The 88,882-nt window shown below is 63.5% G+C and carries 87 protein-coding genes and 1 tRNA gene (1 of these 88 running past the window's edge); 43 read left to right on the forward strand and 45 right to left on the reverse strand.

Annotation, left to right across the window (positions count from 1 at the left end; genetic code table 11):
- The 4 genes from ACEWPL_RS13080 to ACEWPL_RS13095 form a co-directional block, all read left to right on the forward strand.
- Nucleotides 1-825: the 3' portion of a murein hydrolase activator EnvC family protein gene (locus ACEWPL_RS13080; RefSeq protein WP_393931090.1), read on the forward strand. 330 nt of this gene lie to the left of the window's left edge; the window shows 825 of its 1,155 coding nt (coding positions 331-1,155); the start codon falls outside the window, past its left edge; its stop codon occupies nucleotides 823-825.
- Between the two features lie 3 nt (nucleotides 826-828).
- Entirely contained in the window at nucleotides 829-2,169 is a 1,341-nt protein-coding gene (locus tag ACEWPL_RS13085; protein WP_393931088.1) for a S41 family peptidase, read from the forward strand.
- 75 nt (nucleotides 2,170-2,244) lie between these two features.
- Nucleotides 2,245-2,727 carry an RNA pyrophosphohydrolase gene (locus tag ACEWPL_RS13090; RefSeq protein WP_393931086.1) on the forward strand — a complete coding sequence of 161 codons (483 nt, stop codon included), beginning with the start codon at nucleotides 2,245-2,247 and terminating at the stop codon, nucleotides 2,725-2,727.
- Entirely contained in the window at nucleotides 2,724-3,221 is a 498-nt protein-coding gene (locus ACEWPL_RS13095) for a hypothetical protein (RefSeq protein WP_393931084.1), read from the forward strand. Before ACEWPL_RS13090 ends, ACEWPL_RS13095 begins: the two co-directional genes overlap by 4 nt.
- Before the next feature lie 101 nt (nucleotides 3,222-3,322).
- Here the strand turns inward: ACEWPL_RS13095 and ACEWPL_RS13100 are convergent, their stop codons facing one another.
- On the reverse strand, nucleotides 3,323-4,240 hold the full coding sequence (locus ACEWPL_RS13100) for an HNH endonuclease (protein WP_393931082.1): 918 nt from the start codon (nucleotides 4,238-4,240) through the stop codon (nucleotides 3,323-3,325).
- A 41-nt stretch (nucleotides 4,241-4,281) separates the two neighbouring features.
- Here ACEWPL_RS13100 and ACEWPL_RS13105 point away from each other — a divergent pair, with 41 nt between their 5' ends.
- The gene (locus ACEWPL_RS13105) at nucleotides 4,282-7,263 is read left to right on the forward strand and encodes an error-prone DNA polymerase (protein WP_393931080.1); all 2,982 of its coding nucleotides are present in this window, start codon (nucleotides 4,282-4,284) and stop codon (nucleotides 7,261-7,263) included.
- Nucleotides 7,264-7,270: 7 nt separating this feature from the next.
- On the opposite strand, the gene ACEWPL_RS13110 is transcribed toward ACEWPL_RS13105, so the two are convergent.
- On the reverse strand, nucleotides 7,271-7,858 hold the full coding sequence (locus ACEWPL_RS13110; RefSeq protein WP_393931078.1) for a riboflavin synthase: 588 nt from the start codon (nucleotides 7,856-7,858) through the stop codon (nucleotides 7,271-7,273).
- Between the two features lie 155 nt (nucleotides 7,859-8,013).
- Between ACEWPL_RS13110 and ACEWPL_RS13115 the strand changes: the two genes are divergently transcribed.
- The 3 genes from ACEWPL_RS13115 (at nucleotide 8,014) to ACEWPL_RS13125 (ending at nucleotide 12,584) form a co-directional block, all read left to right on the forward strand.
- Entirely contained in the window at nucleotides 8,014-9,306 is a 1,293-nt protein-coding gene (locus ACEWPL_RS13115) for a capsule biosynthesis protein (protein WP_393931076.1), read from the forward strand.
- A gap of 174 nt (nucleotides 9,307-9,480) precedes the next feature.
- The gene (locus tag ACEWPL_RS13120) at nucleotides 9,481-10,569 is read left to right on the forward strand and encodes a polysaccharide biosynthesis/export family protein (protein ID WP_393931199.1); all 1,089 of its coding nucleotides are present in this window, start codon (nucleotides 9,481-9,483) and stop codon (nucleotides 10,567-10,569) included.
- A complete protein-coding gene (locus ACEWPL_RS13125; RefSeq protein ID WP_393931074.1) occupies nucleotides 10,569-12,584 on the forward strand; it encodes a capsular polysaccharide biosynthesis protein in 2,016 nt (671 codons plus the stop codon). Before ACEWPL_RS13120 ends, ACEWPL_RS13125 begins: the two co-directional genes overlap by 1 nt.
- 78 nt (nucleotides 12,585-12,662) lie before the next feature.
- Here ACEWPL_RS13125 and efp read toward each other — a convergent pair whose 3' ends face one another.
- Nucleotides 12,663-13,226, reverse strand: coding sequence for an elongation factor P (efp, locus tag ACEWPL_RS13130; protein ID WP_393931072.1), 564 nt, complete (start codon nucleotides 13,224-13,226; stop codon nucleotides 12,663-12,665).
- A 212-nt stretch (nucleotides 13,227-13,438) separates the two neighbouring features.
- Here efp and ACEWPL_RS13135 point away from each other — a divergent pair, with 212 nt between their 5' ends.
- Both ACEWPL_RS13135 and ACEWPL_RS13140 read left to right on the forward strand, forming a co-directional pair.
- The gene (locus ACEWPL_RS13135) at nucleotides 13,439-13,762 is read left to right on the forward strand and encodes a DUF6280 family protein (RefSeq protein WP_076531761.1); all 324 of its coding nucleotides are present in this window, start codon (nucleotides 13,439-13,441) and stop codon (nucleotides 13,760-13,762) included.
- A gap of 160 nt (nucleotides 13,763-13,922) precedes the next feature.
- A complete protein-coding gene (locus ACEWPL_RS13140; protein ID WP_393931070.1) occupies nucleotides 13,923-15,374 on the forward strand; it encodes a cobyric acid synthase in 1,452 nt (483 codons plus the stop codon).
- Here ACEWPL_RS13140 and ACEWPL_RS13145 read toward each other — a convergent pair whose 3' ends face one another.
- From ACEWPL_RS13145 to ACEWPL_RS13160, 4 genes are all read right to left on the reverse strand, one after another.
- On the reverse strand, nucleotides 15,375-16,391 hold the full coding sequence (locus tag ACEWPL_RS13145) for a hypothetical protein (RefSeq protein ID WP_393931068.1): 1,017 nt from the start codon (nucleotides 16,389-16,391) through the stop codon (nucleotides 15,375-15,377). It abuts the gene before it with no gap.
- 78 nt (nucleotides 16,392-16,469) lie between these two features.
- Nucleotides 16,470-17,936 carry a TolC family outer membrane protein gene (locus ACEWPL_RS13150; protein WP_393931066.1) on the reverse strand — a complete coding sequence of 489 codons (1,467 nt, stop codon included), beginning with the start codon at nucleotides 17,934-17,936 and terminating at the stop codon, nucleotides 16,470-16,472.
- 63 nt (nucleotides 17,937-17,999) lie between these two features.
- Nucleotides 18,000-18,653 (reverse strand): protein-L-isoaspartate O-methyltransferase family protein, encoded by a 654-nt coding sequence (locus ACEWPL_RS13155; protein WP_393931064.1) that lies wholly within the window; start codon nucleotides 18,651-18,653, stop codon nucleotides 18,000-18,002.
- Between the two features lie 145 nt (nucleotides 18,654-18,798).
- Nucleotides 18,799-20,745, reverse strand: coding sequence for a polysaccharide biosynthesis protein (locus tag ACEWPL_RS13160; protein ID WP_393931062.1), 1,947 nt, complete (start codon nucleotides 20,743-20,745; stop codon nucleotides 18,799-18,801).
- A gap of 459 nt (nucleotides 20,746-21,204) precedes the next feature.
- Here ACEWPL_RS13160 and ACEWPL_RS13165 point away from each other — a divergent pair, with 459 nt between their 5' ends.
- Entirely contained in the window at nucleotides 21,205-22,299 is a 1,095-nt protein-coding gene (locus ACEWPL_RS13165) for a lytic murein transglycosylase (protein WP_393931197.1), read from the forward strand.
- 4 nt (nucleotides 22,300-22,303) lie between these two features.
- Here the strand turns inward: ACEWPL_RS13165 and ACEWPL_RS13170 are convergent, their stop codons facing one another.
- Complete coding sequence (locus tag ACEWPL_RS13170) at nucleotides 22,304-22,549, reverse strand: hypothetical protein (RefSeq protein WP_393931060.1); 246 nt, start codon at nucleotides 22,547-22,549, stop codon at nucleotides 22,304-22,306.
- A gap of 177 nt (nucleotides 22,550-22,726) precedes the next feature.
- Between ACEWPL_RS13170 and ACEWPL_RS13175 the strand changes: the two genes are divergently transcribed.
- Nucleotides 22,727-23,707, forward strand: a complete 981-nt coding sequence (locus tag ACEWPL_RS13175; RefSeq protein ID WP_393931058.1) for a DNA topoisomerase IB — start codon at nucleotides 22,727-22,729, stop codon at nucleotides 23,705-23,707.
- Between the two features lie 95 nt (nucleotides 23,708-23,802).
- Here ACEWPL_RS13175 and proB read toward each other — a convergent pair whose 3' ends face one another.
- The gene (proB, locus tag ACEWPL_RS13180) at nucleotides 23,803-24,963 is read right to left on the reverse strand and encodes a glutamate 5-kinase (RefSeq protein ID WP_420744352.1); all 1,161 of its coding nucleotides are present in this window, start codon (nucleotides 24,961-24,963) and stop codon (nucleotides 23,803-23,805) included.
- A gap of 450 nt (nucleotides 24,964-25,413) precedes the next feature.
- Between proB and ACEWPL_RS13185 the strand changes: the two genes are divergently transcribed.
- Nucleotides 25,414-26,700, forward strand: a complete 1,287-nt coding sequence (locus ACEWPL_RS13185; RefSeq protein WP_393931054.1) for a glutamate-5-semialdehyde dehydrogenase — start codon at nucleotides 25,414-25,416, stop codon at nucleotides 26,698-26,700.
- Between the two features lie 51 nt (nucleotides 26,701-26,751).
- Here the strand turns inward: ACEWPL_RS13185 and ACEWPL_RS13190 are convergent, their stop codons facing one another.
- The 5 genes from ACEWPL_RS13190 to ACEWPL_RS13210 all read right to left on the reverse strand — a co-directional run bounded on the left by ACEWPL_RS13190 (nucleotide 26,752) and on the right by ACEWPL_RS13210 (nucleotide 31,397).
- Entirely contained in the window at nucleotides 26,752-27,729 is a 978-nt protein-coding gene (locus tag ACEWPL_RS13190; RefSeq protein ID WP_393931052.1) for a branched-chain amino acid ABC transporter permease, read from the reverse strand.
- Entirely contained in the window at nucleotides 27,729-28,616 is an 888-nt protein-coding gene (locus ACEWPL_RS13195; RefSeq protein ID WP_393931050.1) for a branched-chain amino acid ABC transporter permease, read from the reverse strand. The genes ACEWPL_RS13190 and ACEWPL_RS13195 overlap by 1 nt, the downstream gene beginning before the upstream one ends.
- Before the next feature lie 75 nt (nucleotides 28,617-28,691).
- Complete coding sequence (locus ACEWPL_RS13200) at nucleotides 28,692-29,894, reverse strand: ABC transporter substrate-binding protein (protein ID WP_393931048.1); 1,203 nt, start codon at nucleotides 29,892-29,894, stop codon at nucleotides 28,692-28,694.
- A 44-nt stretch (nucleotides 29,895-29,938) separates the two neighbouring features.
- Entirely contained in the window at nucleotides 29,939-30,655 is a 717-nt protein-coding gene (locus ACEWPL_RS13205; protein ID WP_393931046.1) for an ABC transporter ATP-binding protein, read from the reverse strand.
- Nucleotides 30,648-31,397, reverse strand: coding sequence for an ABC transporter ATP-binding protein (locus ACEWPL_RS13210; RefSeq protein ID WP_393931044.1), 750 nt, complete (start codon nucleotides 31,395-31,397; stop codon nucleotides 30,648-30,650). The genes ACEWPL_RS13205 and ACEWPL_RS13210 overlap by 8 nt, the downstream gene beginning before the upstream one ends.
- Nucleotides 31,398-31,928: 531 nt before the next feature.
- Between ACEWPL_RS13210 and ACEWPL_RS13215 the strand changes: the two genes are divergently transcribed.
- Nucleotides 31,929-32,315 (forward strand): EF-hand domain-containing protein, encoded by a 387-nt coding sequence (locus tag ACEWPL_RS13215; protein WP_393931042.1) that lies wholly within the window; start codon nucleotides 31,929-31,931, stop codon nucleotides 32,313-32,315.
- 97 nt (nucleotides 32,316-32,412) lie between these two features.
- Here ACEWPL_RS13215 and ugpC read toward each other — a convergent pair whose 3' ends face one another.
- From ugpC to ACEWPL_RS13240, 5 genes are all read right to left on the reverse strand, one after another.
- Entirely contained in the window at nucleotides 32,413-33,420 is a 1,008-nt protein-coding gene (ugpC, locus tag ACEWPL_RS13220) for a sn-glycerol-3-phosphate ABC transporter ATP-binding protein UgpC (RefSeq protein ID WP_393931040.1), read from the reverse strand.
- A 3-nt stretch (nucleotides 33,421-33,423) separates the two neighbouring features.
- Nucleotides 33,424-34,260 (reverse strand): sn-glycerol-3-phosphate ABC transporter permease UgpE, encoded by an 837-nt coding sequence (gene ugpE, locus ACEWPL_RS13225; RefSeq protein WP_393931195.1) that lies wholly within the window; start codon nucleotides 34,258-34,260, stop codon nucleotides 33,424-33,426.
- 17 nt (nucleotides 34,261-34,277) lie between these two features.
- Nucleotides 34,278-35,159, reverse strand: a complete 882-nt coding sequence (gene ugpA, locus ACEWPL_RS13230; RefSeq protein ID WP_393931038.1) for a sn-glycerol-3-phosphate ABC transporter permease UgpA — start codon at nucleotides 35,157-35,159, stop codon at nucleotides 34,278-34,280.
- A 45-nt stretch (nucleotides 35,160-35,204) separates the two neighbouring features.
- The gene (gene ugpB, locus ACEWPL_RS13235) at nucleotides 35,205-36,515 is read right to left on the reverse strand and encodes a sn-glycerol-3-phosphate ABC transporter substrate-binding protein UgpB (RefSeq protein WP_393931036.1); all 1,311 of its coding nucleotides are present in this window, start codon (nucleotides 36,513-36,515) and stop codon (nucleotides 35,205-35,207) included.
- A gap of 674 nt (nucleotides 36,516-37,189) precedes the next feature.
- On the reverse strand, nucleotides 37,190-37,372 hold the full coding sequence (locus tag ACEWPL_RS13240) for a hypothetical protein (protein WP_393931034.1): 183 nt from the start codon (nucleotides 37,370-37,372) through the stop codon (nucleotides 37,190-37,192).
- Between the two features lie 383 nt (nucleotides 37,373-37,755).
- Between ACEWPL_RS13240 and ACEWPL_RS13245 the strand changes: the two genes are divergently transcribed.
- From ACEWPL_RS13245 to ACEWPL_RS13275, 7 genes are all read left to right on the forward strand, one after another.
- Nucleotides 37,756-38,988 carry a tyrosine-type recombinase/integrase gene (locus tag ACEWPL_RS13245; protein ID WP_393931031.1) on the forward strand — a complete coding sequence of 411 codons (1,233 nt, stop codon included), beginning with the start codon at nucleotides 37,756-37,758 and terminating at the stop codon, nucleotides 38,986-38,988.
- Nucleotides 38,989-39,552: 564 nt separating this feature from the next.
- The gene (locus ACEWPL_RS13250) at nucleotides 39,553-39,738 is read left to right on the forward strand and encodes a helix-turn-helix transcriptional regulator (RefSeq protein WP_393931029.1); all 186 of its coding nucleotides are present in this window, start codon (nucleotides 39,553-39,555) and stop codon (nucleotides 39,736-39,738) included.
- 3 nt (nucleotides 39,739-39,741) lie between these two features.
- Entirely contained in the window at nucleotides 39,742-40,146 is a 405-nt protein-coding gene (locus tag ACEWPL_RS13255) for a winged helix domain-containing protein (protein WP_393931027.1), read from the forward strand.
- A 91-nt stretch (nucleotides 40,147-40,237) separates the two neighbouring features.
- Nucleotides 40,238-41,113, forward strand: coding sequence for a DUF7146 domain-containing protein (locus tag ACEWPL_RS13260; protein WP_393931025.1), 876 nt, complete (start codon nucleotides 40,238-40,240; stop codon nucleotides 41,111-41,113).
- A complete protein-coding gene (locus ACEWPL_RS13265) occupies nucleotides 41,110-42,606 on the forward strand; it encodes a YfjI family protein (RefSeq protein WP_393931023.1) in 1,497 nt (498 codons plus the stop codon). Before ACEWPL_RS13260 ends, ACEWPL_RS13265 begins: the two co-directional genes overlap by 4 nt.
- Nucleotides 42,596-42,931: a hypothetical protein gene (locus tag ACEWPL_RS13270; RefSeq protein ID WP_393931021.1), complete on the forward strand. Its 336-nt coding sequence runs from the start codon at nucleotides 42,596-42,598 to the stop codon at nucleotides 42,929-42,931. Before ACEWPL_RS13265 ends, ACEWPL_RS13270 begins: the two co-directional genes overlap by 11 nt.
- Nucleotides 42,928-43,479 carry a hypothetical protein gene (locus ACEWPL_RS13275; RefSeq protein WP_393931019.1) on the forward strand — a complete coding sequence of 184 codons (552 nt, stop codon included), beginning with the start codon at nucleotides 42,928-42,930 and terminating at the stop codon, nucleotides 43,477-43,479. Before ACEWPL_RS13270 ends, ACEWPL_RS13275 begins: the two co-directional genes overlap by 4 nt.
- Nucleotides 43,480-43,910: 431 nt before the next feature.
- Here the strand turns inward: ACEWPL_RS13275 and ACEWPL_RS13280 are convergent, their stop codons facing one another.
- Nucleotides 43,911-45,173, reverse strand: coding sequence for a SulP family inorganic anion transporter (locus ACEWPL_RS13280; RefSeq protein ID WP_393931017.1), 1,263 nt, complete (start codon nucleotides 45,171-45,173; stop codon nucleotides 43,911-43,913).
- 161 nt (nucleotides 45,174-45,334) lie between these two features.
- Entirely contained in the window at nucleotides 45,335-46,765 is a 1,431-nt protein-coding gene (locus ACEWPL_RS13285; RefSeq protein ID WP_393931015.1) for a S1C family serine protease, read from the reverse strand.
- A 970-nt stretch (nucleotides 46,766-47,735) separates the two neighbouring features.
- Between ACEWPL_RS13285 and ACEWPL_RS13290 the strand changes: the two genes are divergently transcribed.
- Nucleotides 47,736-47,864 carry a hypothetical protein gene (locus ACEWPL_RS13290; RefSeq protein WP_393931013.1) on the forward strand — a complete coding sequence of 43 codons (129 nt, stop codon included), beginning with the start codon at nucleotides 47,736-47,738 and terminating at the stop codon, nucleotides 47,862-47,864.
- Between the two features lie 24 nt (nucleotides 47,865-47,888).
- On the opposite strand, the gene ACEWPL_RS13295 is transcribed toward ACEWPL_RS13290, so the two are convergent.
- From ACEWPL_RS13295 to ACEWPL_RS13315, 5 genes are all read right to left on the reverse strand, one after another.
- Nucleotides 47,889-48,659, reverse strand: a complete 771-nt coding sequence (locus ACEWPL_RS13295) for a DsbA family protein (protein WP_393931011.1) — start codon at nucleotides 48,657-48,659, stop codon at nucleotides 47,889-47,891.
- Between the two features lie 310 nt (nucleotides 48,660-48,969).
- Nucleotides 48,970-49,059 (reverse strand) — tRNA-Ser (locus ACEWPL_RS13300).
- Between the two features lie 173 nt (nucleotides 49,060-49,232).
- Nucleotides 49,233-50,279 (reverse strand): 5-oxoprolinase subunit C family protein, encoded by a 1,047-nt coding sequence (locus tag ACEWPL_RS13305; RefSeq protein WP_393931009.1) that lies wholly within the window; start codon nucleotides 50,277-50,279, stop codon nucleotides 49,233-49,235.
- Entirely contained in the window at nucleotides 50,276-51,010 is a 735-nt protein-coding gene (gene pxpB, locus ACEWPL_RS13310) for a 5-oxoprolinase subunit PxpB (RefSeq protein WP_420744353.1), read from the reverse strand. Before pxpB ends, ACEWPL_RS13305 begins: the two co-directional genes overlap by 4 nt.
- Nucleotides 51,011-51,775, reverse strand: coding sequence for a LamB/YcsF family protein (locus tag ACEWPL_RS13315; protein WP_393931005.1), 765 nt, complete (start codon nucleotides 51,773-51,775; stop codon nucleotides 51,011-51,013).
- Between the two features lie 262 nt (nucleotides 51,776-52,037).
- Between ACEWPL_RS13315 and ACEWPL_RS13320 the strand changes: the two genes are divergently transcribed.
- The 8 genes from ACEWPL_RS13320 (at nucleotide 52,038) to ACEWPL_RS13355 (ending at nucleotide 59,705) form a co-directional block, all read left to right on the forward strand.
- A complete protein-coding gene (locus ACEWPL_RS13320; protein ID WP_393931193.1) occupies nucleotides 52,038-52,622 on the forward strand; it encodes a TRAP transporter small permease subunit in 585 nt (194 codons plus the stop codon).
- Nucleotides 52,622-54,013 (forward strand): TRAP transporter large permease, encoded by a 1,392-nt coding sequence (locus ACEWPL_RS13325; RefSeq protein ID WP_393931003.1) that lies wholly within the window; start codon nucleotides 52,622-52,624, stop codon nucleotides 54,011-54,013. The genes ACEWPL_RS13320 and ACEWPL_RS13325 overlap by 1 nt, the downstream gene beginning before the upstream one ends.
- 154 nt (nucleotides 54,014-54,167) lie before the next feature.
- The gene (locus tag ACEWPL_RS13330) at nucleotides 54,168-54,509 is read left to right on the forward strand and encodes a TetR family transcriptional regulator (protein ID WP_393931001.1); all 342 of its coding nucleotides are present in this window, start codon (nucleotides 54,168-54,170) and stop codon (nucleotides 54,507-54,509) included.
- A 6-nt stretch (nucleotides 54,510-54,515) separates the two neighbouring features.
- A complete protein-coding gene (locus tag ACEWPL_RS13335; protein WP_393930999.1) occupies nucleotides 54,516-54,737 on the forward strand; it encodes a hypothetical protein in 222 nt (73 codons plus the stop codon).
- Between the two features lie 27 nt (nucleotides 54,738-54,764).
- Nucleotides 54,765-55,334, forward strand: coding sequence for a SpoIIAA family protein (locus ACEWPL_RS13340; protein WP_393930997.1), 570 nt, complete (start codon nucleotides 54,765-54,767; stop codon nucleotides 55,332-55,334).
- A 64-nt stretch (nucleotides 55,335-55,398) separates the two neighbouring features.
- The gene (locus ACEWPL_RS13345; RefSeq protein ID WP_393930995.1) at nucleotides 55,399-56,106 is read left to right on the forward strand and encodes an ABC transporter ATP-binding protein; all 708 of its coding nucleotides are present in this window, start codon (nucleotides 55,399-55,401) and stop codon (nucleotides 56,104-56,106) included.
- Nucleotides 56,103-58,466 carry an FtsX-like permease family protein gene (locus ACEWPL_RS13350; protein WP_393930993.1) on the forward strand — a complete coding sequence of 788 codons (2,364 nt, stop codon included), beginning with the start codon at nucleotides 56,103-56,105 and terminating at the stop codon, nucleotides 58,464-58,466. The genes ACEWPL_RS13345 and ACEWPL_RS13350 overlap by 4 nt, the downstream gene beginning before the upstream one ends.
- A 3-nt stretch (nucleotides 58,467-58,469) precedes the next feature.
- Nucleotides 58,470-59,705: an efflux RND transporter periplasmic adaptor subunit gene (locus tag ACEWPL_RS13355; protein ID WP_393930991.1), complete on the forward strand. Its 1,236-nt coding sequence runs from the start codon at nucleotides 58,470-58,472 to the stop codon at nucleotides 59,703-59,705.
- A gap of 297 nt (nucleotides 59,706-60,002) precedes the next feature.
- Here the strand turns inward: ACEWPL_RS13355 and ACEWPL_RS13360 are convergent, their stop codons facing one another.
- From ACEWPL_RS13360 to ACEWPL_RS13375, 4 genes are all read right to left on the reverse strand, one after another.
- Nucleotides 60,003-61,088: a TRAP transporter substrate-binding protein gene (locus ACEWPL_RS13360; protein ID WP_393930989.1), complete on the reverse strand. Its 1,086-nt coding sequence runs from the start codon at nucleotides 61,086-61,088 to the stop codon at nucleotides 60,003-60,005.
- A 149-nt stretch (nucleotides 61,089-61,237) separates the two neighbouring features.
- Complete coding sequence (locus ACEWPL_RS13365) at nucleotides 61,238-61,780, reverse strand: biotin transporter BioY (protein ID WP_393930987.1); 543 nt, start codon at nucleotides 61,778-61,780, stop codon at nucleotides 61,238-61,240.
- Nucleotides 61,781-61,868: 88 nt separating this feature from the next.
- Nucleotides 61,869-62,465: a CbiQ family ECF transporter T component gene (locus tag ACEWPL_RS13370; RefSeq protein WP_393930984.1), complete on the reverse strand. Its 597-nt coding sequence runs from the start codon at nucleotides 62,463-62,465 to the stop codon at nucleotides 61,869-61,871.
- Nucleotides 62,440-63,144 (reverse strand): energy-coupling factor ABC transporter ATP-binding protein, encoded by a 705-nt coding sequence (locus ACEWPL_RS13375; RefSeq protein WP_393931191.1) that lies wholly within the window; start codon nucleotides 63,142-63,144, stop codon nucleotides 62,440-62,442. The genes ACEWPL_RS13370 and ACEWPL_RS13375 overlap by 26 nt, the downstream gene beginning before the upstream one ends.
- Before the next feature lie 141 nt (nucleotides 63,145-63,285).
- Here ACEWPL_RS13375 and ACEWPL_RS13380 point away from each other — a divergent pair, with 141 nt between their 5' ends.
- Together ACEWPL_RS13380 and ACEWPL_RS13385 are read left to right on the forward strand one after the other, a co-directional pair.
- On the forward strand, nucleotides 63,286-65,466 hold the full coding sequence (locus ACEWPL_RS13380; protein WP_393930982.1) for a thiamine pyrophosphate-dependent enzyme: 2,181 nt from the start codon (nucleotides 63,286-63,288) through the stop codon (nucleotides 65,464-65,466).
- Nucleotides 65,463-66,491: an ACP S-malonyltransferase gene (locus ACEWPL_RS13385; RefSeq protein WP_393930980.1), complete on the forward strand. Its 1,029-nt coding sequence runs from the start codon at nucleotides 65,463-65,465 to the stop codon at nucleotides 66,489-66,491. Before ACEWPL_RS13380 ends, ACEWPL_RS13385 begins: the two co-directional genes overlap by 4 nt.
- Before the next feature lie 46 nt (nucleotides 66,492-66,537).
- On the opposite strand, the gene ACEWPL_RS13390 is transcribed toward ACEWPL_RS13385, so the two are convergent.
- The 7 genes from ACEWPL_RS13390 to ACEWPL_RS13420 all read right to left on the reverse strand — a co-directional run bounded on the left by ACEWPL_RS13390 (nucleotide 66,538) and on the right by ACEWPL_RS13420 (nucleotide 74,995).
- Complete coding sequence (locus tag ACEWPL_RS13390; RefSeq protein ID WP_393930978.1) at nucleotides 66,538-67,545, reverse strand: PAS domain-containing sensor histidine kinase; 1,008 nt, start codon at nucleotides 67,543-67,545, stop codon at nucleotides 66,538-66,540.
- A 127-nt stretch (nucleotides 67,546-67,672) separates the two neighbouring features.
- Complete coding sequence (locus tag ACEWPL_RS13395) at nucleotides 67,673-68,458, reverse strand: carnitinyl-CoA dehydratase (RefSeq protein ID WP_393930976.1); 786 nt, start codon at nucleotides 68,456-68,458, stop codon at nucleotides 67,673-67,675.
- Nucleotides 68,455-70,494: an acetate--CoA ligase family protein gene (locus ACEWPL_RS13400; RefSeq protein ID WP_393930974.1), complete on the reverse strand. Its 2,040-nt coding sequence runs from the start codon at nucleotides 70,492-70,494 to the stop codon at nucleotides 68,455-68,457. The genes ACEWPL_RS13395 and ACEWPL_RS13400 overlap by 4 nt, the downstream gene beginning before the upstream one ends.
- 231 nt (nucleotides 70,495-70,725) lie before the next feature.
- Nucleotides 70,726-71,886, reverse strand: coding sequence for an acyl-CoA dehydrogenase family protein (locus ACEWPL_RS13405; RefSeq protein WP_393930972.1), 1,161 nt, complete (start codon nucleotides 71,884-71,886; stop codon nucleotides 70,726-70,728).
- Nucleotides 71,883-73,304 (reverse strand): carnitine 3-dehydrogenase, encoded by a 1,422-nt coding sequence (locus ACEWPL_RS13410; protein WP_393930970.1) that lies wholly within the window; start codon nucleotides 73,302-73,304, stop codon nucleotides 71,883-71,885. The genes ACEWPL_RS13405 and ACEWPL_RS13410 overlap by 4 nt, the downstream gene beginning before the upstream one ends.
- 21 nt (nucleotides 73,305-73,325) lie before the next feature.
- Nucleotides 73,326-74,090: an SDR family oxidoreductase gene (locus ACEWPL_RS13415; RefSeq protein ID WP_393930968.1), complete on the reverse strand. Its 765-nt coding sequence runs from the start codon at nucleotides 74,088-74,090 to the stop codon at nucleotides 73,326-73,328.
- Complete coding sequence (locus ACEWPL_RS13420; protein WP_393930966.1) at nucleotides 74,087-74,995, reverse strand: beta-keto acid cleavage family enzyme; 909 nt, start codon at nucleotides 74,993-74,995, stop codon at nucleotides 74,087-74,089. Before ACEWPL_RS13420 ends, ACEWPL_RS13415 begins: the two co-directional genes overlap by 4 nt.
- 44 nt (nucleotides 74,996-75,039) lie before the next feature.
- Here ACEWPL_RS13420 and ACEWPL_RS13425 point away from each other — a divergent pair, with 44 nt between their 5' ends.
- Nucleotides 75,040-76,056 (forward strand): GlxA family transcriptional regulator, encoded by a 1,017-nt coding sequence (locus ACEWPL_RS13425; protein ID WP_393930964.1) that lies wholly within the window; start codon nucleotides 75,040-75,042, stop codon nucleotides 76,054-76,056.
- A gap of 51 nt (nucleotides 76,057-76,107) precedes the next feature.
- A complete protein-coding gene (locus ACEWPL_RS13430) occupies nucleotides 76,108-76,389 on the forward strand; it encodes a hypothetical protein (protein ID WP_393930961.1) in 282 nt (93 codons plus the stop codon).
- On the opposite strand, the gene ACEWPL_RS13435 is transcribed toward ACEWPL_RS13430, so the two are convergent.
- From ACEWPL_RS13435 to ACEWPL_RS13460, 6 genes are all read right to left on the reverse strand, one after another.
- Nucleotides 76,305-77,423 (reverse strand): beta-ketoacyl-ACP synthase III, encoded by a 1,119-nt coding sequence (locus ACEWPL_RS13435; protein WP_393930958.1) that lies wholly within the window; start codon nucleotides 77,421-77,423, stop codon nucleotides 76,305-76,307. The genes ACEWPL_RS13430 and ACEWPL_RS13435 overlap by 85 nt on opposite strands.
- Nucleotides 77,424-78,377: a 2-hydroxyacid dehydrogenase gene (locus ACEWPL_RS13440; RefSeq protein ID WP_393930956.1), complete on the reverse strand. Its 954-nt coding sequence runs from the start codon at nucleotides 78,375-78,377 to the stop codon at nucleotides 77,424-77,426.
- Nucleotides 78,374-78,712 (reverse strand): tRNA-binding protein, encoded by a 339-nt coding sequence (locus tag ACEWPL_RS13445; RefSeq protein WP_393930954.1) that lies wholly within the window; start codon nucleotides 78,710-78,712, stop codon nucleotides 78,374-78,376. The genes ACEWPL_RS13440 and ACEWPL_RS13445 overlap by 4 nt, the downstream gene beginning before the upstream one ends.
- Complete coding sequence (gene proC, locus ACEWPL_RS13450; RefSeq protein ID WP_393930952.1) at nucleotides 78,705-79,520, reverse strand: pyrroline-5-carboxylate reductase; 816 nt, start codon at nucleotides 79,518-79,520, stop codon at nucleotides 78,705-78,707. Before proC ends, ACEWPL_RS13445 begins: the two co-directional genes overlap by 8 nt.
- A gap of 41 nt (nucleotides 79,521-79,561) precedes the next feature.
- Entirely contained in the window at nucleotides 79,562-80,062 is a 501-nt protein-coding gene (locus tag ACEWPL_RS13455; protein WP_393930950.1) for a type III secretion system chaperone family protein, read from the reverse strand.
- 216 nt (nucleotides 80,063-80,278) lie between these two features.
- Entirely contained in the window at nucleotides 80,279-80,518 is a 240-nt protein-coding gene (locus tag ACEWPL_RS13460; RefSeq protein WP_393930948.1) for a hypothetical protein, read from the reverse strand.
- A gap of 224 nt (nucleotides 80,519-80,742) precedes the next feature.
- Between ACEWPL_RS13460 and ACEWPL_RS13465 the strand changes: the two genes are divergently transcribed.
- Nucleotides 80,743-81,384: a hypothetical protein gene (locus tag ACEWPL_RS13465; protein WP_393930946.1), complete on the forward strand. Its 642-nt coding sequence runs from the start codon at nucleotides 80,743-80,745 to the stop codon at nucleotides 81,382-81,384.
- 19 nt (nucleotides 81,385-81,403) lie between these two features.
- Here the strand turns inward: ACEWPL_RS13465 and ACEWPL_RS13470 are convergent, their stop codons facing one another.
- Nucleotides 81,404-81,655 (reverse strand): accessory factor UbiK family protein, encoded by a 252-nt coding sequence (locus ACEWPL_RS13470; RefSeq protein WP_393930944.1) that lies wholly within the window; start codon nucleotides 81,653-81,655, stop codon nucleotides 81,404-81,406.
- A gap of 123 nt (nucleotides 81,656-81,778) precedes the next feature.
- On the opposite strand from ACEWPL_RS13470, the gene lgt reads away from it, so the two are divergent.
- The 5 genes from lgt to ACEWPL_RS13495 all read left to right on the forward strand — a co-directional run bounded on the left by lgt (nucleotide 81,779) and on the right by ACEWPL_RS13495 (nucleotide 85,782).
- The gene (gene lgt, locus ACEWPL_RS13475; protein ID WP_393930942.1) at nucleotides 81,779-82,672 is read left to right on the forward strand and encodes a prolipoprotein diacylglyceryl transferase; all 894 of its coding nucleotides are present in this window, start codon (nucleotides 81,779-81,781) and stop codon (nucleotides 82,670-82,672) included.
- Complete coding sequence (locus ACEWPL_RS13480) at nucleotides 82,669-83,733, forward strand: class I SAM-dependent methyltransferase (RefSeq protein WP_393930940.1); 1,065 nt, start codon at nucleotides 82,669-82,671, stop codon at nucleotides 83,731-83,733. Before lgt ends, ACEWPL_RS13480 begins: the two co-directional genes overlap by 4 nt.
- A 10-nt stretch (nucleotides 83,734-83,743) precedes the next feature.
- Nucleotides 83,744-84,499 carry a peptidoglycan editing factor PgeF gene (gene pgeF / locus ACEWPL_RS13485; protein ID WP_393930938.1) on the forward strand — a complete coding sequence of 252 codons (756 nt, stop codon included), beginning with the start codon at nucleotides 83,744-83,746 and terminating at the stop codon, nucleotides 84,497-84,499.
- Nucleotides 84,500-84,766: 267 nt separating this feature from the next.
- Nucleotides 84,767-84,928, forward strand: coding sequence for a hypothetical protein (locus ACEWPL_RS13490; protein WP_393930936.1), 162 nt, complete (start codon nucleotides 84,767-84,769; stop codon nucleotides 84,926-84,928).
- A 41-nt stretch (nucleotides 84,929-84,969) separates the two neighbouring features.
- Nucleotides 84,970-85,782 (forward strand): Hint domain-containing protein, encoded by an 813-nt coding sequence (locus tag ACEWPL_RS13495; RefSeq protein WP_393930934.1) that lies wholly within the window; start codon nucleotides 84,970-84,972, stop codon nucleotides 85,780-85,782.
- A gap of 3 nt (nucleotides 85,783-85,785) precedes the next feature.
- Here ACEWPL_RS13495 and ACEWPL_RS13500 read toward each other — a convergent pair whose 3' ends face one another.
- Nucleotides 85,786-86,286, reverse strand: a complete 501-nt coding sequence (locus ACEWPL_RS13500) for an Lrp/AsnC family transcriptional regulator (RefSeq protein ID WP_393930932.1) — start codon at nucleotides 86,284-86,286, stop codon at nucleotides 85,786-85,788.
- Between the two features lie 203 nt (nucleotides 86,287-86,489).
- Between ACEWPL_RS13500 and trxB the strand changes: the two genes are divergently transcribed.
- From trxB to ACEWPL_RS13515, 3 genes are read left to right on the forward strand one after another with little or no spacing between them, the layout of a single operon-like run.
- Nucleotides 86,490-87,473 carry a thioredoxin-disulfide reductase gene (gene trxB, locus ACEWPL_RS13505; RefSeq protein WP_393930930.1) on the forward strand — a complete coding sequence of 328 codons (984 nt, stop codon included), beginning with the start codon at nucleotides 86,490-86,492 and terminating at the stop codon, nucleotides 87,471-87,473.
- Nucleotides 87,470-87,796 carry a ribonuclease E inhibitor RraB gene (locus ACEWPL_RS13510; protein ID WP_393930928.1) on the forward strand — a complete coding sequence of 109 codons (327 nt, stop codon included), beginning with the start codon at nucleotides 87,470-87,472 and terminating at the stop codon, nucleotides 87,794-87,796. Before trxB ends, ACEWPL_RS13510 begins: the two co-directional genes overlap by 4 nt.
- Nucleotides 87,793-88,596, forward strand: a complete 804-nt coding sequence (locus tag ACEWPL_RS13515) for an MBL fold metallo-hydrolase (protein WP_393930926.1) — start codon at nucleotides 87,793-87,795, stop codon at nucleotides 88,594-88,596. Before ACEWPL_RS13510 ends, ACEWPL_RS13515 begins: the two co-directional genes overlap by 4 nt.
- The last annotated feature ends 286 nt before the right edge of the window (nucleotides 88,597-88,882 follow it).

Consider the following 88,882-nt stretch of genomic DNA (forward strand, 5'->3'; position numbering starts at 1 on the left):
GCGCCTGTGACGCTCTTGCACCCATCGGGGCCGGTGGGCACGGCGCGCTCCGGCATGCTTCTGGCCGATGTGACACCGGCGCTGAATGCCCGCGCCGCCGTGCTGCGCGCCGATCTCGAGGAGCTGGCTGCGCTCCGCGCCCTGCAGCAAAGCGCGGCGGACAAGTTGGAGGATGGCCTTGCCACCGCGCAGACGGCCCGCACACAGCTGAGCCAGGCCATCGCTGACCGGCAGGATCTGCCCCGCCGCTTTACCGAAGATCCGGTCAAGACCGCGCTGCTGATCGCCTCCGCCGAATCGCTCGATGGCTTTGCCAGCGGGCTCAGCCAGATCGCCATGGACGAGGCGCCGGGCAGCCTGCCGGGTATCATGGATCGCAAGGGCCAGTTGCCCCTGCCCGTCGAGGGCCGCATCCTGCGCCGCGCGGGTGAGGCGGACGCGGCGGGCATCACCCGCCCGGGCATCGTGATGGCCGCACCACCCCGCGCGCTGGTTACGACACCCGCCGCCGCGACGCTGCGCTATCGCGGCCCCTTGCTGGACTACGGAAATGTTGCCATTCTGGAGCCGCAATCGGGAATTTTGCTGGTCTTTGCCGGAATGGACGTGGTCTATGGCGAGACGGGCCAGGTTCTGCCGGGCGGCAGCCCCGTCGGCCTGATGGGCGGTCTCGGCGCCCCCGGCGGCGCGGCCGATGACGAAATCGTGCCCGCCGAGCTGCTTGACGCGGCTACCGAGTGGACGCAAACCCTCTATATTGAGGTCAGGCAAGATGACACCGCCGTGGATCCCGCGCTGTGGTTCAAGACAGACAAGGATGAGTGAGCAATGAAGAAATTCCTGATGGCTGCCGGTGCCGGCACCCTTGCCGGCGTGATCGTGACGACGCAGATCGCAGCCCCCCTCATGGCGCAAGAGACCGAGCGAAACACCAATGTCTACGAACAGCTGGACCTGTTTGGCGACATTTTTGAGCGGATTCGTGCGCAATATGTCGAGGATGTCGACGAGGGCGATCTGATCGAGGCGGCCATCAACGGCATGCTGACCTCACTCGACCCGCATAGCAGCTACCTGCCCCCCGAAGATGCCGAGGACATGCAGGTGCAGACGCGCGGCGAATTCGGCGGCCTCGGGATCGAGGTCACGCAGGAAGAGGGTTTCGTCAAGGTGGTCTCGCCCATCGACGGCACGCCTGCCTATAATGCGGGCGTCGAGGCGGGCGATTACATCACCCATGTTGACGGCGAAAGCGTTCTGGGCCTCAACTTGGACGAGGCGGTCGACATGATGCGCGGCCCCGTGGGCAGCGAGATCGTCATCACCGTCGTGCGCGAAGGCGAGGCCGAGCCCTTCGATCTGTCGATCATCCGCGACACGATCAAGGTCACCGCGGTGCGCGCCCGGACCGAGCAGAAGGCCGTTGTACTGCGCGTCTCCAGCTTCAGCGATCAGACTTATCAGAACCTCGAAGACGGTCTTGCCGAAGAGATCGAGAAAGCGGGCGGGATCGACAAGATCAACGGCATCGTCATCGACTTGCGCAACAATCCGGGCGGCCTGCTGAACCAGGCGATCCAGGTGTCGGACGCCTTCCTCGAAAAGGGCGAGATCGTCAGCACCCGGGGCCGTGACCCGCAGGATGGCGAACGCTTCAACGCGACGCCCGGCGATCTGGCCCAAGGCAAGCCCATTGTCGTTCTGATCAATGGCGGCTCGGCCTCGGCCTCCGAAATCGTTGCGGGCGCCCTGCAGGATCACAACCGCGCCGTGGTGGTAGGCACCAAGAGCTTTGGCAAGGGGTCGGTCCAGACGGTCATGCCCCTACGCGGCGACGGTGCCATGCGCCTGACGACGTCGCGCTACTACACGCCCTCGGGCCGGTCGATCCAGGCGCTGGGCGTATCGCCCGACATCCTGGTCGCACAGCCCCGCCGCGCCCCCGAGAGCGAGGACGAGGACGAGAGTGGCGTGCCGCCCCTGCTGCGGTCCGAGGCCGATCTGCGCGGCAGCCTCGACAATGACAGTCTCACCGAGGATGAGATCAAGCATATCGAGGAAACGCGCGAGCGCGCCGAGGAAAGCGCCAAGCTGCGCGAAGAGGACTATCAGCTGGCCTATGCCGTCGATATCCTCAAGGGCCTCAGCACGCTGAACGGCGCCAAGTAACGGCTTGCGCCCGGCGATCCTGCCAGGATCGCCGGGCGCATTCGATCATCTGCCCTTCTGTACAGGAGCGCGCCCATGACCCCCGATCAGATCGCCGCCCTGCCATACCGTCCCTGCGTCGGCGTGATGCTGGCCAATGCTCGGGGCGAGGTCTTCGTCGGGCAGCGCATCGACAATGACCAGCCTGCCTGGCAGATGCCGCAGGGCGGGATCGATCCCGGCGAGGATGCCAGGGCCGCGGCCCTGCGCGAGCTGGTCGAGGAAACCGGCGTCACGCCCGATCTGGTCCACATCGAGGCCGAAACCGTCGCAGCGGTGCGTTATGACCTGCCTCATGATCTGGTGCCCCATATCTGGAAGGGCCGGTATCGCGGGCAGGAGCAGAAATGGTTTCTCATGCGCTTTCACGGCCGGGACGACCAGATCGACATCGCCACCGACCACCCGGAGTTTTCCGAGTGGCGCTGGCTGCCCGCCTCTGACCTGACCGGTCACATTGTGCCTTTCAAACGCGCCGTCTATGCCGCGGTCCTCGATGAATTCAAGGATATCCTATGATCCGCGCGACCCCTCTTCTCACGGTGATCGGCCTCGCCCTTGCTGGCCCGGCGGCTGCCCTGTCCTGCCTGCCCCACGATCTTGCCACGACGTTTCAGCGGATCGATGCCGCGCCCGAGACATATTTCGCACTACACGGCACGCTGGACTTCGACGCATCCCTCCTGCCCGAGGTCGACATGGCCAATCAGCAGGCCACCCCGCCCGAGACGCGGATCCCCGCGCGCATATCGGGCGAGGCGCTAGGGCGGGTCGGGTTCAACCGTCCGTTCGAGGGGCCAGTGACCCTGATCGCCAAATGCTTTGGCCCGTGGTGTGCACAGCCGCCCGCGGGCGGCGATGTTCTGGCCTTCATCCGGCAGGAGGACGAAGGTTTCACCCTCACGCTCGATCCCTGCGGCGGCGACGCGTTTTTCGACCCCGCGCCCCAGATGCTGGACAAGGCGCATCGCTGCTTTACCGGCGGCGAATGCGAGGCCGAGCAGCCCCAGTAACCGTTCGGCCAGCCCTATGATGAAAACACCTGTCATGGGACTCGGAATAAGAACAAAAGGTGAATATAAGGTGACTCGTCATGCGAGATCATATCCCCCCTTCACCCTTTAAATCGGGCCCTATGATGCTCCAGATACGCTGGATGCGGATGCTGAGCTGCAAGCTGCGGAAGTATCAGTTTGCGATCTGGGACGATCAACGCTTTTGCCGGGGCAGGCAAGCGATCCTCGGCCACCAATATACTATGATCGGCATCAACAGAAATCAGTCCCCGATCGAACATCCAATGCGCTGTTCCACTCAGCGCCAGACCATTGCGGACCGTGTCAGGTCCTCCATCTGCAATAGGACGAATATGGGCTGCCTGGACTTCGGGCCGCCCCCCACCATTCAAGATACGCAAACCCGTTATGGCGCAGCGTTGGCCGTAAGCACTTTTTACCTGCCTGGCGAAAGCTGCGTCGCGAAAGAGCTTGCGCGTAAGACGCTCGACCATGGGGCGTACAAATGGACTACGAAGGTCGTGAAAGCCGTCATCCCCGTTTTGAGGTTGAAGCTCCATTTCCCAGTCATCTGCGCCCAAGCCTTCTCGCACACCATGAAAGCCAGCCTCAAGAATAGCATCAAATTCGGCCTTGGGTACATTTCGAACCGAACGTCCAAACGCGCCTTTGCTAGTTCCGCCATCAGAACGTTGCAACATTGTCTCGAAATATCGCGACTCTTTGCGAAATGGAACCGGGTTTGGAAAAGCTATGTACTCACGGATACGTGCATAAAAATGGTCTTCTCTGATATGGTCGCGGTCAATCCTTTCGACCATCGCAGTCGCAAAATAGGCTTGCCTACCTCCTGTCTTTTCACTGCCCGCCTGCACGCGCCGGGGCTCGTAGTAAACGATCCAGTCACCTACTGCCTTTTCAACCGCGCCCAGATAGATGCGCGGAAAATGATAGTGCAGTTCAGGCAGATCATCGTAGATCGACCCGTCCGCATGGGTGAATACCGCATGAACCATGCCAAGAGGTTAACGTCACAGATTGCTGTAGGCCAGGTACGATGAAGCCTTCCTTCGCCGAGCTTTCGGCCCTTAGCAACTTCACCTTTCTCACCGGAGCTTCGCACCCCGAGGAGTATATGCAGCGCGCGGCCCTTCTGGGGCTGCCCGCCCTTGCCATCGCGGACGAGAATACTGTCGCTGGCATCGTGCGCGCCTATTCGGCCGCGCGCGAGATTGCCCGCCACGTGGCCGAACGGCAGGCGGTGGAGGCGCAGGACGGTCCCATCGGCCCGCCTGCACCCCAGCCGCGCGCGCCCGATTGGGCCAATGTGCCGCGCCTCATCCCCGCCGCCCGGCTGGTGCTGAAGGACGGGCTGACCCTGACCGCACTGCCGCGCGATCGCACCGGCTGGGCCAGCCTCTGCCGCCTTCTAACCACGGGGCGTCGCCGCGCGCCCAAGGGCGCGTGCGACCTGCGTCTGGAGGATCTGATTGAGGGCGCCGAGGGGCTGACGCTCTTGCTGCATGCGCCGGACAAGAGCCAGGCGGCATGGCGCAAGGCGGCGCGCCCGCTTGTGGCGCAACTGGGGGCGCAGATGTTCCTGCTGATGGCGCCGGCCTATGACGGGCGCGATGCGGCGCGGTTCGATGCGCAGGCACGGCTGGCGGACGCGCTTGGCATCGACACCGTTGCCAGCGCGCAGCCGCGCATGCATCACGGGCGCCGTCGCCGCCTGGCCGATGTGCTGACGGCGGTGCGCACCGGCACCCGCGTCGATGATCTGGGCCGCGCCGCGCTGGCCAATGGCGAATGCCGCCTGCGCAGCGCCGCCGAGATGCGCCGCCTCTTCAAGGGTCATGAGGACGCGGTGGAGCGCGCGGGCGCGCTGGCCGCATCGCTGACCTTCTGCCTCAGCAGCCTGCGCTACGAATATCCCAGTGAGATCGCGGAGGGCGAAACGCCCACCGCCCGTCTGCGCCGCCTTGCCGAGGAGGGGCTGACATGGCGCTATCCGCATGGCGCGAGTGAGCGGGTGCGGAAGCTGATGGAGCATGAGCTGGCCCTGATCTCCAAGCTGAAATACGAGCCCTATTTCCTGACCGTGCGCGATATCGTCGCCTTTGCCCGCTCGCGCGGCATCCTTTGCCAGGGGCGCGGATCGGCGGCCAATTCAGTGGTCTGCTACTGCCTTGGCGTGACCTCGGTCAGCCCCGAGATCGGCACGATGGTCTTCGAGCGTTTCGTCAGCGAGGCGCGCGACGAGCCCCCCGATATTGACGTCGATTTCGAGCATGAGCGCCGCGAGGAGGTGATCCAGCATATTTACGAGCGCTATGGCCGCCACCGTGCGGGCCTCTGCGCCACCGTCATCCACTATCGCGGCAAGCGGGCGATCCGCGAAGTGGGCCGCGCGATGGGCCTCAGCCAGGACACGATCGGCGCGCTTTCCTCGCAATTATGGGGCTTCTTCTCGACCGGCGCGGTCGAGCGGGAGCGGATGCAGGAGATCGGGCTTGACCCCGACGATCCGCGGCTGAAACAGACAATGGCGCTGGTGCATGAGATCGAAGGCTTCCCAAGGCACCTTTCCCAGCATGTCGGCGGCTTTGTCGTGACCGAAGGGCGGCTGGATGAATTGGTGCCTGTCGAGAATGCCTCGATGGAGGGGCGCACGGTGATCTGCTGGGACAAGGACGATATCGAGGCGCTGGGCATCCTCAAGGTCGATGTGCTGGCGCTGGGCATGCTGACCTGTATCCGCAAGGCGTTTGGCCTCTTGGCGCAGCATCATGGGCAGACATACGATCTGGCGACGCTGCCGCCCGAGGACGCCCGGGTCTATGACATGCTCTGCCGCGCCGACAGTATCGGCGTTTTTCAGGTGGAGAGCCGGGCGCAGATGAATTTCCTGCCGCGCATGCGCCCGCGCTGTTTCTATGATCTGGTGATCGAGGTCGCCATCATCCGCCCCGGCCCCATTCAGGGCGACATGGTGCATCCCTATATCCGCCGTCGGAACGGCGAGGAGCAAGTGACATTCCCCTCGGACGCGCTGGGCGCGGTGCTGGGCAAGACGCTGGGCGTGCCTCTGTTTCAGGAGCAGGCGATGCAGATCGCCATCGTCGGCGCGGGATTTACCCCCGATCAGGCCGACCGGCTGCGCCGGGCGCTCGCCACCTTCAAGAAGCTGGGCAATATCAGCGAGTTCCGCACGCTGTTCTTGCGCGGCATGAAGGCAAATGGCTATGAGGACGATTTCGCGCAGCGCTGTTTCGCCCAGATCGAGGGCTTTGGCAGTTACGGTTTTCCCGAAAGTCATGCGGCCAGTTTTGCACTGCTGGTATATGCCTCCGCATGGATCAAGTGCCACCACCCGGCGATCTTTGCCTGTTCGCTGCTGAACGCGCAACCGATGGGTTTCTATGCCCCCGCCCAGATCGTGCGCGACGCGCGCGAGCATGGGGTGGTGGTGCGGCCCGTCTGCATCAATGCCAGCTTCTGGGACAATACGGTCGAGCCGGATGGCGAGGGAGGGCTGGCCCTGCGTCTTGGCTATCGCCAGATCAAGGGCATCGACGAGGAAAGCGCCACATGGCTGAGCGCCGCGCGCGGCAATGGCTATGGCACGCCCGGCGATGTCTGGCGGCGCGCGGGACTGCCGCCTGACGTGATCACCCGGCTGGCCGAGGCCGATTGTTTTGCCGGCGAGGGGCTGAGCCGCCGCGATGCGCTCTGGCAGGCCAAGGCGCTGACGGCGGACCGGCCCCTGCCCCTCTTTGCCGGCGATCTGGGCGAGGAAATCCTGCACGAGCCTGCCGCCCATCTGCCCGCGATGACGCAGGGTGAGGAGATGGTGGAGGATTACGTGACCACGCGGCTCAGCCTGAAGACGCACCCGCTGGCCCTGCTGAGGGTACGGCTGACGCCGGGTGCGGAGATGGTGGGCGCAGACACGGCAGCACCTGCGGCCCTTGCGGGCGGCGGAGCCTCCGGCGGGGATATTTCAAGCAAGAAGAATGAGGTGGCGCGCGCCGGATGAGGCGCGCCTAGTCGAACTCGCGCAGGCGGGCGACGTAGCGGGCCATCGTGTCGATCTCGAGGTTCACGGCATCGCCCACGGCGGCGCGGCCCCAGGTCGTGACCTCCTTGGTGTGCGGGATGACGTTGATGCCGAAATTGCAGCCATCCACATCGTTCACCGTCAGCGACGTGCCGTTCAGCGCGACCGAACCCTTGGGTGCGATGAAGCGGGCCAGCTCCTCGGGCGCGGCGAGGGTCACGCGGGTGCTGTCGCCCTCGTCCTGCATGGCTGTGATGCGCGCGATTCCGTCGACATGGCCAGACACGATGTGACCGCCCAACTCGTCTCCGACCTTGAGCGCGCGCTCGAGATTGACGGTGCGGCCCACGGCCCAGTCGGGCAGATTTGTCCTGGACACTGTCTCGGCCGAGATCTCGACATCGAACCAGTCATCCCCCGTCTTGATCACCGTCAGGCAGACGCCGTCGCAGGCGATGGACGCGCCGAGCGCGACCGTGTTCATGTCATAGCCACAGCCGATGCGGGCGCGCAGATCGCCGCGCTGCTCAAGTGCGCGAATGGTGCCTTGGTCCGTGACGATGCCGGTGAACATATGCTGTCATCCCTGTCCCTGCTGCGTCCGAGGTAGCCGCCCAGCGCATATCCGGCAAGGTGGCACGCGGCATTTGTCTTATTTTCGTCCCGTTTTCAGCGTAGATTGCGACAAAAGGCGAGATTTCGGTAAGTTTTTTCGAGTATGACGGGGTCATGAGCAACATCACCGGCGCACGCCACGTCTTTTTGTTCCTGCAAGGGCCTCACGGGCCTTTCTTTGCGCGGCTGGGGCACATGCTCCGGCGCGCGGGGGCAGAGGTATGGCGCGTCGGCTTCAACGCGGGCGACGGGGCGTTCTGGCGCGACCGGGACAGTTACCTGCCCTATCACGGCACGCCCGAGGCATGGGACGAGGCGCTGGACCGGATCCTGACCGACAAGGGGATCACCGATATCGTCCTCTATGGAGACACCCGGCCCATCCATGCCGAAGCAGTACGGCAGGCCCGCGCGCGCGGGCTACGCATCCATGTCTTTGAAGAAGGCTATATGCGCCCCTATTGGGTGACGTATGAGCGCGGCGGCGCCAATGGCCATTCGCGCCTGATGGAGCTGAGCGTCGAGCAGATGCGCGCGGATCTGGAGCAATCGGACATGGACAGCGCCCTGCCGCCGGCCAGCTGGGGCGACATGCGCCACCATATTTTCTACGGTGCGCTCTATCATTTCTGCGTGCTGGCGCTGAATTGGCGCTATCGCGATTTCAGGCCGCACCGCGCGCTGAGCGTGCGTAAGGAGTTCGGTCTCTACCTGAAACGCCTGCTGCTGATGCCCTTTCAGGCGATTGAGCGGCGCATCGCCACCTTGCGCATCCGGCATGGTGGATTTCCCTATCATCTCGCGCTCTTGCAGTTGGAGCATGACAGCAGTTTCCAGATGCATTCGCCCTTCAGCACGATGGCCGATTTCCTTGAAACGGTGATCACGGGGTTTGCACGCGGCGCGCCGGGCCACCATCACCTTGTGGTCAAGGCCCATCCGCTGGAGGACGGGCGCGTGCCCCTGCGCCGCGATCTGCGCTGCCTTGCCCGCGCGCATGGGGTGGCAGACCGAGTACACTACGTGCGCGGTGGCAAGCTGGCGCAGCTCTTGGACGAGGCGCGCAGTGCCGTGACGGTCAATTCCACCGCCGCGCAGCAGGTGCTCTGGCGCGGAATTCCGCTCAAGACCTTCGGCGCCGCCGTCTATGCCAAGCCCGAGTTCGTCTCGACCAAGCCACTCGCCGATTTCTTTGCCGGGGCCGAGCGGCCGGACCGCAAGGCCTATACCGATTACCGACGATACCTGCTGGAAACCAGCCAGATTGCCGGCGGTTTCTATTCTGCGCGGGGGCGGCGGCAACTTCTGCGTCAGGCGGTCGACATGATGCTGAGCGACGACGACCCTTACGATGCGCTGCACAGCGGGACCGCGGCGCCGCGGCAACAGTTGCGCGTGGTGACATAGGCGCGCCACGCCGTAGCGCTTTATTTTCAATTCCAATTCGTCTACCGTTCAGCCAATACACGCCGCGCAGACGGCGAAAAAAGAAGACCGAGGCAGAAAATAGGTCGAGGAGACCGAGCAGTGAACATCCAGACAAGCCGATGGGCGCGGTCCATCGCGGCTGTGGCCCTTTCGATGATCGTGGCCTCTTGCAGCGTTCTTCCGCAGGTGGGCCCGAACAAGCGCCAGATCTACTCTGGGTCGGTGCAGCGCTCGGGCGATGCCTTTGTCGTTTCGGTCAATGACCGGGTGACCCGCGCGACCGCCTTTCAGCCCGCCCTCGGCTTCAGCGAGCAATTCCGCAATGCGGGGCAGCTCGGCTCGGACACGATCCGTCCCGGTGATACGCTGGGCCTGACGATCTGGGAGAACGTCGATGACGGCTTGCTGGCGGGTGAAGCAAGCAGCCAGACAATCCTCGAAGAAGTTCAGGTCGATGGCAGCGGCTTCATCTTCGTGCCCTATGCGGGCCGCATCCGCGCGGCCGGCAACACGCCCGAGGCGATCCGCCGCATCATAACCTCCAAGCTGGACGAGCAGACACCAGACCCGCAGGTGCAGGTCCGCCGCCTTGCCGGTGACGGGGCAACCGTGTCGCTGGTCGGGTCCGTCGGCGCCCAGGGCGTCTACCCGATCGAGCGGCCCACGCGCACCCTGTCGGCCATGCTGTCGGCGGCGGGCGGCATCGTGATCCCCGCCGAAGTGGCGCAGATCACCGTCCTGCGCGGCGGCCAGCGCAGCAAGGTCTGGTTTCAGGACCTCTATAAGCATCCCGAGTTCGATATCGCCCTGCGCGGCGGTGACCGTATTTTGGTCGAGCAGGACACACGCTCGTTCACCGCACTCGGCGCCACCGGTGCGCAATCGCGCGTGACGTTCGAGACGCAGACGCTGAGCGCGATCGAGGCGATCGCCACGGTTGGCGGCCTCCGGGCTGCGGCGGCTGACCCCACCGGGGTTTTCATCCTTCGCAACGAACCCGCCGAGATCGCCAACCAGGTGATGGGCCGCAATGACCTCGTGGGCGATCAGCGGATGGTCTACGTGCTGGACCTGACCAAGCCCAACGGCATGTTCATGGCGCGCGATTTCTCGGTCCGCGATCAGGACACGCTTTATGTGACCGAGGCACCCTTCGCCCAGTGGAGCAGAGTCATCGCGGCCATCACTGGCGGCCTCGGCGTGGTCGACACGGTGGATTCGACGACATCGCTATTTGATTAATGGATCCAGAGCGCGACAACGATCCCACCGGGGCCGAGGGGCGCCGGCGGGTTTTCTATTTCAACGGTGGTTTTCTGCGCCAGCCCCGCCTGCGCCGGATCATGGCGCTGGCCGGCTATGACATGCGCCTCGGCTGGCCGCGCGCCGGGGATCACGTCGCCGTCTGGGGCCACAGTCCCTATGCAAAGCGCGGCGAGGCAGTGGCGGAGCGGACCGGCGCGGGCCTCATCCGGCTTGAGGATGCATGGCTGCGCTCGGTCCATCCCGGCCGCAGCGGCGGCGCGCCCTTGGGCCTTCTGATCGACACGCGCGGCGCGCATTTCGACCCGTTGCAGCCGTCCGATCTTGAACTTCTGTTGGCCACGCATCCGCTGGACGACACCGCGCTGATGGACCGCGCCCGCGCCGCCATCGCGCGCTTGCACGAGGCGCATCTGAGCAAATACAATGCCCATGACCCAGCCCTGCCCTGCCCCGATCCGGGCTATGTGCTGGTCATCGATCAGACCGTCGGCGACGCCGCCGTGCGGGTGGGCGGGGCGGATGCCAACACGTTCCGCGAGATGCTGTATTACGCGCAGGCGGACAATCCCGGCGCGCGCATCGTCATCAAGACCCACCCCGAGACAGCGCAGGGTCACCGCCCCGGCTATTTCGGGTCGGATGATACCGGGCCGAATGTCAGCCTTCTGGATACCCCGGTCAGCCCCTGGTCGCTGCTGGAAGGAGCGATTGCCGTCTATACCGTCTCCAGCCAGCTGGGCTTCGAGGCGATCTTTGCCGGGCATCGCCCCCGCGTTTTCGGGCGCCCCTTCTACGCCGGCTGGGGCTTGACCGAGGATCGCAGCCCCCTGCCTTTGCCCCGCCGGGGGCGCGCCCTCAGCCGCGCACAGATCTTCGCCGCCGCGATGATCCTCTATCCCAAATGGTATGATCCCTTCGCCGATAGGCTCTGCGAGATCGAGCAGGCCATCGACGCGCTTGAGGCTGCGGCGCGCGAATGGCGCGAGGACCTGCATGGCTGGCGCGCCCATGGCATGCGGCTGTGGAAACGCGGCCCCCTCCGGGCCGTCTTTGGCCAGCATGCACCGGTCACTTTCCAAGGCGCGGGCGGCAAAGCCCGCAACATGGTCTGGGCGGGCAAGGCCGAGCTTGGACCGCCGGATGCCGTGCGGGTCGAGGACGGGTTCCTGCGCTCGCGCGGGCTGGGCGCCGAGTTGGTGCCGCCCCTCAGCCTCGTCCTGGATGTGCGCGGCATCTATTATGATCCGACTCGGCCCAGCGATCTCGAAGACTGGATCGCGCGCCGTGCCCATATGCGTCCCGACCAGATCCACCGCGCCGAGGCGTTGATGGCCCGCATCACGGCGCTTGGCGTGACGAAATACAATCTGGGCGGCACCCTGCCCGATCTGCCCGAGGGACACCGCATCCTCGTCCCCGGCCAAGTCGAGGATGATGCGTCGATCCGCACCGGCGCAGGGCAGATCCGCACCAACCTTGCCCTGCTCGCCGCGGCGCGCGCGGCCAATCCGGACGCCATCCTGCTCTACAAACCCCACCCCGACGTCGAGGCAGGGCTCCGCGCAGGCGCCATCCCGCCCGAAGAGGCGCTGGAGTTGGCCGATCTCGTCTTGCCTCACAGCGATCCCGCCGCCCTCATGGGCGCGGTAAACGAGGTCTGGACCATGACCTCGCTGCTCGGGTTCGAGGCGTTGATCCGCGGCGTGATGGTCACCACCACGGGCGCACCCTTCTACGCGGGCTGGGGCCTGACGACCGATCTGGGCACTATCCCCGCGCGCAGGCGCGCCCGCCCCGGCCTGGTTGGCCTCGTTCATGCCGCGCTGATCGACTATCCGCGGTATTTCGACCCCAAGACCGGCCTGCCCTGCCCGCCCGAAGTGGTGCTGGACCGCTTGGCCACCGGGACCGTGCCGCATCCCGGCCCGGCCAACCGTCTTTTGTCGAAACTGCAGGGCATTGTCGCATCGCGCGCCGCGCTCTGGCGCTGAATGCAAAAGCGCCGCGGCCCCCAAAGGTCACCGCAGCGCTTTCATCGTTCTTCAAATACTCGAAATACCCGGCCCGTCTCAGGCGCGCTCGGAATATTCCATGGTCTCGGTGTTGACGATGATCGCCTCGTCCTGCCCCACGAAAGGCGGCACCATCACCTTGACGCCGTTGTCCAGAACAGCGGGCTTGAAGCTGTTGGCCGCCGTCTGACCCTTCACCACCGGCTCGGTCTCGACCACGGTGCAGGTCACTTTCTGCGGCAGCGTCGCGTTTAGCGCCTCGGACTCATGATACTCGATATGCACGGTCATGCCGTCCTGTAGAAAGGGGCGGCGCTCACCCAGGATCTCGGCGGGCAGTTCGATCTGCTCGTAGGTTTCGCTGTCCATGAACACCAGCATGCCGTCCACTTCGTAGAGGAATTGCTGGTCCTTCTGCTCCAGCCGCACGCGCTCGACCTTGTCCGCCGAGCGGAAGCGCTCGTTCAATTTCGATCCGTTGCGCAGGTTGCGCATTTCGACCTGGGCAAAGGCGCCACCCTTGCCCGGCTTGACGTGATCGACTTTCACCGCCGACCACAGGCCGCCGTTATGCTCCAGCACGTTACCGGGGCGGATCTCGTTTCCGTTGATCTTGGGCATTGTGTCAAAGTCCTGACAAAAGGTTGATAGAATTCCGACGCACTCTATATATGGCGATACACAAGGGGGCAAGCCAACGATATATCGCGTTCAGCGCGGCTCGGCCATGCACAGGACGCATAAGAGGTATGCAAATCTGCTCTATCCGAATCGCATAAACTCAGCCATAAACAGCGACAACCCAAAAACACAAGACTAATAAAGGACGAACCATGAAGGATTTCGTTGACGGTGCCGCCTTCAATAACGAGCAAGGCAACCGGGCACGCAAACTTTTCGCAGCTGTCGTACTGGCTGCGCTCGATGATGCTATCTCTGACGACAAGAAATACGGCAATGGCCCCGATCAGATCGCCCGCTGGGCGCGGTCACGCGATGGCCGTGAGGTGCTGTCCTGCGCGGGTATCGACCCGAACGAGCGTGTCGTGTCGGGTCTGATGGATTTCGTCTCCAAAGGTGTGCGCACCTCCGTCGCGCTGTCGCGTGAAGAGAGCGAGCGTCGGAATGCCGCCGCCGCGCAGGCCGAAGCCGCCTGAGGCCACGCCTTTTCGTTTCGCATCCCGCATGTGGATGTACCAAGCCCTGCCGAACCCCGGCGGGGCTTTGGTCGTTTCTGGACCTTGGGCTTTTTCGCGGCTTTCCTTGCGGCGGGATAATGCCCTACATCCGGTCAGGCATTCAGCCGAGGACAGGGGCATGGCGCGCGCGATCATGATTCAGGGCACCGGCTCGAATGTCGGTAAATCCATGCTGGTCGCGGGGCTGGCGCGCGCCTGCACGCGGCGCGGGCTGAACGTGGCTCCGTTCAAACCGCAGAACATGTCGAACAATGCCGCCGTGACGGCAGACGGCGGCGAAATCGGGCGGGCGCAGGCTCTGCAGGCCCGCGCTGCCGGCAAGGCGCCGCATACCGACATGAACCCCGTCCTGCTGAAACCCGAGAGCGAGACGGGTGCGCAGGTCATCGTGCAGGGCCGCGTGCAAGGCAGTTGGCAGGCCCGCGCCTATCCCGAGCGCAAGCAAAGCCTGATGCGCGCCGTGCAGGAAAGCTTTGCCCGGTTATGTGCCGGCGTCGATCTGGTGCTGGTCGAAGGGGCGGGCAGCCCTGCCGAGATCAATCTGCGGCAGGGTGACATCGCCAATATGGGCTTTGCCCTGGCGGCGGGCGTGCCTGTGGTGCTCGTCGGCGATATCGACCGCGGCGGCGTCATCGCGCAGATCGTCGGCACGCGGGCAGTGCTGGCATCTGAGGATGCCGCGCAGATCAAGGCCTTTGCGATCAACAAGTTTCGCGGAGACGCGCGTCTTTTCGATGACGGGCTGTCTGCGATCGAGGCGCGCACCGGATGGCCGTCTCTGGGCGTGATCCCATGGTTCTCGGATGCTTGGCGCCTGCCCGCGGAGGACGCGCAAGAGATCGTCCAGCGCAAGGGCGGCGACTTCATCATCGCCGTTCCCAGGCTTGGCCGGATCGCCAATTTCGATGATCTAGATCCGCTTAGTGCCGAGCCCGGCGTAACTGTCCGCATCATTCCGCCCGGCCAGCCTCTACCCGGCGATTCCGGGCTGATCGTAATCCCTGGCAGCAAATCCACCATCGCGGATCTGGCCGCGTTTCGCGCCAATGGCTGGGATATCGATCTGGCCGCCCATATCCGTCGCGGCGGGGCTGTTCTGGGTCTTTGCGGTGGGTATCAGATGCTGGGCCGTACGCTTTCGGACCCCGGCGGGGTCGAGGGGCCGCGATGCACCGTGCCCGGCCTGGGCCGTCTGGCCGTGGATACCGTGATGCAGCCGCACAAGCGGCTGTCGCTAGCCGCCGGACATCATCCGGCCAGCGGCGCCGCCATCACCGGCTATGAGATCCACATGGGCCAGACCACCGGACCGGATTGCGCGCGACCATGGCTGACCATGTCGGGCGCAGCCGAAGGCGCCAGCAGCCGCGATGGCCTGATCCGGGGCAGTTACGTGCATGGCCTGCTGGCATCCGATGCCTTCCGCGCGGCCTACCTGGCCGAGCTGGGCTGTGCATCCGACCTGCAATTCGAAAGCGGTGTGGACGCGGCGCTGGACGCGTTGGCCGACCATCTGGAGACGCATATGGATATCGACCGCCTGCTATCGCTGGCCGCCGAGATCCGCTAGCTACTGCAATTCCTGACTGGTCAACGCGCGGTGAATTTCGCGGCGGACCAGCTTGCGCACATTTCGCGTGATCCGCTCACCCAGCGCGCCCTGCAATTCCTGACGCACAATATCCGCGACCAGATCGCGCAGCGCGTCTTCGTCCAGAAACTCGTCATTTCCGGCGAAAAGCTCCGCATTCTCGTCATCATGCAAGACATAGGGACTACGCCGCGCGTCAGCCTCGTGGGGCTCAGCCGCGGCGAAATTATCGGGGATGTCCTCGGCATCATCGTGATCCGCGTCGGCGCTGGCCGGCTCCGGCTTGGCCGGGGCCTCTGCCGCCTTGGCAATCGCCTCGTCGATGGCGCGCTCGGCATCGCTGCTATCCGCTTCGGCCTCATCATCGCCGGTGGCGTCTTCCTCCCACGGGAGGGGCGAAACCGGGCTTGCGGAGTTTTCGTCCGACCCAGCGCCATCCGGGTCCCACTGGTCGACTTGCCGTGCGACGACCTCCTCCAGCTCGGCCACGCGTGCCTTGAGTGATTCTGCGCGGTCATCGCGAGGCTCGTCCTCGCGGTTCTCCGCGCCATGATGCACCTCCTGCGCCGCGTCCCCCGCAACTGCGTGATCCTTGCCTTCACCGTGATCCGAGACATCGTCGAACGCGGTCAGTTCGCTGTCGAAATCATCCGCTGGTTCGGACCGCAGCATGTCCGCATCATCGGCGCCGGGGGCATCAATCTGATCGGTCCAGTCGTCCTCATCCGCCGCCACGGCCTGATCGCCTCGCTCGTCCAGGCGGCCCTCATCCGAAAGCTCTTCGGCCTCGTCTCTGGCGCCGTCATTCTCCGGCATCGCCGGGTCCTGCGCCGCGTTGTCGATTCGCAAGGAGGGCGTCAGTACCAGCCTGTCAGGCTCCGCAGGCTCCCCGCCCGGCGCGCCTGCGGCCTTTGCCAGACGCCCATCGCTCGATACCAAGCGCCGGATCGAGGACAGCACATCCTCGATTTCAACATTTGTGACGGGATCGGACATGGTTCTATCGCCCTCGGTTCTTGCCTCGCCGCTCAGCTTACCGGCGCGGCGGCTTTCGCACAACAGATAGGCGCAGTTTTACTGGTTTCCGATCTTGCGCAGCACACGGTCCAAGGATTTGCCACGCTCGCTGAGCGCGGCAGGAGCGTCCTTGACGAGGTTGTAATAGGCCGCCGGATCATAGGTCTGCACAGCCAGATTGAGGTCGCGCACCGTCAACTCGCCGGTTGATTCCAGCACGGCATAGGCGGCGACGATCACGTCGGCCTCAGCCGAAATCTGGTTGGCCTGCGCGTCCAGATATTCCTGCTCGGCGTTCAGCACGTCGAGCGTGGTCCGTGCGCCGAGGTTGGCCTCTTCATTGACCCCCTCGAAGGCGACGCGCCCGGCGCGCACCTGTTCACCGGATGAGATGGCCGACGCGCGGGCCGCTTCGAGGATCGCGTAGGCGATACCGACATTCTGGCGGATCCGGTCACGTGTCTGGTGCAGCACACCCAGCTGCGCGTCGCGCTGCGCGTAGGCGCTGCGCTTGGCCGACGACAATGCACCGCCCTGATAGATCGGACCGCTCAACCCGAGGCTGAGCCGGTTGTTGTCGCTGTCAACACCACCATCAATATTCTCGGACACGCCCAAACTCGCCCCGAGCGAGACGCTGGGCCTCATTGCGGCCTCGGCCACCAGCACGTTCAGCTCGGCTGCCGCCACGTTGTATTGGGCGGACAGCATGTCGGGATGGCTGCGCAAGGCCACCAGCTTGGCGGTGTCTTCGCTACGGGTCAGCGTCGGCACGCGCGGCGGGCTCACGAGATTGCCGGGACGGCGGCCGGTCACCGCGACATACTCCTCGATCGCGCGCTCCAGATCGCCCTGCGCGGTTGCCAGATTGCTGCGAGCCAGCGAAAGGCGCGCCTCAGCTTGGGCAACATCAGTGCGCGTCACTTCACCCACCTCAAAGCGGTCCTCTGCCGCGCGCAGGGATTCGCCGATCACGCGAACGTTGTTGCGGCGCAGCGCAACAAAGCGGGTGTTTCGGACCACGTCCATATAGGCCTGAACCGCACGGAGCAGGACGTCCTGCTCGATCCCGACAAGGCTCTGGCGCGTTGCGAGCACCAGCTCCTTGGCGGAGGCGATCGTCAGTTGGGAGCGGCCGAAATCATAGAGCAACCACTCAGCTGTGATGGCCGCGTTCAACGCCACCGAGTCGGTGCTGCCACCGCTGCTCAGCGCAGTCAGGCCACTGCTACTGGATGTGTTGTTGTAGGTGCGGGTGACGTCCGTCGTCCACGAAATGATTGGACGCAAACGGGCCACAGAGGCGGCAACATCCTCGTCTGCCGCGCGCAGCAGGGCCCGGTTCTGCTCAAGTAAGCCGCTGGTGTTATAGGCCGCAGCAAGGGCGTCGGCCAGCGTCTCGGACATGGCGGCGGGCGCCGTCAGCGACAGGGCCGCCCCGATCAGCCAGCCGCGGACCGCGCCGCCGATCAGACCGCGCCGGTTGCGCCCGTTGGGCCGCGCCTTATCGAGAAGGGTCATCATCGCTATCGTCCTTTCGGCCAACCCGGTGGCGCATCGCCTGCGCCCCATCGTCCAGATAATCGTTTACAGGGTAAAGGCCGCGTGCCGCTCGAATCCGGGCAGCACGGGCGCACCCGCATTGAAGGCAAAACGCCAGTTCATCGTTCCGTTCAACTTGTAGCCGATGCGCACCGCGCCCAGCGCACCCTCGACGAACATGCAGGCAATGCGCCCGCCCTCCTTCAACTGGTCGGTCAGCGCCTCCGGCAGATGCTCGACCGCGCCTTCGACGATGATCACGTCATAGGGGCCGTGCTCGGGCGCGCCGCCAGCCAGCGGGGCCGCGTGGGTGATGACGTTGTCGACCCCATGCTCCAGCAGCATGGCCTGCGCCTCGCCGCCCAGCGTCTCTTCCTCCTCCAGCGCGACGACCGCCTCGGCCATCCGCGAAATCACCGCCGAAGAATAGCCAAGCGCGCTACCCACATCGAGGACCAGCTCATCGCGGCGTATGTCGAGAGCGTCCAGCATCTTGGCCAATGTGCGCGGCTCCAGCACGACGCGGCCGCCGCCCAGATCCACGTTCTCGCCCACATAGGCGGCCTCGCGCATGGCACGCGGCACGAAGGCCTCGCGCGGGACACTCAGCATGGCGTCTATGATCGGAAATTTGGTCACGTCGGCGGGGCGAACCTGCGTGTCGACCATCATGGTGCGGCGCGTGGCATAGTCAGTCATGGCTAAACTCTTCCGTTCAATCTGCTGCCCGGAGTTTTGGCACAGAAGCCCGCCTTGGGCAACGGCGCTGTGCCGTGCACGGATTGCAAATCGGCGGATCACGCCCCACTTGCAACATCTGGCCACCCGGCACGGATGCCAAAGGTCATTCAGCCGCTTCGCGCACCCACAAATCGTCGTCACCGGCGCTCAGCAGGTCAGCGGCGGGGCCCGACGGGGTGTATCCCAGCGGCGCGGCAGTGATCAGACTGCGCAATGAACTGATATCCTGCATTTTGCAGGCATTCAGCAAGTCGTCCAGAAGCGCGTCCAGCGCATCAGGCGAAAGGCATGTCTCACTCGCGGTCATGATGCGCGGATGCACGGTGCGACCGGATGTCTCGCCAATGAGCAGCTCTTCGAACAGTTTTTCGCCCGGCCGCAGCCCGGTGAACTGGATGGCGATGTCGCCCTCAACATGCGCGGTTCTGCCATTGGCACCCGGCGGCATATGGTAAGGGGTCAGCCCGCTCAGGCGGACGATGCTGTCGGCCAGATCGACGATCTTGATCGGCTCCCCCATATCCAGAACGAAGACGTCGCCGCCCGTCGCCATGGCACCGGCCTGAATGACCAGTTGCGCGGCCTCGGGGATGGTCATGAAATAGCGGGTGATCTCGGGATCGGTCACCGTAACCGGCCCGCCCCGCTCGACCTGACTGCGAAAGCGCGGGATGACGGACCCGGACGAGTTCAGCACATTTCCGAACCGCACCATGGAAAAGATCGTATGGTTCTGGCGACGCGCGGCGGCCTGAAACACCAGCTCGGCCAGGCGCTTGGAGGCGCCCATCACGTTGGTCGGGCGTACCGCCTTGTCCGACGAGATCAGAATGACGGACTCGACCCGGGCGTCGATGGCGCTTTGCGCCACGGCCTGCGTGCCGAAGACGTTGTTGCGTACTCCCTCGACCACGTTCTGCTCGACCAGCGGGACGTGCTTGTAGGCCGCCGCATGATAGACCGTTTGCACGCCGAAGCGCGCCAGCGTGGCGGTCAGGCGGCGCGGGTTCTGCACCGACCCCATAAGCGGCACCAGCCGCACCTCGAGATTTCGCGCTCCGATGGTCTCGGTCAGTTCATTGTTGAGGGTGTAGAGAGCGAGTTCCGACAGCTCCCACAGGATCAGGGCGCTGGGGCGCTGCTGGATGATCTGGCGGCAGAGCTCGGACCCGATCGAGCCTCCGGCCCCGGTCACCATCACCACCTTGCCCTCGATATCGCCCTTCATCAAAGGCTCCATCGGCGGAACGGGGTCGCGGCCCAGCAGATCCTCAATGGCGATGTCGTGCAGATCACTCGTGCGGGCCTTGCCCGTGACGATATCCGACATGGCCGGAATGGTCTGCACGCGCACGGGAAACGGCTCCAGCCGCTCGACGATTTCACGGCGTTCGGCACGCGAGGCACTGGGAAGCGCCAGCAGCACCATCTTGACGCCGTAAAGCTGGATCAACCGTCCAAGACGCGCAGGATCGTGGATGCGGATGCCACCCACCTCGGAATCGTGCAATTCCGTGGCATCGTCCAGAAATGCGACCACAACGAATTCCGATTGTTCGCGAAGCGAGCTGAGAAGCTGACGGCCCGACTTTCCCGCGCCATAGATCAGCACCGGCTTGCGCCCTTCGGATGCGTGCCGCTGCAGCAATTCGCGCAGGGCCATGCGCAAGCCGCCCAGAACGCACATGGCAATCAGTCCATAGATCGGCACCGTGCTCACCGGCAGCGGCACATCAAGCATCCGCAAGGACGACAGCAACAGTACGGACGAGGCAAGCACCCCGAAAAAGATCGTCATCAGCAATTGGGTAGACAGGTAGCGCACGACCGCCCGGTAAAATCCCAGCCGGACGAAGACCAAAAGGCTGACCGGCACGAAAATCAGCGCCGCACGCCAGAATCCGCTGGAGGCGATGACCGCGCCTGCGCCGGCCAAACCCGCCGCAGCCGTGTAGCTGAGGATCAGCAGAGCCGCGTCCGCCACCAACTGCAGAGCGCGCTTGTGCGCGCGCTTCAGCTTCAGGAGATGGGTCAGGGCACCGTTCAACATTCTGGGCGCAACTTCCTTGGAGGGATCAGACAGCCGGGCCACCGTCGGTGTTGTTGAGGTTTGGGCGTCAATGAAATGGCTTGACGCTCGGCTCATACTGCGTCCTATCGCCCCAGAGTTCAACCCTTGGGTGCACAGACGGGCGAGCGTTCGCCCATCGAATCGAACCCTTTGAGCCGGCCAGATTGGGTGTGGCTTGTCAAGCTGACAAAGTGTCGCTGCTTGCCGAACGGTCAGCGCCGGCAATAATCCCCGCTCGCCGCGCGCACCCACTTTTGCCCCCGACTACGATACCCTAAGATTAACCGCAAAAGCATAAGCATAAGCGAGGCAGGCATGACACATTCTTTCAAATCGGCGGAACCCAAAATTGCATCGGCCACCCGCGCCGCGCGTGGACCCTCAAGGCGGCTCTTTGCCATCGGCCTCAGCGCATTGGCACTGTCGGCCTGCGGCGATATGCGCGGCCTTGGCATGGCCGGCGCCGCCGAAGCCAGCGGACCCACGGCACTGCCGGACGATCTGCGCCCCGTGCCCAATGCGGCCTACGACGCCTGGGTCGCGGGGTTTCGCAGCCGAGCCGGAGGCTACGGCATCTCGAACGCGACGCTGGCCAGCGCCTTCCGCGGCACCGGCTATCTGCCGGGCGTGGTCAAGCGGGATCGCAACCAGACCGAATTCACCCGCACGCTGGAAGACTACCTTGCCATCGCCGCCTCGGACGAGCGGGTTGCCAAGGGCCGCGCCGCCTTTGCGCGCCACAGCGCGACGCTGAACGCCTTGGAACAGCGCTATGGCGTCGATGCCGAGATCATCACTGCGGTCTGGGGGCTCGAGAGCTTTTACGGAGAGCGGCGCGGCGATGTGCCGGTGATCTCGGCCACCTCGACGCTCGCTTTTGACGGACGGCGCGGGGCTTTCTTTGAAAAACAGTTGGTTGCGGCGCTCAAGATCATCCAGAACGGCGATATCACCGCTGACCGCATGACCGGATCCTGGGCGGGCGCGATGGGTCATACCCAATTCATCCCCACCTCGTATGAGGCCTTCGCTGTGGATTACACCGGCGACGGGCGGCGCGACATCTGGTCCGAGGATCCGAGCGACGCGCTGGCCTCCACCGCGGCTTACCTCGCCAAAAGCGGGTGGTCACGCGGTACGCCTTGGGGGCGCGAAGTGATGCCCGGCGAGAGCGCCCCCGGCACTGTGATTCAGCCCCAGCCCGGCGGGCCGCGCTTTGCGGTGACCGGCAACTTCCGGGCCATCAAACGCTACAACAACTCGGATTCCTATGCGATCGGCGTCGGCCACCTGGCAGACAGGATCGGCGGCGCCGGCCCCTTGCGCAGCGCGTTTCCGCCGGATGCAAACGGCCTGACCAAGGAGGACCGCGTGGCGCTGCAACAACGCCTCACCGCGCGCGGCTTTGACACGGACGGCACGGATGGCGTGATCGGACCCAACACGCGCAGCGCCATCAGCGCCTATCAGTCCAGCCAAGGGCTGCCTGCCACGGGCGAGCCATCGGCCGAACTGCTGCGCAGCCTGCGCTGACACGTCAGTACTGCGGGATCTCGCTTGGCCCGCCCGGCGGCGTTTCGTTGGGCGGCACGAACGGATCCTCGGGCGGTAGATCCTGCGGCGTTTCCTGCGGCGGCTCGGGCGTTTTTTCGGGTGGCAGATCGTTCGGCACTTCCGAAGGCGGGCGCTGCGGGTCCGGGCGGCCCGGATTGGCCGGGCCGGGATTGGGAACGCCCGGATTGCCGGGACGCGGGCCGGGGGTTGCGGCGAATTCATGTGACATGGATGTCTCCTCGATCTGGCGCGCGGCGGTGCCCCGCGCATGTGAAAAACCCTGCGATGCGTCTGCCGGTTCCCTGCGGCCCGGCGCCGCAAGGCGGAACCCTGCTGCCGCAACCGGTGTTTAGGCCCTGCCGCAGCACTGTTGCCGCGCTCGCGCCCTTCCGCCCGAAAGCCCGCCATGACCGAAGCTCCCGATCTGCCGCCCAGCCTGCGCTATTATCCCGACTCGCGCCCCGGTATCCGCCGGCGGCGTTGCGGGCGTGGCTTTTCCTACCTCAATGACGACGGCACGCGCATTGACGCTGCGCAAGAGCGATCCCGAATCCAAGCCCTCGCCGTGCCGCCCGCATGGGAGGATGTCTGGATCTCGCCGCTGCAGAGCGGTCATCTCGTGGCCACCGGTCAGGATGCCCGCGCGCGCAAGCAATATCGCTATCATCCCGAATGGACCGCACTTCAGGCGGCGCAGAAATTCTCGGCCCTGCCGGATTTCGCCGAGGCCCTGCCCGCGATCCGCCGCCGCATCCGCCGCGATCTGGCCGAAGAGCCGGGCGAAGAGGCCTTTGCCATAGCCGCCGCCGCCGCAATGATCGACCGGCTGTCGCTGCGCGTGGGCAACCCTGAATACACCCGCGAGAACGGCAGTTACGGCGCGCTGACCCTCAAGGGGCGCCACGTTCGGCTGCGGGACGGGCGGCTGAACATCTCGTATACCGGCAAGGGCGGCAAACGGGTGCGCCGGCAACTGGCCGACTCGCGGTTGATGAAGGCGCTCGAGCGTATTCGCGATCTGCCGGGAGCCGAGCTTTTGACTTGGCTCGACGATGAGGGCAGGACGCGCCGCGTCACCTCGGCTGGCCTGAACGACTATCTGGCCGACGCTGGCGGGATCGAGACCCTGACGGCGAAGACCTTTCGCACGTGGGCGGGCACGGTCGCCGCCTTCGAGGTCGCGCTGCAGGACGAGCGCCCGACGATCAAGGCCATGGCCGAAGCCGCCGCCGAGCGCCTGCACAACACTCCCGCCATCGCGCGCAACAGCTATATCCATCCGGACGTTCTAGACCTCGCCAAGACCGCCCGGGACATGCCTCCCCGCAGCGGCACGCGCGAGCTGACAGTGACCGAGCAGCGCCTTCAGGCCTTTTTGACGAGCTGACACATCGTGCAGACCGGCACCGCCACCCGAGAAGAAAGGGCGCGGCGCCCTCAGCACCGCGCCCCTATCATCGGACCATCGCCCTGCCCGGCTGCCTACATCGGCACGACGACCTTCTGGTCATGCTCGGGGGCGTCCAGCGTCAGGTGGTTCTCCTCAAGGATCAGGATATTCTCCTTGGCGATGACGTCGCTTTTGGTTTTGTAGCCAATGACATCCTCGACAGGCATGTCGATATGGCGCGCCATCAGCATGGTTTCCTCTGACGAGAAATTCGTCAGGCCGCGCGCGATTTCCGTGCCGGAATCGTTGTAGATATGCAGCACGTCGCCCTTGGTGAAATCGCCCTGGATCGATGTCACATCGGCCCGGCTGATCCCGCATTCGCCCGCCACCAGCGCCTTGGCAATCTGATCCGTCACGACAAGCGAGCCTGCAACCTGCAGCCTGTTGCTGAGCCAGATCTTGAGCGGCGACGCCGTCTCGCCGGTCACGAGACAACGGGTATGGCGCCGCTCGTTCTTGAGCGCGGAGGAAATCGGGCGCTCGATGATGCCGTCGGCGATGATCGTCTCGACCCCGGCATTTTGCGCCATGTTGGCGGCGTGCATCTTGGTCAGCATCCCGCCACTGCCCAACTCGCTGATGCCCGTGGTGGATTCCAGGTGCTCGCTCACATCCTCGACCTCGTGGATGAACTCGGCGTCCGGGTCGGCAGGATCGCGATCATAAAGCCCCTCGACGCTGGTGAGGATGATCAGCGTATCGGCCTCGACCATCTGGGCGACCTTGGCGGACAAGCGGTCATTATCGCCCACCCGCAGGTCGCGCGTGGCGATGGAATCGTTTTCGTTCACGATGGGCAGGATGTTGCTTTCCAGCAGACGCAGCATGGTGTTCTTGATGTTGAGGAACCGGCGGCGCTCTTCCATGTCGCCGACCGTGACCAGCATCTGGGCCACGTCCATGTCATGCTCGGACGCGACCTGACGGTAGGCGTTCATCAGCAGGGGTTGGCCACAGGCGGCGGCGGCCTGCTTGTCCATGATGCCGGCCTCTTCGGGACGTTTCCCGACCATGTTGAGGCCCAGCGCGACCGAGCCCGAGGAGGTCAGGATGATGTCATAGCCTTCGGATTGAAGCTGCGCGAGGTCGCTCATCAAGCCGTTGATGAACGCATATCTCAGCGTCAGCTTCTCGCTATTGGCCAGCAGGCTGGACCCGACCTTGACGACGATCTTCTTTCTCTTGGACACAGGCATTCTCCACTATTCATTTGTATTCAATGAGATAAATACCTTCTAGTGGCGCCCAAGGACGCCAACGGACAGCATTACCCCTTTCAGTGATTCGCCGTTTTATAGCACGCCCCAGATATCGGAATGCAAACAGGTCATGGCCTCGCCCGGCCCAGCGCGGCGCCTGCCGTCACGGAAAACGCGGCCAGAAGGCGCACCCGCATGCGTTTGGCGAAACAAGCCGCACGCGTGCTGAAAACGACATTAAATTTGCTGTAAACGGCATGGCTTTGCGTTATGTAGCACCCCGAACACAGAGCGCGCGCCGAGGCAGACCCCTTGCGGCATGGGCCGCAACGGCCCACTTGATGTAGCCCGGCCGCATAGACGGTGCCGGGCCATTTTACCGGTCGCAACGCGCGCGCCACCATGATGCGGCCCAAAAGGCCGCCGAAAGGAGACGACACGATGAACGACATGAGCACCGACAAGGCACAGCCCAATCTCGATATCGCCGCGCTGGTCGCGGATCTGGGGGAGCGCGCCAGGGCGGCGGCACAGGGGCTGGCCGCCACCACGGCCGAGCAGCGCAACAAGGCGCTGACCGAGGCCGCAAAGGCGCTGCGCGCACGCGCGCCCGAACTGCTGGAGGCGAACGCCAAGGATTGCGACAGCGTCCGTGACAGTGGCAAGGACGCCGCGTTCATCGACCGCCTGACCCTGACCGAAGAGCGTGTCGAGGGTATGGCCGATGCCATTGATGCCATCGCCGCGCAGGACGACCCGCTTGGCCGCATGCTTGCCACATTCGACCGGCCCAACGGGCTGAAGATCAACCGCGTCAGCGTGCCCATCGGCGTCATCGCCATGATCTACGAGTCCCGCCCCAATGTCGGATCGGACGCAGGCGCGCTTTGCGTCAAATCCGGCAATGCGGTGATCCTGCGCGGCGGCTCCGAGAGCCTGCATTCCTCGCGGGTCATCGTCTCGTGCCTGGCCCAGGGGCTGCGCGCCGCCGGTCTGCCCGAGGACGCGGTGCAACTGGTCGACACGCGCGACCGGGAGGCCGTCAAGCTGCTGCTGCACAGCACTGAGGCGATCGATCTGGTCATCCCGCGCGGCGGGCGCGGATTGGTGTCGCTGGTCCAGAAGGAGGCCCGTGTGCCGACCCTTCTGCATCTGGACGGCAACAATCACACCTATGTCCATGAGAGTGCCGATATCGAGAAGGCCGTGGGCATCGTCCAGAATGCCAAGATGCGGCGGACGGGGATTTGCGGCGCCACTGAATGCGTCGTGGTCGACCGCAAGATCGCGGGCGACTTCCTGCCCCGCCTTGCCCAGGTGCTCAGCGATTGCGAGCTGCGCGGCGATGCCGAAGCGCAGAAGATCGTGCCGGACATGACTGCCGCCACGGACGAGGATTGGGGCACCGAATATCTCAGCAACATCATGTCGGTGAAGGTCGTGGCCGATCTGCAGGAGGCGATCGGATTTGTTCAGGCGCATTCCTCGGGGCATACGGACGCCATCGTGGCCGAGGATATGGACGTGGTGACGCCCTTCATGACGGCGGTGGATTCCGCCGTTGTGATGCACAACGCATCGACCCAGTTCTCGGATGGGGGCGAGTTTGGCATGGGGGCCGAGATCGGCATCGCGACCGGCAAGATGCATGCCCGCGGGCCAGTCGGCGCCGAGCAACTGACCAGCTTCAAATACCTCGTCTTCGGCAACGGGCAAAAGCGCCCCTGAGGCGAATGACCCCTGCGCGGCGCCTCCCCGGCGCCGCGCCAGTGACAGATATCAAAGGGGCCGTTTCAGCCAGCGCGCCAGAACGCCCACGATCCCTTCGCGGAACATCAGCACTCCGATGACAAAGATGACGCCCTGAATGATCGTGACCCACGCTCCGAAGGTCGCAAGGTAGTTCTGCATTGTCACGATGATGCCAGCGCCCAGCAGCGGACCAAAGACGGTGCCCATGCCACCCAGCAGGGTCATCAAAACGACCTCGCCCGACATTGACCAATGCACATCCGTCAGCGACGCCAGTTGAAACACCTGCGATTTGGTCGCCCCTGCCACACCAGCCATCGTGGCCGACAGCGTGAACACGATCAGCTTGTAACGGTTGACGTCATAGCCCAGCGACACGGCGCGCGGCTCATTCTCGCGGATTGCCTTCAAGACCTGGCCGAAGGGCGAATGCACGATCCGGTAAAGCATCAAGATGCCGCCGAAGGTCACCACCAGCACGAAGAAATAGAGCGCCAGATTGTCGGCGAGCGGGATCATCCCGAAAAGATCGTTGCGCGGCACGCTCTGGATGCCGTCCTCGCCGCCGGTGAACTCGGCCTGCAGGGCGATGAAATAGACCATCTGCGCGAAGGCCAGCGTGACCATGGCAAAGTAGATGCCCTGCCTGCGGATCGCGAGCGATCCGATAATGAGCCCCAGAACGCCCGCAGCAGCAGCGCCGCACAGCACCGACAGTTCCGGCGTCAGCCCCCAGACCTTGGCGGCATGAGCGGCGACATAGCTGGCCCCGCCGAAATAGGCCGCATGTCCAAAGGACAGCAATCCGCCGAAGCCCAGCAGCAGGTTGAACGCGGCGGCAAAGAGCGCGAAGCACATCACCTTCATCGCGAAGATCGGATAGACGAAGAAGGGCAGAACGATCAGCACCGCCAGAAGGACGGCAAAGATGATCTTGTGCAGCCGTGGCATGCCGGCGGTCTGCGGCACCACGTCCGCCGCTTTGGTGTTGTCTGCCATCGCCATTATGCGGGCCTCCCAAACAGTCCTTCGGGTTTGATCATCAGAACGATCGCCATGATGACAAAGATCACAACGGCCGATCCCTCGGGGTAGAACACCCGCGTCAGCCCCTCGACGATGCCCAGCATGTATCCCGTGAGGATCGCCCCCATGATCGAGCCCATGCCGCCGATCACCACGACGGCGAAGACCACGATGATAAGCTGCTCGCCCATCGTGGGGTTAACCGAATAGATCGGCGCGGCCAGCACGCCGGCAAAGCCCGCGAGCGCGACGCCGAACCCGTAGGTGAGCATGATCATCAGCGGCACGTTGACGCCGAACGCGCCCACCAGCACCGGGTTTTCCGTCGCTGCGCGCAGATAGGCGCCCAGCCGGGTCTTTTCGATCATGAACCAGGTACCAAAGCACACAACAACGGATGCTACGACCACCCATGCGCGGTAGTTCGGCAGGAACATGAAGCCGAGGTTCTGGCCACCGTTCAGGATGTCGGGGATCTGATACGGCAATCCGGAGATGCCATAGTAATTGCGGAACAGGCCCTGAATGATCAGCGCAAGGCCGAAGGTCAGCAAAAGCCCGTAGAGATGGTCAAGGTGATAGAGCCGCGACAGCATGGTCCGCTCCAGCAGGATGCCGAAGGCCCCCACGATCAGCGGCGCCAGAAAGAGAGCGGGCCAATAGCCGATGCCGAGATAATTGAGCAGCATCCACGCCACGAAGGCGCCCGCCATGTAAAGCGCGCCATGGGCAAAGTTGATGATGTTGAGCAGGCCAAAGATCACGGCCAGCCCCAGCGACAGCACCGCGTAGAACGAGCCGTTGATGAGGCCCAGCAAAAGCTGACCCATCAGAACCTGCGGCGGTATTCCCAGAAGTTCGAACATGATGCCGTCCCGTTGGCCTGAGTGATCAAGACGCGCCCGCCCGGCTGATGTAGCCGGGCGGACGTCGGCAGTGTCTTACTGCTTGGTGAAGTCGCACTCGTCCAGCATCGGCAGGAACGCATCCTCGCCGCTGATCGAGGAGACCTGATTATAGAGGTCCCACTCGCCTTCGGAATCGCCCGGTGCCTTGACCTCGAAGAGGTACATGTCGTGGATCGCACGGCCATCACCGCGCACGGTGGTCATCCCGAAGAGCGGATCGTCGAACTCCATCTCCTTCATCTTGGCGACCACGGCCTTGCCGTCCTCGGCGCTGCCTACGGCCTCGACCGCCGCCAGATAGGCCATCGTGGCGGAATACGCGCCCGCATGGACCATCGTCGGCTTGGAACCCATTTCTTCTTCGAAGCGGGCCGACCATTCGCGCGTGGCGTCGTTCTGATCCCAGTAGAACGCCTCGGTCAGGTTCAGGCCCTGCGCGGTTTCGGTTCCCAGCGAATGCACGTCGGTGACGAACATCAGCAGAGCGGCCAGCGACTGGCCCGCCTGGGTGATGCCGAATTCCGACGCCTGCTTGATCGCGTTGACGGTATCGCCGCCCGCATTGGCGAGGCCGATCACGTCAGCGCCGCTGCCCTGCGCCTGCAACAGGAAGGACGAGAAGTCCTGCGACGGGAAGGGATGGCGCACGTTGCCGACGACTTCACCGCCGTTCTCCTTGACCACGGCCATCGTGTTCTCTTCCAGCGAGTGACCAAAGGCATAGTCGGCAGTCAGGAAGAACCATTTCTTGCCGCCGGCATTGGTGACGGCGCCGCCGGTGCCGTTGGCGAGTGCGGCGGTGTCATAGGTCCAATGCACGGTCGTCGGCTGGCACTGGTCGCGCGTCAGGCTGGTCGAGCCTGCACCGGAATCCAGCAGAACGCCGTTCGCTTCGGCGGTGATGTCGGCGACGGCCAGCGCCACGGACGAGGTCGGCACATCGACGATAGCGGTCACGCCGTCCACGTCATACCACTGGCGCGCGATATTCGAGCCCACATCGGGCTTGTTCTGGTGGTCGGCCGAGATCACCTCGACATTCATGCCCTTGTCGGCGGCGCCGAAATCCTCGACCGCCATACGCGTGGCCACAGCCGAGCCTTCGCCCGACAGGTCCGCATAGGTGCCCGAACGGTCGTTGAGCACGCCGAGCTTGACATTGATGTCCTGCGCCATCGCCGGCGCACCGAGCATCGCGGCCAGTGCCGCGGAGTTGATAGCTAGTTTCCTGAACATTCTTTTCCTCCCTGGTTTCGGCGCTGCTTGCGCCCTTTATCGTTCTAGACCCCGAGATACTCGTGCAGCTTCTCGGTGTTCTCCTCCAACTGGTCGTTCGCGATCATATCGACGACCTTGCCCTGATCCACCACGTAATGCCGGTCAGCGACCGACGCGGCAAACCGGAAATTCTGCTCCACCAGAACAATGGTAAAGCCTTCGTCCTTGAGCGCCTCGATCGTGTGCCCGATCTGCTGCACGATAACGGGTGCCAGACCTTCGGTCGGCTCATCCAGCAGCAAAAACTTGGCGCCCGTGCGCAAGATGCGGGCGATCGCCAGCATCTGCTGCTCGCCGCCCGACAGCTTGGTGCCCTGGCTGCTGGTGCGTCGCTCGCGCAGGTTGGGAAACAGATCATAGATCCGCTCGATACTGAGGCCACCATCGGCGATGCGGGGCGGCAGCATCAGGTTTTCCTCGACGCTCAGCGACGAAAAGATGCCGCGCTCTTCGGGGCAGAGCGCGAGGCCCAGCCGCGCGATATGGCGCGGCTGCATGTCGATCAGTTCGGTGCCCTCGAAGGTGACCGAGCCGGTGCGCTTGCCGAGGATGCCCATGATCGCCAAGAGGGTCGATGTCTTGCCCGCGCCGTTGCGCCCCAAAAGGGTGACGACTTCGCCCTTCCGCACTTCGAAATCGATGCCGTGCAGGACATGGCTCTCGCCATACCAGCCGTTGAGGTCGCTGACTTTCAAAAGCACGTCCGCCGCGTCAGTCATGGCTCGCTCCGATATAGGCTTCGATCACTTCGGGGGCTTTCGATATCTCATCATAGGTGCCTTCGGCCAGGATTTCGCCCCGCGCCAGCACGGTGATGCGGTCCGACAGATCAGCCACCACCGACAGGTTATGCTCGACCATCAGTACGGTGCGATTCTCGGCGATCCGCCGGATCAGCTGCGAGATGCGCTCCACATCTTCCCGGCCCATGCCCGCCATCGGCTCGTCCAGGAGCAGCATGTCGGGGCTGAGCGCCAGCGTGGTGGCGATCTCGAGCGCGCGCTTGCGTCCATAGGGCAAGGCGGCGGCGCGCTCATTGGTGAACTCGCTCAGCCCGACCTCGTCGATATAGCCGCGCGCCTGATCGTCGAATTTCGACAGGATCTTGTCCGAGCGCCAGAAATCGTAGCTCTCGCCGCGCGCCCGCTGCAGGGCCACCCGCACGTTCTGCAGCACGGTCAGGTCCGGAAAGATCGCCGAGATCTGAAACGACCGAACCATGCCCAGCCGGGCAATCTCGGCGGGCTTCATCTTGGTGATATCGCGGCCTTCATAGATGATCGAGCCGCGGGTCGGCTGCAGGAATTTCGTGAGCAGGTTGAAACAGGTCGTCTTGCCGGCGCCATTCGGGCCGATCAGCGCGTGGATCGTTCCCTTTTCGACCGACAGATCGACGTTGTTCACGGCGACAAAGCCCTTGAACTCTTTCGTCAATCCCTTCGCCTCAAGCGCGACTGCCATACCACCCTCACGTCATCTTTTTATACCCGCATCCTGCACGCAATGTGCAAGCGCAGGCTATTGCAGTATGGAATTGCTAACGCTTGAGGACAAAATGTAAACAAATTTCTGCGCTTACCGGTGCTGCCGGACCCATTCTCTGGATCTGTCCGGGTATCGTAGAATCTTGGTGGGCAGATGGTATTCCCAAGCCGTGAGGAGTGCGCCGGCCCCCTACCCTTGCCCGGCAGGATCAGGGGTTTTCCGAAGTGACATTGCCCGTCATGGGCCGCCGTGACTCCCCCGCCGTGCAGACTGGAACGAATGCGACGCGGAGTGGTTGAACACATAGTACGGCCGCTTGAACGTGGCCCGCGTCATGGCACCGCGTGACTTAGAAAGTAACACAACCCGGAATTGGAGACTGAGATGTCCATTCGCCCCTTCTTCGTTTTTGCACTCGCCACGTCTACGGCCCTCGGGTCCGCGGCGCTGGCAGAAAAGACCCAAGGGCAAGGCGCTGCAACGTCAGCCGCTGACAGCACGCCCCGCATGGCACAGAACACCTCCAACCAAGGGGCTACGCCGCCGCCGGAGGGCAGACAAGGCATGGGCCACGGCATGAAGGGCGCGATGATGAAAATGGCCGACAAGGACGGTGACGGCACCGTCAGCGCCGAAGAGCGGCGCGAGATGATGCAAACCAGGCTGTCCGAAAACGACGCCGACGGAGATGGCAGCCTGTCCCGCGGCGAGTTCGAGGCGATGCACATGAAAATGATGCAGGAGTATCTGGATGAGCGTTTTGCCAAACTCGATACCGACGGGAATGGCGCCATCAGCAGCGATGAAATGGCCGCCCATGCGGACAAGATGGGGAGTATGCAGCACGGCGCGGGCCATATGAGCCAAGGAAAGAAGAAGAATCAGCCGGAATGAGTGTCGACTCCGCCGCCGAGCCAATCAACGATCGCCCCGGCGGCGGCATGCCTGTGACCCAAGCTGAGATGACCCGACAAACCGGATCGCGCAGCGCTCAGGCACGTCTCCCCGAGGCGTCGAACCACATCTCGTCGGCATGATCCCATGTCAGCGCTACGTCTTCGCCCTCGACAGGCAACCGTTCCGCCGCGCTCAGGCGGATGGTGACCAACGTGTCATCCACCAGCTTGACATGCACCAGCGTCTCGGCCCCCAGCGCTTCGGAGTAAAGGACCGTGCCTTTGACCTTATGCGCGCCGGTCGCAATAGTCAGATGCTCTGGGCGCACGCCCAGAGTGACCGCCGCGGCCGAGGGCACATTCGCAAGCTCGGCCTTCATGAAATTGGTCGGCGGCGAGCCGATGAAGCCCGCCACGAACTGGGTCGCGGGGTTGGCATAAACCTCGAGCGGGGCGCCGATCTGCTCGGCGACACCGCCATTCATCACGATCATCCGGTCGGCGAGGGTCATCGCCTCGACCTGATCATGCGTGACATAGAGCGAGGTGACGCCAAGGCGCCTTTGCAGTTGCTTGATCTCCAACCGCATCTGCACCCGCAGCTTGGCGTCAAGGTTCGACAGCGGCTCGTCAAAGAGGAACACTGCGGGTTTGCGCACGATGGCGCGGCCCATCGCGACGCGCTGGCGCTGACCGCCGGACAGCTCGCGCGGACGGCGCGTGAGGTAAGGCTCAAGCTGTAGAAGGGTGGCGGCGGCCTCCACCCTCTCAATGATTTCCGCTCTGGGTCGCCCGGCGATCTTCAGCCCGTAGGCCATGTTGTCGAAGACCGACATATGCGGGTAGAGCGCGTAATTCTGGAACACCATGGCGATATCTCGGGCCATCGGCTCGCGCTCGTTCACGCGCGTGGCGTTGATCAGAACCTCGCCGCTGGTGATTGTCTCCAGCCCCGCCACCATGCGCAAAAGCGTGGACTTGCCGCAGCCAGAGGGGCCGACGATCACGATAAGCTCGCCATCCTCGATATCGATATCGATACCGTGGATCACGTCGGTCTTGCCGAAGGATTTCTTTATGCCCTTGAGGTTGACGGTCGCCATGGATCACTTCTCACTATCGACGAGGCCGCGAATGAACAGCCGTTGCATGCTGATGACGACGATCACGGGCGGTATCATCGCCAGAAGGGACGTCGCCATGATGACCGGCCAGTCGGCGATATCGTCCCCCGACGGGAACATCTGCTTGATCCCCATGACGATGGTATTCATCGACGGGTCCGTGGTAATCAAGAGCGGCCATAGATACTGGTTCCAGCCATAGATGAACAGGATGACGAAAAGCGCGGCGATATTCGTGCGGCTCATCGGCAGCAGGATATCCCAGAAAAAGCGCATCGGGCCGGCGCCATCGACTCGCGCAGCCTCGGCCAGCTCGTCCGGGACGGTCATGAAAAACTGGCGGAAAAGAAATGTGGCCGTAGCCGACGCGATGAGCGGGAAGATGAGGCCCGAATAGCTGTTGAGCATGCCAAAGCCGGCGACCACCTCGTATGTCGGAACGATCCGCACCTCGACGGGCAGCATCAGGGTGAGGAAGATCAGCCAGAAGAACAGCCTGCGCCCCGGAAAGCGGAAATAGACGATGGCGAACGCCGAGATGAGCGAAATGGCGATCTTGCCCAGCGCGATGCCGATCGCCATGATCAGCGAATTGAGCATCATCAGGGCAACGGGCGCATTGATGCCCGCCACCAGCGCCTTGCGGTAATTCTCGAAAAACTGGTCACCGGGCAGCAGCGGCATGGGGGGTCTGACGATCTCGGGCTGGGTCACGGTCGAGGCGACGAAGGCCAGCCAGATCGGGAAGAACACGAAGAGAAGGCCGATGATCAGGCCCAGATGGGTCAGCCAATGGCCCAGCCCGCGCCGCTCTACCATGCCGTCGCGATGTGCCATCAGTAATGCACCCGCCGTTCGATGAACTTGAATTGCACGATGGTTAAAAGACCGACGATCAGTAGCAGGATCACGGATTGCGCTGCGGACGAGCCCAGATCCTGCCCCACGAAGCCGTCCGAATAGACCTTGTAGACCAGAATGGTCGTGGCCTGCTGCGGCCCGCCCGAGGTGATCGTGTGGATGACCCCGAAGGTTTCGAAAAAGGCATAGACGATATTGACGACCAGCAGGAAAAACGTGGTCGGCGACAGCAGGGGAAAGACGATGGTGCGAAAGCGCGTCCAGAAATGGGCGCCGTCGATGGCAGCCGCCTCGATCACCGATTTCGGAATGGCCTGAAGCCCGGCAAGGAAGAACAGGAAGTTATAGCTGATCCGCCCCCAGGAGGAGGCAACGACGACAAGGCCCATCGCCTCCTCTCCGTTCAGCACGTGATTCCAGTCATAGCCCAGCACGCCCAGATACCAGGTCACCACGCCCACGCGCGTATTGAACATGAATAGCCACAGCACGCCCGCCACGGCCGGGGCAACAGCATAGGGCCAGATCAGCAAGGTCCGGTAAACGCCCGACCCCTTGATCAGCCGGTCCGCGAGGACGGCGAGGTAGAGCGCCACGCCCATCGACACGACCGTCACGAGAATGGAAAATATCGCCGTCGTGACAAAAGACGCCCGGTAATAGGGATTGCCAAGGAGGTATTCGAAATTGCCCAGACCGACATACCGCATCGACAGGCCGAAGGGATCGGGGATGAACAGCGACTGCCAGATCGCCTGCCCCGCCGGGTAGAAGAAGAAGACAGCCGTCACCGCGATCTGCGGCAGAACCAGCAGAAGCGGCAACCAGATACCCTTGAAGGTGACGCGCTTTTCCATGAGTTCCGTGCCGCGCCCCAGCCATCCCGGAGCGCGGCCTGACTTTTAGCGGTTCGCCTGCTCGAAGCGGCGGAGCAGCTCGTTCCCACGGCTGGCGGCGCTGTCGAGCGCAGCTTGCGCGGGCTTGTCACCGGCCCAGACGGCCTCCAGCTCTTCGTCGATGATGGTGCGGATCTGATCGAAATTACCCAGACGCAGGCCCTTGGAGTTTTCCGTCGGCGCGTTGGTGGTCATCTGGGTCACGGCGACGTCGGTGCCGGGGTTCTCCTCGTAGAACCCCTGCTCGCGCGTCAATTCCGCAGCGGCCGTCGTGATCGGCAGATACCCGGTGTCCTGATGCCACTTGGCCTGGACCTCGGGGGACGAGAGGTAGTTGAGGAAGGACGCAACGCCCTTGTATTCCTCATCGCCCTGCCCTGCCATCACCCAGAGCGAGGCACCGCCGATGATGGTGTTCTGCGGCGCATCGACCAGCGACGACCAGTAGGGAAGCGGTCGCACGTCGAACTCGAACGTGGCCTCGTCCTTGATCCCGGCATAGCCGGCCGAGCTTTCGGTGAAGAGCGCGCATTCGCCCGCGCGGAAATTGGCGCCGCCCTCATTGCGGCGACCGGCATAGATGAATTTGCCCTCTTTCGCCCATTCACCCATTGCCTCGATATGCGCGATCTGCGTTTCGCCGTTCAGGACCAGCTCGGTATCGAGGCCGTCAAACCCATTTGCCTGCGTGGCGAAGGGTACGTCGTGATAGGCTGAAAGGTTTTCCAGATGGATCCAGCTTTGCCATGCAGTGGTCATCGGGCAGGTGCTTCCTGCCTCCTTCAACTGGTCCAGAACCGTGCCGATCTTCTCCCATGTCGAGAGGTCGGTATCGGGGTCGATCCCTGCCTCGGACAGCGCATCGCGGTTGACCCACAGCACCGGGGTCGACGAGTTGAAGGGCATCGACAGCATGTCCCCATCGCTGGTCGTGTAATATCCCTTGACCGATCCGATGAAGCCGTCCGGATCGAACTCGGCGCCCGCCTCTTCCATAACCTTGTAGACCGGATTTATGGCGCCCTCGGCGGCCATCATCGTGGCGGTGCCCACCTCGAACACCATCAGGATATCGGGCTGCTCGCCCGCGCGGAAGGCGGCGATCCCGGCATTCAGCGTCTCGGAATAGTTGCCCTTGTGGGTTGCGGTCACGGTGTAGTCGGATTGCGAGCTGTTGAAGTCCTCGACCTGAGCGGTCACCAGCTCTCCCAGACGGCCCGTAAACGCGTGCCAGAATTCGATTTCCGTCTGCGCCGCCAGCGGCGCGGCGATCACGGACGCGGATGCGGACGCCAGCAGTAAGCGTTGGATGTTCATGTCGATCCCTCCAGTTCAACGATACCTCTCGTGCCGCCACGATAGGCGTAACATCTTCGCTTAATCAACTGACTCGTTCCGCGTTTTGAATCTGCTCTTGAGCACTGGCGAAAATGCGGAAGCGCTCCAGATCAGACCACAACTATCTGATTTTAAATGTTATTTTTTCGAGCAGAATTGCCATATCTCCAACTCGCCTGTTCAACCGCAATAAATGTCATGCAATCTTCACGGAGGTCCGAGACGATAGCAGACGTCAGCGGCTCCGCGTTCAAAGCCTGTAGCATGAGCCCTTGAGAATGACAGACAGCGCTGATCTGGACGCTTCGCGCCACTTCACAGCAGGTCGCCGCTCGGCCAAGGCCGCGGCATCGCCGCCAGCGTCAGATTCGTGGCAAGGGAAAGACCAGTTGGAACCCTGCGTCCATCATTCTCTCTTCAGACGGAAATTCCGGCAAAAGCTCGATGCCCGTTTCGCTCCCCCCATTCACGGCCGCCCTCCTCGCCGACATCGCTTTCAACTCAGATCGTTACGCCCGCTTCGATCATCCCCCTTATAGCCGGCATAAGCGAAATCGCCGAAGTGATAGAGATAGGGGCACTCCATGATCATGGGCATCCGTGAGAGGACAGTAGTAGCGATTGGCGTAAAACCGGCCCGGAATGTACTACGCCTAGTCCGCGTAATCGCGAAAGCTCATCCCCGCCTTGAAAATGCCAATGTGGTGATAGACCTGCTCAAGCGCATCGACGACAGTAATCCCGGCCGCTTTCATCGCGATGGGCGAGCCAGCGTTCATCCATTCCACGCCGACGATCGCGCCGTCGCCCACAAAGAATGCGATCAGATCGCCCATCTCACGCGCCCAGTCCCTCTCGCGCTGGGCTAGGCTGGGACCGGGAGCGACAAAATTGACGGTTTTAGCGGGGCTGCACTTCATCCACAGTCTGGTAGCCATAGGCCAAGTACCGGCACCCCATGAATTCGAAAAGCATCGTGCGGCCTTCCGTCACCAGCAGGAAACGCGACGAAAGCGAATGGAATCGCAAAGTTGTAAATTAATGGCGGAGACGATGTCCGCCACACAAGGAACTGGTAGTATCCTATAACTTCCAATAAAGCTTTGATACACAGGGCTTAATCCACTCAAGACCGTCCAGCACGTTCCGCTAGTTTCCGTTTACATCCCACAAAAAGTGTGGGAAATATTGTGGGGCGTGATAGTGGGCAGGTCGGGCGATGACACAGGACAAGGCAAGCAGCAAGCAACACCCTGAGAAGGCGCTTTCCGCCGTTTTCGTGCGCCAGGTGTCCCAGCCCGGCAAGTATGCAGATGGACATGGCCTCTATCTGCTGGTGCAGCCCAATGGCTCAAAGCAGTGGATCCAGCGTTTGACCATTCGCGGCAAGCGCACGGACATGGGGCTGGGCGGTGCGGCTTACATCAGCTTGGCAGAGGCGCGCGAGGCGGCGCTGGCAAACAAGCGGCTGGCGCGGGTCGGGGGCGATCCGCTGCAAGCCAAACGCGAAGCGCAGGCGGTGCTGACCTTCGAGGAAGCCGCCCGCAAGGTTCACGAAATCCACAAACCGACATGGCGCAACGCGAAACATGCGGCGCAATTCCTATCGACATTGGAAACCTATGCCTTCCCCAAGATTGGCGCGCGTAAGGTGGCGGATGTTTCAGCGTCCGATCTATTGGAGGTGTTGCAGCCCATATGGCTGGATAAGCCCGAAACAGCGCGGCGCGTGCGGCAGCGCATCGGCACCGTGATGAAATGGGCCATTGCGCAGGGCTGGCGGCAGGACAACCCATCGGAGAACATCGGGCAGGCGTTGCCAAAGCAAGAAAAGTCCCAGTCACATCGCAAGGCGCTTCCCTATGCCGAGGTGCAGAGTTGTATCGACGTGGTGCAGGCATCCGGCGCATGGCCCGCCACAAAGCTGGCGCTGGAGTTTCTTATCCTGACCGCATCGCGGTCTGGTGAGGTGCGCGGCGCGCTCTGGGATGAAATCGAATTTCAGGGTGGCGAGACTGCTATTACTGCTAAAGCTGCTATTTGGAATGTGCCAGCCGCGCGTATGAAGGCGAAAAAACCGCACCGCGTGCCACTATCTGCCCGCGCACTGGAAATCCTGACCGAAGCCGAGGCGCTGCGCGGCAAATCGGGGCTGGTGTTTCCGTCCATGCGGGACAAGCCGCTGTCGGACATGACGCTCTCCAAGCTGGTCAAGGAGCAGGGCTTTGACGTGGATGTGCATGGGTTTCGCACGTCCTTTCGGACATGGGCGCAGGAACAGACGAATTTCCCGCGCGAGGTGGCCGAGGCTGCGCTGGCGCATGTGGTCAAAAGCAAAGTGGAAGCCGCCTATGCGCGCTCGGATCTTCTTGAGAAGCGGCGCAAGATGCTAGAAAGCTGGGCGGGCTATCTGGCGGTGCGGCGCAGTGAAGTCGTCAGTTTTAGTCGGTAGGAATCGAAACCTTAACAATTCATGACGTAGAATTCGCCAACCATATCGCTATGACGCTTTCGATTTCGGCTTGGGTCGGCTGCCCGAGAAAAAAACCTTCAGCCCCAGTTACGCACCAAATCATGCACAGGCGAGCGCGTTCATGCGCAGGCGGGCGCAGAGGTTTTCCACAAGAGTATCTTTTCCAATTCAACACAATGATGGCTTGTCAGCGACCTAAGAGAAGAAGTTAAGTCCCTGCCTGTCAAAAATTGCGTGTGGATAGACGGTGCATGAATCGCTGCGCGTAAGGCGGGCCTTTACGTTGCGCAAAAGGTCAACGACTAAGTGGTGGATTTTCCGCAAATTTGCGATTGACGGAGTATGTGCCAAAGCTTCATCGTTAAGAAGCTTCTTGGGTAAACATGCGCCCAATGAGGCGCTTCCCGGACCCGCGCAACAGGTCCGAGAAGCAAGGTAAGGATAAATCTGGTACGACTTTTCCTACACCTTTTGTGCATGCGAATCTGGTTTTAGACAAGCCACATTTTCTGGCGCGTCTGACCGCATCACTAGAGGCTTGATATGACAAACAAAGTCTATCGCCGCCCAGATGTTGAAGGCATCACTGGGCTTTCTCGAAGCACCCTATACGCCATGATGGCCGAAGGCACGTTTCCCAAGCCGGTTAAGCTGGGCAAGCGCGCTGTCGGATGGCGTGAAGCTGATATTACCGCTTGGCTTGAGAGCCGCGCCCAGGACGCCGCTTGATAGGTGGCGGGCAAAAAGAAAGCGCCGTGCAGCTGGCGGGCTGACACGACGCGGGATGTTTCGTTTGCAGGCGCGACGAACACCCGAAACATATCACCCAAGCGCATCAAACGCCATAGTCGCGGCACGTCTTATTGTATCACGTCCAGCGCAGGCGAGGCTTTCCGCATTATCGTCTCAGGGCGTGACCGCTGGGCGCTGGAGGAGTTGCGCAAGGCTGGGGCAAGGGGTTGTAGCCCTATTCAGAACCCTGCGCCGCGCTGGGCTGCTTACGTCCACAACCTGCGCGACCTGGGCGTTGAAATCGAGACCATCACCGAAGCGCATGAAGGCGACTTTCCGGGGCATCATGCGCGCTATGTGCTGCGCTCTGGCGTGTCGCTGGGCTGGCAAGGAGGTGCGGCATGAACCGGCTGCAAATCACCTTCCTGATGCGCACGCATGGCCTGACCGAAGCGCAGGCGAATGCCTTGGCAGCGTTGATCTGGGGGGCGTGCTGATGGACGCGAGACAGATCACGCAAGACCTGCGCGGCAAATGGTATGGCGGCTATGGCAGCGCCGCCTGCCCGGTGTGCCAGCCTGCGCGGGAGAAGGGTCAGAACGCCCTGACGCTGGCCGATGGCAATGGCGGGCGGCTCTTGCTGCACTGCAAGAAAACCGGCTGCGCCTTTGGCGACATTCGCGCGGCGGCGGGTATTGCGCCCGGTGACTATGCTGCGCCGGATCCGTCCGAGGTGGCGGCACGGCAGGCGCAGGAAAGGGCCGATGCCGCGAAGCGTTCCGCGCAGGCGCATCGGCTCTGGCAAGAGGCGCAGCCGATGAGCGGCACCCTGGCCGAAAGCTATCTGAGGGGGCGGGGCATTTCCTGCCCCCTTCCCGAAACGCTGCGCTTTCTGCCTAGCTGCTGGCACCCGACCGCTAAGCGCTTTCCGGCCATGCTGGCACTGGTGGATGGGGTTGCGGATTGCGCCGTGCATCGCACCTATCTGGCACCGGGCGGCGGCAAGGCTGCTATAGCGCCTGACAAGTTGATGCTGGGCCGTGTCTCTGGCGGGGCTGTGAGGCTTACAGGGGCGCAGGGGCCGCTTTTGGTGGCCGAAGGTATCGAGACTGCGCTTAGCCTTGCCTGTGGCATCTTGCGCAAGCCTGCGACCATCTGGGCAGCGCTATCCACGTCCGGCATGCGGGGGCTGCATCTGCCCAAGGATCCGCATCGGCTGACAATCGCGCCCGATGGTGATGCACCGGGCCGCGAGGCCGCGCATGCCTTGGCCGAACGCGCAAGCGCACTGGGCTGGGATGTGTCGCTGTTGCCCGCGCCGGATGGGCGCGACTGGAATGATATTCTGACCATGAAAGGGGAAAGCGCATGACCGCCCCCAATCCTATCCCGTTCAAGGCCGAGGGGCCGCAACCGCTCTTGCGCGCTATCCCAGAGGGCGAAGCTTACCCGGTGGTAGCATTAGGGCCGCTGCAAGGGGCTGTAGAGGCCGTTAAGGGCATCGCCCTTGCCCCTGTCGCCATACCGGCGCAGTCGGCGCTGGCGGTCGCGTCCTTGGCCGTGCAGGGCTTTGCCAACGTCGAGACGCTGAACGGGCCGCGTGCCCTGTCGCTTTACTGCCTGACCATCGCGGCAAGTGGCGAGCGCAAGTCAGCATGTTTCGGCCCTTTGCTAGAGGCTGTGCGCGACCATGAACGCGAGGCAGCGATTGCCCAAAGAGGCGACATGCAGAGCTGGCAAAACGCGCAGGCGCTCTACAAGGGCGAACGCGAGCGCATCCTGGCCGACGCCAAGAAAGGCAAAGGCGAGAAGCGCACGGCGGCAGAGGCCGATCTGGACGCGCTTGGCAGCGAACCTGCAGCGCCGCCCAGCCCTGACCGCATCGTGACAGAGCCGACATTCGAGGGGCTTACGCGGCTCTATGCGACCGGCCAGCCGTCGCTTGGCATTTTCTCGGATGAAGGCGGGCAGTTTCTTGGCGGACATGCCATGAACAGCGACAACCGGCAAAAGACGCTGACCGCGCTCAACGACCTGTGGCAGGGCAACCCGATCAGGCGCACCCGCGCGGGAGATGGCGCATATACGCTCTACGAGCGGCGGCTGGCGGTGCATCTGATGGCGCAGCCAGGCGTAGCGCACACCTTCATGGCGGATCCGCTGGCGGCGGATAGCGGCTTTCTGGCGCGCTTCCTGATATGCCAGCCACCCAGCGCAATCGGAACGCGGCTGCATCGCCACATGACGCCCGATAGCGGCGCGTTGGGCGCATTTTCCAGCCGCCTGCGCACGATACTGGATACACCCATGCCAATGGACGCTGACACGCGCGAATTGCAGCCCCGCGTGCTATCCCAGAGCGAGGGGGCGCGCAGCCTCTTGATTGAGTTTCACGATACAATCGAGAAATTGCAGGCGCCCGGCGGCGACCTGGCACATATCACCGGCACCGCATCCAAGGCGGCAGAACAGGCTGGGCGCATCGCTGGCGTGCTGACGCTCTGGCAAGACTTGGACGCGCCGGAGGTGACGGCGCGGGACATGGCGCACGCAATCACCCTCGCGCAATTCTACCTTTCTGAAGCGGCGCGACTTGCTGAAGCAGCAACAGTATCAGTCGAAATCGAGCGCGCCGAAAAGCTGCGCAAGTGGCTGCTCGAAAGTTGGGGTCAAGCAGACATAGCGCAGGCAGAAGTTATCCAATCCGGCCCATATGCCCTGCGCGATGTTAAGACCGCAAAGCCTGCGCTGGCGCTATTGGAGCAATACGGCTGGATTGTCCGATTGGAAAGCGGCGCGGTGGTGCGCAGCTCGCCCCGCAAGGACGCGTGGCGTATCGTGCGAGGGCTTGCCGATGTGGTTTGACGCACAAGCCGCGCTGGCAAGAATGGGCGGTGATGATGCGCCGCTCGCTACATATGTGCCGCCCAACGCGAACGAAGGCAGATTAGCAGGAATAGCAGAAATAGCAGGTACGCGGTCGCCAGATTTGGGAAACCTGCCCAGCGCCGCACCTGCGTCCTGGCCTTATGGCGTGTCCGCCGGGGTCAGGCCCCTGACCTATACCGGGCGCGTGGTGTCGCTGGACGCTTGGCGCAACTTGACCGGCTGGGAAAAAGATGGACCGAAGGGGCGAGCCTGGGACGGTCTTTCTGGCGAATGGATCGAAATGGGAAAGGGCAAGACATGACGAAAAAGGTGGACGACCAGAAGCGCGGGGGCGCGGTGAAGAAACCAGAAAAGCCGCTTGGCCTGACGCTGCAATATGGCGATGACAACGTGCTGCGGATCGAGGCGAAAGGCGATGTTGAGCGCCTGTTCCCTTCTGTGACCAACCGGGCGGTCATAAGCGAACTGCTAGGCCAGATTGGCTCGCTGGGGGCACATGGCAGGCGGATAGATGAAGAGGCTTCGAACTTTGCGCTCGGTTTTGTCGATAACATGAAGCCAAGGGATACAGCCGAAATCCTGCTTCTGACGCAAATGGCCGTCGTCCATCAAGCGACCATGATGATGGCGCGGCGGCTCAATCATGTTGACAACATCCCGCAGCAGGATTCTGCCGAGCGCGCGCTTAACAAGCTGGGCAGAACCTTCGCGGCTCAGATGGAGACCTTGAAACGCTATAGATCCAAGGGGCAACAGACGGTGAGGGTAGAGCGCGTGACCGTGCAGGATGGCGGGCAGGCAATCGTGGGGAATGTCGAGCGTGGGGGTGGGGGCAATAATGAAACCTGACGCTTACCCCATGCACTGTGCGCCCAGATGCACTGCTAATTCAAAACGTACAGGCGAGCCTTGCAAAAGCCCGGCGGTAAGGGGCTGGACGGTCTGCCGGATGCATGGCGCTAGAGGAGGCGCAGAACCTGGCATGAAGCATCCCAATTACAAGCATGGGGAACGGAGCCAAGAAGCCATTGACCTTAGGTCATTGGTGAATGCGCTCATCCGTGACAGTGCGGCAATACTTAAAAATTAGGGCCAAAGCGATGGACGGCTAATGAAAGCCAAACCCTACCCCAGGGCCATTGATCGAACGAGTTCCAACGATGGCTTTGCGGACCTTCGAAGTTTACGCAGCGAATGCCCGCTAAGAGCCCATTATGACGAATGCTGCGCGTTCCGCCAATGACAGTTCGAGGGGAACTCTGGCTGGAATGCTTTTCGAATTATCTATCCGGCTCGGACCAATCGGAGGCCGAGGCATTGCGCCGTTGAAGTCGAAGGGCCAAGCCAAGACCTACACCCACCCCGATAGCGACCGTCAGGTCGGCAACTACTGTCAGGACCGCTGTCAGCGCCAAGAGGAAAAGGTCAGACTTCCTTTCCCTGAGATAGCCCCGGAGCTTGTGCGGCTCGCTCATGTTCCAGGCCGTTAGTATAAGAAGCCCCGCCAATGCAGGCATTGCCATATATCCAACGAGTTGTGAGGCGAGGGCCATAATCAGCAATATCGTCAACGCATGGATCAGACCGGCAACTGGAGTCTTGCCACCGGCGCGAATATTGGTCGCCGTCCGAGCAATGGCACCGGTTGCAGGCAAACCGCCAAAAAGCGCCGATCCGATGTTCGCCGCACCCTGTGCCAACAACTCGGCGTTGGGGCGGTGATGCCCCGAGATCATGCGGTCTGCCACCATGGCGGATAACAGGGATTCGACACCGGCGAGAAATGCAATGACCAGTGCGGATGGCAGCAGCTCGAATATCTTTTCAAGGCTGATCTCGGGCATCTCGGGCCAGGGCAATGTGTTTGGGAGCTCTCCGAACCGCGACCCGATCGTTTCGACCGGAAGGCCCAACAGAGCAACGAGCGCAGATGTGCACCCAACAGCAACAATCAGACCCGGTAGTCTTGGCGCGGCTCGACGAAAAACGACGATCAACACCATGGTGCTGAGGCCAATCAGAGTGGAGGCCCATGAAAAGGTAGGACGTGCGGCCCAAAGCACCTCGATTTTTGCCATGAATTCCGCAGGAACCTCGGTAGCGGTGAGCCCCAACAGATCCTTGAGTTGGCTCGTCGCGATGATAAGGGCGATGCCGATGGTGAAACCGTTGATGACCGGCTCGGGAATGAGCCGGATAAGATTTCCGGCACGGAAGTATCCTGCAACCAGCAGGATCAAGCCTGCCATGAAAGTGGCCAACACCAATCCATCGTAGCCATGCACAGCAATCACGCCGAAGACGACGACGATAAATGCGCCTGTCGGCCCACCAACCTGAACCCTGCTGCCGCCCAGCAGAGAAATCAGGAAGCCCGCGACAATTGCGGTCACGAGGCCTTTCGCAGGGTCAGCTCCTGACGCAATAGCGATGGCGAGGCTGAGCGGCAGCGCCACCATGGCAACGGTCACTCCCGCGATGGCATCCTGCACCAACAAACTTCGCGTGTAGCAGGGCAGAGTTGTGAGTATTTTGGGCTTCATGCGCAGAGCATTAGTCCTGTGCTGATCCGTTGTCACTTACAAGCGGACACTGCACCTGCAGGCATCAATGGCCGCAGTGTCCCGCAAAGGAGACATCGGTGCCTTGCGCAGCGAACTACCGCTTCTCACTTTTGCTGCCAAATCCGACAGTCGAGAATTTCTTATTTACACTCAACGAAAGTAGTGAAATTCGCCGCCGACTTGGCCAGTTGTTCAGGCGCTAGCACTACATTATCCAAGCTCAACTTTGCTTCAACTTGGTTCTGAGCCAAGAACACCTTGGCAATCTCCCCTCTGATTGCAAAGTTCACGTTTTGGGGTACATCACCGCCATTCTGAGCCATTACCGTTGCATCCAGCTTGGATACAACGACGCCAACTATTTCACCATCTGATGCGAGCAATGGTCCGCCCGAGTTTCCACTTTGTACAGGCGCCGTAATCTGAAACGTGTTTAAATCACCTCCCAAGCCTTTCAGAGAGGATATTGTGCCCCGTGTCACGTTAATTCCTCCTAGCAAACCTGCGTATGGGAAACCCACAGCAGTTACGTCCGAGTTGAGCATTGCCGGACTCGCAGAGAATACAGCAACGCTTTTGTTTTCTTTCAAAGTCGCCTTGAGCAACGCTAGGTCGAACTCGCTGGACACATCAACCAAAGAGGCTGAAACGCCATCAACGTATATCGCTGAACATCCATCAACGACGTGCGCGTTGGTTAGAACATGGCCGTCGCTTGACACGACAAAACCGGACCCTGATCCGCCTGCACGTTCAGGTTCAGCGGAGCGGGAAGAGGGCGTCTTTTCGGCGGGTTCTTCTGACTCTGCAAAAGCCATGGTCTGCCTAACAACCTCGATAAGCTTGCCATTTTCTGTAATGTCTAAGGGAGCGCTTCTACCCTTAGCGATACTAGATGCCACAGCTTGGTAGGTGTTTATGTCCCAAGGTTTTGCGGACACCATGACTGTCGACCACGCCCCGTTTATGAAGTTCGAGCGGGTATAGAGCTTTGTGCCATCTCTCGTGGTCGCCGTGCTGATGGCTAGGCCATCCTTCCTTACGGAATAGGGGGCATCAGCGGTTGAGTGAGCGCCCATGGTGTATTGATGCAAACCAGAGGCTGTCTCTAGGCTATGTCGACCTATCGAAACTGCCAATGTGCTGTCGCGATGACGGTAATTGATCAGATGCTCAGAATTCGGGTCCGTAATCAGTGTTTTCAGGGGGAGCATCACCGACATGTCGAGGGCAGAAAAGTACTGCATGTCCCATCCATCGCGCTCGTATCGACCAAAAAAGCTGAAGGCTAGCATAGCCGTATGCCACTCTTCTGGCTGCGCTCCGAATTCCTTGGTTGAGTACCGCTGCATTGCCTCTCTGCTCAAGCGGCCCCAATCTCCGTCAAGCAGTCCAACGTAGTGACCTTCAAAAGCCAATGCTGCCTGCAGGTATCTACGCTCGTTGTACGTAAGGCCATCAGTCGTGAAACCTTGAAAAATGGCTTCATAGTTTTGTGCCTTAGGCGCAGTGCCCAGTAACGCAGCGGCACACACGAAAACGGATATGAGGAAGTATCTAGTTCTAAGCATCGAAGCCCATCCAAGCTAATGGAAATACCATACCCTAATCTAAGCATGGATGATGGAGGTAACCGAGGTCAAATGTTGACTAAGTTATGGCGATGCCGCTGTCTTCAATAGCAGGTTTATCCCGCTCAACAGAGGTTCAAGCGCAGCGCAGTTAAAGTCTGCTTTCCACCTTGGCGGTCGCCCTATAAACTTCCTGATAGCCATTGCTCTGGCAGCAAGCGCCTTGTTTTTAAGAAGGCAACACTTCGTCTGACCTGTCGGAAGGACTGGAGTTTGGGAGGGCACTTTGTATGACGCGCCTAGCCAGCATTACTAACAACCACCTTGCGCTGACGTGTGACCTATGCGGCCACAGTGCGCACATGCCGGTAAAGACGCTGATTGAGGCGTTCGGAATGGATATGGATGCGCGGGACGCGGCCAGGCGCGCGAGATGCACCCGTTGCCGGGTTAAGGGGCAGAACACGTTTCGCATCATTTATGTCGGCGGCAGTGGCGAGGCTATGCTTGGCGCCAGCAGTAAGGCGTAGGATCAAGACCCCTACATGCGCTTGAGATTAAACCAGTGGCGTAATTCAAGTGTCCAAAATAAAGGCATCATAATGAACCGCCACTTCTGGCAGACCGATTAGCAAAAGGAGCGGCTGTGTTTTTTCTTGCCGGAGCACGGAGCACGGAGCACGGAGCCGGGCCGAAAGGTTCGTTTGAATGCTGAGGATTTCGAGATGGCGCGCGCACATGGCCTGGTTTCAAAGGCGATACATTCCGTCCAGATTGGCGACACAGTTTTTCCAACTGCCCTGTAGATGAATTATTTATAAATTCTTAAGGTTAAATCGTGGGGCGCCAGCCGGTATGCTTCTACTAGTTGGTTCTGACTTTTTTGGCTGGCGGCCCTGCACGAACCCAAAGTCCAGTGGCGCCGGTCGGCGCACTTCGGCCGGTCTGCTGCACAACGCGGAGTAGACACATGGCTGACGATGCACCCAAACCCACCAAGACCAAAACGACAGAGGAAAGTAAGGCTCAGACGACGCGTGAGGACGCGAAAACCATCGATCTGACAATGCGACAGTTCAACGATTTCGCCGGAATCTGAAGCGCTCCGCCTCGCCACCGCGCCTTATGCACATGGACCCGGTTCGGTGGCATTCAGTTCATCCTGAACCAAGCGCCGGATTGTTCTTTCATCGACTACACCAAGAATGGCCGTGCGGCCTATCACCATTGCTGGCGTGCCGACGAAGCCGAAGGCCCCGGCTAAGGCTTTGGACATCTCGATCTGGTTGGTGACTTCGGCCGACGTCATATCCCGCAACAGCTTGTCCGCATCAATACCGGCATCCAATGCCAGCTGTCGTAAGTATGCGTCATTGGCCACAAAGGGTGTGCCCATTAGACGGTCGTGGAAGGTCCAATATGCGCCCTGGCGCTGTGCTGCCTGTGCCGCCATGGCGGCCCGCTGAGACGTTTGACCGAACAATGGCAACTCGTGCCAAGTGATTGCGATTGGTTCGGTCTGCTGAAGTTCATGCAAGAGCGGCGATAAAACGCGGCAATAGGCACATCGTGAATCAGAAAAATAGGCAACAGGAACCTGACCTGCTTGCGGCTTTTCAAGAAAGAGATTTTGACAAACCAACGCTGGCGAAATGCCTGTTGTTTCAGAACTGTCCAAACCAATTGTAGCAAAGTTTGCAGATGTAACATCGCCGCCGTTAAGCCGCCGGAAGCCTTCGAGCCCAGTCACAGGCTTGAAGTTGAATGGCGCTTCGATCAGACGCCGCACTCCCGGGGAGTAGAGAAGCGCTGCCATGCCGCCCAGACCGGCGCCTACGAGAACAATGCGGCGGCTTAGCACAGAGCTTGCATTAAACTTTGTCTTCAAAACCAAGGTTCTCCAAGTGGAACGCCCACCTTACCATGTTGTTACACCGCCCGCACCGATCAAGCTGCTTGGCGCATGACGCCCAAGACACAAGCGCGCTGGGCGAATGGAGATAGAGGAGGGGCTATCGAATCACTACAGCGCCGGAGTCAGGACCGGCGGGGTCAGTCAGATTTGTTCGCGGGCAAATCCAAGACAAAAAGTTGTGTCCAGTAAAAGCCGCTACCATCCGAAAATTAGTGGGGGAAATTTTGTGGGAAACGTCAGCCACACATCTCTATAATACTTTGAAAACAAATGACAATATAGGATGGGGTGGCGGAGACGATGGGATTCGAACCCACGAGACCCTTCCGGGCCTACTCCCTTAGCAGGGGAGCGCCTTCGACCACTCGGCCACGTCTCCGCCGACCCGTTTAGAGATGTCTCTGCGCAGAAACAAGGCGAAAGTTGAGGGAAATCGCGGCGGTTGGGTCAGCCCATGTTTTTGGGTTCAAATCATGGGGTCGTGCAGGGAACATCTCAGGTTTTTACCTTTGCTTGATGCCGTCCCAGGGCGCATCCTTTTGGCACAATGGGTCAATCCTTGTCGTGGGCGGCGCTTGCGACGCCGCTGATCAGGTTTGTGGCCAGCAGGCTGTGAGAGGTCAGTTTTGCTGGATCAAGGCTGACGGGCTCTATCATGGCGAGGGCCTTGGCCGTGGCGGCGGCGCCCGAGCGGTGGATATCCTGCGCCTCGCCCACGGATATGGCAGAAAAACGCAGCGCGGCGCCAGGGGCCATGCGTCCGAGCGTCGGCAGATCGGCTGAGACCACCCCAGCGATCTTGGGGTAGCCGCCGGTTGTCTGATGATCGGCCAGAAGAACGATCGGCTGCCCGTCGCCGGGCACCTGGACAGCGCCCGTGGCCACGCCGTCCGACGTGATGTCGTGGCCGTTCCGGTGGGTCAGCTTGGGCCCGCTCAGGCGCATGCCCATGCGGTCGGCCTCGGATGTTACGCGGAACTCGGCTTGCAGGAACTCGGCGATCGCGTCTTTCGTGAAATGATCGTCCTGCGGCCCGAGGACGACGCGAATGACCTTGGGCGGCGCCAGTGACGGCGGTTGGATGCACCGCATGTCAGGCTGCTCCTCCGGCCCGGCACATCTGAGGAGCACGGTATCACCGTCGGCGAGCGTGCGGCCCTCCAGCCCGCCGAAACTTGCGCGCAGACAAGTGGAGCGGCTGCCTAGAACGAGCGCAAGGTCAAATCCGCCCGCGACGGCAAGATAGGCGGTGACGCTGTCCTTGAGGGGCGGCACGCGCAGGACGGTGCCGCGTTCGAGGGTGACGGATTGCCAGGCTGGCACCTCGCGCGGCTCGGGTGCAAGGGTGAGCAGAGGGGCCGAGGTGCCACAGAGCGCGACGCGTACGCGCGCGGCCTCGACCTTCAGTACCGGACCGGCAAGGCGGATCTCAAGCGCGGCCTCGCCTTCCTTGTTGCCGACCAGCGCGTTGGCGATGCGCAGCGCAACAGGATCAAGCGCGCCCGAGACGGGAATGCCCGCTGCCTGATGCCCGGAGCGGCCAAGATCCTGCACGGTGGTAAAGGGTCCGGCGCTTTGAACGATCAGCGCGGCGGTCATCGGTGCGCCTCCTCGATGGTGATGCGGTCCTCGATCGGGCGGGCCGCCAGATCGTCGAACTCCTCGGCCCCGATCGGCCGCAGCCGCACCTCGTCTCCCGCGCGCAGCAGAGTCGGCTCTTCGCGGGTGATGTCGAAGAGCGCGGCAGGCGTGCGCCCGATCGCATGCCAGCCGCCGGGCGAAGCAAAGGGGTAGATCACCGTCTGCCCCACCGCGACGGCAACCGTGCCCGGCGCGATACGCGTGCGCGGTGTCTTGCGGCGTGGCAGGGTCAATTCGGGTGGCAGATCGCCCATATAGGGATGACCCGGCGCAAACCCGATCATGTAGACGTAATGCACGACGCCACTATGAAGGGCGATCGCCTCTTCGATACCTAGCCCCCCGGCGGCACCAACCTCGTCCAGATCGGGGCCGTGATCCCCGCCATATGCCACTGGCAACGTGACGCGGCGGCCACCGGCCACCTCGCCCAGTGGCGCGATATCCAGCGCGTCGATCCGGGCGCAGAGTTGCGCATGGTCCAGCACGAGCGGGTTGTAGTGGATCGTAAGCGAGCGAAAGGTCGGCACCGTCTCGATCACCCCGTCCAGCGCGCCCGCCTGCATCCGTGCCTTGAGGGCAGCATCCAGCGCCATGACCTGCCGGTTGATCCGGCGGTCGACACGGGCGCCGAATTCAACCGTCAAGGCGCAGTCCCCAGAGGGCAGATATCGCATCCCCGCGCCCATTCAACCCGCCATCGGGCGCAGCTCCACGCCTGCCCGCGTCAGCGCGTCGCGCACAGCGCGGGCCATCGCGACGGCATGCGGATTGTCGCCATGCACACAGATCGTATCGAACTCCAGCGCGATATCCTGCCCGTCAATCGCGATGACGCGGCCCTCCAGGGCCATGCGCACCATGCGCGCTGCCGTCTCTTCGGCATCTTCCAGCACGGCGCCCGGCTGGCCCCGCGGGGCGAGTGTGCCATCGGCGCAATAAGCGCGGTCGACATAGGCCTCGCGTGCGATACCGAGGCCAGCGCGCTGCGCTGCGCGCTCCTGCTCGGTGCCCGGCAGCGCGAGAAAGAGCATGCCGGGATCGGTGGCCAGAACGGCGCGGGCCGCGGCATCGGCGATCTCGGCATTGACGGCGGTGACATTGGCAAGTGCGCCATGCGCCTTGAAATGCGTGACCGGCACACCGACCGCGCGGGCCATCGCCTGAATCGCGCCGATCTGATAGATCAGCAGCTTTTCGATCTCGTCCGGGTCATCATCGGCAAAGCGGCGGCGCCCGAACCCCCAGAGGTCCAGATAGCCCGGATGGGCGCCAACCCCGACACCCTTGGCCTTGGCCAGGCTCAGCGTGCGGTGCATGACCACCGGGTCACCGGCGTGGAACCCGCAGGCGATATTGGCCGAGGTGATGATGTCGAACATCTCGGCGTCATGGCCCATGGTCCAGGCGCCCCAGCTTTCGCCCAGATCGGCGTTCAGATCCACCTGTCGCATCGCCCGCCTCCCTGCTGGCCTGCCCGCTATGGGTTAAGGGCTACAGGCCCAAAGCTCCAAAGAAAAGGCCCGCAGCTTGGCATCAAGCCCCGACCTATCTGCGCGCCGAACCCCACCATAGCCGAAAACTGCGAAACACGCGCCTTTTGCGCAACAAACAAACGCTTTTGGTTGACTGATAGCATACTTCGCTGTTTAAGGCGCGGACCCGTGCGGCCGACGTGGATTGCACGAGCCTTGCAGGGGAGAGCACGCCGAAATGATGCGATTCATCGCCCGAGTTGCTGCGCTGATATGCTGGATCAACTGGCTTGTCGGACAGGTCTTTGCCTGGCTCAGCCTCGGTATCGTGCTGGTCTGCTTTACGGTCGTTGTGCAGCGTTATGTCTTTGCCATCAGCTATGTCTGGATGCAGGACCTTTACATCTGGCTGAGCGGCGCGATGTTCACCGCCGTCGCGGGATTTGCCCTGATGCGGGACGACCATGTGCGCGTCGACATCTTCTACCGCCCGGCATCGGTGCGCAAACGCGCAACGGTCGATCTGATCGGCGCGCTGATTTTTCTGCTGCCCTTCACCGGCGTCGTCTATGTCTATTCCATGCCCTTCGTGCAGCGCGCCTGGTCCTATACCGAGGCGTCGGCGAATGTGGGCGGCATGCCCGGCCTCTACATCCTCAAGTCGTTTATCATCGCCTTCGCTGTCCTTCTGGCACTGCAGGGCATCGCGATGATCTGCCGCTCGATCCTGGTGCTGGGCGGGCGGCGCGATCTGGTGCCGAGCGTCATTCAATACCCGGTGGGCGCGGATGACGCCGCCGCTGCCGCAATCGAGGGATCGCACTGATGGACCCCATTCTGATCGGCGAGATCCTCGCCGGCCTCATGTTCTTCGGCATCATCGGCTTTCTGCTGATGGGCTTTCCCGTGGCCTTCACGCTGGCGGGCGTGTCTCTGATGTTCGGCGGTGTCGGCTATGTGCTGGGCGTGTTCGACCCCTCGAATTTCGGCGCGCTGCCGAACCGCTATATCGGCTTCATGACCAACGAAGTGCTGGTCGCCGTGCCCCTTTTCATCTTCATGGGTGTCATGCTGGAGCGCTCGCGCATCGCCGAGCAGCTTCTCATGACCATGGGCAAGCTTTTTGGCAATCTGCGCGGGGGGCTTGGCATTTCGGTCATCCTCGTGGGCGCGATGCTGGCGGCCTCAACGGGTGTCGTGGGTGCCACGGTGGTGACGATGGGCCTCATCTCGCTGCCCGCGATGCTGCGCGCGGGGTATGACCCCAAGCTGTCGACCGGCGTCATCTGCGCGTCGGGCACGCTGGGCCAGATCGTGCCGCCCTCGACGGTCCTCATCTTCATGGGTGACATGCTGTCGGGCATCAACAGCCAGGTCCAGATGGCGAAGGGCAATTACGCGCCCATGCCCGTCTCCGTCGGCGACCTCTTTGCCGGGGCACTGCTGCCCGGTTTCCTTCTGGTGGGCCTCTACCTGGCTTATACGATCTTCAAGGCGGTCACCGACCCCGCCTCATGCCCCGCCACGCCCGTCCCCGAGGCCGAGCGCGGCGATCTGGGCCGCGAGGTTCTCTCGGCCCTCCTGCCCCCGATGCTGCTGATCCTCGCCGTGCTCGGCTCGATCCTCGGCGGCATCGCCACCCCGACCGAGGCCGCCTCGGTAGGCGCCGTGGGCGCAATGGTGCTGGCGGCGCTGCGCTGGCGCCTGTCGCTGACAATCCTACGCGAGACGGTCATCGCCACGGCGACGATCACCTCGATGGTTTTCGTCGTGCTTCTGGGCGCGTCGGTCTTCTCCGTGGTCTTCCGCCTGATGGGCGGCGACAACCTGGTGCATGAATTCCTCAGCACCTTGCCCGGCGGCACCCTGACCGCGGTGGCGATGGTCATGGCCATCATGTTCCTGCTGGGTTTCATCCTCGACACGTTCGAGATCATCTTCATCGTGATCCCGATCACCGCGCCGGTGCTGCTGATGATGGATGTCGATCCCGTCTGGCTTGGCGTGATCGTGGGCGTGAACCTGCAAACCTCGTTCCTGACCCCGCCCTTCGGCTTTGCGCTTTTCTACCTGCGCGGGGTGGCTCCGCCCGAGTTGCCCACCTCGGCCATCTACAAAGGCATCCTGCCCTTCGTGGTCTTGCAGATCCTGGCGATCGCGATCCTCTTCATCTTCCCCGGCATCGTCACCTGGCTGCCCGGTCTGATTGCCGGATGACGAAGAGAGCCGAGACAGAGCAACAAGCGAAAAGGTCCAGTATGATTACTGGACCTTTTTTAGGTGTTGCTGCGGCGAATGGCCCGCATACTTGACGGGGTTGTCTCGCACCATTACATACCGACCGGCGGTTTGTAGTTGGAGAGAAGGTTGGGTGGAACGCAACGATGCTCGAAGGCTGTGTCGCAGGATGGCCCCGGATGCGAGATACGCGACGATCCTCGACGCCTCTCAAGTATTATTCATGGAGCGGGGCTACGAAGCCGCAACGGTCGCCAATCTTCTTAATGTTGCCGGTATTGCCAAGGGTGGGTTCCACTATCATTTCACCGCCAAGGAGGATCTGCTCACCGGTGTCATCTCGCGAATGACCGCTCAGGGCCTGACCGTAGCCGAGGCCGACCCGAGCCAGGAGGATGGCAACGCGTTGGCCAAGCAAAGTGCATTCCGTCCGTATTCGTTTCAATGGGAAGCCGACATTATCGGCGGGGTTTGAGCCTTCGTGACCGTTCTTTTGCAACCCGGTAACCACGTACTTTTCGAGCGCGCCTTCACAAAAACCGCGCATGCGGTCGTGCCGGCGCTGAACGGGATGATTTGCGACGGCGTGCGTGAAGGCCTGCCACAAGGCAGCATCGCGCTGTCAAACCCTAGTGAATACCGCCGGATGTTGGCCGAACTTGCCGGCACCGACGAGAGCGCCGGAAGCGATGCTGCGATATGACAAGAACCTAGAAAAAGGACACATGACATGCTGACCTTGAGAGAATTCAAGCCGCGTATTTTCGAGGTTACCCTGTCTGACGTGGTCGACAAATCCGATATCGCCACGATGAAGCGGGAGCTGAAGCCGGCCTTGGAGGCCAACGGCAAAATGGGCATCATCCTACATCTCGAGGCTCTCGACGATGTCATCTGCGACGCGTTGATCGCGGATGCCCGCTTTGAGTTTTCAATTCTGCCTCAATGGTCGAAGGTGGCGCGCGTCGCGGAAGTGACCGACAAGCAGGCATTTCAGGCACTTCTGAACTGGTTCGACTCGATTTTACCGACGATCGACGTCCCCACCTTCGCGCCCTCTGAAAAAGACGCTGCGGATAATTGGGCGAGTGAGGGCTTCGATCTGGGACTGCTTGGCGACAAGGACACCTTGACGTCCAAATTAGGGACCATTGGCACAATCGGTCGCTATGCGGTCGTGGGGGCATCCGGTTGGATGCGTGCGATGATCCGATCAATGGGACCCCTTATACCCATCGAGATGTGCGCCTTTGACGCGTCCGAAGATGACGCCGCGCGGCAATGGGCGTGCGGAGTATGATCAGAAAACCGCCATCGAGACCGTGTCGATGGCGCTTTCCATGGCCGGGTGAGGGGCAGTCTGGATGAGCCGATTTGCATATACCACCCTTGGCCTGACCAAGGTTTACGGCGAGGGCCATTCGGCAGTCCACGCGCTGCGCGGTGTGGACCTCGAAATTCCTGCGGGTGAGATCGTCGTGCTGCTCGGGCCTTCGGGTTCGGGTAAATCCACGCTGCTCAACATCATCGGCGGGCTGGATCGGGGCACCGAAGGCGAGGTCCGTTTCCGCGATCAGGTGCTCAGCGACATGAGCGATGCCGAGTTGACGCGCTATCGGCGCAACCACGTGGGCTTCGTCTTCCAGTTCTACAACCTTATGCCCAGCCTGACGGCGCGCGAGAATGTTGAGCTGGTGACCGAGATTGCAGCCGATCCGATGGACCCCGACGAGGCGCTGGCGCTCGTGGGCCTGAAGGAGCGGACCGATCATTTTCCCGCTCAACTTTCGGGCGGCGAGCAGCAGCGCGTGGCTATTGCGCGGGCCATCGCCAAACAGCCCGACGTGCTGTTCTGCGACGAACCGACGGGCGCGCTTGACAGCCAGACCGGGCGCGCGGTGCTGCGCGTTCTGGCGGATGTGAACGCGCGCCTCGGCTCAACCATCCTGATGGTTACACACGCCGCAAGCCAGTCGCAGATGGCTGACCGGGTGATCCATTTCGCCGATGGCGATATCCGCGAGATCGTAGAAAACCGCCAGAAGCTGAGCCCGGAAGAGATCGAGTGGTGAGCCCGCTTGATCACAAGCTCCTGCGCGACCTCTGGCGCATGAAGGGACAGGCAGGCGCCATCGGCGCGGTGATCGCGGTGGGCGTAATGATGCTGGTGATGATGACCGGCCTCACGGCGTCGTTGACCGAGACGCGGGACGCCTATTACGACCGCTACCGCCTCGCCGATGTCTTTGCGCCTGTCGCCCGCGCACCTGAGCGGCTGGCCGGGCGGCTTGCCGAGATCCCGGGCGTGTCGTCGGTGCAAACCCGGGTGAACGGGCGCGCACTGATCGATCTGCCGGGGCAGGTGCTGCCGGTTCAGGCACAGGCGGTGTCGCTGCCGGATCGGGACAGTCCGGCGTTGAACGACGTCTTCCTGACCGATGGCCGGATGCCTGCATCGGGACGGTCCGACGAGATCCTTCTGCTCGCAAGTTTTGCGGCGGCCCATGATCTGCGCCCCGGCGACCGCTTGCGCGCTACGATGAACGGGGCGCGCCGCAGCTTTTACATCGTGGGCCTCGCCCAGTCGCCCGAATTTCTCTACACGACCGCGCCGGGCGAGCTGGTGCCGGACGACGCGCGCTTTGGCGTCATCTGGATGGCGCGCGCGGGCCTTGCCGCCGCCTATGACATGGCGGGCGCATTCAACGAGGCGCTTCTTGGACTGTCGCGCGATGCGTCCGAGGCTCCGGTGCTTGACGCTGTTGACCGTCTGCTGGAACCTTACGGAGGGTCCGGCGCCTACGGGCTGGCCGACCAGTTCTCCAATCGCTTCGTGTCCGAGGAAATCTCGGGGCTGGAGGCCGCCGCCGTAGGCGTGCCACCCATCTTCCTCGCCGTCGCGGCCTTTCTTCTCTACATCGTGATCAGCCGCATGGTGCAATCCGAGCGCGAGGAGATCGGGCTGATGAAGGCCTTTGGGTATACCAATGCCGAGGTCGGCGCGCATTATTTCAAGCTGATCCTCGCGATCGCCGCAGGGGGTGCCCTGGCTGGATGTCTGGGCGGCATTGCCTCGGGCCGCGCGCTGATTGGCGTCTACACCGCCTATTTCAAATTTCCCTTTCTCGTCTTCCAACTTGATCCGGCCTCCTTTGCAACCGGCGTCACTGTCAGCATCCTTTCGGCCTCGGCGGGCGGTCTGTTCGTCTTGCGCCGCGTCTTCGCGCTGACACCGGCCGTGGCGATGCGCGCACCGGCCCCGCCGAATTTCAGCCGGACGGGGCGGATCGGGCACAGCCTGAACCGCTTTCTCGATCAGCCCTCGCGCATGGTGCTGCGCCGCCTGACGCGCCAGCCCGGGCGCATGGCCGGTTCGATCATCGGCATCGCTTCGGGCATGGCATTGTCGGTGGCGATGATCACGATCTACGCAGGGTTCGACCGCACGATCGACCTGACCTTTTCGGTTGTCGACCGCAGCGACGTGACCGTCAGTTTCACCCATCCGGTCAGCGACAAGACCTTGTTCGAGCTGGTTCGCCTACCGGGTGTGCAACGCGCCGAGCCGGTGCGCAATGTCAGCGTCGTGTTGCGCCATGGGCTGGAAAGCCACCGTGGCGCGCTGATCGGGCTGCCGCAAGAGCCAGAGCTCAACCGCGCGCTTGACGATACGCTGGCCCCCATTGCCTTGCCGGAACGTGGCGTGGTGCTTTCGGAAGTGCTGGCCAACATGCTCGGGGTCGTTCCGGGCGACACCCTGACCGTCGATGTGCGCGAAGGAAGGCAACCGCTTTTACAAATTCCGGTTGCCGGAACTGCGCGGAGCCTGCTCGGATCGCCCGCCTACATGAACCTTGGCGCCCTGAACCGTGCCCTGCGCGAGCCGGGGCGCATCTCAGGTGCCTACCTGACCATCGACGCGGCAGAGGCGGATGCGATCTATGCGGCTCTTCAGGACATGCCGACGGTTGCGGGCGTCAGCCTGAAATCCCAGGCCCGCGACGCCTTTGTCACGCTCATGAACCAGGGCGCGGGTGCGATCCGCTACGTGATGGGGGGCATCGCCTTCATCATCACTTTCGGCATCGTCTACAATGCGGCGCGTATCGCGCTCGCCGAGCGATCCCGCGATCTTGCCAGCCTGCGAGTGATCGGCTTCAGCAAGGGCGAGACGGCCTTTGTCCTGCTGGGCGAGCTGGCCGTCGTCACCGTGATCGCGCTGCCGGTCGGCGCGATCCTGGGTTACTACCTGTCCTTCGGCATCGCCGCGGGCTTTTCGACCGATCTCTACCAGATCCCGGCTATCTTCGATCCTGTCAGCTATGGCCAGGCCACGCTAGTGGTTCTCGGCGCCGCGCTGGTTTCGGGCTGGCTGGTCAAACGCGATCTCGATCACGCCGACCTGATCGAAGCTCTCAAGACACGGGAATAAACCATGGCAAAAGCAAAGAAGCGATCCCGCCTGATCCTCACGAGTATCGTCATACTGCTGATCGGAGGCGCATTGACCGCAGCCTTCTGGCCCCGGCCGACGATGGTTGATCTGGGCAGAGTGACGCAGGGTCCGATGATGGTCACCATCGACGAGGAAGGCCACACGCGGGTCGCCGAAGCCTATGTCGTGTCGACACCCGTCGCCGGTCGTCTGCAGCGGGTCCAGGTCGACCCCGGCGACCCGGTCGTGCGGGGCGAAACAGTGGTGGCACATATGCTACCAACGAATCCGGCGGCACTGGACGTTCGCACGCGCGAGCAGGCGCTGGCGGCAGTGCAGGCAGCCGAGGCGGCCCTGCGTGTCTCTCGCGCCGATCTGAATGCTGCCATTGCCAACCGCGACCTGGCTAAAACCGAAAGTTCCCGCAGCGAACAGCTGGCCGTGCGGCAGATCGTCAGCCAAGCGGCACTTGATCGCGCGCGGCAGAACCTGCGTGTCTCCGACGCTGCTGTCGAAACCGCAGAGGCTGCGATCGCCATGCGCGAGGCAGAGCTTGCGAACGCGCGCGCACAGCTCATCGGGTTCGACGATCAGGGACTTGTGGCTGCCATCGGCAACACGCGCAGCGACGACATTCCCCTCTATGCGCCCGCCAACGGCCGTATCCTACGTGTCATGCAGCAGAGCGAGACGACACTACCCGCCGGTACGCCAATCATGGAAATCGGCGATATCGAGGGCGAACTGGAGGTAGTTGTCGATCTGATCTCGTCCGATGCCGTTCAGGTTGAAGTCGGTGATCGCGTCATCATCGAGGATTGGGGTGGCACGCCGTCGCTGGAAGGCGAGGTGCGGCGGATCGACCCGTTCGGCATCACGGAATACTCGGCACTCGGTGTCGAGGAGCAGCGCGTACCCGTCACCGTGGCACTGATCGGCCCACCCGAAGACCGGCGCGCCTTAGGCCACGGCTACAGGGTCGAGGCGCGCATCGTCGTCTGGAAGGACGAAGACGCGCTGATGGTTCCCGCAAGCGCTCTCTTCCGCACCGGAAAAGACTGGTCGGTCTTCGTGGCGGAAGGCAGCACAGCCGCGTTGCGCACGGTCCGGATCGGCCGCAACAACGGAATTGTCGCAGACGTACTCGAAGGGCTGGAACCAGCAGATCTGGTGATCCTTTACCCGTCGGCGGCCATTACCGACGGGGCGCCAATCACGCAGCGAACAATAGAATAGACAAGCGCGCAGAGCTCAATTCGCAGCCATCATTTGGCAGCAACTCCAGAACCCAACCTGTTGCGCGACAGCTGCAAAGGACCGTATGCGAACGAACTCCCGAACGCAGGCGTTGGGAGATCCTCTGCGAACTAGTCCTAGATCCGCATAGCCGACACCCGCTGGACGAGCGCCCAAATCTCCATGTGCGGTTTGCAGTCGGGCAGGCCCTGCACTTCATCGAAGCCTACCCTGCGCCCTAACGAAAAAGGCCCGGCATCGCTGCCGGGCCTTTCAGATTTCCAAATCCGAAACGGATCACATCTGGAAGTATTTAGCGCGCGCGGTCTGGAACGATGCGTCGATCTGCTCGGTCTTGGTGCGCACCAGCGCCAGCGCTTCGAGGTAGCTTTCCGTGGTTTTCTTGACGAGCGGATCATCACTGGACCGCAACTCTTCGATGACCTCTATCGAGGCCTTTGCCCCGGCTTCCATGATCTCGTCGGGGAACTGGTGCACCTGCACGCCATGCTCTTCGACCAGCACACGCAGCGCGCGGGGATCGTTGGCCAGGAAATCGGCCGAAACCATGTCGTATTCCGCCTGGCTGACATCGCGCACGATCGCCTGCAGATCGTCCGGCAGCTCCTGATACTTGGCCTTGTCGACCACGATCTCGGTGGCAAGGCCCGGCTCCACGAAGCTGGGCATGTAGTAATGCTTGGCCACCTGGTGAAAGCCCAGCGCGAGGTCGTTATACGGGCCGACGAATTCGGCGGCGTCCAGCGCGCCCGATTGCAGCGCCTGGAAAATCTCGCCGCCGGCCATGTTGGTCACGGTCGCGCCCAGTTTCTCCCAGACGCGGCCACCGAGGCCCGGCGTGCGGAAACGCTTGCCCTTGACCGAATCGAGGCCGGTCAGCTCTTCGCGGAACCAACCGCCGGTCTGATTGCCCGTATTGCCCGACAGGAAACCCTGAACCCCGAACTGGTCATAAATCTCGTCCCAAATTTCCTGCCCGCCCATGAAGCGGACCCAAGCGGTCAGCTCGGCCGTGGTCATGCCGTAGGGCACGCCCGTAAAGAACGACAGCGCGGGCGATTTGTTCTGCCAGTAATAGGCGGCGCCATGGCTCATCTCGGCGGTGCCGTCGATGACAGCGTCAAGGCTCTGAAGGGGCGGAACCAGCTCGCCGGCGGAATAAACCTGAACGGTCAGCCGGCCACCCGACGCGGCGGTGATCCGGTCGGCCAGGCGCTGTGCGCCAACGCCCAGACCGGGGAAATTCTTAGGCCATGTGGTGACCATGCGCCACGTGATATTGCCCTGTGCGATGGCCGGTGCGGCCAGCGCAGTCGCAGCGGTGCCAAGTGCACCAGCGCGGATAAACGAACGACGATCCATTAAGGTAACCTCCCAGTTATTTCGGATCCTGCGGCGCGGACTGCTCGAACGGCCCCCGCCCCGCTTTGGTGCGGCGAATTAAGCAGCGCCCGTCGGCAATGTCCATGATTTCATGGACGCAAACCGGATTGGGCTTTCAGCTCGCCGGATCAGGCGCGCGACAGCACCGCGCGGGGCCGCGCCCGGTAGAGCGCCGAGGTGATGAGCCCCGCCAGAACCGCCTTGATCGCGTCGCCGGGGATGAATGCGGTGACCAGCAGCGCCGCCTCGCCCAGCGATTTGCCGAGCACCTGCGCCAGCCCGATAATGCCGAATGCATAGAGCACGAGGCCGCCCACCGCCGCCGCGACGCCCGCCGAGACGGCAAGCGGCACGCTGCGCCAGCTTTGCGTGATCAGGCCCGCGATGAACGCCGCCACCGGGAAGGCGATAAAGAAGCCCCCGGTGGGCGAGACGATCACGCCAAGGCCGCCGCGGCCACCGGAAAGCAAAGGCAGACCAAGGCAGACCAGCAGCATGAAGAGCAGCACGGCCATCGTGCCGCGCTTTGCGCCCAGAACCGTGCCGCACAGCATCACGCCTAGGCTTTGCGCCGTGATCGGCACGCCGAACGGCAGCGTTACCTGCGGGATGATCCCCAGCGCGGCGATCAGCGCGGCGAAGAGGGCGACGAGGGCGATGTTGCGTTCCATGGGCCGGGCTCCTGATGGGCGGTTCGGGCCTAGGTGCGCCAGAATGACGCGGCGACGCAACAGAAAACTTGCGCCTCGCCAAGGCGGTCTAGACGCCGCCGCGGGCCTTCAGCGCATCGGCGACGCGCTCGGCATCATCGATGGCGCAGAGGGCAAAGGGCGTCACGATGCGCCAGCCTGGCCTGCGGGCCGACCGCGCGCGCCACGCCCGCCGCAGAGCCGCGCCCTTATCGGCCAGCATGGGCGTGAAGCGGATGACAAGCGCGATGCCCAGCTCCAGCGCGCGCGTCTCAACCCCGAAGCGGCGCAGCGGCGCGGCCAGCCAGCGCACGACGGCAATCATGTCCGACAGCCGTGTCGTCATGGTCACGAGGTTGGCGAGTCCCACGGCGGTCAGCAGGCGCAGCGCGATGACTGCACCCTGTCCCGGTGTCGCGGTGAGGACGTGCCAGATCACGATGATGGCAAGGAAGGGCCAGAGCACCCGCAGCCTCAGCATGCCCGTACGGAAAAACACCGCGCCCGGCGCAGCGTATAGCGCCAGCATCCCCACAAAGGCCGCCGCGTGCCCCAGCGCGCTGCCCATTGCGAAAAGCGCCATCGTCGCCGCGCAAAGCGCCGCCAGTTTGGCACCGGCCGGCCAGTGATGCGCGCGCGTCTCAACCGGCGAGGTCAGCGATATCATCCAAGCCTCCCAGCCTCTCCATCTCGGCGCGGAACTGCGCCAGCACCGCGTCCGCCGCACCATCCTGCGCGACCCGTCCCTCGGCGATCCAGAGCACGCGATCATAGCCGTCCAGCACCTCGGGGTCGTGCGAGATATGGATCAGCTGTGCCTCGGCGCGCTCCAGATAGCGCATCAGCTGCATCCGCGTGGGGATGTCGAGGCCTGACAACGGCTCGTCCAGCACGATCAGCGCGGGGCGCATCGCAAGGATCGACATGAGGCAGACCAGCTGCTTTTGCCCCTGGCTGAGCGGATGAATGGGCGCGCCCGCCCAGTGTGCCTTGCCGAAGTCGGCCAGAATGGCGCGCACCCCCTCGGCTGCCTCGGGTTTGGACTGCCCCAACTGGCGCAAGCCAAAGGCGATCTCTTCGTCCACGGTCGGAAAGATGATCTGGTGATCGGGGTTCTGGAAAAGGATGCCGACCGTGCGAATGGCCGCGCGCCGATCGCGCGCCACATCGACGCCTTGGATGCGCAGCGTGCCCGCATCCGGCACCTCCAGCCCTGCGATCAGGCGCGCCAGTGTGCTCTTGCCCGATCCGTTGCGCCCGACAATGCCGATCCGCGCCTCATCGGCGCGCAGGCTGATGCCGTGCAGGATGGTCCGCCCCTCCAGCGTCAGTGAAACGTTCTGCATGTCGAGCGAAGGGGTCACCGGGCGGCCTTTCCTGCTGAGCGCATGACTTAGCCGGGCCGGGACCGGGAAAACAAGGCTTGAGGTGCGCGCGGGGCACGGGCAAGGTGCGCGCCAGATCACCACCGCCGACAGGAGTGCCCAATGGACCGCGCCGATATCGTGCATGAGAACTTTCGCGCGCGAGCCGCGTCGGGCGATCTGCCCGAGGGCAGAGATCCCGCCGCATCGCTTGAGCCCGCCGAGGCCATCCGCCTGTTCCGTGCGCAGTGCCTTTCCCGCGCGCTCGACCGCACCAGCCGGGCGATGCAGAAGGCGGGGCAAGGATTCTACACCATCGGATCTTCGGGACATGAAGGGATGGCTGCGGTCGCCCACGCTCTGCGCCCCGACGATATCGCGTTTCTGCACTACCGCGACGCCGCGTTTCAGATCGCGCGCGCGGACCAGGTGCCGGGGCAGTCGATCCTCTGGGACATGCTGCTGAGTTTCGCCTGCTCCTCCGAGGATCCGGTATCGGGCGGGCGGCACAAGGTGCTGGGATCACGCGCGCTGATGATCCCGCCGCAAACCTCGACCATCGCCTCGCACCTGCCCAAAGCGGTTGGCGCGGCCTATGGTATCGCGCTTGCCCGCCGCCGCCCGCCCGAGCATCGCGCGCTGCCGCAGGATGGCATCGCCGTGGCGACCTTCGGGGATGCGTCACTGAACCACTCGACCGCGCAGGGCGCGATCAACACCGCAGGCTGGACCAGCGTGCAGTCGGTGCCCCTGCCCCTGCTCATGGTGTGCGAGGATAACGGCATCGGCATCTCGACCCCCACGCCCAAGGGCTGGGTCGCGGCCAGCATGCAGCACCGTCCCGGCATCAAATATTTCACCGCCAACGCGCTGGACCTCTACGAGACGGCGCAGGTCGCCGCCGAGGCTGCGCGTTACGTTCGGACCCAGCGCAAGCCCGCATTCCTGCACCTCACCATGGTGCGCCTTTACGGCCATGCCGGGGCCGACCTGCCCACGACCTACATGGCCAAGGAGCGGGTAGAGGCGGAGGAGGCGAACGATCCGCTGCTGCATTCCGTGCGCCTGCTGGATGCCGCCGATGCCCTTGGGCGCGAGGACGCGCTGGCGATCTATGACGAAACCTGCGAGCGCGTGTCGCGCGTCGCCAGTGAGGTGACGACGCGCCCGCATCTGAAGACGGCCAAGGATGTGATGGCCAGCATCGTTCCGCCCCGCCGCCTCTGCGCGCCCACCAACGGGCCCAGCCCCGAAGAGCGCGAGTCCGCCTTCGGCAGCGACATGAAACAGATGGACCAGCCCCAGCCGATGAGCCGCCTCATCAACTGGGCGCTGACAGACCTCATGGCCACCCATGGCGAAATCGCCGTCATGGGCGAGGATGTGGGCCGCAAGGGTGGCGTCTACGGCGTCACCCAGCGCCTGCAACAACGCTTTGGCACCGACCGCGTGATCGACACCATTCTGGACGAGCAGAGCATCCTCGGCCTTGCCATCGGCATGGCGCATAATGGTTTCGTGCCCATCCCCGAGATTCAGTTCCTCGCCTATCTGCATAATGCCGAGGACCAGCTGAGGGGCGAGGCGGCGACGCTGCCGTTCTTCTCCAAAGGCCAGTTTACAAACCCGATGGTGCTGCGCATCGCGGGGCTGGGGTACCAGAAGGGCTTTGGCGGGCATTTCCACAACGACAACTCGCTGGCCGTGCTGCGCGATATTCCGGGCCTGATTGTCGCCTGTCCGTCGAATGGCCCCGACGCCGCAAAGATGCTGCGCGAATGTGTACGCCTTGCCCGCGAGGAGCAGCGCGTCGTCGTCTTTGTCGAGCCCATCGCGCTCTACCCGATGCGCGATCTGCATGGGCAGGGCGATGGCGGCTGGATGGGCACCTACCCCGCCCCGGACGAGCGTATCCGGCTGGGCGAGGTCGGCGTGCATGGCGAGGGCCGCGATCTGGCCATCGTGACCTATGGCAACGGGCATTACCTGTCGCGGCAGGCACAAGCCGCGCTGGAGGCCGAGGGGATCAACGCCCGCGTCATCGACATGCGCTGGATTGCCCCTCTGCCTGAGAAGGCCGTGCTCGAGGCGGTGCGCGGGTGCCAATCGGTTCTGGTCGTCGATGAGTGTCGCCGCACCGGCGGGCAGGCCGAGGCGCTGATGGCCCTCATGGTCGAGCGCGCCGAACTGCCCGTGACGCGCCTGACAGCCGAGGACAGCTTTATCGCCACCGGTCCGGCCTATGGGGTCACCATGCCCTCGGTCGATAGTATCATTGCCGCCGCCAGGGAGGCCTGCGAATGAGTTGCCGCGCCGTTCTGATCTGCCCCGGCCGGGGCACCTACAACAAATCCGAATTGGGCTATCTGGCCCGCCACCACGCGGGCGCGCCCCTACTCGAAACCTTCGACGATCTGCGCCGTGCCGAGGGTTTGACATCCCTGACCGAGCTGGACAGCGCCGAACGGTTCTCGACCGAGACCCACGGCACGGGTGATGTCGCATCGCCGCTGATCTACGCCTGCTCCTACCTTGATCGCGCCGCGCTGGCCGAGGATATCGAACTGGTCGCCGTCACTGGCAATTCCATGGGCTGGTACACCGCGCTGGCCGCCGCGGGCGCGCTGGATGCCGAGGGCGGATTGCAGGTGGTGAGCACGATGGGCCGCCTCATGCACGAGGCCGCAATCGGCGGGCAACTGGTCTATCCCTGCACCGGCCCCGACTGGCGCCCGGATCCCGCGCGCCGCGCGGGCCTGATGCAGACCGTGCGCCAGATCGACGGCCATGCCGGGGTGCTGCGCCTTTCGATCGACCTTGGCGGGATGCTGGTGCTTGCAGGCGACGAAGCTGGACTGGCCGAGTTCGAAGCCTCGGTGCCGAAACTCGACAACCGCTTCCCCATGCGCTTGCCGCATCACGCGGCCTTCCACACCGATCTGCAGGCACCGGTGGCAGAGGCCGGGCGCGCGGCACTGCCCGCCACTCTCTTCGGTCAGCCCGAATTGCCGATGATCGACGGGCGCGGCGGCGTCTGGTGGCCGGGCGCCAGCGATCTGGGCGCGCTTTATGATTACACGCTGGGCGCGCAGGTGACGGAAACTTACGATTTCGCCCGCGCCATCCGTACCGCCGCCCGCGAATTCGCGCCCGAGATGTTCATCGTCGCCGGGCCGGGTAACACCCTTGGCGGGTCGGTTGCGCAATCCCTGATCGCCTGCGACTGGCAGGGGATGGCGGACAAGGCCGCGTTTCAGCAGCGGCAGGAAGATACCCCCCTGCTGGTGTCGATGGGGCTGGACGAGCAGCGCGCGATCGTCACAGGCTGAGGCCCGCTCATACCGGTCCTGACGCCAGTCCGCGCAGCCGGACCGGTCAGAGGCGCGGCATGCGAAAGGTAAAGACCGTGCCGCTTTCATCCGAGGTCATGGTCAGGTCGCCGCCATGCCCACGGGCGATCTCGCGCGCGATGAAGAGGCCGAGGCCCAGCCCCTGCTGCGACTGTTTGACATTGCCCCGCGCGAAGGGCTGAAACAGCATCTGCCTGACCTCTTTGGGGATGGGCGCGCCCAGATTGGTGACCCACAGGTAGAACGAGCCGTCGCGATCCTGTGCCGAGACGGTGACGGACGCGCCTTCTTCGCCATGCGTGACGGCATTGGCCAGAAGGTTGGAGATCAGCTGAGCGATCCGGCCCACATCGCAGCGGATCGGATCGCAGAAATCATACTCGGTCACGATCCGCGTATCGGGATGGGCCAACTCGATTTCCTGCACAACCTGCTCAAGGATGGGCTGCACGTCGTAATCCTTGATCCGCTCGATGTTCAGCCCCCCGCCCAACCGCGCGCGGGCGAAATCCATCACGTCGTCGATCAGGCGCGCGATTCGGTTGCTGGAGCCCTTGATCGACTCGGTCATCTCCCGCACCTGCGGGTCGTCCGAACAGCGATCAATCACCCGCGCCGCAGCGTTGATCGCCGCCAGCGGATTGCGCACGTCATGGCCGAGAACGGCAATGAATTGTTCGCGCAGCGCCGCCTCATCCTCGCGCGTTTTCAGCGCGGCCTCGTTTTCCTTGTCCGTCGTGATGCAGCGCCCGGAACAAAAGATATGCTCGCCCTCGGGCACGGCATTCCACGAAATCCAGTGATAGGATCCGTCAGCGCACCGATACCGATTGACGAAGTCCAGAACGACCTCACCGCGCATCAAACGATCAAAGGCGCCATTCGCAAACTCCCGATCTTCGGGATGGATGAAGTAGGAAAAGCGTCGAGCAGCAATATCTTGCTGCGTATACCCAAGCAGACGCGACCATGCGGGATTCGTGTCGATGAAATGGCCCCGGCTGTCGACGACCCCCAACAGGTCTGGTGTCACAAGCCAGGTCCGGCTCCCGCTTTCTTGATGTGTCACGCCGCAGATATTTCCCGGTAAAGTTTGGTGAATGATAGCCTGCGGAGGGCAGGCTGTCACCCGTCTTGACCGGGTGCTGACGAGCCGCGGGTCAGCGCCCCTTCCAGACCGGGTCACGCTTTTCGGCGAAGGCGCGCGCCCCTTCCATCTGGTCCTCTGAGGAATAGAGCCGATCCACGGTGGGATATTGTCGCCGCGCGATCTTGTTCATCACCGTCTGGAAATCGCTGCCTTCCGCATCGCGCACGATCTCTTTCAGCGCGGCATAGACCAGCGGCGGGCCCCCGGCGAGGCGGTCAGCCAGCGCGCGTGCCTCGGTCATCAGATCCGCCGCAGGGTGGACGTGATTGATCAGCCCCCAGCGCGCGGCCTCTTCCGCGTCGATCCAGCGGCCCGTCAGCAACATCTCCATCGCGATGTGATAGGGGATGCGTTTGGGCAGTTTGGCGGTGGCCGCATCCGCCACGGTGCCGGAATTGATCTCGGGCAACGCGAATTGCGCGTGATCGGCGGCCAGGATGATATCCGCGCCCAGCGCCAGTTCCAGCCCGCCACCACAGCAGATGCCGTTGACGGCCGCAACGATGGGCTTGTTCAGATCGCGCAGCTCCTGAATGCCGCCAAAGCCGCCGACGCCGTAATCACCGTCAACGGCATCGCCATCCGCCGCCGCCTTCAGATCCCAGCCGGGGCAAAAGAACTTGTCCCCGCCCCCGGTGATGATCGCGGCGCGCAGATTGTCGTCATCACGGAAGTCCCGAAACACCTCGCCCATGAGGCGGCTGGTTTTCAGGTCGATCGCGTTGGCCTTGGGCCGGTCCAGCGTCACCTCCAGAACATGGCCCCTGGTTTCGGTCTTGATCGGGCTATCAGTCATGGCTTGTCTCCTGTTCTGATGAGCGCATCCGCCGCAACGGCGCGCGTGGGGGTACAGATCAATGGGTTGATCTCGACTTCCTGCACTTGATCCGCATGTTTGGCCACGTAGTCCTGCACCGCAAGAACGGCACGCAGGATGGTCGCGCGATCCGTCCCCGGCTGGCCGCGATAGCCTGCCAGCATGGGCGCGATGCGCAGGCTGTCAAGCGCGGCGGTGATGTCTGCCTCGTTGACCGGCAGGATCAGCGACACGCTGTCCTGCAAGATTTCGGTCAGCACGCCGCCCGCCGCCAGGGTCAGGACAAAGCCATGCGCCGGATCGCGCACGACCCCGACCAAGAGCTCGGCCGTGCCGCCGGTGATCATTTCTTCCAGCAGATATGCGGGCGCTTTCATGCGCTCCGCCGCCGCGATCACCACCTCGGGCGAGGCAAGGTTCAGCGCCACGGCGCCCGCCTCGGTTTTGTGCGCGAACCCCTCTCCCTTGAGCACCAGAGGCAGCGCCATGCTATGCGCCGCGTCCGGCAGACCGGCCGCCAGGGCGCGCAGCGATTGCGGCACATCCACCCCATGAGCGGCCAGCGCCGCCTTGCTCTCCGCCTCGCTCAGAACGCGGGCCTCGGCCTCCGGGCCGGACAACAGGATCGGCGCCTCGGGTGCGCGATGGCGACCCAGCGCAGCGGCGGTCTCGATCGCGGTCAAGGCGTCGTCAATACCCAGAAGGGGGATCATCCCGGCCTCGATGATGCGCTGCGCCGTGCGCTCGCTGAGGTTCTCGGGCAGGCTTGCCACGATGGCCAACGGCTTGCCAGCTGCCCGCGCGGCGGCGCCGCCGGCCGTGATGGTGCAGTCCCAAGCCGCATCGCTGCACCGGTCGGTGCGCGGATAATCCACCACAAGGCAGCCGAGGGCGATATCGCCCGACAGCGCCGCGGTGAACGCCTCGGTCATCTTGGGCACGTCATCCCAGATGAAGGTGTGGTAATCCAGCGGATTGGCCAGCGCCACCATCGGCCCCAACGCCGCGCGCAGCGCACTATGCTGCTGTGCGTCCAGCGGCGGATAGCTGATATCGCGGCCCACGGCGGCATCTGCCATCAGGCTTGCCTCGCCGCCCGAGCAGGACAGCGAGACGACCCGGTCCGATGCCAGCGGCCCCGCCAGATGCAGGAGCTTCAACGTCTCAACCAGCGCGGGCAGCGACGTCACCTGCGCGACGCCCAGCCGCGCCAGCAGCGCGCGAGCGCCAGCGTCACTCCCCGCCAGAGAGGCGGTATGCGACACCGCAGCCGCGCGCGCCTGTTCGGACTTGCCGGCCTTCAGCGCGACGATCGGCTTGCCCAGCGCGCGTGCACGATCCGCGAGCGCCTCGAAGGCGCGCATATCGCCGATGCCCTCGATATGCAGACCCAGCGCGGTGACGCGACTATCCTCCAGCAGCGCCGCCCCGATTTCGGCCAGCCCCGTCTGCGCCTGATTGCCCGCCGTCGCCACATAGGCCAGCGGCAAACCGCGCGCCTGCATGGTCAGGTTGATGGCGATGTTCGAGCTTTGGGTGATCAGCGCGACGCCCCGCTCGCAGCGCTGGCCACCATGCTGGTCGGGCCAGAGAAGCGCGCCGTCGAGATAGTTGATGAAGCCATAGCAGTTGGGCCCGATGATGGGCATAGCGCCCGCCGCGGCCAAAAGCTGATTCTGGAGCGCATCACCATCCCCCGTCTCGGCCTGCGCCTCACGAAAGCCGCTGGCAAAGCAGACCGCCCCGCCCGCGCCCATTCGGCTGAGGCGGCCCACGGTGTCGATGGTCGCTCCTCGGTTCACGCCGATAAAGGTGGCGTCCGGGGCGCCGGGCAGATCCTCAAGCGAGGCGTAGGCAGGCAGGCCCGCCACCTCCGGGCGTTTGGGGTGCACGGGCCAGATTGTCCCCCCAAAACCCATGCGGCGGCATTGGTCGATCACCGAGGCGCACCAGACGCCGCCGCCGACAACGGCGATGGATTCCGGTCGGATAAGGCGGGAAAGGTCACGCGTCATTGCTGCCACTCCTCCAAAAGAGATTTGATGCCTTCGGCGAGGATATTTTTCGCAAGAAGAAGGGGGCGGTAACGCATGGTTAATCACTCTTGGTCAGTATGGAGGCACGGTACAGGCGGGGACGCCGATGACCGTGCAAGGAGAAAGGGTTTCGCCTTTTGAGGGGGTGCCGGACAGGTCCCCCCTCTTTCTATTTGCCTCAAATATCCCCGCCTGAGGCAAAAAAGTTCTTCAGGCGCCCAAGGGCCGCAGCAGATCGCGGCTGATGATATGGCGCTGGATCTCGCTGGTGCCGTCCCAGATCCGCTCGACCCGCGCATCGCGCCAGAACCGCTCGATCGGGAAGTCGTCCATCAGACCCATGCCGCCGTAGATCTGCAGCGTCGCATCGGTGACGCGCGCCAGCATCTCAGAGGCGTAGAGCTTGGCGCTCGCGATCTCGCGGTTGGCGGACAGGCCTTTGTCCAGCCGCCAGGCGGAAGCAAGGGTCAGCCAGTCGGCGGCGTCGATCTCGGTGATCATATCCGCGATCTGAAAGCTGACGCCTTGGTTCTTGCCGATGGATTGGCCGAATTGCTTGCGCTCCGCCGCGTAGTTCAGCGCCAGGTCAAAGCAGCGGCGCGCGCGGCCCACGGACATGGTGGCAACCGTGATGCGCGTCGCATAGAGCCATTCGTTCATCACTTCAAAGCCACCATCGACCTCGCCCAGCACCTGAGCATCCGGCAGACGGCAATCGTCGAACTCGAGGATCATGTTCTTGTAGCCGCGATGGCTGACCGATTTGTAGCCGTCGCGGATGGTGAAGCCGGGTGTGCCGCGATCGACGAGGAAGGTCGTGATGCGCTTTTTCGGTCCCTTGGGCGTGTCATCCTCGCCCGTGGCGATGAAGACGATGATGAAATCAGCGTGATCCGCGCCCGAGATGAAATGCTTGGTTCCGTTGATAACCCAATCGCCGCCATCGCGCTTGGCGGTGCATTTCATGCCGCGCACATCCGATCCCGCCCCCGGCTCGGTCATGGCGAGGGCATCCATCCGCTCGCCGCGCACGGCGGGCAGGAGGTAGCGCTCGCGCTGCTCGTCATTGCAGGCCATCAGGATGTTCTGAGGCCTCCCGAAGAAATGCGTGAGCGCCATGGAGCCGCGGCCCAGCTCGCGCTCGACCAGCGCGAATTCGAGATGGCTGAGGCCCGCGCCGCCCACCTCCTCGGGGAAGTTGCAGGCGTAGAAGCCCAGATCCAGCGTCTTTTGCTTGATCTTTTCAGCCAGCTCGGGCGGCACCTCGCCGGTGCGCTCCACCTCGGCCTCATGGGGGTAGATCTCGTTCTCGACAAAGCTGCGCACGGTCGAGACGATCATCTCCTGCTCGTCGGTCAGTCCGAAATTCATGTGTCTGCTCCTTGATGGGCGGCGGCCAGCGCCTCGACGGCCTTCAGCACCTCGGGCGAGGGCTCGCAGGTGCGGCGGGTCTCCAGGCTGACATGCAGCATGAACTGGTCGCAGGTCGCCATGACCTCGCCATCCGAGGCGCGGCGCATCTCGTGCAGGCAGCGCAGCTTCTTGCCCTTGCCTTCGGTGACGCGGCTATAGACCTCGACGGCCTCGCCGGCATGCGTCTCGGCCAGGTATTTGGTCGTGGTCTCGACCGTGAAATAGCTGAGACCGCCCGCGACGTACTCGTCATCCGCGCCGACATAGGCCATCACCTCTTCAGACGCGTCCGAGAAGATCTGGCCATATCGGCCCTCGTTCATATGCCCGTTCACATCGGTCCAATCAACGGGGATCGTGCGGCTGAGGCTGAGCATCGGCACGCCCGCCTCCAGCGTGGGGCGCATCGTTTTTTCATGCTCGTTCAGCAGGCGGCCCGAGGCATTCCCCTGCTGCTTCAAGCTACGCATCATGGCAATGAGGTTGCCGTCGCGTTTGCGCTCGAGCTGGCGGATGGTCAGGTGGCCCGACTGGTCGTCGGACTGGTCGGCGATCATCTGGGCCAGCTCGTCGGTCAGCTCGGGCACGTCCATCAGCTTGGTCCAGGGCCATTTGAGGCAAGGACCGAACTGATCGATGAAATGCTTCATGCCCGCCTCGCCGCCCGCGACGCGGTAGGTCTCGAAAAGGCCCATCTGCGCCCAGCGGATGCCAAACCCGTAGCGGATCGCGTTGTCGATTTCCTCGGTCGTGGCGATACCGTCCTTGACCAGCCAGAGCGCCTCACGCCAGACCGCCTCGAGAAAACGGTCGGCGATATGCGCGTCGATTTCCTTGCGCACACGCAGGGGGTAGAGGCCGACGGCGGTCAGCATTTCGGCAGCGCGGTCGACGGTTGCTGTGTCGCTGGCATCGGTCGCAACGACCTCGATCAGGGGCAGGAGGTAGACGGGGTTGAACGGGTGGCAGACCATGATCTGGCCGGGGTTTGCGGCGCCCTCCTGCAGCTCGCTCGGCTTGTAGCCGCTGGTGGACGAGCCGATGATGGCGGATGCGTCACAGGCGCCCTGGATCTCGGCATAGACCTTGTGCTTGATGTCGAGCCGCTCGGGCACGCTTTCTTGAATCCAGCCCGCGCCGCTCACCGTCTCGGCAACGGTATCGTGGAACGTCAGCGTGCCCTCGGCGGGCATGGCGTAGTCGTAGAGCATCGGCAGCGCGTGGCGCGCATTGCCGAGCACTTCGCCGATCTTGCGCTGCGCCTCGGGGTCGGGATCGAAGATGCGCACATCCCAGCCGTTCAGCAGGAAACGCGCGGCCCATCCACCGCCGATCACACCACCGCCGATGATGGCGGCTGTCATTTTCTTGGTCATATCAGGTCTCTCATGCGCCGCTCAGGGCGCGTTGGTTTCGGTGTGGCCGTCGATCGCGATGATCTGGCCGGACATCTTGGAGGCGGCGGGCGAGGCGAGAAAAAGCGCGGTGTCGGCCAGATCATCGACCGTGACCCAGGTGCGCATCGAGGTACCGCGCACATATTGCTGGCGCACATCGGCCTCGGTGCGGCCAGATGCCTTGGCCTCCATCGCGACGACGCGGTCCATGCGGTCGCCCTCGACCGCGCCGGGGCAGATCGCATTGACCCGCACGCCCACGGGGCCCAGCTCCATCGCCAGCGTCTTCGTCAGGCCGATGAGGCCCCATTTCGCCGTCGCGTAGGGCGAGCGGTAGGGATAGCCCCATTGCCCCGCCGTCGAGGAGGTCACGATGATGCAGCCCGATTCCTGCGCCCGCATGACGCGCGCCGCCCAGCGGCAGGTCAGGAATGCGCCATTGAGATTGACGGCAAGGCAGGCCTGCCAGGCGTCATAGTCCAGATCCTCGATGAGGCCGGCAGGCCCGCCGGTGCCGGCATTGGCGCAGACCACATCGACCCCGCCCCATGCCTCTTCGACCTCGGACAGAAAAGCGTCCATCTCGGCGGCGTCGGTTACGTCAGCCTTCCGGCAAATCGCGTCGGGCAGGGCTTCGGCGGCGCTTGCAACAGCCGCCGCGTTGGCATCGCAGAGCGCGATACGGTCGCCGCGCTCGGCAAAGCGGCGGGCAAGGCCAAAACCGATGCCCGACGCCCCGCCGGAAATGAGGACGCGCTGGCTCATTTCGGCGCGCGCTTCTTGAGGTTCAGCTTGTCGCGCACATCGGCGGGCGACATCACCTTGGCGCCCATCCGCTCGATGATCTCGCGGGCGCGGGTGACCAGCTGATGGTTCTCGGCCAGCACGCCCTTGTCGAGCATCAGGTTATCCTCGAGGCCGACGCGAACATTGCCGCCCGCCAGCACCGAGGCCGCCACGAAGGGCATCTGGTCGCGGCCAAGCGAAAAAGCCGACCAGTTCCAGTCATCCGGTACGTTGTTGACCATCGCCATGAAGGTGTTCATGTCATTGGGCGCGCCCCACGGCACGCCCATGCAGAGCTGCACCAGCGCGTCGGGCTCCAGAATGCCGTCCTTGACCAGCTGCTTGGCGTACCACAGATGGCCCGTGTCAAACGCCTCGATCTCGGGCTTGACGCCGGCTTCGGTCATCATGCCGCCCATCGCCTGAAGCATGCCGGGCGTGTTGGTCATGACGTAATCGGCCTCGGCGAAATTCATCGTTCCGCAATCGAGCGTGGTGATCTCGGGCAGGCATTCGAGCACATGCGCCACGCGCTCGGACGCGCCGACCATGTCGCTCTTGTCGCTCAACGGCAGCGGATTCTCGGGATCACCGAAGATCATGTCGCCGCCCATCCCGGAGGTGAGGTTCAGAACGACATCCGTATCGCTGGCGCGGATGCGGTCGGTCAGCTCGCGGTACAGCTTCACATCGCGGCTGGGCGCGCCTGTCTCGGGGTCGCGCACGTGGCAATGCACGATGGCCGCGCCCGCCTTGGCGGCGGCGATGGCGCTCTCGGCAATCTGCTCGGGCGAGCGGGGAACATGCGGGCTGCGGTCCTGCGTGCCGCCGCCGCCGGTCACGGCACAGGTGATGAAGACATCGCGGTTCATTGTCAGGGGCATTCGGCATCCTTTCGGGTGAATTTCGGAATCATGGCTTGGCGGGCATGGTAACGCTGGCGCACGCGGCTATCGTGCGGTATCAGACAGTCATGGTGCAGCAATGGACAAAACCGCGCGATGCCAAGACGACCATCGCCTTCCTGCTCTTTGACAGGTTTTCGAACCTTTGCCTCGCCAACTGTCTCGAGCCGCTGCGCGCCGCGAATAGCGTCAGCCGCGCGGATCTGTTCGAGTGGCGCATCGCCACCCTGACGGGCGAGCCTGCGCGCAGCTCCAGCGGGATGCAGGTTCTGCCGCATGACGCGCTGGGGCGGCTGGAGCGCTGCGATTACCTTTTTATTCTGGTGAGTTACGATCATATCCGGCACGACACCCCCGCTGCGCGCAAGGCGCTTCGCGCCGCTGCCGGGCGGGCAAGAACCCTCGTGGGTATGGATGCGGGGCCGTGGCTGATGGCCTCGGCGGGGCTTCTTTCGGGGCGGCGCGCAACGCTGCACTGGGACCTGCAGGATGCATTCGCCGAGCGGTTCCTCGATGTCGATGTCGAGCGCGCCCGCGTCACCCGCGACGGGCCGGTCATCACCTGCGCCGGCGCGATGAGCGCGCTCGACCTGATGATGGAGCTGATCACGCATCACGGCGGCATGGCCGCGCGCCTCGATGTCGAGGACCAGTTCATGCATGGCAGCGATACCTCGGCCGCCCTGCCGCAGAGTGACGCGCATCAGAATGATGCGCTGGTGCGCGGCGCGCTGGCGCAGATGCGCGCCAATGTCGAGCGGCCCCTGCCCCTTGCCGCCATTGCGCAGCGGCTGCATTGCCAGCCCCGCACGCTGGACCGGCATTTCCGCCGCGCTCTCGGCGCGCCGCCGGGCACCGTCTATCGCCACCTGCGCCTTTCGGAGGCACGCAAGCTTCTGGACAGCACTCTCCTTCCCGTGAGCGAGATCGCGGTGCGCTGTGGCTACGATTCCCCGACCGCCATGGCGCGGGCCATGCGCCAGCGCTATGGCGCGTCGCCGGGGGCGCTCAGGGCAGGCCCGCCGCAAAGGGTGCGATAGCGCGGAACGGCGGCCCTGCGCCGCGCGTTGACAAGGTGCAAGGAGGCATTCATGGACAAGCTACTGGTATTCCTGACACTCCTCAGCGGCACGGCCATTGCCGGGGCGCTGATCGCGATCTGCTGGGCGCTGGGATACACGTCTTTCTGGGCTGTCCTCGCCTCGCTCGTCGCGGGTTTCAGCATTGCGTGGCCCGGCGCGCAGATCGCCGTGCAGGGCATCCGCGCGGCGCAATCGGCACGCGAGGATCAGGCGCGCTCGACCAGGACCGACCCCACCGAATGGCCCGCCCCGAAGGAGCAGATCATGCCCTTCGCGCCCGGCGGCAGGTGACTGCTATTCTTTGAAAACGCGATAATCGAGCCTGCGGAGGACGTGTTGGCGTAATCCTGCAGGATGTTCGGCTGCTCTTCCGGGCTGGGTGTGCGGCCCATCACCTTGCGCCCGATGAAGTCGTTCATCGCCTTGTTCGCCTGATGCAGCCAGAGGCGGCTGAGCGCATCCGGCGCGATCCCCGCCTCGGCCAGATGATCCGCGATATGGGACGAGACCAGCGGCAGCACCTCCTTGAAGACCTTCCGCCCCTCCTGCATGAACTGCATGTCGCGCCGGTCCTGCATCTGGCCATGCGCGCGGCGCAAAAAGCCGTCATTGTTGCGGATGTTGTTGGAAAACTGCGTCGCGCAGCGGGTGCCGAGAATGCGGAAATGGGCGCCCTTTGCGCGTTTCTCGGGCTCGATCACCACTGCCGTGCAGACATCGCCAAAGATGAAATGGCAATCGCGGTCGCGCCACTCCAGATGCGCGCTGCAAATCTCGGGGCTTACCACGATGGCGCAGCGCGCGCCGCCCGCGCGCATCATGTCCGCCGCCGCCTTGATCCCGAACGTCGCCGAGGAGCAGGCAACGTTCATGTCGAAAGCAAAGCCTTGCGCCCCCAGAAGGCCCTGAATTTCGACCGCAATCGCCGGATAGGCCCGCTCATGGTTCGACGCGGCGCAAATGATCAAATCCACCTCGCCCGCATCACGCCCGGCCTCTGCCAGCGCCTTCCGGCAGGCGTCCAGCGCCATTTCCGCCATCAGGCTGGGCTGATCGTCGCCTCGGGGCGGCAGGCGCGGATGCATCACCTCGGGGTCGAGGATGCCGGATTTCTCCATCACATGGCGCTGATGGATGCCCGAGGCATTCACGATGAACTCGCTGCTGGAATGCGCCTTGGCGGGTATATTGCCTGCCGCGATCTGCGCGGCGTTATCGGCGTTATACCCATCCACATAGGCGTTGAACGCCGTTACCAGCTCGTCATTGGTGATAACATGCGGCGGCGTGAAAACGCCGCTGCCAGTGATGGCGGGATGGCTCATTCAGGTAACCTCGTTCGGCGGAGTTTCATCGGCAAAGAACGCGCGCAGATTCTCGACCGCCAGCATCCCCATCGCTTCGCGCACTTCCAGCGCGGCGGTTCCCAGATGCGGCAGCAGCACGGCATTTTCCAACGCGATCAGCGCCGGCGGCACCTTCGGCTCATGCTCGTAGACATCAAGGCCCGCACCGGCGATCTGACCCGATTGCAGCGCCTCGATCAGCGCCGCCTCATCCACCACGTCGCCGCGCGAGATGTTGATGAAATGCGCGTGGTCCTGCATCGCGGCAAAGGCCTCGGCTCCGATCAGGTGATGCGTCTCGGCCCCGCCCGGCACGCATGCGACCACCACATCGGCGCGCGCAGCCAGCGCTTCGATGCTGTCCATGCGCTCGGCCGGCAGGTTCAGCGATTTTTCCGACCGGTTCTGGTAGATCACTTTCATACCAAAGCCATGATGGCAGCGCTTGGCGATCGCCTGGCCGATGCGGCCCATACCGATGATGCCCACCGTCTTGCCACCCAGGTGCAGGCCCAGCATCTGGGTCGGGTGCCAGCCTTCCCACGTGCCGCTGCGCACCATGCGCTCGCCTTCGCCCGCGCGGCGCGCGCTCATCAGCATGAGGGTCATGGCGATATCGGCGGTCGCGTCGGTTACGGCGCCCGGCGTGTTGGTTACGGTGATACCGCAGGCGCGGGCAGCGTCCACGTCGATGTGATTGTAGCCCACGCCGAAATTGGCTAGCACCTTGCAGCGGTGGCCGCCATCCTCAAAGACATCGGCATCGAAATTGTCGCGCAGCGTCGGCAGGACACCGTCATAAAGGGCCAGCGCCGCGCGCATCTCGGCGGGTTTCATCGGCAACGTGCTTGCGCGCACCTCGACGTCGAAATGCGTCTCTGCTGCAGCGATGACGCTATCCGGCAGGGGGCGGGTCAGGAAAACGCGGCTCAATGCATCCGCCCCCCGATGGGCACATCCTGATCCGGGGACAGAAGCACGATTTCGCCCTCCGCATCTGCCACGCCCAGCACCAGCACCTCGGACATGAAGGGGCCGATCTGGCGCGGCGGGAAGTTGACGACGCCCATCACCATCCGGCCTGTCAAAGCCTCGGGCGTGTAGTGCTTGGTCACTTGCGCCGACGTCTTGCGCTCGCCGATCTCGTCCCCGAAGTCGATCCACATCTTGATCGCGGGCTTGCGCGCCTCGGGGAAGGGCTCGGCCCGGATGACGCGACCGACACGGATATCGACCTTGAGAAAGTCGTCGAACGTGATGTCAGCCATTCTTGAGCTCCCGCGAACGGTTTGCGGCAGCCCCCACCGTGCGGCGCATGAGATCCGGCAGGCCGCCATCCTCGTCCATCAGCACCTCCAGCCCCGCCTGCGTGGTGCCATTGGGGCTGGTGACGTTGACGCGCAGCTCGGACGGCGTCTCTTTGGCATTCTCGGCCAGCGCGCCTGCACCAGCGACGGTCGCCTGCGCCAGCTGCATCGCCAGTTCAGGGGCCAGCCCCTCGGCCTCGCCAGCCTTGGCCATGCATTCGATCATGTGAAAGACATACGCGGGGCCAGAGCCGGAGACGCCGGTGACGGCATCCATCTGGTCCTCATTCTCCAGCCGCACGACCTGCCCCACGGCGGTCAGCAGCGTCTCGGCCAGATCCAGCTGGCCGCTGCTGGCATGGACATTGCCGATGATCGCGGTGATGCCCCGGCCCACGGCGGCGGGCGTGTTGGGCATGGCCCGGATGATCGGGCTTTGCGCGCCCAGCGCGTCCTCGAACGCGGAAATCGGCGTGCCTGCGGCGACAGAGATGAAGAGCGTCGTGCCGTTGCCCATCTCCCTCAGCGAGGGCAGCGCGTCGCCCATCATCTGCGGCTTGACCGCGATCAGCACGATGCCGGGCGCTTCGGGCAGATCGCCATTGATGGTGACACCGGTGGACTTCAGCCAGTCGGACGGGTTGGGGTCGATCACCCAGACCGAGGAGGGCGGCAATCCGCCATTCAGCCAGCCTTCCAGCATGGCGCCGCCCATCTTGCCACATCCCAGCAGCACGAGGCCTTTTTCAGCTACAAAATCCATATCCATATCGCGTCCCTTTCGCCTGTTTTCAGGTTCAGGGCGCGACGTTACGCGCGGCCATACGCCTCTGCAATGGCAACCTGCATCGCATCGCGCGCCGTGCGGTCGCCCCACACCACCAGCTGAAAGGCGGGGTAGTAACGCTCGGCGCTCAGGACAGCGGCGGTGATGATGCTGTCGATCTGCTCGGGCGACGCCACCTGCCCACCAGACATCAGCAGGCCATAGCGATAGACCATCAGCTTCTGTTCGCTCCAGTAGGTGAAGGCGCCGGCCCAGCACTGATCGTTGACCTCGTTCATGACCTCGTAGAGCGCCGGCAGCTTTTCGCCGGGAGGGTCCATTTCGAAGGTGCAGACCATGCGCAGCGTTTCGTCATAGGCCGACCAGGCCAGCGTGATCGAGTAGGTGCGCCACTGACCCTCGACCGCCATCGCGATCTGGTCGTCGCCGACACGATCGAATTGCCAGTCATTATGCTCGGCAAGGTTCTCGACCATGTCGATAGGGTGAATATCGTCTGTCAGGAATTGCTCGGACAATGCCATGTCGTCACCTTTGGGTTCGCTCCGGCGGAGGGGATCTGGCGCCCCCAAACACTGGATGACTGCTCAAGTGGATGGGGTTTGGCCCCTTCCTATTACCAAATATGGTGCGCCACCTGTGCCGCCCTGTAAAGCAATTTGTTGGGGATAACCGCAATAAGTTGTGGACGGAATGCCCTCCGCCGCTAGATCGCGCGGGTGGCGCAACCGCTGGTGGGGCTATTCGCCCCGCTCGGGCCGGTCGCGCATGCCCAGACGCCGGATGCAGGCCGTCAGCAGCCCCATCTCGTCAAGGGCCATCAGATCCTCGACCAGGCTATCCAGCGTTCGGGTATAGGCGACGATGGCCGCATCGCGGCGCAAGCGGTCGGGCGCGTCGCGGGTGATCTGGCGCAACATGCGAAGCCGGGCCAGACGGTCCTGAACCGCGCGCACATGGCCTGCCGCGCGGTCACTCATCCGGCACGCCCGGTGAAGGTAAACCCCAGCCCTGCGCAGCCCCGCGGGCCGGCCCGTTTCGTCACGCAATTCCGCAGGCGCCCCGACGCAACACACCCCATGGGAGAACCCTCTGAAACAATACACTTTATACTGGTAACCTACGGAAAACGTGGAAACTTTCGCACAGCGTGTAAAATTTTAACCGACTAGTCAATAAGTTTCGAACGTGCATTATCGCGCGCATGTCACACTTCGATCTGCAAACACTCCGCAATGTCGCCAACGAGGGTATCGCCCGCCACGGGTTGCGTGGCTATGCGCGCAAACTGGGGTTGGATGTCAGCACCATGCGCAGCCTGCGCGATGGCCGCGACATGCAGATATCGAAGCTGAGCAAGATCATCGCCGCAATGGACATGATCCTCACACTCGAATCCGCCTGCCCGCAACGTGCCGCGCGGGGCTCTGGCGACGCCGAGCCGCCCGAGATGGCCCGCATCGCCTATCACCCGCTGGTGCAGCCGCCAGAGGCCAAGGACGCGGCGCATTCCCCCATCGCGGTCGATGCCGGATGGCTGCGCCAGCATGGTTGGAATCCCGGGGATCTGCGCGCCATCATCGCGCCCGAAACGGACGCAGTGCCCGCAGGGGCGCTATGTCTTCTGGATTGCACGCTGACGTGGCCCGGCGCCCATGCGCTCTGGGCCTGCCTCGAGGACGGTCAGATCAGGATCAGCCATGTCGGCCGCCCCGAGCCGGGCATGCTCCTCTTTGCCGAGGCCGATCCAGCCGAGGCGCCGCGCATCGTCACCGGCCCCGCACTGGACCGGATCACCCCGCTGGGCCGCGTCATCTGGGCCGGATCGTGGATCGCCAGCGCCTGAAACCGGCGCCGGGAACCGCTCAGCTGCGGTCTTTGGAGGCGTCCATCGCGTCAAGACGCGCCTTCAGCGCCTCGTTCTCCTCGCGGGCCTTCTGCGCCATGGCGCGCACCGCATCGAATTCTTCGCGGGTGACGAAATCGCGGTCGGCCAGCCACCGGTCGATCATCGAGGACATCGCCGTCTCGGCCTCCTGACGCGCGCCCTGGGCCACGCCCATCGCGTTGGTCATCAGTTGCGAGATGTCATCCATCACTTTGTTGCGGGTCTGCATAGCTGTCTCCTGTGGCGTTGCGGCACTGTCGCCTGTTATCCTCAATATGGGCCGCGCGCGCCTCGATCACAAGATGCGCGCACCCCGTTGACTTCCCCCCTCGCGCGCGGCCATGACATCGCCATGATAGCTGTCATCCCCTTCCCCGACGTCTCGCCCGAGTTGTTCTCCGTCTCCGTCTTCGGGATGGAGTTCGCGCTGCGCTGGTATGCGCTGGCGTACATCGCCGGCATCCTGATCGGCTGGCGCCTCGTGCTGGGCGCGGTCAAGCGCCCTGCCTTATGGGGCAAGGACGGCCCCGCGATGACGGCCAAGCAGGTCGAGGATCTGCTTTTCTGGGCCATCCTTGGCGTCATTCTGGGCGGGCGGCTGGGCTTTGTGCTGTTCTACCAGCCGGGCTACTACCTTTCGAACCCACTGGAAATTCTGCAAGTCTGGCAGGGCGGCATGTCGTTTCATGGCGGCATGCTGGGCGTGCTCATCGCCTGCGTGGCCTTTTCGCTGCGCCACGGGCTGCGCATGCTGTCGGTCGGCGATTTGCTGGCCATGGCCGCGCCCATCGGTCTGGCGCTGGGGCGGATCGCGAATTTCATCAATGCCGAGCTTTGGGGCCGCCAGACCGATTTGCCCTGGGGTGTGATTTTTCCGGGCGCGGCCGCGCAGGATTGCGGCGAGATCGCGGGCCTCTGCGCGCGCCATCCCTCGCAGCTCTACGAGGCGCTTCTTGAAGGGGTCTTGCTGGGCGCCGTCCTGATCTGGCTGGCCTATCGGCGCGGCGCGCTGAAATCGCCGGGCTGGATCTCGGGCTGCTTCTTCATCGGCTATGGCGCGGCGCGCTTTGCGGTGGAATTCGTGCGCCAGGCCGATGCGCAATTCTGGTCGCCGGAAAATCCGCTGGGCCATGCGCTGCAATTCGGCGGCGGATATGGCCTGTCGATGGGCCAGCTTCTGTCGCTGCCGATGATCGCCTTCGGCGTGCTCCTGCTGGCAATGCAGGCGCGGCGCAAGCCGCGATGAGCGATCTTGCGCGCCTCCTGATCGCGCAGATCGACGCGGACGGGCCGATGACGCTGGCAGACTACATGACCGCCTGCCTGATGCATCCGCAGCACGGCTACTATGCCACGCGCGATCCATTGGGCGTGGCGGGCGATTTCACCACCGCGCCCGAGATCAGCCAGATGTTCGGCGAGGTGATGGGCCTCGCCCTTGCCCAGACATGGCTGGATCAGGGCGCGCCCGCCCCTTTCGCGCTGGCCGAGCTGGGGCCGGGCCGCGGCACGCTGATGGCGGATATCCTGCGCGCGACCCGCGCCGTGCCCGGCTTTCACGCGGCTGCTGAGGTGCATCTGGTCGAAACCTCGCCCACATTGCGCGGCGTGCAGGCCCGCACGCTGGAAGGGCATGCGCCCGAATGGCATGCCAGCGTCGAAACCCTGCCGGAGCTGCCGCTCTTTGCCGTCGCCAACGAGTTTTTTGACGCGCTACCCATCCGCCAGGCACGGCGCAGCGGCGACAGCTGGCGCGAGCGCATGGTGACGCGGCAGGCCGATCGCCTGACCCCCGCGCTCAGCGCGCCCACGCTGCTGCCGATGCTGGCCCACCGGCTGGAGGATACGGATGAAGGCGACATCGTCGAATTCAGCCCCGTTGCCATGCGCATCGCAGCAGAGCTGGGCGGGCGCATCGCAAACAAGGGCGGCACGGCCCTGATCGTGGACTATGGCGATTGGCGCGCCCTCGGCGATACGTTCCAGGCGCTGCGCGCCCATGCGCCCACCGATCCCTTTGAGGCGCCCGGCGCTGCCGACCTGACCGCGCATGTCGATTTTGAGGCACTGGCACTGGCCGCGGCACCTGCGCGCCACACGCGCCTTACCGCGCAAGGCGTCTTTCTCGAGCGGCTGGGCATCACCCAGCGGGCGCAGAAACTGGCGGCGGCGCTGAGCGGCGAGGCGCTAAGCGCGCATGTCGCGGCACATCGGCGCTTGACGCACCCTTCGGAAATGGGAACGCTCTTCAAGGTGATGGCCCTTTATCCCGAAGGCGCCGCGCCGCCGCCCGGCTTGCTCGGATAAGAAAGGTGCCATGACCCTCGAAATCCTGACCGCCGACAGCCTTTCGCCCCTGCGCCACGGTTTTTTCACCCGGCGGGGAGGCGCGTCATCGGGAATATTTTCGGGGCTGAACTGCGGCCAAGGCTCCAGCGACCAGCAGGAAATCGTCGCGATCAACCGCGCCCGCGTGGCCGATGCGATGGGCGTGCCGCCCGAACACTTGCAAAACGTGAACCAGGTGCATTCAGCGGATGTCGTCACGCTGGACGCCCCCCTGCCCGAGCGGCCCCGCGCTGACGCGCTGGTCACCCGCACGCCGGGCCTTGCCCTTGCCGTGCTGACCGCCGATTGCCAGCCTGTCCTCTTTGCCGATGCCGAGGCCGGCGTGGTCGGCGCGGCCCATGCGGGCTGGCGCGGCGCGCTGGACGGCGTGCTGGAGGCGACGGTCGACGCGATGGTCGCCGTGGGCGCCGTGCGCGAGCGGATCAGCGCCGTCATCGGCCCCTCGATCAGCCAGGACGCCTACGAGGTCGGGCCGGATTTCATGGCCGCCTTCATCTCCGAGAATGCCGACCACGCACGGTTCTTCGCCCCCGGCGCCGAGGGACGGATGCAGTTCGATTTGCCCGCCTTCGGTCTCGCGCGGCTGCGCGCCGCGGGCGTCGGCCACGCCGAATGGACGGGTCACTGCACCTATGGCGACGAGGATCGATTCTATTCCTATCGCCGCACCACCCACCGCAGCGAGGCCGATTACGGTAGGCTGATCGCTGCGATCCGCCTTTAGGCCGCGGCGCCTCTGGCGCGGAATTGCCGCAGGATTGCCCAAGTTGGCGCTGCGCCACCTGCCGCCCGGCCAGAACAGGCGATGCCTGAGGCAACACAATACCCATGAAATCAGGTAGATTGCGCCCGATCCGGCAACGCCGCCAGAAATATGCGCGCCCTGCGCCCAATGTCACGGAGCGGCCCAATCCCTGCCGCAAAGCGCTGGCACCTTTCCCTCAGAGCACACAAACAGACCCGTTTGGCGGGCATGACAAGGAGATTTCAGATGGACCGCACGAGCAAACCGCAGAAACGATGGATGACATCGGCCCTCAAGACGGCCGCGGGCGACATGCCGGCCCTGCCGTTCGAGCGCGGGCAGCGCAAATCCTTGGCGCAGCGCACCGGCCTCTTCCGCTTTCGGCCGCGCGCAATGCGCAGCGCCTGAACCCTCTTCTACCGCGCCGGAAAAGGAAGGCACACCGCATCATGGTTCATACCCCATCCGCCCTCACGCGCAGCCACACGTTGCGCGCAAATATCGGCGATGCGGATGATCTGCGACGGCGCGGCGGCGACTGTGATCGGACCGACCTCGGCAGCCCGGCCGAGACCATGCGCCCGTGCGACATTTCCTACCTGCGCGGCGATGGCGCCGTTGGTACGGTCCGCCCCTCGGTGCCTGCCCATCCGGTTTTCGACAGCGCCTTTTCCGCCTTCGCGCGCGGCACGCTGATCGCCACGACGCGCGGCCCGGTGGCGATCGAGGATTTGGCCCCCGGCATGAAAGTGGTCACGAACGAGCGCGGACCCTCACCCGTTTTGTGGATCGGCTGCATGACATGGGCGCAGCCGCGCGACGGGATCGACCCCGGCGCAGGTGGCGGGCGCCTGACGCGTATCCATACCGGCGCACTTGGCCTTGGGCGGCCCCTGGCAGATGTCATGGTCGGCCCCGGCGCGCGCATCGCGCAGCGCCGCGATGGCAATAACGGCGCGGCCCATGCCGACCAGATCATGCGCCCGCTGCACGAGATGACCGACGGCATGCATGTCATCGCGCTCAGCCCGCCGGGCGATCTGGAACTTTATCATATCGCGCTGCGCCGCCATGCGACGATCACGGCCGCGGGCCTTGATTTCGAGACCTATCACCCCGGGCCCGGCTTCGAGACGCAGCTGACACAGCGCCAGCTTGGCCTCTTCATCAACCTTTTCCCGCACCTGATGCGGCCCAGCGATTTCGGCAGTCTTGCGCATCCGCGCGCGCCTTTGGCCAATGGTGGCCGGGCGATTACCTGACGATCAGGCGTTTCGCGCCAGCCGCTCTTCCAGCACTTCGAACGGCACGCCGGGCTGATCCTTGGCGCCGCGGATCACCAGCGCGGTCTTGACGCTGGCCACGTTAGCCGCCGCCGTCAGCTCTTCGGTCAGGAAACGCTGGAACGTGCTGAGATCGGGCGCCACGCATTTCAGGATGAAATCCACCTCGCCGTTCAGCATGTGGCACTCGCGCACCAGCGGCCAGTCACGGCACCGCGCCTCGAAAGCGCTCAGATCGGATTCGGCCTGGCTTTGCAGACCGACATTGGCAAAGACCTGCACTTCGAAGCCCAACTCACGCGGATCGACATCGGCGTGATAGCCGCGAATATAGCCCGCCTCCTCCAACGTGCGCACACGGCGCAGGCAGGGCGGGGCGGAGATTCCGACGCGCTTGGCAAGCTCGACATTGGTCATGCGGCCATCGGCCTGAAGTTCGGCCAGGATCTTGCGGTCGATCGGGTCCAGACGGGTGGTGGCCATGCTGCCTCAACTCTCAATTCAATTTCGCGATTGTTATATCAACCGCGCCGATACGCGCAACAATCTTTCGCAAGCACGCAAGATCGTTGCGCGTCATACCGCAGCACCGGTGAGGGAAGCAACCCCGCTTTGCAAGGGGTTTCACCGCGCCCCGCGTGGGTCTATATGGGGCGCAGACCCCAGACCAGCGAAAGGCGAGGCACATGGCCGGCACGAAAAAGACCAAGGTTCTGATCATCGGCTCCGGCCCGGCGGGCTATACCGCCGCCGTCTATGCCAGCCGCGCCATGCTGGAGCCGGTTCTGGTCCAGGGCATCGAGCCGGGCGGCCAGCTGACCACCACGACCGAGGTCGAGAACTGGCCCGGCGATACCGAGGTGCAGGGCCCGGACCTGATGGTCCGGATGGAGGCCCATGCCAAGGCGATGGGAGCCGAGATCATCGGCGACATCATCAGCTCGGTCGATTTCAGCAAGCGGCCCTATGTGTGCCAGTCCGACAGCGGCACCGAATACGTGGCTGACGCGATTATCCTCTGCACCGGCGCGCGCGCCAAGTGGCTGGGCCTGCCCAGCGAGGAAAAATTCAAGGGCTTTGGCGTGTCGGCTTGCGCCACCTGCGACGGTTTTTTCTATCGCGGTCAGGAAATCGTGGTCGTTGGCGGCGGCAACACGGCGGTCGAAGAGGCGCTATTCCTGACCAATTTCGCCTCCAAGGTCACACTCATCCACCGCCGGGACGAGTTGCGCGCCGAGCGCATCCTGATCGACCGGCTGGAAAAGAACCCCAAGATCCACCCGCTCTGGTTCCACGAGCTGGACGAGGTCTATGGCACCGACAACCCGTTGGGCGTCGAAGGCGTGAAGGTAAAGCACACCAAGACCGGCGAGATCACCGACATCCCCGCCAAGGGCGTCTTTATCGCCATCGGCCACGCCCCCTCGAACGAGCTGGTCAAGGATGTGCTGGAGACGCATATGGGCGGCTATGTCGTGACCAAACCCGACAGCACCGAAACCTCCCTGCCCGGCGTTTTTGCCGCCGGGGACCTGACCGATCACAAGTATCGCCAGGCGGTCACCAGCGCTGGCATGGGCTGCATGGCAGCACTCGAGGCCGAGCGTTGGCTGGCCGAGCATGGCATGGCCGAAAACGAAGACGCGGTGAACGCCGAGCCCGCGGAATGACTCATGATTTCGCCGCCCAAAAGGCCGAGACATATGCCGTCTGGGCTGAAATCGCCGAGGCCGCCGACCTGCCGGACGTCGCGGATATCGATTATGCCTTTGTTGCCGGCGACGGCGCCGATTGGGACGCCGCCGAGCTGGCGCTGAGCGAGGCGGGGTTCGAGACGGCGCGGGTCAAGGACGAGGAGGGCATCCCCTACCTTGCCGCCTGCCTGCCCGATCAACCCGCGACGGCCATGTCCGTCTGGCTGGGCGAAGAGGCCGCGACCCGGCTGGTTCTGCCGCACGGGTTCCAGCCCGACGGCTGGGGGTTCGAGGGATGAGCGCGGCAGACTGGTATAAACTGGTGCCCATCGCCCCCGGCGTCACCGCCATCGGTGAGCCGCGCTATCATCAGCAGAACTGGAGCTATCTGATCTGCGGCACCGATCGTGCGCTGCTGTTTGACACCGGATCCTATTACGGCACTCTGCCGCCTGTGATCGCCCAATTGACCGATCTGCCGCTGACCGTCCTGCCATCGCATATGCATTACGATCATCTGGGCAATATCCTCGGCTTCGAGCGCATCGTGCTGCCAGACCTTCCGGTGCTGCGCGCCTGCGCCGATGACGCGGGCCATGTCACGCCCTCGGAACCACTCTTTCTGGGCGACCGGGAAGAGCGCAGCGCGCCCCGTTTCACCGTTAGCGCATGGTTGGCAATAGACAGCGTGATCGACTTGGGCGGGCGGCAGTTGACGCTGCTTCATACCCCCGGCCACTCGCCCGACAGCGTATCGCTCTGGGATGCCGATGCCGGGCTACTCTTTGCCGCCGACTATCTCTATGAGGGCGCACTTTATGCGCAGGTGCCGGGTGCGTCGCTGGCAGCGTATTTGGAAACCGCCGGGCGCCTGTCGACGCTGATGCCGGCCGAGGCCCGCATTTTCGGCGCCCATGGTGACGCCCCGGATGAGGCAACGGCCCAGCCCCCGGTTCTGCCCGCCTCAACCCTTGGGCGCCTGATGATTTGCCTCTCGGACCTGATGACCGCGCCGCCCCCGGACCAGGGCGAGGTGCGCCGGGTGCCCGTCCAGCCGGGCGTTGATCTTCTGGTCAATGCCGAGGCTCTGGCCCGCTGATTGCCGAACGATTGCGACCTTGGGGCGCCAGATTGTGGAAAAATCGTCCTTAGGGGCGTCAATCTGGCCTCGGCGCTAGACTTATCCCGCCTCGGCGCGCTAAGGCGCGGCCAAACGGCCAGTCAAGCGCCGCGATCCGACAGCATATCGGCAGGCAATTTCCAAAGGTGACGCCCATGACGACCCTCAGCAATCTCACCCCGATCCCGGAACTATACGTCAGTCACGAGTCTGCGCAGAAGCTGAAGGTGGAGGCGGGCAATCTGGTCAGCCATGATCTGACGCC

Origin of the sequence: Roseovarius roseus (assembly GCF_043355935.2) — a bacterium.
In the GTDB taxonomy this organism is placed as follows: Bacteria; Pseudomonadota; Alphaproteobacteria; order Rhodobacterales; family Rhodobacteraceae; genus Roseovarius; species Roseovarius roseus.

Excerpts from the sequence above, each read along its gene's own strand:
- ACEWPL_RS13465 (WP_393930946.1), top strand. The coding sequence starts at position 80,743 with ATGTCACACTTCGATCTGCAAACACTCCGCAATGTCGCCAACGAGGGT.
- ACEWPL_RS13395 (WP_393930976.1), bottom strand. The coding sequence starts at position 68,458 with ATGACTGATAGCCCGATCAAGACCGAAACCAGGGGCCATGTTCTGGAG.
- ACEWPL_RS13365 (WP_393930987.1), bottom strand. The coding sequence starts at position 61,780 with ATGGAACGCAACATCGCCCTCGTCGCCCTCTTCGCCGCGCTGATCGCC.
- ACEWPL_RS13120 (WP_393931199.1), top strand. The coding sequence starts at position 9,481 with ATGATCGTGGCCTCTTGCAGCGTTCTTCCGCAGGTGGGCCCGAACAAG.
- ACEWPL_RS13360 (WP_393930989.1), bottom strand. The coding sequence starts at position 61,088 with ATGGATCGTCGTTCGTTTATCCGCGCTGGTGCACTTGGCACCGCTGCG.
- pxpB (WP_420744353.1), bottom strand. The coding sequence starts at position 51,010 with ATGGGCGCGGGGATGCGATATCTGCCCTCTGGGGACTGCGCCTTGACG.
- ACEWPL_RS13145 (WP_393931068.1), bottom strand. The coding sequence starts at position 16,391 with ATGTCCGATCCCGTCACAAATGTTGAAATCGAGGATGTGCTGTCCTCG.
- ACEWPL_RS13170 (WP_393931060.1), bottom strand. The coding sequence starts at position 22,549 with ATGTCACATGAATTCGCCGCAACCCCCGGCCCGCGTCCCGGCAATCCG.
- ACEWPL_RS13150 (WP_393931066.1), bottom strand. The coding sequence starts at position 17,936 with ATGATGACCCTTCTCGATAAGGCGCGGCCCAACGGGCGCAACCGGCGC.
- ACEWPL_RS13340 (WP_393930997.1), top strand. The coding sequence starts at position 54,765 with ATGCTGACCTTGAGAGAATTCAAGCCGCGTATTTTCGAGGTTACCCTG.
- ACEWPL_RS13100 (WP_393931082.1), bottom strand. The coding sequence starts at position 4,240 with ATGGTTCATGCGGTATTCACCCATGCGGACGGGTCGATCTACGATGAT.
- pgeF (WP_393930938.1), top strand. The coding sequence starts at position 83,744 with ATGACCCTCGAAATCCTGACCGCCGACAGCCTTTCGCCCCTGCGCCAC.
- ACEWPL_RS13460 (WP_393930948.1), bottom strand. The coding sequence starts at position 80,518 with ATGAGTGACCGCGCGGCAGGCCATGTGCGCGCGGTTCAGGACCGTCTG.
- ACEWPL_RS13285 (WP_393931015.1), bottom strand. The coding sequence starts at position 46,765 with ATGCTTAGAACTAGATACTTCCTCATATCCGTTTTCGTGTGTGCCGCT.
- ACEWPL_RS13155 (WP_393931064.1), bottom strand. The coding sequence starts at position 18,653 with ATGACTGACTATGCCACGCGCCGCACCATGATGGTCGACACGCAGGTT.
- ACEWPL_RS13245 (WP_393931031.1), top strand. The coding sequence starts at position 37,756 with ATGACACAGGACAAGGCAAGCAGCAAGCAACACCCTGAGAAGGCGCTT.
- ACEWPL_RS13085 (WP_393931088.1), top strand. The coding sequence starts at position 829 with ATGAAGAAATTCCTGATGGCTGCCGGTGCCGGCACCCTTGCCGGCGTG.
- trxB (WP_393930930.1), top strand. The coding sequence starts at position 86,490 with ATGGCCGGCACGAAAAAGACCAAGGTTCTGATCATCGGCTCCGGCCCG.
- ACEWPL_RS13175 (WP_393931058.1), top strand. The coding sequence starts at position 22,727 with ATGACCGAAGCTCCCGATCTGCCGCCCAGCCTGCGCTATTATCCCGAC.
- ACEWPL_RS13200 (WP_393931048.1), bottom strand. The coding sequence starts at position 29,894 with ATGTTCAGGAAACTAGCTATCAACTCCGCGGCACTGGCCGCGATGCTC.
- ACEWPL_RS13355 (WP_393930991.1), top strand. The coding sequence starts at position 58,470 with ATGGCAAAAGCAAAGAAGCGATCCCGCCTGATCCTCACGAGTATCGTC.
- ACEWPL_RS13240 (WP_393931034.1), bottom strand. The coding sequence starts at position 37,372 with ATGGGCGATCTGATCGCATTCTTTGTGGGCGACGGCGCGATCGTCGGC.
- ACEWPL_RS13125 (WP_393931074.1), top strand. The coding sequence starts at position 10,569 with ATGGATCCAGAGCGCGACAACGATCCCACCGGGGCCGAGGGGCGCCGG.
- ACEWPL_RS13415 (WP_393930968.1), bottom strand. The coding sequence starts at position 74,090 with ATGAGCCAGCGCGTCCTCATTTCCGGCGGGGCGTCGGGCATCGGTTTT.
- ACEWPL_RS13095 (WP_393931084.1), top strand. The coding sequence starts at position 2,724 with ATGATCCGCGCGACCCCTCTTCTCACGGTGATCGGCCTCGCCCTTGCT.
- ACEWPL_RS13500 (WP_393930932.1), bottom strand. The coding sequence starts at position 86,286 with ATGGCCACCACCCGTCTGGACCCGATCGACCGCAAGATCCTGGCCGAA.
- ACEWPL_RS13265 (WP_393931023.1), top strand. The coding sequence starts at position 41,110 with ATGACCGCCCCCAATCCTATCCCGTTCAAGGCCGAGGGGCCGCAACCG.
- ACEWPL_RS13185 (WP_393931054.1), top strand. The coding sequence starts at position 25,414 with ATGAACGACATGAGCACCGACAAGGCACAGCCCAATCTCGATATCGCC.
- ACEWPL_RS13380 (WP_393930982.1), top strand. The coding sequence starts at position 63,286 with ATGGACCGCGCCGATATCGTGCATGAGAACTTTCGCGCGCGAGCCGCG.
- ACEWPL_RS13400 (WP_393930974.1), bottom strand. The coding sequence starts at position 70,494 with ATGACGCGTGACCTTTCCCGCCTTATCCGACCGGAATCCATCGCCGTT.
- ACEWPL_RS13165 (WP_393931197.1), top strand. The coding sequence starts at position 21,205 with ATGCGCGGCCTTGGCATGGCCGGCGCCGCCGAAGCCAGCGGACCCACG.
- ACEWPL_RS13215 (WP_393931042.1), top strand. The coding sequence starts at position 31,929 with ATGGCACAGAACACCTCCAACCAAGGGGCTACGCCGCCGCCGGAGGGC.
- ACEWPL_RS13430 (WP_393930961.1), top strand. The coding sequence starts at position 76,108 with ATGGACAAGCTACTGGTATTCCTGACACTCCTCAGCGGCACGGCCATT.
- ACEWPL_RS13315 (WP_393931005.1), bottom strand. The coding sequence starts at position 51,775 with ATGCGACAGGTGGATCTGAACGCCGATCTGGGCGAAAGCTGGGGCGCC.
- ACEWPL_RS13275 (WP_393931019.1), top strand. The coding sequence starts at position 42,928 with ATGACGAAAAAGGTGGACGACCAGAAGCGCGGGGGCGCGGTGAAGAAA.
- ACEWPL_RS13090 (WP_393931086.1), top strand. The coding sequence starts at position 2,245 with ATGACCCCCGATCAGATCGCCGCCCTGCCATACCGTCCCTGCGTCGGC.
- ACEWPL_RS13435 (WP_393930958.1), bottom strand. The coding sequence starts at position 77,423 with ATGAGCCATCCCGCCATCACTGGCAGCGGCGTTTTCACGCCGCCGCAT.
- ACEWPL_RS13410 (WP_393930970.1), bottom strand. The coding sequence starts at position 73,304 with ATGACCAAGAAAATGACAGCCGCCATCATCGGCGGTGGTGTGATCGGC.
- ACEWPL_RS13160 (WP_393931062.1), bottom strand. The coding sequence starts at position 20,745 with ATGTTGAACGGTGCCCTGACCCATCTCCTGAAGCTGAAGCGCGCGCAC.
- ACEWPL_RS13370 (WP_393930984.1), bottom strand. The coding sequence starts at position 62,465 with ATGATATCGCTGACCTCGCCGGTTGAGACGCGCGCGCATCACTGGCCG.
- ACEWPL_RS13250 (WP_393931029.1), top strand. The coding sequence starts at position 39,553 with ATGACAAACAAAGTCTATCGCCGCCCAGATGTTGAAGGCATCACTGGG.
- ACEWPL_RS13320 (WP_393931193.1), top strand. The coding sequence starts at position 52,038 with ATGCGATTCATCGCCCGAGTTGCTGCGCTGATATGCTGGATCAACTGG.
- ACEWPL_RS13105 (WP_393931080.1), top strand. The coding sequence starts at position 4,282 with ATGAAGCCTTCCTTCGCCGAGCTTTCGGCCCTTAGCAACTTCACCTTT.
- ACEWPL_RS13385 (WP_393930980.1), top strand. The coding sequence starts at position 65,463 with ATGAGTTGCCGCGCCGTTCTGATCTGCCCCGGCCGGGGCACCTACAAC.
- ACEWPL_RS13115 (WP_393931076.1), top strand. The coding sequence starts at position 8,014 with ATGAGCAACATCACCGGCGCACGCCACGTCTTTTTGTTCCTGCAAGGG.
- lgt (WP_393930942.1), top strand. The coding sequence starts at position 81,779 with ATGATAGCTGTCATCCCCTTCCCCGACGTCTCGCCCGAGTTGTTCTCC.
- ugpE (WP_393931195.1), bottom strand. The coding sequence starts at position 34,260 with ATGGTAGAGCGGCGCGGGCTGGGCCATTGGCTGACCCATCTGGGCCTG.
- ACEWPL_RS13510 (WP_393930928.1), top strand. The coding sequence starts at position 87,470 with ATGACTCATGATTTCGCCGCCCAAAAGGCCGAGACATATGCCGTCTGG.
- ACEWPL_RS13290 (WP_393931013.1), top strand. The coding sequence starts at position 47,736 with ATGGCTGACGATGCACCCAAACCCACCAAGACCAAAACGACAGAGGAA.
- ACEWPL_RS13205 (WP_393931046.1), bottom strand. The coding sequence starts at position 30,655 with ATGACTGACGCGGCGGACGTGCTTTTGAAAGTCAGCGACCTCAACGGC.
- ACEWPL_RS13305 (WP_393931009.1), bottom strand. The coding sequence starts at position 50,279 with ATGACCGCCGCGCTGATCGTTCAAAGCGCCGGACCCTTTACCACCGTG.
- ACEWPL_RS13270 (WP_393931021.1), top strand. The coding sequence starts at position 42,596 with ATGTGGTTTGACGCACAAGCCGCGCTGGCAAGAATGGGCGGTGATGAT.
- ACEWPL_RS13210 (WP_393931044.1), bottom strand. The coding sequence starts at position 31,397 with ATGGCAGTCGCGCTTGAGGCGAAGGGATTGACGAAAGAGTTCAAGGGC.
- ACEWPL_RS13375 (WP_393931191.1), bottom strand. The coding sequence starts at position 63,144 with ATGCAGAACGTTTCACTGACGCTGGAGGGGCGGACCATCCTGCACGGC.
- ACEWPL_RS13345 (WP_393930995.1), top strand. The coding sequence starts at position 55,399 with ATGAGCCGATTTGCATATACCACCCTTGGCCTGACCAAGGTTTACGGC.
- ACEWPL_RS13195 (WP_393931050.1), bottom strand. The coding sequence starts at position 28,616 with ATGTTCGAACTTCTGGGAATACCGCCGCAGGTTCTGATGGGTCAGCTT.
- ACEWPL_RS13425 (WP_393930964.1), top strand. The coding sequence starts at position 75,040 with ATGGTAACGCTGGCGCACGCGGCTATCGTGCGGTATCAGACAGTCATG.
- ACEWPL_RS13490 (WP_393930936.1), top strand. The coding sequence starts at position 84,767 with ATGGACCGCACGAGCAAACCGCAGAAACGATGGATGACATCGGCCCTC.
- ACEWPL_RS13420 (WP_393930966.1), bottom strand. The coding sequence starts at position 74,995 with ATGCCCCTGACAATGAACCGCGATGTCTTCATCACCTGTGCCGTGACC.
- ACEWPL_RS13190 (WP_393931052.1), bottom strand. The coding sequence starts at position 27,729 with ATGGCGATGGCAGACAACACCAAAGCGGCGGACGTGGTGCCGCAGACC.
- ACEWPL_RS13260 (WP_393931025.1), top strand. The coding sequence starts at position 40,238 with ATGGACGCGAGACAGATCACGCAAGACCTGCGCGGCAAATGGTATGGC.
- ugpA (WP_393931038.1), bottom strand. The coding sequence starts at position 35,159 with ATGGAAAAGCGCGTCACCTTCAAGGGTATCTGGTTGCCGCTTCTGCTG.
- ACEWPL_RS13280 (WP_393931017.1), bottom strand. The coding sequence starts at position 45,173 with ATGAAGCCCAAAATACTCACAACTCTGCCCTGCTACACGCGAAGTTTG.
- ugpB (WP_393931036.1), bottom strand. The coding sequence starts at position 36,515 with ATGAACATCCAACGCTTACTGCTGGCGTCCGCATCCGCGTCCGTGATC.
- ACEWPL_RS13135 (WP_076531761.1), top strand. The coding sequence starts at position 13,439 with ATGAAGGATTTCGTTGACGGTGCCGCCTTCAATAACGAGCAAGGCAAC.
- ACEWPL_RS13455 (WP_393930950.1), bottom strand. The coding sequence starts at position 80,062 with ATGGCATTGTCCGAGCAATTCCTGACAGACGATATTCACCCTATCGAC.
- ACEWPL_RS13470 (WP_393930944.1), bottom strand. The coding sequence starts at position 81,655 with ATGCAGACCCGCAACAAAGTGATGGATGACATCTCGCAACTGATGACC.
- ACEWPL_RS13110 (WP_393931078.1), bottom strand. The coding sequence starts at position 7,858 with ATGTTCACCGGCATCGTCACGGACCAAGGCACCATTCGCGCACTTGAG.
- ACEWPL_RS13325 (WP_393931003.1), top strand. The coding sequence starts at position 52,622 with ATGGACCCCATTCTGATCGGCGAGATCCTCGCCGGCCTCATGTTCTTC.
- ACEWPL_RS13495 (WP_393930934.1), top strand. The coding sequence starts at position 84,970 with ATGGTTCATACCCCATCCGCCCTCACGCGCAGCCACACGTTGCGCGCA.
- ugpC (WP_393931040.1), bottom strand. The coding sequence starts at position 33,420 with ATGGCGACCGTCAACCTCAAGGGCATAAAGAAATCCTTCGGCAAGACC.
- ACEWPL_RS13445 (WP_393930954.1), bottom strand. The coding sequence starts at position 78,712 with ATGGCTGACATCACGTTCGACGACTTTCTCAAGGTCGATATCCGTGTC.
- efp (WP_393931072.1), bottom strand. The coding sequence starts at position 13,226 with ATGCCCAAGATCAACGGAAACGAGATCCGCCCCGGTAACGTGCTGGAG.
- ACEWPL_RS13405 (WP_393930972.1), bottom strand. The coding sequence starts at position 71,886 with ATGAATTTCGGACTGACCGACGAGCAGGAGATGATCGTCTCGACCGTG.
- proC (WP_393930952.1), bottom strand. The coding sequence starts at position 79,520 with ATGGATATGGATTTTGTAGCTGAAAAAGGCCTCGTGCTGCTGGGATGT.
- ACEWPL_RS13140 (WP_393931070.1), top strand. The coding sequence starts at position 13,923 with ATGGCGCGCGCGATCATGATTCAGGGCACCGGCTCGAATGTCGGTAAA.
- ACEWPL_RS13480 (WP_393930940.1), top strand. The coding sequence starts at position 82,669 with ATGAGCGATCTTGCGCGCCTCCTGATCGCGCAGATCGACGCGGACGGG.
- ACEWPL_RS13515 (WP_393930926.1), top strand. The coding sequence starts at position 87,793 with ATGAGCGCGGCAGACTGGTATAAACTGGTGCCCATCGCCCCCGGCGTC.